Origin of the sequence: Nocardia mexicana NBRC 108244, assembly GCF_001613165.1 — a bacterium.
Lineage (GTDB): Bacteria > Actinomycetota > Actinomycetes > Mycobacteriales > Mycobacteriaceae > Nocardia > Nocardia mexicana.
Genome location: NZ_BDBV01000024.1, coordinates 115344 through 230686 on the forward strand (window position 1 = coordinate 115344; position 115343 = coordinate 230686).

The 115343-nt window shown below is 68.2% G+C and carries 72 protein-coding genes and 2 pseudogenes (1 of these 74 only partly in view); 39 read left to right on the forward strand and 35 right to left on the reverse strand.

What is annotated here, in order from left to right:
- From NM1_RS10380 to NM1_RS10400, 6 genes are all read right to left on the reverse strand, one after another.
- Window positions 1–731 carry the 5' portion of an alkaline phosphatase D family protein gene (locus tag NM1_RS10380; protein WP_068017284.1) on the reverse strand. Its footprint begins 2140 nt before the window's first position, so the window shows 731 of its 2871 coding nt (coding positions 1–731); its start codon is at window positions 729–731; the stop codon falls past the left edge of the window.
- Window positions 718–3036, reverse strand: coding sequence for a PEP/pyruvate-binding domain-containing protein (locus NM1_RS10385; RefSeq protein ID WP_068017287.1), 2319 nt, complete (start codon window positions 3034–3036; stop codon window positions 718–720). The genes NM1_RS10380 and NM1_RS10385 overlap by 14 nt, the downstream gene beginning before the upstream one ends.
- Window positions 3033–3338, reverse strand: a complete 306-nt coding sequence (locus NM1_RS10390; protein WP_068017290.1) for a hypothetical protein — start codon at window positions 3336–3338, stop codon at window positions 3033–3035. The genes NM1_RS10385 and NM1_RS10390 overlap by 4 nt, the downstream gene beginning before the upstream one ends.
- 226 nt (window positions 3339–3564) lie before the next feature.
- Complete coding sequence (locus NM1_RS10395; RefSeq protein WP_068017509.1) at window positions 3565–3981, reverse strand: DUF302 domain-containing protein; 417 nt, start codon at window positions 3979–3981, stop codon at window positions 3565–3567.
- Window positions 3982–4002: 21 nt separating this feature from the next.
- Complete coding sequence (locus tag NM1_RS44815; RefSeq protein ID WP_507762180.1) at window positions 4003–4164, reverse strand: DUF8730 family Cys-rich protein; 162 nt, start codon at window positions 4162–4164, stop codon at window positions 4003–4005.
- Between the two features lie 24 nt (window positions 4165–4188).
- Window positions 4189–4581: a carboxymuconolactone decarboxylase family protein gene (locus NM1_RS10400; RefSeq protein WP_068017293.1), complete on the reverse strand. Its 393-nt coding sequence runs from the start codon at window positions 4579–4581 to the stop codon at window positions 4189–4191.
- Window positions 4582–4746: 165 nt separating this feature from the next.
- On the opposite strand from NM1_RS10400, the gene NM1_RS10405 reads away from it, so the two are divergent.
- Window positions 4747–5007, forward strand: coding sequence for a metal-sensitive transcriptional regulator (locus tag NM1_RS10405; protein WP_068017296.1), 261 nt, complete (start codon window positions 4747–4749; stop codon window positions 5005–5007).
- Here the strand turns inward: NM1_RS10405 and NM1_RS10410 are convergent.
- Window positions 4940–7600, reverse strand: a complete 2661-nt coding sequence (locus tag NM1_RS10410; RefSeq protein ID WP_084519350.1) for a cation-translocating P-type ATPase — start codon at window positions 7598–7600, stop codon at window positions 4940–4942. The two genes, NM1_RS10405 and NM1_RS10410, sit on opposite strands and share 68 nt — an antisense overlap.
- Window positions 7601–8054: 454 nt before the next feature.
- Here NM1_RS10410 and NM1_RS10415 point away from each other — a divergent pair, with 454 nt between their 5' ends.
- The 4 genes from NM1_RS10415 to NM1_RS10430 all read left to right on the forward strand — a co-directional run bounded on the left by NM1_RS10415 (window position 8055) and on the right by NM1_RS10430 (window position 12497).
- Complete coding sequence (locus NM1_RS10415; RefSeq protein WP_068017299.1) at window positions 8055–8978, forward strand: universal stress protein; 924 nt, start codon at window positions 8055–8057, stop codon at window positions 8976–8978.
- Window positions 8979–9087: 109 nt separating this feature from the next.
- Window positions 9088–10014: a universal stress protein gene (locus NM1_RS10420; protein ID WP_068017302.1), complete on the forward strand. Its 927-nt coding sequence runs from the start codon at window positions 9088–9090 to the stop codon at window positions 10012–10014.
- Between the two features lie 179 nt (window positions 10015–10193).
- A complete protein-coding gene (locus NM1_RS10425; protein ID WP_068017514.1) occupies window positions 10194–10661 on the forward strand; it encodes a pyridoxamine 5'-phosphate oxidase family protein in 468 nt (155 codons plus the stop codon).
- Window positions 10662–10742: 81 nt separating this feature from the next.
- Window positions 10743–12497, forward strand: coding sequence for a SulP family inorganic anion transporter (locus NM1_RS10430; RefSeq protein WP_068017304.1), 1755 nt, complete (start codon window positions 10743–10745; stop codon window positions 12495–12497).
- A gap of 11 nt (window positions 12498–12508) precedes the next feature.
- On the opposite strand, the gene NM1_RS10435 is transcribed toward NM1_RS10430, so the two are convergent.
- Entirely contained in the window at window positions 12509–13156 is a 648-nt protein-coding gene (locus tag NM1_RS10435; protein WP_068017307.1) for a response regulator, read from the reverse strand.
- Window positions 13157–13384: 228 nt separating this feature from the next.
- Here NM1_RS10435 and NM1_RS10440 point away from each other — a divergent pair, with 228 nt between their 5' ends.
- Both NM1_RS10440 and NM1_RS10445 read left to right on the forward strand, forming a co-directional pair.
- Window positions 13385–14152, forward strand: a complete 768-nt coding sequence (locus tag NM1_RS10440) for a sigma 54 modulation/S30EA ribosomal C-terminal domain-containing protein (protein ID WP_169814236.1) — start codon at window positions 13385–13387, stop codon at window positions 14150–14152.
- A 6-nt stretch (window positions 14153–14158) separates the two neighbouring features.
- Window positions 14159–14602, forward strand: coding sequence for a pyridoxamine 5'-phosphate oxidase family protein (locus tag NM1_RS10445; RefSeq protein WP_068017310.1), 444 nt, complete (start codon window positions 14159–14161; stop codon window positions 14600–14602).
- A gap of 24 nt (window positions 14603–14626) precedes the next feature.
- Here the strand turns inward: NM1_RS10445 and NM1_RS10450 are convergent, their stop codons facing one another.
- Complete coding sequence (locus tag NM1_RS10450; RefSeq protein WP_068017313.1) at window positions 14627–16114, reverse strand: bifunctional aminoglycoside phosphotransferase/ATP-binding protein; 1488 nt, start codon at window positions 16112–16114, stop codon at window positions 14627–14629.
- Window positions 16115–16285: 171 nt separating this feature from the next.
- Here NM1_RS10450 and NM1_RS10455 point away from each other — a divergent pair, with 171 nt between their 5' ends.
- Complete coding sequence (locus NM1_RS10455) at window positions 16286–16756, forward strand: nitroreductase/quinone reductase family protein (RefSeq protein ID WP_068017317.1); 471 nt, start codon at window positions 16286–16288, stop codon at window positions 16754–16756.
- Window positions 16757–16780: 24 nt separating this feature from the next.
- On the opposite strand, the gene NM1_RS10460 is transcribed toward NM1_RS10455, so the two are convergent.
- Window positions 16781–17767, reverse strand: coding sequence for an Acg family FMN-binding oxidoreductase (locus tag NM1_RS10460; RefSeq protein ID WP_068017519.1), 987 nt, complete (start codon window positions 17765–17767; stop codon window positions 16781–16783).
- 190 nt (window positions 17768–17957) lie between these two features.
- Here NM1_RS10460 and otsB point away from each other — a divergent pair, with 190 nt between their 5' ends.
- Window positions 17958–21896, forward strand: a complete 3939-nt coding sequence (gene otsB, locus NM1_RS10465; RefSeq protein WP_255286181.1) for a trehalose-phosphatase — start codon at window positions 17958–17960, stop codon at window positions 21894–21896.
- A gap of 12 nt (window positions 21897–21908) precedes the next feature.
- On the opposite strand, the gene NM1_RS10470 is transcribed toward otsB, so the two are convergent.
- From NM1_RS10470 to NM1_RS10480, 3 genes are read right to left on the reverse strand one after another with little or no spacing between them, the layout of a single operon-like run.
- Window positions 21909–22577: a hypothetical protein gene (locus tag NM1_RS10470; RefSeq protein ID WP_068017320.1), complete on the reverse strand. Its 669-nt coding sequence runs from the start codon at window positions 22575–22577 to the stop codon at window positions 21909–21911.
- The gene (locus NM1_RS10475; RefSeq protein WP_068017325.1) at window positions 22574–24955 is read right to left on the reverse strand and encodes a phosphoketolase family protein; all 2382 of its coding nucleotides are present in this window, start codon (window positions 24953–24955) and stop codon (window positions 22574–22576) included. Before NM1_RS10475 ends, NM1_RS10470 begins: the two co-directional genes overlap by 4 nt.
- Window positions 24956–24966: 11 nt before the next feature.
- Window positions 24967–25893 (reverse strand): universal stress protein, encoded by a 927-nt coding sequence (locus tag NM1_RS10480; RefSeq protein ID WP_068017524.1) that lies wholly within the window; start codon window positions 25891–25893, stop codon window positions 24967–24969.
- Window positions 25894–26179: 286 nt separating this feature from the next.
- Here NM1_RS10480 and NM1_RS10485 point away from each other — a divergent pair, with 286 nt between their 5' ends.
- Genes NM1_RS10485 through NM1_RS10495 form a run of 3 tightly spaced genes read left to right on the forward strand, consistent with a single transcriptional unit; the run spans window position 26180 to window position 28739 of the window.
- A complete protein-coding gene (locus NM1_RS10485; RefSeq protein ID WP_068017526.1) occupies window positions 26180–27157 on the forward strand; it encodes an Acg family FMN-binding oxidoreductase in 978 nt (325 codons plus the stop codon).
- Between the two features lie 12 nt (window positions 27158–27169).
- A complete protein-coding gene (locus NM1_RS10490; protein WP_147288794.1) occupies window positions 27170–27772 on the forward strand; it encodes an Rv1733c family protein in 603 nt (200 codons plus the stop codon).
- Between the two features lie 40 nt (window positions 27773–27812).
- Window positions 27813–28739: a universal stress protein gene (locus NM1_RS10495; RefSeq protein ID WP_068017331.1), complete on the forward strand. Its 927-nt coding sequence runs from the start codon at window positions 27813–27815 to the stop codon at window positions 28737–28739.
- A gap of 24 nt (window positions 28740–28763) precedes the next feature.
- Here the strand turns inward: NM1_RS10495 and NM1_RS10500 are convergent, their stop codons facing one another.
- The 4 genes from NM1_RS10500 to NM1_RS10515 all read right to left on the reverse strand — a co-directional run bounded on the left by NM1_RS10500 (window position 28764) and on the right by NM1_RS10515 (window position 31697).
- A complete protein-coding gene (locus NM1_RS10500; protein ID WP_068017335.1) occupies window positions 28764–29630 on the reverse strand; it encodes a hypothetical protein in 867 nt (288 codons plus the stop codon).
- On the reverse strand, window positions 29627–30364 hold the full coding sequence (locus tag NM1_RS10505; RefSeq protein ID WP_068017338.1) for an ABC transporter ATP-binding protein: 738 nt from the start codon (window positions 30362–30364) through the stop codon (window positions 29627–29629). Before NM1_RS10505 ends, NM1_RS10500 begins: the two co-directional genes overlap by 4 nt.
- A gap of 15 nt (window positions 30365–30379) precedes the next feature.
- Window positions 30380–30853 carry an MTB12 C-terminal domain-containing protein gene (locus NM1_RS10510; RefSeq protein WP_068017340.1) on the reverse strand — a complete coding sequence of 158 codons (474 nt, stop codon included), beginning with the start codon at window positions 30851–30853 and terminating at the stop codon, window positions 30380–30382.
- Window positions 30854–31037: 184 nt separating this feature from the next.
- Window positions 31038–31697: a helix-turn-helix transcriptional regulator gene (locus NM1_RS10515; protein ID WP_068017343.1), complete on the reverse strand. Its 660-nt coding sequence runs from the start codon at window positions 31695–31697 to the stop codon at window positions 31038–31040.
- A gap of 122 nt (window positions 31698–31819) precedes the next feature.
- Between NM1_RS10515 and NM1_RS10520 the strand changes: the two genes are divergently transcribed.
- From NM1_RS10520 to NM1_RS10540, 5 genes are all read left to right on the forward strand, one after another.
- Window positions 31820–32614 carry a class I SAM-dependent methyltransferase gene (locus NM1_RS10520; RefSeq protein ID WP_068017345.1) on the forward strand — a complete coding sequence of 265 codons (795 nt, stop codon included), beginning with the start codon at window positions 31820–31822 and terminating at the stop codon, window positions 32612–32614.
- A complete protein-coding gene (locus tag NM1_RS10525; protein WP_068017347.1) occupies window positions 32611–32958 on the forward strand; it encodes a cupin domain-containing protein in 348 nt (115 codons plus the stop codon). The genes NM1_RS10520 and NM1_RS10525 overlap by 4 nt, the downstream gene beginning before the upstream one ends.
- A 378-nt stretch (window positions 32959–33336) precedes the next feature.
- Complete coding sequence (locus NM1_RS10530) at window positions 33337–33942, forward strand: dihydrofolate reductase family protein (protein ID WP_068017350.1); 606 nt, start codon at window positions 33337–33339, stop codon at window positions 33940–33942.
- Window positions 33943–34066: 124 nt separating this feature from the next.
- Window positions 34067–34564, forward strand: a complete 498-nt coding sequence (locus NM1_RS10535) for a hypothetical protein (RefSeq protein ID WP_068017353.1) — start codon at window positions 34067–34069, stop codon at window positions 34562–34564.
- A 33-nt stretch (window positions 34565–34597) separates the two neighbouring features.
- Entirely contained in the window at window positions 34598–35269 is a 672-nt protein-coding gene (locus NM1_RS10540; RefSeq protein ID WP_068017356.1) for an RNA polymerase sigma factor, read from the forward strand.
- 3 nt (window positions 35270–35272) lie between these two features.
- Here the strand turns inward: NM1_RS10540 and NM1_RS10545 are convergent, their stop codons facing one another.
- The 4 genes from NM1_RS10545 to NM1_RS10555 all read right to left on the reverse strand — a co-directional run bounded on the left by NM1_RS10545 (window position 35273) and on the right by NM1_RS10555 (window position 42168).
- Window positions 35273–39496, reverse strand: coding sequence for a S1 family peptidase (locus NM1_RS10545; RefSeq protein ID WP_068017359.1), 4224 nt, complete (start codon window positions 39494–39496; stop codon window positions 35273–35275).
- Between the two features lie 68 nt (window positions 39497–39564).
- Window positions 39565–40959, reverse strand: coding sequence for a trypsin-like serine peptidase (locus tag NM1_RS42150; protein ID WP_068017361.1), 1395 nt, complete (start codon window positions 40957–40959; stop codon window positions 39565–39567).
- A gap of 29 nt (window positions 40960–40988) precedes the next feature.
- On the reverse strand, window positions 40989–41129 hold the full coding sequence (locus NM1_RS42155) for a hypothetical protein (protein ID WP_157123887.1): 141 nt from the start codon (window positions 41127–41129) through the stop codon (window positions 40989–40991).
- 94 nt (window positions 41130–41223) lie between these two features.
- Window positions 41224–42168: an SDR family oxidoreductase gene (locus tag NM1_RS10555; RefSeq protein WP_068017365.1), complete on the reverse strand. Its 945-nt coding sequence runs from the start codon at window positions 42166–42168 to the stop codon at window positions 41224–41226.
- A 234-nt stretch (window positions 42169–42402) separates the two neighbouring features.
- On the opposite strand from NM1_RS10555, the gene NM1_RS10560 reads away from it, so the two are divergent.
- Window positions 42403–43242 (forward strand): helix-turn-helix transcriptional regulator, encoded by an 840-nt coding sequence (locus NM1_RS10560; RefSeq protein WP_068017528.1) that lies wholly within the window; start codon window positions 42403–42405, stop codon window positions 43240–43242.
- Between the two features lie 26 nt (window positions 43243–43268).
- Here NM1_RS10560 and NM1_RS10565 read toward each other — a convergent pair whose 3' ends face one another.
- Window positions 43269–45305, reverse strand: a complete 2037-nt coding sequence (locus tag NM1_RS10565; protein ID WP_084519353.1) for a glycosyltransferase family 39 protein — start codon at window positions 45303–45305, stop codon at window positions 43269–43271.
- A 199-nt stretch (window positions 45306–45504) separates the two neighbouring features.
- On the reverse strand, window positions 45505–45912 hold the full coding sequence (locus NM1_RS10570) for a RidA family protein (RefSeq protein ID WP_068017367.1): 408 nt from the start codon (window positions 45910–45912) through the stop codon (window positions 45505–45507).
- A gap of 98 nt (window positions 45913–46010) precedes the next feature.
- Between NM1_RS10570 and NM1_RS10575 the strand changes: the two genes are divergently transcribed.
- Complete coding sequence (locus tag NM1_RS10575; RefSeq protein ID WP_246010638.1) at window positions 46011–46598, forward strand: TetR/AcrR family transcriptional regulator; 588 nt, start codon at window positions 46011–46013, stop codon at window positions 46596–46598.
- Here the strand turns inward: NM1_RS10575 and NM1_RS10580 are convergent.
- Entirely contained in the window at window positions 46587–47531 is a 945-nt protein-coding gene (locus NM1_RS10580; protein ID WP_068017533.1) for an NAD-dependent epimerase/dehydratase family protein, read from the reverse strand. The two genes, NM1_RS10575 and NM1_RS10580, sit on opposite strands and share 12 nt — an antisense overlap.
- Window positions 47532–47657: 126 nt before the next feature.
- On the opposite strand from NM1_RS10580, the gene NM1_RS10585 reads away from it, so the two are divergent.
- On the forward strand, window positions 47658–48344 hold the full coding sequence (locus NM1_RS10585; RefSeq protein ID WP_068017537.1) for a TetR/AcrR family transcriptional regulator: 687 nt from the start codon (window positions 47658–47660) through the stop codon (window positions 48342–48344).
- 57 nt (window positions 48345–48401) lie between these two features.
- Here the strand turns inward: NM1_RS10585 and NM1_RS43320 are convergent, their stop codons facing one another.
- Window positions 48402–48677, reverse strand: a complete 276-nt coding sequence (locus NM1_RS43320; RefSeq protein WP_068017372.1) for a hypothetical protein — start codon at window positions 48675–48677, stop codon at window positions 48402–48404.
- Between the two features lie 204 nt (window positions 48678–48881).
- Here NM1_RS43320 and NM1_RS10595 point away from each other — a divergent pair, with 204 nt between their 5' ends.
- The 3 genes from NM1_RS10595 to NM1_RS10605 all read left to right on the forward strand — a co-directional run bounded on the left by NM1_RS10595 (window position 48882) and on the right by NM1_RS10605 (window position 53456).
- Complete coding sequence (locus NM1_RS10595) at window positions 48882–49772, forward strand: helix-turn-helix domain-containing protein (protein ID WP_068017375.1); 891 nt, start codon at window positions 48882–48884, stop codon at window positions 49770–49772.
- A 93-nt stretch (window positions 49773–49865) separates the two neighbouring features.
- Complete coding sequence (locus NM1_RS10600; RefSeq protein WP_068017378.1) at window positions 49866–50321, forward strand: SRPBCC family protein; 456 nt, start codon at window positions 49866–49868, stop codon at window positions 50319–50321.
- A gap of 207 nt (window positions 50322–50528) precedes the next feature.
- Complete coding sequence (locus tag NM1_RS10605) at window positions 50529–53456, forward strand: AfsR/SARP family transcriptional regulator (protein ID WP_218022165.1); 2928 nt, start codon at window positions 50529–50531, stop codon at window positions 53454–53456.
- 8 nt (window positions 53457–53464) lie between these two features.
- On the opposite strand, the gene NM1_RS10610 is transcribed toward NM1_RS10605, so the two are convergent.
- The 5 genes from NM1_RS10610 to NM1_RS10630 are packed head-to-tail and all read right to left on the reverse strand — an operon-like array spanning window position 53465 to window position 88378.
- Window positions 53465–54505, reverse strand: a complete 1041-nt coding sequence (locus tag NM1_RS10610; protein ID WP_068017384.1) for a type VII secretion target — start codon at window positions 54503–54505, stop codon at window positions 53465–53467.
- Complete coding sequence (locus NM1_RS10615) at window positions 54498–55292, reverse strand: hypothetical protein (protein WP_068017385.1); 795 nt, start codon at window positions 55290–55292, stop codon at window positions 54498–54500. The genes NM1_RS10610 and NM1_RS10615 overlap by 8 nt, the downstream gene beginning before the upstream one ends.
- Window positions 55289–57547, reverse strand: coding sequence for an ADP-ribosyltransferase (locus NM1_RS10620; protein ID WP_255286182.1), 2259 nt, complete (start codon window positions 57545–57547; stop codon window positions 55289–55291). The genes NM1_RS10615 and NM1_RS10620 overlap by 4 nt, the downstream gene beginning before the upstream one ends.
- A 16-nt stretch (window positions 57548–57563) precedes the next feature.
- Window positions 57564–87872, reverse strand: a complete 30309-nt coding sequence (locus tag NM1_RS10625) for a WXG100-like domain-containing protein (RefSeq protein WP_068017390.1) — start codon at window positions 87870–87872, stop codon at window positions 57564–57566.
- A 44-nt stretch (window positions 87873–87916) separates the two neighbouring features.
- Window positions 87917–88378, reverse strand: coding sequence for a YbaB/EbfC family nucleoid-associated protein (locus NM1_RS10630; protein ID WP_068017393.1), 462 nt, complete (start codon window positions 88376–88378; stop codon window positions 87917–87919).
- Between the two features lie 257 nt (window positions 88379–88635).
- Between NM1_RS10630 and NM1_RS10635 the strand changes: the two genes are divergently transcribed.
- The 10 genes and pseudogenes from NM1_RS10635 to NM1_RS43885 all read left to right on the forward strand — a co-directional run bounded on the left by NM1_RS10635 (window position 88636) and on the right by NM1_RS43885 (window position 103866).
- A complete protein-coding gene (locus tag NM1_RS10635) occupies window positions 88636–89130 on the forward strand; it encodes a YbaB/EbfC family nucleoid-associated protein (protein ID WP_169814237.1) in 495 nt (164 codons plus the stop codon).
- A gap of 12 nt (window positions 89131–89142) precedes the next feature.
- A complete protein-coding gene (locus NM1_RS10640; protein ID WP_068017397.1) occupies window positions 89143–95199 on the forward strand; it encodes a WXG100-like domain-containing protein in 6057 nt (2018 codons plus the stop codon).
- Window positions 95192–97846: a hypothetical protein gene (locus NM1_RS42165; protein ID WP_068017400.1), complete on the forward strand. Its 2655-nt coding sequence runs from the start codon at window positions 95192–95194 to the stop codon at window positions 97844–97846. The genes NM1_RS10640 and NM1_RS42165 overlap by 8 nt, the downstream gene beginning before the upstream one ends.
- Window positions 97843–98652, forward strand: a complete 810-nt coding sequence (locus NM1_RS10650; RefSeq protein WP_068017402.1) for an ESX secretion-associated protein EspG — start codon at window positions 97843–97845, stop codon at window positions 98650–98652. Before NM1_RS42165 ends, NM1_RS10650 begins: the two co-directional genes overlap by 4 nt.
- A gap of 24 nt (window positions 98653–98676) precedes the next feature.
- Window positions 98677–98982, forward strand: a complete 306-nt coding sequence (locus NM1_RS10655) for a hypothetical protein (protein ID WP_068017405.1) — start codon at window positions 98677–98679, stop codon at window positions 98980–98982.
- Between the two features lie 3 nt (window positions 98983–98985).
- A complete protein-coding gene (locus tag NM1_RS10660; RefSeq protein ID WP_084519356.1) occupies window positions 98986–100683 on the forward strand; it encodes an antitoxin YezG family protein in 1698 nt (565 codons plus the stop codon).
- A gap of 185 nt (window positions 100684–100868) precedes the next feature.
- Window positions 100869–101156, forward strand: a complete 288-nt coding sequence (locus NM1_RS10665) for a WXG100 family type VII secretion target (protein ID WP_068017408.1) — start codon at window positions 100869–100871, stop codon at window positions 101154–101156.
- A 46-nt stretch (window positions 101157–101202) separates the two neighbouring features.
- Window positions 101203–101499: a WXG100 family type VII secretion target gene (locus tag NM1_RS10670; RefSeq protein ID WP_068017410.1), complete on the forward strand. Its 297-nt coding sequence runs from the start codon at window positions 101203–101205 to the stop codon at window positions 101497–101499.
- Between the two features lie 138 nt (window positions 101500–101637).
- Window positions 101638–103485: pseudogene (gene eccA, locus NM1_RS10675) on the forward strand (type VII secretion AAA-ATPase EccA); the annotation flags it as partial.
- 93 nt (window positions 103486–103578) lie between these two features.
- Entirely contained in the window at window positions 103579–103866 is a 288-nt protein-coding gene (locus tag NM1_RS43885) for a helix-turn-helix transcriptional regulator (protein WP_246010779.1), read from the forward strand.
- 167 nt (window positions 103867–104033) lie between these two features.
- On the opposite strand, the gene NM1_RS10680 is transcribed toward NM1_RS43885, so the two are convergent.
- A complete protein-coding gene (locus tag NM1_RS10680; RefSeq protein ID WP_246010646.1) occupies window positions 104034–106178 on the reverse strand; it encodes a serine/threonine-protein kinase in 2145 nt (714 codons plus the stop codon).
- Between the two features lie 369 nt (window positions 106179–106547).
- Here NM1_RS10680 and NM1_RS10685 point away from each other — a divergent pair, with 369 nt between their 5' ends.
- Genes NM1_RS10685 through NM1_RS10695 form a run of 3 tightly spaced genes read left to right on the forward strand, consistent with a single transcriptional unit; the run spans window position 106548 to window position 109069 of the window.
- Window positions 106548–107120: an AraC family transcriptional regulator gene (locus NM1_RS10685; RefSeq protein ID WP_068017418.1), complete on the forward strand. Its 573-nt coding sequence runs from the start codon at window positions 106548–106550 to the stop codon at window positions 107118–107120.
- The gene (locus NM1_RS10690; RefSeq protein ID WP_068017420.1) at window positions 107117–108538 is read left to right on the forward strand and encodes an FAD-binding oxidoreductase; all 1422 of its coding nucleotides are present in this window, start codon (window positions 107117–107119) and stop codon (window positions 108536–108538) included. The genes NM1_RS10685 and NM1_RS10690 overlap by 4 nt, the downstream gene beginning before the upstream one ends.
- A 24-nt stretch (window positions 108539–108562) precedes the next feature.
- Window positions 108563–109069: a winged helix-turn-helix domain-containing protein gene (locus NM1_RS10695; protein ID WP_211339296.1), complete on the forward strand. Its 507-nt coding sequence runs from the start codon at window positions 108563–108565 to the stop codon at window positions 109067–109069.
- A 38-nt stretch (window positions 109070–109107) separates the two neighbouring features.
- Here NM1_RS10695 and NM1_RS10700 read toward each other — a convergent pair whose 3' ends face one another.
- Window positions 109108–110595, reverse strand: a complete 1488-nt coding sequence (locus tag NM1_RS10700) for an FAD-binding oxidoreductase (protein WP_068017423.1) — start codon at window positions 110593–110595, stop codon at window positions 109108–109110.
- 231 nt (window positions 110596–110826) lie between these two features.
- Between NM1_RS10700 and NM1_RS10705 the strand changes: the two genes are divergently transcribed.
- From NM1_RS10705 to NM1_RS10715, 3 genes are read left to right on the forward strand one after another with little or no spacing between them, the layout of a single operon-like run.
- Complete coding sequence (locus tag NM1_RS10705) at window positions 110827–111651, forward strand: tryptophan 2,3-dioxygenase family protein (protein WP_084519366.1); 825 nt, start codon at window positions 110827–110829, stop codon at window positions 111649–111651.
- An 11-nt stretch (window positions 111652–111662) separates the two neighbouring features.
- On the forward strand, window positions 111663–112958 hold the full coding sequence (secY, locus tag NM1_RS10710; RefSeq protein WP_068017426.1) for a preprotein translocase subunit SecY: 1296 nt from the start codon (window positions 111663–111665) through the stop codon (window positions 112956–112958).
- Window positions 112959–112981: 23 nt separating this feature from the next.
- The gene (locus tag NM1_RS10715; RefSeq protein ID WP_084519367.1) at window positions 112982–113866 is read left to right on the forward strand and encodes a LuxR C-terminal-related transcriptional regulator; all 885 of its coding nucleotides are present in this window, start codon (window positions 112982–112984) and stop codon (window positions 113864–113866) included.
- 22 nt (window positions 113867–113888) lie between these two features.
- On the opposite strand, the gene NM1_RS10720 is transcribed toward NM1_RS10715, so the two are convergent.
- From NM1_RS10720 to NM1_RS10725, 3 genes and pseudogenes are all read right to left on the reverse strand, one after another.
- Window positions 113889–114320, reverse strand: coding sequence for a cupin domain-containing protein (locus tag NM1_RS10720; RefSeq protein WP_246010780.1), 432 nt, complete (start codon window positions 114318–114320; stop codon window positions 113889–113891).
- Between the two features lie 72 nt (window positions 114321–114392).
- Window positions 114393–114683: pseudogene (locus NM1_RS43890) on the reverse strand (DUF952 domain-containing protein); the annotation flags it as partial.
- Complete coding sequence (locus tag NM1_RS10725) at window positions 114684–115139, reverse strand: type II toxin-antitoxin system Rv0910 family toxin (RefSeq protein ID WP_307719308.1); 456 nt, start codon at window positions 115137–115139, stop codon at window positions 114684–114686. It lies immediately after the preceding pseudogene.
- Window positions 115140–115343: the final 204 nt, after the last annotated feature.

Consider the following 115343-nt stretch of genomic DNA (forward strand, 5'->3'; position numbering starts at 1 on the left):
AGGCCGACCAGGACGACCAGTGCCACTACGGTTCTCGTGTCGAAAGCGAACGTCGTGAACCGTGACCACGGCACCGCGGACAACCCCCTGAACCAGTCCGCGACCGAGCGATCGAAGCCGGCGACGACATACGGCGACGCGGCGACCACCAGCGACAGCAGGCTCGACGCCGCCAGCGCGGCGAGGAATCCGGCGCCGAGCTGCCAGGGCGGCTGGGCGAGCCATTGCTCGCCCTCCACCGGACGGGTCGTCAGCGGGGTATTGGTGAGTGTCCGGCTCACCGTCGGCGGCGGTGCCGGATACCGGGCGAACACGATCGCGGCCACCGTGCCGTAGTAGCCGGCGATGGCCACGACACCCAGCGACAGGCACAGCAGCCACGCGATATCGGCCACCCATCCCGGTTGCTGGAAATAGTTCGCGACCGAGCCGATCGTCACGTACACCGCACCGCCCCACAGCGTCAGGGCGATCAGCAGATACACCGGCCGCGGGCGCAGGCCGCGGCGGGCAGGCGAATCCGGGTCGTGTGTGGCGGTGGTGAACCTCGCGACCGCGTGTCCGTCGATCGCGGATCGCTTGGCGCGCGCGGCGTCGCCGCTGCTTCGAACGAGTTCGCGCAGCTCACTGGCCAGCCAGAACAGGAGCCCGACACTCATGATGGCGGGAACGAAGATGTGGAGCCGATCGGCGCCGAGCAGCGCGGCGCGGTCACGGTCACGAGTGCTCATCGGCGGGCCCCTCGTCGAGAATCGTCACGGTGCCGGAGTCTCCGTCCACCTCGATACGGCGCCCGTCGAGAGAGCGCGCGGCCCCGGGCAGGTGGAACACGGCGGGTACCCCGAACTCGCGAGCGAGGATCGCGGCATGCGACAGTGGGCCGCCCTGCTCGATCACCATGGCGCCGCAACGCATCAGCAGCGGCGCCCAGGACGGGTCCGTGGTGACCGCCAGCAGGATCTCGTCCGATGCCAGCGGCTGCCCGGGTGCGGTGAGCCGGCGCGCGATGCCCCGGAAGTGTCCGCCGCTGGCCGCCCACCCTTCGAGACGCCGTGCGCCGGCCGGTGGCGGGGGAGCGACGGATTCCGGGAGTCCGCGGAATGTCGACGGCAAGGGATCGAGCTGTTCCTGTCGGTGCAGCCGTCGCCTGCGGCGGTCCAGCAGGGCGGGCGGTGGTGCGAGTGATCCGGTTGCGAGCGAACGAAACTCGGCGAGCGTGAGCAGCTGGATATCGGACGGTCGCGGCAACGCACCCGCGGCCTCGAACCGGCGCCCGAACTCCAGATGTACTCGGCGAATTTCTCCGCCCAGCAGCAGAATCGCGTGTTTGGCGCGCTCCCGGCGCTCGAACTGGCCACTCGCCTCGGTGGTCAGCCGTTCGATCCGACGGCGGCGCAGCCAGCGGGTGAGGCCCGGTTTCGGCCAGCGTGGGCCGGTGCTGAGCGCCGAGATCACCGACTCCGCCGACCCGGTCTCCTCGGATCCCGCGGGCACCGGAGGCCGCAGGCCGGACTCCAGCCAGGTGGGTCCGGTCGGGATGGCCATGGACGCGCCCGGACGGACGGTGACGGCACCGGCCGGGACAGTGAGCGTATTCGCGAGCGCCGCCGCGGCGGCCGGAGCGAGGTAGCGGTCGAGCAGGCGGCGCACCCCCTGGTGGATGGCTCCGGCGTCCGCCGCGACGATGACCTCCGCCGCCATGGCGCGCGTTGCCAGATCGAGCAGCGCGAGGTGATACCGCAGCAGCGCGCGATTATCCAGAGTATCGAGAATCGGCTCGCTGGAATAGATTTCGTCGGCGGCATGGATCACCGTATCGGCGTCGAAGCAGGCTCGGCGTCGAGCACGGGTGGCGCGGACGCGGTGACCCGTCGCCGCGATGCGGTCGCGCGGGCGGCTCGGCGCCGCCTCCGACATGTCGGCCGCGCCGACCAGCGCGGCATCCAGCGCGGCGCGTCCGTGAATTCGCCGGAGCAGTCGATGCGGAGGTTCGATGTCGTCCTGCGGCAGTGTGCCGAGCGCGTCGAGCATGGACCGCAGCGCTTCCTCGACCAGGTGGGAGCAGATATCCCAGCGCAGCGGCGCGAGGACGCCCGGCAGCATCTCGGCGATGCCCGAGGTGGTGAACTCGCGATCCGAAAGATCCTGCGGCGCAGAGTCGACGGGGTCCTGGTCCGTGCCGAGGATCGTGATCGGGCGCGCCTGTACGACCCACAGCCGCGATCCGTCCCACGCCCACTCCACATCCTGGGGCCGTCCCGTATGGCGCTCGATGTCCCGAGCCGTCGCGAGTAGCGGCTCGATCTCCGGGGCCGCGTGCGCGGGCGGCGTCCCGCCGGGTGCGAGCAGCACCTGCGGGGTCTGTCTGCCGGAGACGAGTACGTCGGCGAGTCCGTGCACCGTCTCGATACGCACGGTGCCCGCGGGGCCCGTCGGATCCTGCGTGAACAGGACGCCGCTGCGCACCGCCGGAATCATCGGCATGATCAGCGCCGCCATCGCCGCACCCTCGTCGGCGACTCCGAGAGCCCGTCGGTAGGCGCGCGGGGCGGGATGGTGCAACGACGAGAACACCGACAGCACAGCGCGCTCGACGGCCGCGGGGTCGGCTGGATCCACATCGAGGATCGACACGTACTGCCCTGCGAACGACGAGGCGTCCATATCCTCCACCGTCGCCGACGAGCGGACTGCGACGCGCCCGCCACCGCCGACGCGGGCGGCCACGGCGGTGATGCGCTCGACCAATTCCTCGGGCAGCCCCGCGCGCCGGAATGCGGCATCGATTTCGGCGGTGCTCACGTCCGGCCGGCGGTCGAGACGCGCGAGCAGCGCCTCGATCTCGGGTGCGCCCGCCACCTCGCGATACGCGGATGCGGTGACGCAGGCGGCGGGCGGTACCGGGATGTGCCAGCCGATCAGGCGGTCGAGTGCGGCCGCCTTACCGCCGACCAGTTCGCCGCTCGCGCCTGCGCCGTCGAGCACCAGGAGCTCCGGCCGCGTCGTCGTGGTTTCGGGCAGCTCGGTGCGCGTCATAGTGGTTCGCGATCGTCGGTGAGTCCGGCCCGGTAGGCGGCGACTGCACGATCGGCGATCCGGTCGGCGGCTTCGCCGCTGTCCGCGGCACGAATCGCCAGCCACCGCGCGAGATCTCGTCGCAGGGTGATCGACGGGCGGCCGGCCCAGTGCGAGGCCGCCGAGACCGAGCCCAGTACGACGATCACGCCGAATACCGCGACCAGATCCCAGGTGCGGCCGGTCGCGGCGTCGATGAGTCCGATACCGGCGACGACGGCGATGACCACGGCCACCCAGCGGGAACGAGTATTCGTGGTCATCTGCTGCCCCCGTGACGGATTCTGTTGTCCCGCAGGACCGTGGCCGGCGGGTCGCTGGGTGTGTGCGGGTCCATGAACGACAGGATCCGCCGCGACGGCGGCCCGGGGACAGGGCCTGGCCGCATCCGGTGCCGGGACCAATGCCACCGTGGCACGGGGGCGGCGGTCCCTGGTCGCGCGGCCGCCGTCGTCTCGGGGACGGCTCGTGCGGTCGTGGCGCCGTGCCCTATCGGTCGGCCGGAGTGCGAGGGTCGTCGGCGAGTGATTCGATCGCCGCGTAGAGCCGCTCGGTGGCCTCCTCCGCCACTGCGGTCATCGCCTCGGCGTCGACGAGATCGGCCATCATTCGCGGATCCGCGGCCTCGACCAGCACGGCGTCGGCCCCGACGCTCCGGACCACGACGTTGCAGGGCAGGAGCAGACCGACGCGGCGTTCGGCCTCGAGGGCGCGGTGGGCGAGGGGTGGGTTGCACGCGCCGAGAATCAGATAGTTCTCCGTGTCCACCCCCAGTTTCGCCCGCAGGGTGGCCTGCACATCGATCTCGGTCAGGACGCCGAAACCCTGCTCCGACAACGCTGTTCGAGTGCGTTCGACCGCCTCGGCGAACGATGCGTGCAAGGTCGCCGACAGTTTCGCATCCATCTTCATCGCATGACCTCCCTGCTATCGGCCGAACAGACGGCGCAGTGGACTCTTGCGTTCGGCATCCCGGTGGCCGGGGCACCAACGTTCGGCGGGGACGGCGGCCCGGACCTCGGCGATATGCCGACCGCAGCCGGACCAGGTCGTCTTGCCGCAGTTTCGGCATTCGACGGGACTACACATCGTGATTTCCCTTTCGCTGGGCAGTCATGCGGGGTGCGCGTCGGCGTCGACGGTATCGGCGAACTCGCAGAACGCCTCGTAGGCGCGGGCGCCGTGGATGGTGGCCGGGCCGCCGTGCATGAGGAAGGTGACGCCGATGGCCTCGGCGGCCTCCTGCCGGGTGGCTCCGGCGCGGGCGGCCGCCTGCCCGTGCGAGGCGATGCAGCCGTCGCAGCCCTCGGTCACGCCGATCGCGAGCGCGATGAGCTCCTTGGTCTTGCGGTCGAGCGCGCCCGGCGCGAACGCGGCCTTGCTCAGTTCGCCGAAGCCCTTGTAGACCTCGGGGATGGCGCGGCGCAGCTCACGGTGCTGCGGTGAGAGCTCGCGGAGCACCTCGGCGCCGTGGCGGGAGTGCACGTGTTCGGTGATCGACGACATGACCGTTTCCTTGGTTTCGCTGGACAGCCCAGGGGATGTCCGGTGCATACAGTTACACCTTGCATCCCCCCGGGGGGATATAATCCGAAGATAGCATCCCCCTGGGGGGATATACAATCGACGGGCACGGCCGACCACGGCCGCGCGGACGCAGGAGGTAGGCGCATGCGACTGGAGCCCGAGGACGTGAAGGCCGTGACCACCCGGATGAAGCGGGCGCACGGGCACCTCGCCGGGGTGATCCGAATGATGGAGGAGGGGGCCGAATGTGAGGCCGTGCTCACCCAGCTGGCGGCGGTCAACAAGGCCCTGAGTCGCAGCGGCTACGCCCTGGTGGCCACCGGACTTCAGCACTGCCTCACCACCGGCGGCCCGGACAGCGTCGACGCCAAGAAGATGGAGAAGCTGTTCCTCTCCCTGGCCTGACCAGGGCCTTGTACGCGGTATCGGCGGCCACGATCGCCGGGATCGCGGCCGCCGCTCCCGCCCATCCGAGGGCGGTCGGCGGCGATCCGCCCAGCAGGCCGGGCAGGGGTGGCAGCCAGAGAAACGCCGCGAGCAGGGCAAGTTCGGCGGCCAGCGCGCCCAGCAGCAGGGGGTTGCCGCGCCAGCCCGTGACCCATACGCCGCGGGTCTCGCTCCGGCAGGCGAACGCGTTGGTCAGCTGGCCGAAAACGACTGCGGCGAAGAGGGATCCGGAGGCCGCCGCCACGACGGACTCGTCGGCCGTATCGCCCGGCACCCAGCCGCCCGCGTACAGGACGGCGAGGAATACGAGCATGCCGGTCACCGCCTCGGCCGGACCCAGCGCGAGGAACACCCGCCGCAGCAGGCGGCCGTCCATCAGGCGCCTCAGCCTCGCGGGACGGGACATCGTGCGTGGATTGGGCGGCTCGGCGCCGAGCGCGAGGGCGGGCAGCATATCGGTGCCGATATCGAGAGCCAGCACCTGTAAGACGGTGAACCCCAGGGGAATCGTGCCGCCGGAGGCGGCCCACAGCGCGAACGGTGCGAGCTCGGCGACGTTGTCGGTCAGATGGTAGGTGAGGAATCGCCGGATATTGGCGGTCGTCGCGCGGCCCAGTTCGATCGCCGAGACGATGGTGCCGAAGTGATCGTCGAGCAGAATCAGGTCGGCGGCCTCCCGGGCGACATCGGTGCCGGAGGCGCCCATGGCGACGCCGATGTCGGCCGTGCGGAGGGCCGGACCGTCGTTGACGCCGTCACCGGTCATCGCGACGATATGTCCGCGCCGCTGCAGCACCTGCGCGATACGCAGCTTGTCCTCGGGCGTGACCCGGGCCACCACGACTCCGTCGGCGTCCAGCAGCGTCCCGAGTTCGTCGTCGTCCTCGGGAAGGTCCTTGCCCTCCACCACGATTCGACGCTCCGTGCACAGGCCGACCTCGGCGGCGACGGCGACGGCGGTCCCGGGGTGATCGCCGGTGACCATCGCCAGGCGGATACCCGCGCGACGGCAGGCGGCGATGGCGTCGGCGACGTCGGCGCGCGGCGGGTCCTCGAGTGCGACGACGCCGAGCATGCGGGGGGCTGCGGATCCGGGCGCGGACGCGACCGCGATCACACGCAGGCCGCGGGCTGTCAGCTGCGCGACTCGCGCTCTCGCAGAGGTGAATTCCGGTTCGCTCCCGTCGCCGGTCGAGCAGAGGGCGAACACCGCCTCCGGAGCTCCGGTGACGTGGAGACCATCGGCGTCCTCGACGACGGCCCGGCGCGTGTGCGGGTCGAACGGTATCCGCCGCCTCGGGACGGGTGCGGGCGGGCAGCCGGCGCGTGCGGCCAGGACGTGCAGCGCGACCTCCATCGGATCGCCGACCGGCACCCACCGGCCGCTCCGCTGCGCCGCGTGGACGTCCGGTGAGCACCGTGCGGCCGAATCCGCCAGTGCCGCTGCGGCATTCATCGCCTCCGGAGTTCCCGCCAGTCGACCGGTGGGTTCGTATCCCGTGCCGCTGACGGTGACCGTGCCGTGCGGCGTCCACACCTCCACGACCTGCATCTCGTTACGAGTCAGGGTGCCGGTCTTGTCCGTGCAGACGAAGGTGGCCGCGCCGAGGGTCTCGACCGCCTCCAGACGGCGCACCAGCGCATCGGCCCTCGCCATCCGCTGCGCGGCGCGTGCCAGTGAGAGGGTCACGGTCGGCAGCAGACCCGTGGGCACGAGCGCGACGGTGACGCCGACCGCGAACAGGAAACTGTTGCGCCAGTCCATGCCGAGAACCGCGAACAGCGGGAACGCCACCGCGCCGACGCCCACCGCGAGCAGCGCGATGACACGGACGACGCGATTCAGCTGCCGCGACAGGGGACTGGGCGGTCGGCTCGCATGCTCGGTCACGGCCGCGAGCCCGGCGAGCCGGGTGCGTCCCCCGGTCGCCGTCACCACCGCTTCGCCCTGTCCCGCAACGACATACGTTCCGGCGAGGATCTGCCGTCCGGTGTCGACGGCGACCGGGCGGCTCTCCCCGGTGAACATCGATTCGTCCACCTCGAATCGTGCCGCCGCGGAGACCCTCGCGTCGGCGCACACTCGATCACCGGCCTCCAGCACCACGACGTCGTCGACCACCAGATCCGCCGAATCGACGACGGTCGTTCGCCCGTCGCGCCGTACCCGAGCCCGCATCGGCAGCAGATCACGCAGCCGCTGTGTGGCTCGGTCGGCCCGGTACTCCTGCGCGAAGGAGAAGACGCCGTTGAGAATCACGACGACCGCGATCGCGATCGCCAGCGTCGGCATCCCGCCCGCCAGCGCCAGTCCGGCGGCCACCCAGAGCAGTACCGCGAAGAAGTGCGTCAACTGCGCCAGCAGCAGAAGCGCGGGGTTGGGGTGCGGTGGGCCCGGAAGCGCGTTGCGGCCGTCACGCTCACGCCGTAGCGCCACCTCGGTCGCCGTCAGACCCGCGGGCGGTAGCACTGTGGCCGCGGCAGCATCGCCCTTCCCGGCAGCTTCCGGGTGATACCGCTCGGCATCGTGTGGGCGCGGTGCCGCGTTCATGCCTCCGCCGGAAGCTCCGTCGCACGGACGCCGCATCGGCAACCTCCTGAGGATCGTCCTGGAAACGAGCGTGCGCGCGCGGCACACAGGCGTCGAGGGGCGAAGGTCCTGGGCCCGCAGGCGGAATCGACATGCCTGCTTGCCGATCCGGGCGTCTCCGCAGCAGCGTCATGCACGGGTAACGCATGTCCGCGGCGATTCCCGGCCCGATGGTCCCCGGCGCCGGTGGCCATGTGCTCTGCCGCCGACTCCCGGCGCTGAGCACAGTGGTGGGCGGACACCTGCGCGAATGGCGAGAAGGCGCGGGTGTCCGCCGAGCCGGACGCCGATCGAGGACATGACGGCGTCGTACGAGGCCCGGGTGGCGCAGGGCCCGCCGGAGATCGACTTTGGGCCCTGTGCGCGCGTCACCTCGCGGGGGACGCTCGAAGGTGACATCGCAGAAGGAGAGGCCATGACGGAGACGAGGACGAGAGCGACCATCGTGGTCGGCGCCGATGGATCGGAGATCGCCCTGCAGGCCGTGGTGTGGGCCGCGGTCGAGGCCGCGCTGCATCGCTGCGCGTTGCACATCATCACCTCGTTCGGGGTGGATCCGAGGCCCGGGATGGCGTCGATACTGGCCGCGAACGAACAGCAGTGGCTGCGCGAGGACGGTGAACGCGTGCTGGCCGAGGCGGCGTCGATCGCCCGGCACGCCGTACCCGATACCGAGGTGGTGATCACCACCGAGCTGACGTTCGACCTGATCATTCCGACCCTGCTCGAGCGGTCGATGGAGGCGCGGATGATCGTGGTCGGCAGCCGCGGCCGCGGTGCGATCCGGCGCGCGCTGCTCGGATCCGTCAGCACCGCGGTCAGCCGCCACGCGCACTGCCCGGTCGCCGTGGTCCACGGCGACGCGGCCGCCGACGCCGCTTGGGGACGCAAGCCGGTGGTCGTCGGCGTGGACGGGACCGCCAACAGCGTCCCGGCCATCGAGTTGGCCTTCGGCGAGGCGTCGCAGCGCAAGGTGGGGCTCGTCGCCGTGCACGCCTGGAGCGATATGAGCGGGTACGACATGCCGATCGTCGGCTGGGAGGGCATCCGCGAGACCGAGCAGGTGCTGCTGGCGGAGAGCCTGGCCGGTTGGACGGAGCGGTTCCCGGACGTGGCGGTCGAACGAGTCGTGGTGTGCGACAGTCCCACTCGTGCCCTGCTGGCCAGATCCGAGGAGGCGCAGCTGCTGATAGTCGGCAGCCACGGCCGCGGCGGTTTCCCCGGCATGGTGCTCGGGTCGACGAGTACGGCGCTGCTGCACCTGGCGCACTGCCCGACGCTCGTGGTGCCCAGCAGCGCGACGCACACCGCCCCGGCGGCGCGTGCCGCGAGCGCATAGGCGGACCGCGGGCTCACCGGCCCGGCACGGATGACGTTCGCGTCGCCGTGCCGGACCCACCGTCCGCTGGTGGCGGGCGTTCGCGCTATCGCGTGCGAGAGGAGTTTCGATGGCAACCCAGCGAACCGATGTGCATCATCTCGCGGACGCGGCAGTCGTTGTCGGAGTGGACGGTTCGGTGGCGGCCGACACCGCGCTGGACTGGGCTGCCGATATCGCCGTATGTCGTGACCGGGCACTGCGCATCGTGCACGGCTACGACACGGTGGGCCTGCGGCGGGTGCGGGATCGGCACGGTGACCGCGTGGCGCCGATGCTCGACGCGGCGCACTCACACGCGGCGGCACTGGTGGAACGGGCGGCGCAGCGCGTCCGCGCCGCGGCACCGGGGGTCCGGGTGTCCTCGGAAGCCACGGAGTCCGGCGCGGCGGCGCTCCTGATTCGCGAGAGCGAAACGGCGTATCTGGTGGTGCTCGGCGCGGAGGGGACGAGCGAGTTCCGGTCGCACCTGGGTTCGGTATTGCTGACGGTAGCCGCTCACGGGCACGGCGCCGTGGTGGTGGTGCGCACCGACCCGGCCTCGGGAAACGCGGTGCACCGGCAGGGGCCCGTGGTCGTGGGTATCGATGGCAGCCCGGTGAGCGAGGCCGCGCTCGCGGCCGCATTCGAGGAGGCGTCCGAACGCGGAGCGGAACTGGTCGCCGTGCATGCCTGGAGCGATCTGGACCTCGGCTGGTTCGAGGGCGAGTCCGAGCTGCTCGTTCCGGTGCGGGATGCGGGCGAGACGCAGCGGGCCGTACTCGCCGAGCGGCTGGCCGGATGGCAGGAGATGTTCCCGGACGTCAGGGTGTCCCGGCGGATGTATGTTTCCGATCCCGTGCGCGCGTTGCAGCAATGGTCGGGGTCGGCGCGACTGCTCGTGGTCGGCAGCCGTGGCCGCGGCGGGTATCTCGGCACGCTGCTCGGGTCGACGTCGAATTCGCTGGTGCAGCATGCCGAATGCCCCGTGATGGTGGTGCATCCACCGAGGTCGTAGCCGGTGTAATCGGCATCACGCGGGAGAAGTTGGACAAGTGACCTTCTTCTCTGTGCGTGGTGCCGGGCGAGTGCTGGAATTGGCGGTTGGAAGTTGCAGGACGGTTCCTCGAATCAGAGAAAGGGTGTCACGTGGGTTCGTTCGGATCAGGCTCCGCCGGAGCGGACCCGGTCTCGGTGGTGTATTCCGACGACGGGTCCGAGGGATCGGTGGTTCCTCGTGCGGTGGTGCAACTCGGCCGGGCCGAGGCCATGCGATTGCTGGCCGATGCTCCGTTCGGGCGGGTCGTGTTCACGCGCGACGCGCTGCCCGCCATCCGGCCGGTCAACCACTGCCTGGACGGCGAGGAGATCATCGTCCGCACCCGCCTGACCTCGCGGCTGACCGATACCGTGCGCTCCGACCCCGCGGTGGTCGTCGCCTACGAGGTCGACGATATCGATCCGGTCCGTCATATCGGCTGGTCGGTCGTGGTGACCGGCTTGGCTCGACCGGTCACCGATCCCGACCGGATCGCCCGATACGAGCGGGAGCTGCGGCCGTGGACCGATACGGTCATGGACGCCGTCATCGCGATCGAGCCCACCCTCGTCACCGGCGTGCGCCTGGTGGAGAAGGACGTCGCGGCCGACAGGCTCGCTTCGTAGGCGTCCGCTTGGGACTCCCGCGTGCTCCGATCGTGACCTACGGCCGTGCCGCCCGGTGCTCCGGCGCGCGATGCTTCGTCTATGCGGAATGGAACCGGTGACGAGTCGGCCCCGGCGCGAGTGAGGTGGCTCCCGGGCCTCGCGCAGTTCCGCGGCTATCGGAGAGCATGGTTGCGGCCCGATGTGGTGGCGGGGGTGACCGTGGCCGCCTACCTGGTTCCACAGGTGATGGCCTACGCGACGGTCGCGGGGCTGCCACCGGTGGTCGGTCTGTGGGCGTGCCTGGGGCCGCTGGTGGTCTATGTGCTGCTGGGGACCTCTCGTCAGTTGTCGGTCGGGCCCGAATCGACGACGGCACTGCTGACCGCTGTGACGCTGGCGCCGCTGGCGATGGGGGACCCGCGGCGATACGCCGCGCTGGCGGCGGTGCTCGCGCTGCTGGTGGGAGCGATCTGCCTGGTCGCGGCGGTGGCTCGGCTGGGATTGCTGGCCGATCTGCTGTCGAAGCCGGTCCTGGTCGGGTACCTGGCGGGCACGGCGGGCATCATGATCGCCGGGCAACTGGAGCGGGTGACCGGCGTGCCGGTCACGGGGGAGACCATTCCCGCGCAGGTGCGGTCGTTCGCGCAGAATATCGCCGAGGTGCACTGGCCGACCGTCACCGTGGCCGCCGCCGTGCTGGTATGCCTGCTGGCACTGGCCGTATGGATTCCACGGGCGCCGGGACCGCTGCTCGCGGTGCTGGGCGCCTCGCTGGTCGTCGCCTTGTTCTCGCTGCAGCACTACGGAATTCGGGTGGTCGGGTCGATACCCGCCGGACTGCCGGAACCCGGTGTCGACGGCGTCGCGATGTCCGACCTGACGCAGCTGGTGCTGCCCGCGGTGGGTATCGCCGTCGTCGCGTTCTCCGACAACGCGCTCACCGCACGGGCTTTCGCGGCTCGTCACCGCCGCCACGTCGACGCCAACACCGAACTCGCCGCGCTCGGAGCGACCAATGTGGCCGCCGGAGTGCTGCACGGCTTCCCCGTCAGCTGCAGCGGGAGCCGCACCACGATCGCGGATATCGCCGGGGCGCGGACGCAGCTCTATTCGGTCGTCACGGTGGTCGCCGTGCTGGCCGTATTGCTCGGGGCGCGAGGAGTTCTCGCGGTATTCCCCGCCGCCGCATTGGGCGCGCTGGTGGTGTACGCGGCATGCCAGCTGGTCGATGTGGCGGAGTTCCGACGGATCGCGCGCTTCCGGCGCAGCGAGCTGGTGCTCGCCGTCGGTACCACGGCGGCGGTGCTCGGCTTGGGAGTGCTGTACGGTGTGCTGGTCGCGGTGGCCCTGTCGATTCTCGATCTGCTGCGGCGCGTGGCCCGCGCCCACGACGCCGTGCAGGGGTTCGTACCCGGACTGGCCGGAATGCACGATATCGACGACTACCCGAACGCGACACTCGTTGCGGGCCTGGTGGTTTACCGGTACGACGCCCCCCTGTGCTTCGCCAATGCCGAGGACTTCCGCCGCCGCGCCCTGGACGCCGTCGAGCTGTCCGCGCGGGAGCGGGGGCCCGTGCGGTGGTTCGTGCTCAACGCGGAGGCCAACGTCGAGGTCGATCTGACCGCCCTGGATGCCGTCGAGCAGCTGCGGGCCGAATTGACCGCGCGCGGAATCACTTTCGCGCTGGCGCGCGTGAAACAGGATCTGCGGGACGCGCTGGATGCCGCCGGGCTGGTCGACCGGATCAGTCCGGAACTGCTGTTTCCCACCCTTCCGACGGCGTTGGCCGCCTACCGCCGGGAATCCGGGGATTCCGGCGCGGGCCCCGACGATTCGAAACTAGGCACGTGAATCGGGGCGTATCAAACCCGCCGCGACTGCCCGGTGTGCAGTTTCGACGCGTACACCGCGGCCTGGGTGCGGCGTTCCATGCCCAGTTTGGCCAGTAGCCGCGAGACGTAGTTCTTGACCGTCTTCTCCGCCAGGAACATGCGCTCGGCGATCTGGCGATTGGTCAGGCCCTCGCCGAGCAGGTCCAGCAGTTTGCGTTCCTGTTCGGTGAGCGTCGCCAGGGGGCCTTCCGGCTGGGTGCCGCGGCGCAGCTGTTCCATCAGCGCGGCCGCGGCCCGGTTGACCAGCAGCGATCGGCCGGCGCCGACGTCCTTGACGGCCTGGGCCAGTTCCATGCCCTTGACGTCCTTCACGACATACCCGCTGGCACCGGCCAGGATCGCGTCGAGCATGGCCTGCTCGTCGGTGAAGGAGGTGAGGATCAGGCAGCGCAGGCCGTCCATCTTCGACAGCAGGTCGCGGCACAGCTCGATGCCGTTGCCGTCGGGCAGCCGCACATCGAGCACGGCCACGTCCGGGCGCATCGCCGGAATCCGGGCCAGGGCCTGCGAGACGTCACCCGCCTCGCCGACCACGGTCAGCTCCGGATCGCCCTCCAGCAGATCGGCCAAGCCGCGCCGGACGATCTCGTGGTCGTCGACCAGGAACACCTTGATCATGGGTTGGATTCCATTCCGCGTAGTAATTGCGATACCACCACCGTAGTCCGTTGAAGTGGTGCTGAGCATGGACGAAGGTCATCTTTCCCGGCCGGACCGTAGAAACGGCAATGGCCCGGCCGGAGCGGGAATTCATGGGACCTTCGGCCCTACAGCGCCCGTTTCCGCGGTGATGAGATGACCGCGATTGCTTGGGTTCGGGTGATGAAGGAAGTGGGTCGGTGTCGAGTGCTTACAGCTGAGCTGGGGTCGGAAATCGAGACAGCCTTCGATGGGCCGGTTCGCGGGGCCGCGGCCGTCGCTCGTATCGGGCGAGAGGTCCGCCGGGTACTGCGCCGCCACGACATCGAGGAGAAGGCGCGGTTGCGGGTGTCCGTCGCGCCGGGCAATCGGAAGGTGCTGCTGGTTCAAGTGAATACCCGTCATCGGGGAACACCGATGCGGATTCAGGTGAGCGGTCCGGCGGACTTCGCCGCCACCTTCGCGGCCGAGCGTCTCGACCGGTCCCTCGGCCGTTCGTCGGGCGCGCGCGAGTCGCGGGTGTGGCCCGATCCGGCGCGCCCGCCGCTGGCCTCGGTGAGCGAGCGGCGTCCTGTCGTGCGCCGCAAGGAATGTGATCTGCGTGCCTGTTCTCCGGCCGAGGCCGCGCGGGTGATGGATGAGATGGATTACGACGCACATCTTTTCGTCGATGCCGAGACCGGTGAGGACGCCGTGGTGCATTGGGCGGGGCCCGCGGGCGTGCGGCTGGCGCGGCAGTACTCGGTGCGACCGCCCACAGCGGCCGATCCCGGCTCGCTGACCATGCATCCGAGTCCTGCGCTGCGCCTGACCGACGGCGAAGCCGCGAATCACCTGTGCCGCTATGGGTTACCGTTCGTGTTCTTCACCGAACCACGCAGTCACCGGGGCCGGTTGCTGCTGCGCCGGTACGACGGCGACCTCGCCCTGGTCGTGGCCGCGCGTTCGCGCGGCCTCTCGCCGAGCGAACGGTAGGGTCCCGTGACCGACACCACCGCCGGCGACCGAGCCGGACGTGTCCTGCTGGAACTGGATCGGGCCGAGTCGCTGCGGCTGCTGGCCGGTGTCCCGGTGGGCCGGGTCGTGTTCACCCGCAACGCGCTACCCGATATCCGCCCGGTGAACCATCTCGTCGACGACGACGGCACCATCGTGGTGCGGACCCGGATCACGGCTCGGTTCACCTCCGCGATCCGGGGCAATTCTCCCGTGGTGGTGGCCTACGAGGCCGACGATATCGACCCGGTCCGGCGGGTCGGCTGGTCGGTCGTGGTGACCGGATTCGCCCGCCCCGTCACCGATCGCGACCGGATCGCCCGCTACGAGGGACTGCTGCATTCGTGGGTCGACAAGGTGATGGACACCGTGATCGCGATCGAGCCCGAAATCGTGACGGGTATTCGCCTGGCCGAAAAGCGAACGTAGAGAAGCGATACCGCGTGCGCGCGATCAGGATCGCACGCGCGGCCGGTCCCGGGAGGTCGGCGCGGGCATGCCGAGGTTCCAGGTGTGGACGGCCGTTCGGACGGTGTCTTCGAGAGGCCGGGTGGTGTCGAGCGTGACGGCCGTCGGCCAGGGGGCCTGGTCGGCGGCCATGGCGGCCGCGATGGCGGGTGATGCCTCGGATTCGCTGCCGGATCTGGCCACGATCCTGGCCGATGCCACCGATTGTGGTGCGGTGCAGCATAATTCGATCAGCTCCGCGCTGGTGTCGGCGGCCGTGTGTGCGGCGTGGCGACGCTCGTCGGCGTCTGTCCAGGCGGCGTCCAGGACGACGGAGCGACCGGCTTCCAGCAGGGTCTGGGCCTCGGCGCGCAGTACCGCGTACACCTGGGCCCGTGCGGCCGGGCTGTAGGCGCCGCTGTTGTACGAGCCGCTCGGTCCGGTCAGCACGCCCTGCGCCCGGCGACCCGCGCGAATGTGGTCGCTGGACAGCAGGATCGCGCCGGTCTGCTCCGCGAGTGCGCGCGCCACGGTGGATTTCCCGGTGCCGGGGAGACCCCCGACGAGTGCCAGCCGGATTCTGCCCGCCTCGAGGTGCCGCAGTGCCAGTTCGACGTGCCGGGTGGCGTGCTCGGCGACGCCCTCGGCGCCCTGCTGGTGCCGGATGCAGTTCACCTTGGCGCGCACCGCCGCTCGGTAGGCGATGTAGTGGTGCCGCAGCGAGACCGGGGCGGGGTCGGCCGTGACGGCGAGATACTCGTCGACGAGTCTGTCGGCGAGATCGGAGTAACCCAGGAACTCCAGATCCATAGCGAGGAACGCGATGTCGTCGAGGCGGTCGACGTGGCGCAGCTCGTCGTCGAAGTCCAGGCAGTCCAGGACGCGGAAGCCGTCGGGCAGTGCGAAGATGTCACCGGCGTGCAGATCCCCGTGCCCGTCGACGATGCGATCGGTCGCGATCCGCTTGTCGAACAACGGTTTCCGGCCGTCCAGATAACGACCCACCAGCACACGCATGCGTCGTACCCGCTCGGGCGCGACCGGTGGATCGGTCAGCCCGTGCAGCAGCGAGGACCAGCGTGCGCGCAGCGCGTCCACCGTCGCGGCGCGGTCGACGCCCGTGCCGCGATCGGCGCCGTCGTGGAACCGCGCGAGCATCCGTACCAGGGACGACAGTGTGTCGCCGGTCGTGTCCGGATCGGCGAGCACCGCCGACAGCCGCGCCGCGTCGGGCATGCGCCGCATGACCAGCACCGGCTCGCCGGGTCCGCCGGTGGGATCCGTCAGGCGCCCCACACCGAGATAGACGTCGGGCGACAGCCGTCGGTTCAGCTCCAGTTCCCGCGCGCACGCGTCCTCACGGCGCGCGAGGGTGCCGAAATCGAGGAAGTCGGTGACGACCGGCTTCTTCATCTTGTACGCGCGGTCGCCGCACAGCAGCACCAGCGCCGAGTGGGTCTCGTGGAGTAGGGCGAAGGGTTCGTCGGACGACATATCACCAGTACACAGATCGGGGTCGGGGCCGCAGAGATGCCGAATGTCCTTTCGGCAGCGCCGGAGGTCATCCGGCGTCCGCTGTTCTCGCCCTACCCATCCCGTGCGCTTGCATGCCCGTCCGGAAACGATCAGGATCGATACCAGTTCTCGGTACGATCGGAGACGATCATGCGATGGTATGCCGACTATCTGCGCTGGCTGTATCGCGGTGGTAGGCCGAATCTGTTTGCGAGAGTGCAGAATCGGGCCTCGGCGATGGTGTTCGCGCTCGGCGTGCTGCCGCATCGCGTCGCGGCTCTCGGCATCCGGGGTCGCCGTAGCGGCCGCGTCATCTGGTTCCCCATCGTGCTGACGGAGTTCGAAGGACACCGCTACGTCGTCTCGATGCTCGGCGAGCAGACGAACTGGGTCCGGAATCTGCGCGCTGCGGGCGGCCTGGCCGTACTTCGGCGCGGCCGCCGGGAAACGGTGCGGCTGACCGAGGTGGATCCGGCGTATCGCGCGCCGATTCTGTGGCACTACGTGCAGGTGGCTCCCGGTGCGAGACCGCACATCCCGGTGGGCCGCGACGCCGCACCGGCGGACTTCGAACGCATCGCGGCGGACTATCCGGTCTTCCGCGTCGATCCGCACCGGTGACGCGCCGCGGTCGCCCGCGTCAGCTCACGAGGGCGCTCCGGCCGTCCGGAGAATGTCGGCGAGAGGCAGGCGCGGCGTCGGTGCGGGCTCCTCGCGGGCGGGGGCGGTGCCCACGCGAATCAGTACCTGCGGCACCATCTTTCGGCCGGTGAGCTGGCTGACGACGGCCCGGGCGCGGGGCACCTCGGTGAGATGTGTGAGCGGGCAGGTGGCGTATCCGGCAAGCGTGCATTCCAGCAGCACCCGCGATACGACCTCGCCGCACCGCAGCCAGTCCTCGGACGTGTCGCCATCGGTGGACAGCACGAGGATCGTGGACCGGTCGGCAGCCGGCCGAGGTCGGCGCGGCGCGGCGGTGCCGAGGGGCATCGTGCGGCCGATGCCGACCTGTTCCCGTTCCTCCCGCGTGATCAGCGCTTCGCGGGGAACCCCGGTGGATCCGACGACATGCCCTGTCCACCACTGCAATTCGGCGTGATAGCTGGAATCGTAGCGACGCAGTGCCGCGCTGAGCTCGGAGGCCCGGGCCAGGGCGGGCCGGGCGTCGTCGCCGAGCACGTCCAGCGCGGCGTCGGCCGGATCGAAGGTGGTGCGCAGCACGGTCTCGAATTCGTCCCAGCCTTCCGGTGCGGCGAAGGGAAGCCGGTCGGTGTAGCGGCGAACGATGGCGTCGGCGCGGTCGCGGTCGCCGCCGGTGACGATGCTGGCGCGCCCGAATCGAACCGTGGCCAGATGGTCGCGCCGGTTCGGATCCGGGAAGCGCCTGATGAAGGTGCGCCAACCGCTCGCGGCGAGGGCGGCGTGCAGATGGTCGAGTGCGATACCGCAGCTGACGATCATTTCCCGGCCGGAGGTGTCGGTGGCCGGGAGCATGCGCTCGCGTACCGAGAACAGCTGTAGCGAGTCGCCGTCGAATACCCATCGCCACGGCTGGCTGTTGTGCAGCGACGGAGCACGCCCGGCGAGCAGGACGGCCTTCTCGACGATGTTCCCGGTGGGCACGGTGTTCATGCCGTTCACGCTACGAGCGGCGCGCGCAGAGGGGAGGTGTCGTTGGTCCCGTTCGGCACTGCCGGTCGGCACCTGTCGAACGGCCGCGGCGGCGCTCCGACCGGCGCTTGGCGGGACTTGCGGCCCTTGTCCGCGGCGGTGGGCCGGGTTCAGGCTGGTTGTTGTGATACCGACGCATCCGGCAGGCCCGTTGATCGACACTCGCCGCCACGATGCGGTGATCTTCGACCTGGACGGGGTGGTGACCGACAGCGCGTCGATCCACGCCGCCGCCTGGACCGAGCTGTTCGACGCCTTCCTGGCCCAGCGCGCGCCGAGCGCGGCCGAAGACCACTCGCCGTTCACCGCCGCCGACTACCAGCGGTTCGTCGACGGCAAACCGCGATACGACGGGGTCGCGGATTTCCTTGCCTCGCGGGCGATCTCGCTACCACACGGAGAGCCGACGGATGCCCCGGGCACGCTGACCGTGTGCGGTCTGGGCAACCGGAAGGACGAGCTGTTTCTCGCGCATATCGCCCGGACGGGCGTGCCCGTGTTCGCCTCCACCGTCGCACTGGTGCGGCAACTGCGCGCCGCCGGTCTCGGTGTCGCGATCTTCTCGGCGAGCCGCCACTGCGCCGAGGTGCTGACAGCGGCCGGGGCCGCCGACCTGTTCCCGGTGCGTGTCGACGGGATCGTCGCGGACGAATTGGGGCTGCCCGGCAAACCGGACCCGGCGATGCTGGCGGAGGCGGCACGGCGGCTCGGCGCCGATCCGGAACGGACCGTGGTGGTCGAGGACGCCGAGGCGGGGGTCGCCGCCGGACACCGGGGCGGATTCGGACTGGTGATCGGTGTCGATCGCGTCGGTCACGGCCGGCGGCTCCGTGCGGGTGGCGCGGATGTGGTGGTCGGTGATCTCGCCGACGTGGCTGTGCTCGCCGGATTCCGGCGCATGTCGGAAGTGCCGGACGCGCTGACATCCTGGCTCGCCGTCGAGGACCGGCTCGAATCCGAGAAGACCGCTGTACTCCTGGATTTCGACGGGACACTGGTCGACATCGTGGCCGATCCGAGCGCGGCGGTACCGGCGGGCGGCGTCGGTGCGATCCTGGCCCGCCTCGCCGAGCAGTGCCCGGTCGCCATCCTGAGCGGCCGTGATCTCGACGATGTGCGCACCCGGGTGGGTGTTCCGGGACTCTGGTACGCGGGCAGCCACGGCTTCGAACTCGTGGCCCCCGACGGCAGCCGTCATACCCATGACGCCGGGCCCAGCGCGGAGCAGGCATTGGCCCGTGCCGCAACGGAACTCGACGGACGGCTACGAGCCGTCCCGGGCGTGCTGGTGGAGCACAAGCGGTTCGCCGTCGCCGTGCACCACCGCAACGTGCTCGCCGAGGCGGTGCCGGGAGTGGTGAGCGCCGTGCACGACATCGCACGGCAGGAAGGGCTGCGCGTGACGACCGGGCGCAAGGTCACCGAGTTGCGACCGGATGTGGAGTGGGACAAAGGCCGTGCCGTGCAATGGATCATGGAACGCCTCGGCGACCCGGCCGTGCCGATATACGTGGGCGACGACCTGACCGACGAGGACGCCTTCGATGCCGTCGCCGCCGCGGGACTGGCGATCGTGGTGCGGCACAACGAGAACGGCGATCGCCGCACCGCCGCACACTTCGCGGTCGACGGCCCGGTCCGCGTGCACGAGCTCCTGAGCCGGTTGGCGGATCGGCTGTCGTGCGAATGCGGCTCGATACCCTGGCTCGTCACCTACGACGGCTACGACCCGGCCGCGGAGAAGAAGCGTGAGGCCCTGTGCACCGTCGGCAACGGCTACCTGGCCACGCGCGGCGCCGCCCCCGAATCGCGAGCCGGTGCGCGGCACTATCCGGGCACCTACCTCGCGGGCGTTTACAACCGGCTGACCGATGCGGTCGCCGGGCGGACCATCGACAACGAGAGCCTGGTGAACGTGCCGAACTGGCTGCCGGTGACATGGCGTCTCGCCGACGGCGACTGGTTCGACCTCGATGCCGCCGAGCTGCTGGACTATCGGCAGCAGCTCGATCTCCGCCGGGCGGTACTCAGCCGGACGCTGCGATACCGCGACGCGGCCGGTCGGCTCACCTCGATCACGCAGGACCGGTTCGCCGCGATGCACGAGCCACATGCCTGCGCGCTGCGGACGACGATCGTGGCCGAGAACTGGTCGGGTCGGCTGACGGTCCGGTCCACGATCGACGCGGCCGTACGGAACTCGCTTGTCGACCGCTATCGCGGCCTGTCCGACCACCACCTGACGCCGATTACGGCCAGGCCGGTCGGATCCGACGCGGTGGTGGTCCTGGTACAGACCAGCCGATCACGGATTCCGATCGCCACCGCCGCGCGCACCGTCGTCCGACAGGGCGGCGAGAAAGCCGTTGCGGCATCCGAACTCGTCGACAGCCAGGGATCGTTCGGGCACGACATCGACCTCGAGGTGACGGCGGGGGAGCCGGTCGAGGTGGAGAAGACCGCCGTGCTGTTCACCGGCCGTGACCATGCCGTATCAGCGCCCGACGAGTCGGCCGAGCGGCTGCTGGACGACCTCGGCGATTTCGAGGAGCTCCGCACCGCCCACACCCGTGCCTGGGACCGACTGTGGTCGCGGTTGTCCATCGATCTGCAGGGCAGCGATCACGCCCTGCGCGTGTTGCGGCTGCATCTGCTGCACCTGGTGCAGACCTTGTCGCCGCACACCAGCGACCTCGATGCGGGCGTCCCGGCGCGGGGGCTGCACGGCGAGGCGTACCGCGGCCACGTCTTCTGGGACGAGCTGTTCGTATTCCCCGTGCTCAATCTGCGTTTTCCCGAGCTGTCCCGGGCGCTGCTGCGCTACCGCCACCGCCGCCTGCCCGAGGCCCGCCGGGCCGCGCGGCGGATCGGGTGCGCAGGCGCGCTGTTCCCGTGGCAGTCGGGTGGCGACGGGCGCGAGGAGAGCCAGCAGCTGCACCTGAATCCCCGTTCGGGGCACTGGAATCCGGATCCGAGCGCTCGGGCCCGGCACGGCGGACTGGCGCTGGCCTACAACGTGTGGCAGTACTACCAGGCGACCCGCGACGGCGAGTTCCTCGCCGAATACGGAGCCGAACTCCTCGTGGAGATCGCCCGATTCTGTTCCGGCTCAGCCGAATACGATCCAGCCGACGACCGATATCACATCCGGGGTGTCATCGGCCCGGACGAATTCCATTCCGGCTATCCGGGCGCACCCTACGGCGGCGTCGACGACAACGCCTACACCAACATCATGGCGGCGTGGACCCTGCGGCACGCCGTGGCGGGCCTGCAGGTCCTCGCGCCGCGAGTTCGGGCCGAACTGCTGGACACGCTGGGTGTCGCGCCGTCGGAGACGACGCGCTGGGCGGAGATCGCCGACCGCATCTTCGTACCGTTCCACGACGGCGTCCTCAGCCAGTTCGCCCGCTATGACGAACTGGCGGAACTGGATTGGGCGCACTACCGCGGCCGCTACGGCGATATCCAGCGGCTGGACCGGATCCTCGAGGCCGAGGGCGACGATGTCAACCGCTACCGGGTCGCCAAACAGGCCGACGTCCTCATGCTGTTCTATCTGCTGTCGGTAGACGAACTGCGAGAACTACTGGGGCGGGCCGGATATGAGCTGCCGGGTGACATGGTCCAGCGCACCGTGGATTACTATCTCGCCCGAACGTCACACGGCTCCACACTCAGTGCCGTCGTGCACGCCTGGGTGCTGGCCCGCGCGAATCGCGATCGGGCCCTGGAGTTCTTCGGCAACGTGCTGGAATCCGATATCGCCGACATTCAGGGCGGCACCACGGCCGAGGGGATCCATCTCGGGGCGATGGCGGGCAGCATCGACCTGGTGCAGCGCTGCTTCACCGGGCTGGAGATCCGCGGCGACCGGCTGATATTCGCGCCCCGCTGGCCGAAGACACTGGGAACACTGGTGTTCCCGATCATCTACCGCAGTCATCGCCTGACCGTGCGAATCGATACGACCGCCGTCGAGGTCAGCTCGGACGCCGACGGCGCGCTACCGATCGAGATCGAATGCCGGGGTGGCATCGCCCGGCTCGCCACGGGCCACACGGTATGGCTACCGGTCGATCCGGAGTGACGAAGAACCGAATCACCTCGCCGTGCGCTCGGGGTTCATCGATGGAGCTTCGACCGAGCTGCGTGCGGCTCGTTTCTCGAGTCCGCGCAACATCTTTCGTTCCATCACCAGGCTGCCGGGTTCGAGCAGGAACAGGTTGAACAGCCGAGCCATCCATGATGCGCCTGGAGTGGCGATGCGGTTGCGGCTGACCAGTCGCGTGCCACCCGGGAAGGGGTACAGGCCGAACGACCAGACCCAGTTGTGATCGTCCGATCGGAACACCAGGGCGCGTTCGGGGTCGACGTGCACCACCTGCATGCGAGGCCCGCTCGCGCCGAGCGCGAAACCGTCGCCGACGGCAATGTGCTGGAACTGCGGCAGGATCGTATCGGCGCTGTGCATGTCCAGGCCCAGCAGACGGTCGATCCAGTCGTAGCTGTAGGCGCCGCCGCGTCCCGGGCCGAACTGGACCAGCCACGGCCAGATCGCCTCCGGGCCCGCCGCAACCGTGATCGCCCGGGTGGCCAGGATGTCGGTATCGGGCAGCAGGTCGTCGCCGGGCATCACTCGCGCTATTTCCTCCCCGGTTGCGCCCCAGGTGAGGCATCGGGTGCGGGCGAAGAGCCGATATCCGAAGGCGAGTCCGGCCAGGAAGGTCGCGCCGCCGATCGCGCCGGAAGTCAGCCTGCCGGTAGTCATGCGAGGGCCCGTCCCGTCCAGGTCCAGTCGGTGATCTCCGGTGGGTCCTCGCCGAACCGGCAGGCGTGGTCGTGGGCCTGATCGAGCAGTCCGAGCAGGTGTTCGCGCAGATGGCCCATGCGATTGTCCAGTCGCGGCACCTGCTCGAGGGCGGCGAGGGCGAGGTGGTAGCGGTCGATGCCGTTGAGGGCGCACATCTGAAACGGCGTGGTGGTGGTCCCGCGGTCGTGGAATCCGCGGACGTGCAGGCGGTCGTGGCCGGGCCTGCGGTAGGTGAGCTGATGGATGAGCCAGGGGTAGCCGTGGAAGGCGAAGATCACCGGACCGAACGGGGTGAAGATGTCGGTGTAGGTGTCATCGGAGATGCCGTGCGGGTGCCGGTCGGCGGGAAACAGGCGAGCCAGATCGACGACGTTGACGACGCGAACGGCCAAGTCGGGCACCAACGTCCGCAACAGTTCCGCTGCTGCCACGGTCTCCTGGGTGGGCACGTCACCCGCGCACGCGAGCACCACGTCGGTATTGCCGCCGACATCCGAACTGGCCCAGGACCATACGCCCAATCCCTGCGCGCAGTGCCGTCTCGCCTCCGCTTCGCGAAGATACTGCAGTGCCGGTTGTTTTCCTGCCACAACGACATTCACGTGGCCGCGGCTGCGCAGGCAGTGATCGAACACCTGGAGCAGGCAGTTGGCGTCCGGCGGGAGATAGACGCGCGCCACCTCCGGGCGCTTGCTGAGCACGTGGTCGATGAAACCCGGATCCTGATGTGAGGCACCGTTGTGATCCTGCCGCCACACGTGCGACGTGATCAGGTAGTTCAGGCTGGGAACCGGTTCGCGCCACCGATAGTCGGCGGCCATGTGCAGCCACTTGGCGTGCTGCACCACCATCGAGTCCACGACGTGCGCGAATGCCTCGTAGGTGGAGAAGACGCCGTGGCGGCCGGTGAGGGTGTAGCCCTCGAGCCAGCCTTGGCACAGATGCTCCGACAACACCTCGAAGACCCGGCCGTCCGGCGCCAAACGGTCATCGCCCGGTAGCCGGGCGGCGTGCCAGCGGCGGCCGGTCACCTCCAGTACCGCGTCCAGCCTGTTGGAAGTGTGCTCGTCGGGTGAAAAGAACAGCAGGTCACGGGGATTGGCACGCAACGCGTCCCGCAGGTAGGCACCCAGCACCCGGGTCGCCTCCGCCGTGAACTCGGCCGGGCGGGGTACCGGCAGGGCGTGCTCGGCGGTCGCGGGCAAGCGCAGATCGACCTGGGCACGTCCGTGCGCCACGGGATTCGCGCTCATGCGCAGGTCGTCCGGGGGAGCGGACAACCGGATGCGTGATACCGGCGCACCGCCCGGTTCGAACAGCTCGTCCGGCCGGTACGACCGCATCCAGCGTTCCAGCAGCGCAAGATGTTCCGGATTCTCACGGACGGCGGGCAGCGGCACCTGATGGGCGCGGTGCGTACCTTCCACCGGCACCCCGTCGACGCTCGGCGGGCCGGTCCAGCCCTTCGGGGTGGACAGCACGATCATCGGCAGCCGCGCGTTGCCGGGCCCGGTGCGTCTGCGGGCATCGTCGCGGATTTCGGCGATACGGTCGAAGACCTCGTCGAGGACCTGGCAGTAGCGCTCGTGCACCTCCATGGGCTCGCTGCCCCGGACATACCGCGGCTCCCAGCCGTGCCCGATCAACAGCGAATCGAGGTCTTCACTCGGAATCCGGGCCAGGAGAGCGGGATTGGCGATTTTGTAGCCGTTGAGATGCAGGATCGGCAGGACGGTTCCGTCGGTGACCGGATCGAGAAAGGCGGGTGCGTGCCAGCTGGTGGCCAGGGCACCGGTCTCGGCCTCGCCGTCACCGATCATGCACGCCACCACCAGATCCGGATTGTCCAGCGCGGCGCCGGTCGCGTGCGCCAGCGAGTATCCGAGCTCGCCGCCCTCGTGGATCGAGCCGGGCAGGTGGGGTGATGCGTGGCTGGGCACCCCGCCGGGAAAGGAGAACTGCCGGAACAGTTCTCGCATGCCCGCGAGATCCTGTGCGACCGCGGGGTGGCGTTCACTGTAGGTCCCCTCGAGCCACGCCGCGGCGTTGAGTCCCGCCGCGCCGTGCCCGGGACCGCAGACGAACAACGCCGACCGGCGCGTGCGGGTAATCGCCCGGTTGAGGTGAGCGTAGGTGAGTGTGATGCCCGGGACGCTGCCCCAGTGGCCGACCAGTCGCGGCTTGATATGGTGCGGCGCAAGGGGTTCGGACAGTATCGGGTTGTCCAGCAGGTAGATCTGCCCGACCGAGAGGTAGTTCGCCGCTCGCCACCACGCATCCAGATCGGCGATTGCGGCCGGGTTCTCGATTCCTGTCCGAGGCAGTACGTCCGTCATCTCGTGACTCCCTACTTCGCCGGGTGGACGACCATGACGGGGCAGTGCGCATGCTGGACCAGCGCGTTCGACGTGGATCCGAGTAGCAGGCTGCGAAAACCACCGCGGCCGCGACTGCCCACGACGATCAGTTGCGCCGACTTCGACCAGCGGAGCAGTTCGGCCGCGGGTGCGGCCAGGCATACTTCGCGCCGAACCTCGACGTCGGGATACTTGTCCTGCCAACCGGCCAGCCGCTCCGCGAGTGCCAGCCGCTCGTCGGTCTCGATCTCGTTGACCGGGAACAACAGGTAGGGGTCTCCGGCGAACTGACCGATGGTGAGGTCGTTCCACGCATGCAGCGCCACCAGTTCGGCACCGCGCTGGGACGCCTCTTCGAAGGCCGCGGCGAGGGCGGACTCACTGACAGGGCTGCCGTCGACGCCGACGACGACCGGGCCGTCGGCGCGTGCGCGGTGGTCGGCGTCCGGATCCGTCCGCACGACCACGATCGGCCCCTCGGCATGGCTGGTGACCGACAGCAGTATCGAACCCACATGGGCCAGCAGGCTGTTGGTGCCGGAGGCGCCGAGCGCCACGAGGTATGCGGTGGCGCTGTATCGCATCAGGACCTCGGCCGGGCCGTCGTCGGATACCTCGGTCGTCACGCGGGCACCGGGGGCCGTCTCCAGCGCCCGGCGCTGCGCGCGTTCGACCAGCACCGCACCCTGTGCCCGGACACCGTCGAGGACCGGTGGCACCCACACGTCGTAGCGGCCGAACACGTCGCGCATGCCGTTGAGATCCAGTCCGTGCACGATCCGCAGCTCGCGGCCGCGCTCGAGGGCCACCTCGGCAGCCCAGGTCAGTGCCGAGTCCGCCGCCGCGGATCCGTCGACCCCGACCACGACGGGCGCGGACGCCAGATGGTGCGGATCGCTGCCGTACTCGTGGGTCATCGCGGATTCCTTTCGCTGTCGCGGTCCGATGTCATCGGAGTCGGTTCCCACGCTAGGAATCCGCGGCGAACGGTGATGCGGCCGAAAGTCCCGCACACGAGGGACTCGAGCACCCACCCGCGTACCCGGCTCGTTGATCGTTGTCAGACGGCCCGCCGGTCGGTGACCTTCGGCCGTCCCGGTGCGATGCGCCCGGCGCGAGGCTGAATCGGGTACGGGGTTCAACCCGGACGGTACCGCTGGCCGGGTGTCGGCCGCGGCCGTCGAATCCGGAAAGGAGCGGGACATGTCGAACGCGCATCCCGATCGTGAGACGCTGTGTTCCGCACTGGCTTTGGCAGTGCGTGCCCCGTCGGTGCACAACAGCCAGCCGTGGCTGTGGCGAATCGGCGACGGCACCGTCCACCTGTACGCCGACACCGGCCGCCACCTGCCGCACACGGATCCCGATCAGCGCGACCTGGTATTGAGTTGCGGGGCGGCACTGCATCATCTGCGGGTCGCGGCACGCGGGCTCGGGTGGGAGACGGTGGTGCACCGGCTGCCGAATCCGGCCGATCCGGATCATCTCGCGGCGGTCGAATTCCATTCGAGCACGCCGACACCCGACGCGGTGCGGGCGGTTCGCGCGATCACCCGGCGCCGGACGGACCGGCGCCGCTACACCTCGTGGGAGGTGCCGGAGGCGTACCTCGCGGCGATCACGGCCGCGGGTGCGGCCAACGGCGTCCTGGTGTACGACGTCGACGCGGGCGCCGCGCGCGTGCAACTCCTGCGGGCCTTCGAGCGGGCGGCATGGGACCATGCGCGCGACTTCTCCTACGGCGCCGAACTCGCGCAATGGAGCGGCCGGCACGCATCGGCCGAAGGGGTGCCCGCGCGCAGCGCGGTGTCGGCCGACGTTGCCACCGTCCGGCCGTTCTCGAACCCCGGTCTGCCACAGGCGGTCTACCGCGATGCGGCCGCGGCGGACCGGATGTTGCTGTTGAGCACCTCCGGTGACGACCGGATATCGCGGCTGCGGGCGGGCGAGGCCACCAGCGCGGTGCTGTTGACCGCGACCGCCCTCGGGCTCGCCAGTTGTCCGCTGACCGAGCCGCTCGAGGTGCCCGACGTTCGCAGGCGCATTCGCACAGACATCCTCGGCGACAGTGGGTTTCCGCAGCTCATCGTTCGGATCGGCTGGGCCGCAACCAGCTCCGACGAGGTACCGCGAACTCCGCGTCGCCCGGTCGACGACGTCGTGCTGCGGCCGGAGCAGTAGGAGGTGCGCGTGATGGCCGAAACCCCTGTGGCCGTGCAGCGGATCTGGCGGACCGCGCCGTGGTCGCGTAGTCCGCTGCTGCGTCCTTCGGATCGGCTGGAGGGTGTGATCCGGATCCTGGCCGTCGTCGTGGTGCTGGCCGCCGTCCCGCTGTGCGGTGCCGTCGGCACCGCCCGATACGGCTCGGCCGCCGTCGAGGTCCGCGCGGAGAATGCCGGGAAGGTCCCGGTGACGGCGCGGGTGATCGATGATCCGGTGCAGGTGACGAGATCGCGCGGCAACGGACCGTACGACGAGCGATTTCATGCCCGGGTGGAATGGATCCGGGATGGTAGGTCCGGCGTGGCGACCACGGAAGTGGACCGCTCCGCGCGGGTCGGTGACCCGGTTTCGGTGTGGCTCGCACGGGACGGGAGCCGGGTCGATCCGCCGTCGCCCGCGAGTTCGGCGGCATGGCGGGGGATCGGTCTGGGTCTGGGCATTCTCGTCGAGATCTGGGCCGCCACCGCCGCGGCGCTCTGGTTGACGGCTTGGGTGTCCGGCCGCCGCCACGATGTGGTCTGGGCGCGGGAGTGGCGCGAGGTCAGCCGCCCGATCGGACAGGACAAACAGTGACGACTCGAAACATGACGACTCGAAACATGAGGAGTGCGCGATGACAGACCCGAATACACAGGGGACCGAATCGAATCCGGCGGTGGTCGCGGCGGTCGACGGCTCGGCGGTGTCCTACCACGCGGCGGCCTGGGCCGCTGCCGACGCCGCCCTGCACGGCTGCGGGCTTCATCTGGTCACGTCCGCATCCTTGCCGCTCGGGTTCGGGCCGGTGCCGGTGCTGAGCGATGACACGCTGCGCTGGCTGCACACCGATGCCGAGCGAATGCTGACGGAGGCACGGCGTCTCGCACGACTCGCCGCACCCGGGGAATCACCGGTGATCACGACGGAGGTGACCACCGAGCCGATCATTCCGCACCTGATCGAGCGGTCCCGGCGGGCCAGGATGCTCGCGGTCGGGAGCCGCGGACTGGGAGCCTTCCAGCGGGGCCTGCTGGGATCGGTCAGCACGGCGGTCACCCGTCACGCGCACTGCCCGGTGGCGGTCGTGCATTCGTCGTCCGCGACGGACTCGGTATCGGCCGACAAGCCCGTACTGGTCGGGGTGGACGGCAGCGAGAACAGCCTGCCCGCGCTCGAGATCGCGTTCGAGGAGGCGTCGAGGCGCAAGGTAGGTCTGGTGGCGCTGCATGCCTGGAGCGATGTCAGCGCCGGACTGGACCCGTCGATCCTCGGCTGGGACGCGATTCACGACACCGAGGACGCCGTGCTGGCCGAGAGCCTGGCGGGCTACGCCGAACGCTACCCGGACGTCCCGGTGCGCCGAATCCTGGTGCGCGACAGGCCGGTTCGCTCCCTGCTGCAGGAATCCGAGAACGCCCAGCTGACGGTCGTCGGCAGTCACGGCCGCGGCGGCTTCGCCGGAATGCTGCTCGGCTCCACCAGCACCGCACTGCTGCACTCGGTGGAATGCCCCATGATCGTGGTGCGGCACTCCGGGAAAGACAGCGTCGCCCACGGCTGATCCGGCACCGCCTCGTCTTAGAGATCACACACGGTGAGGTGCACGGCTTCCGCGGTGGGTTCGCCGTGCCGCTATGGTCGTGCGTCGCGTATTCGCAAGGTGGGCGACGACGGTGGGGGCGAGCGCTGCGGTGGCGAACAGGGCGATGGCAACGATCAGGAAGTAGAGCAGGGATCCGGTGCGGCCGAATCGGGGGAGGAAGGCGATCTCCTGGCCGGTGGCGGCGACGGCGTTGAGGAAGGGGGCGTAGGCCTGCAGCGCGTAGCCGTTGGGGAGCAGGCTGATCGAGTTCTCGGCGACGTATATCCAGAAAAGCAGTACGGCGACCGCGGCCGCGGGGCTCCGGATCAGCGCGCCGACGGCGATTCCGATGCCGCAGGCCGCGAACGCGTAGATCGGGATGGTCCACAGGAATCGCAGTCCCGCGGCGTCGGTGACGTCCACCGATCCGTACACGTGCGGGAACAGGTGCGGCAGCGTGATCATGACGATGGCGGACAGTGCGGCGGTGGAGAACGCCGCGATGGCGCCGTAGTAGATCCAGCGGGCCAGCGCGGCCGTCCCGGCCCGGGGGAACAGGAAGGCGCTGAGATCGTGTGTGTGGCCGCGCCATTGGCCGGCATGGGCGTACGCGGCCGTGACGGTCATGACCGAGACGGACAGGGTGATCACCCAGTAGACGGAGTTGGTGGTGGTGACCGCGGTGACAGCCAGCTGGCCGGGGATGGTGGCGAATCGTTCTGCGACGGCGGCGATTCCGAAGGTGACCAGCATGGGCAGGCCGAATGTCAGGGGGACGGCGGCGGTCCACAGGAAGCTGCGTCCGGAGGTGCGGGTCATCTCGGCGCCGATGCCGCGGCGGATCCGGGTCAGGTTGCCGCCGAGTTTCATACAGTCGCTCCGATCGCGGATTGCGCCGGCACACCGGCGATTCGGAGATAGGCGTCCTCGAGTGTGGATTCGCCGGGTGCGAGGTTGCGCATCAGATCCGGCAGCGCGTGGTCACCGAGGATGCGGCCGCCGCCCACGATGACGACGCGGTCGGCGTTGCGTTCGACCTCGTCCAGAAGGTGGGTGGTCACCACGACGCAGGTGCCCGCGTCCGCGAGGCGGCGCAGCAGGCCGCGCATCCAGAGAATGCCCGCGATATCCAGGCCGTTGAGAGGCTCGTCGAGCAGGAGGGTCTGCGGGCGGGACAGCAGCGCGGCGGCGATGCCGACGCGTTGCAGCATGCCGAGCGAATAGCGGTCCAGTCGTCGGTCGGCGACCTCGGTGAGATCGACGGCGGCGAGGACTTCGCGAACGCGGCCGACCGGTAGCCCGCGGGCGCGAGCGATCCAGCGCAGGTGCCGGCGGGCGGTGTGGCGCGGGTCGAATGCCTGGTAGTTCAAGTGCATTCCCAGAGACGGAGGAGTGGTACGGCGTGCGCGCACGAGGGCGCCGTCGACGCGGACGGTGCCGGAGGCGGGCGCGATGATGCCGCAGACGCAGCGCAGCAGCGTGGTCTTGCCGGTCCCGTTGAGCCCGAGGAGATAAGTCAGGGCCCCGTCGGCGACGGTCAGCTCGGGCGCCTCCAGGACGGTCACGCCGGGGTATCGCAGGACGAGGTTTCGTATCTCGATCATCGCGCCCGCCGCCGGTCAGAAGGTGCAGGGGATCGCCAGCCCCACGACCTTCACGCCCTCGCACAGCGAGCTGTTGGCCATCTTCCAGGCGCCGTCGACGCGCTTCCAGGTCACCTTCATGACGATGCCGGGCCTGCCCGTGGAGTTGCTGTGCAGGGTCGCGGTGTGCTCGTTGCCGTTGTGGGTCTCCGGGCCGGTGACCTCGTTCCATCCCTTCGGCGCGCGGAACAGGCCGAGGTTGTAGACGGTGCGGGGGACGACGACGGCGTTCATGCCGCCCTCCAGGTTCGCGGCCTTGGCCTCGTCGGACGCGGGTGTCTCCACCAGGAACCGGACCTGGGCGTTGAGGTCGTCCAGGGTGGGCACCTCGCGGGTGATGAGGAAGTCGCCGGAGTCGGCCGACGCGGTCGCCGCCTGCGTGCTCGTCATCGCCACGGCGAGACCGGCGGCGGCCAGCACGGCGCAGGCGAGGGTCTTGAGGTTGTTCATCTTTTTAACCCTTCGAGTGATTTGACCGAACACCCGCGATTGCGGGTAAAGTACCAGCTGGAGTTAGCAAGTTAGCCTAACCTAACGAGTCGGTCAAGACTCATTTAAATAGCTCGATGCCCCGGGCGGCGAAGGCCGACCGGGGCTGTACGAAGCAGGAGGCGAGGTGTGGCGTGTGGTGTATTCAGCCCACGGCGGGAGTCGCGTGCGACCGACTGGTCAGGCGCAGTGTGACTCCGCAATCGCCGGAGGTGTCGGGCCGGACCTCGACGCCGTACTGAGACGCCAGCGCCGGCGAATACCGTTCCAGGACACGTTCGATCAGGCCCTGCTGGATGCCGATCACGATCTCCGGCGCATTGCGCGCGATGCGGCGCAGCGGGCAGTTGCACACCTGGATCTCGTGTGTGCCGAAACTCGACACGGTCGACGAGACCTGGAACCCGAGCCGGGTGAGTGTCGCGGCGACCACGGTGACCGGATCCGGCAGGTCGTCCCCGCGGGCGCCGATGCCGGTGAGGGTATCGGCCCAGACGCGACCTGCCGCAGCGGCTTTCGCGCGGCGATCCGCGTCGGTGTCGCCCAGTTGTGCCAGCAGCGCGTCGAGCAGCGGGGCGGTCGGGTCGGCACCGACCACGACGTATCCCTTCCGCGGCCGCCCGACCGTCGCCGACGGCAGCCACGTGCCCTCGACCAAGCCCTCGTCGATCAGCGTGTTGAGATGGAACCGCGCGGTGGTGATGTGGATGCCGAGCGCCTCCGCGATCACCGGTGCGTCCAGCGGCTCCAGGGAATCGCGAACCAGCGCCAGCACCCGGTCCCGCTGCCGGGGCGTGGTGGCCATTGCGCTCCTCTCACGCCACGACCGGCGCCGATGTCGTTTCGAACGCGCCCTTCCGGTCGCCTTCTCCCTCGATCGATTGTAGAACCGCCGCCACCGGCGGCCGAACCGACAGGAACACCCGCATGACCACACCACTTCCGTTCGAGGAACGCGACTCCGCGCACATGCCCGGCCACTGGCTACTGGCCCGCCTCGGCAAACGCATCCTCCGCCCCGGCGGCAAGGAGATGACCGAACGGATGCTCGATGACGCCCACCTGAACGGTGCCGACGTCGTCGAACTCGCGCCCGGCCTCGGCAAGACCGCCGTCTCCATCCTGCGCCGCAACCCTGCCAGCTACCGCGGCGTCGAAGCCGACGACAACGCCGCGGCCCTCACCGCCGGCGCCATCGGCGACTCGGGATCGGTCGTCCGCGGTGATGCCGCGGCCACCGGGCTGGCCTCCGGCTCCGCCGACGCCGTGGTGGGGGAGGCGATGCTCACCATGCAGACCGACGCCCACAAGGCCGAGATCATCGCCGAGGCATTCCGGATGCTGCGGCCGGGCGGCCGCTACGCGATCCACGAACTAGCCCTGCAGCCCGACGAACTCGACGACGGCATCAAGACCGAGATCCGCAGGGAACTCGCACGCTCCATCAAGGTCAATGCCCGGCCACTGACCCGAAGCGAGTGGACCGATCTGCTCGCGGCGGGTGGATTCACCGTCGACACAGTCGCTTTCGCGCCGATGGCGCTGCTGCAACCCCGCCGGATGCTGGCGGACGAAGGAATCCTCGGAACCGCCCGAATCGTCCGAAACATCTTGCGGGACAGTGCTGCCCGGCGCCGGGTCCTCGCCATGCGCGCCACCTTCAACACGCATCGTCGTCGTCTCGCCGCCATCGAAATCATCGCCAGGAAGCCGCACTCGTGACCAGCACTCTCATCGCCACCGACACCTCCGCCTGGCAGCCCCGCGACGGCGCCGCACCGAATGCGCAGCGACTCCTGCGCGGAGACGGATTGACCCTGGTACGCATCAGCTTCCGCGAGGGGCAGGTGCTCGAGGAGCACCGAGCGCCGGGACCGATCCTGATCCACTGCCTCAGCGGAACGATCGATCTCGACGTCACGACCCGGGCCGGAAACGAAAGCCACCGGCTCGACGCCGGGACCGTCATCCACATCGCCGGAGGAGATCCGCACCGACTCGCCGCGCGGCACGACGCGGTCGTGCACGTGGTGTTGCAGCGCAACGTTTCAGAGGCGACCGGCTGACCCCGGACCGGTGCAGAAATGCCGGTTCGGCCCCTAGACCAGACGTTGCATCTGGTCTAGGGTGTGCACGGAGTGGCCGTGTCGCCCTCCCGATAGAGTATCTGTAACTCGGAGTTACAGTAAAACCTTCGACTTCGGTCGGAGGTTTTCTTGTTTCCGGCGGGGAACCACGCCGGAAGCACCGTTAGCCGGCGGCGGTCCCGCGATCACACCAGGCACGTGCCGCGGGCATCCTGATACCGATACTGGTGCTCACCACTTTCGCGCTGTTCGTCGCTGTCGCCACCGAATAATTCCCCGACGCCCTGCAGCGCGGGCCGATGAGTTTGTGGCTCTCGGTCGGTCAAAGCTCGTGACACGCTAGGAAAGGACACTGCCATGTCGGAGCTTCTCGTCGACTTCATCACCTCCCTCGACGGTTACGCATCGGGCGAGGGATGGCCCGGGTTCTGGGGACTCGAGGGGCCGGAGTACCTCGCATGGCTCGGCGAGCAGCCCGAGGCCACCCACCTGATGGGAGCGAACACCTACCGCCTGATGTCGGGCTTCGCCGCCGGCGAGATGCCGGAGGGCCAGGACGAGTTCAGGCCCGAGGAAGAGGCGTCCGTCGACGAACTCACGCGGGCGTCCAAGGTGGTGTTCTCCTCCTCCCTCGAGGAGCCGCTGAAGTGGGCCAACTCCACGCTCGTCCGAGACGACGCCGTCGAGGCCGTCCGCGCGATGAAGGCGAATGGCTCGGGGCTCCTCACCACGATCGGCAGCCTGAGCCTGTGCCGCTCCCTGCTGCGAGCCGGGCTCGTCGACCGGTTCCGGGTCGTGATGTTCCCGGTGATCACCGGTGCCACCGGCGCGGAACGCATCTACGACGGCTATCCGGACGTCGCCCTCGAGATGATCGACCACCGCACCTTCGACGGCCGCATCCAACTGGTCGAGTACAAGCCCCGCGTGCTGGAGCACCCACCGCTCGGCGCCCCTGCGTGACATCGCCCGAGTGGTCTCGGCGGCGGTAACCCCATCGAAGCGACGATTCCTCCGCGGACCCAACGTTTCGTGAACCACGGCGGTTGATCCTCACAAGAATCCGGTTCGATGAGAGGAATCCGCCATGATGCACAACCCGACCGCCCCCGGCGACTTCGACCACGCACACCCGGTGCCGCGGCCCGGCGGCGGCACCGCCATCACGGCCGGGGTGCTCGCCTGCCTCGGCGGCGCGCACCGGCTGCTGAGCGTTATCGTGCTCATTGCCGGGATCGCGATGCTGAGCGACCTCGACGCGGCGGGCGAAACCGACGCGGTGCGAGCGCTTTTCGGGATCTCGATCCCGTTCTTCCTGATCATCGGTTCGCTGCTGCTGGCCGGAGGCATCCAGATGTTCCGCAGGCAGACATCGGCGCGTCGGCTGATCGTCGGCGGCTGCGCGATCGACATCGCCTACAGCTTCATCGAGATGGTGACCGTGGCGGCCATCGCGGGAGCCTCGGACGAGTACGGCGTGATAGGCAGCCCGGTGTTCATCATCCTCACGGCCGTGTTCCCGATCGCCACGATCTTCCTGACCCTGGCGACATCGACCACGCGGTGGCTCGAGTACCGGGCATAGGATTTCCGAGAGACGATCAGGGAGCCGGAACAGATGAGCGCGCCACTCGACCCCGACCAGGCCCGTGATATTTCGTTCGCCAGCCTGCTGCGGGTGGTGTTGCACGAATGTGCGCAGGCTCCGCTCACGCTGCTCACCGCCGACCCGGGACCGGCCGTCATCCGGATCGCCCGCACCGGTGAGCAGCGCGAGCAGGCCTTCGCCGAAATGCTGGTGGAGGCATACGAATCCGCGAGCGAGATGCTGCTGGCCCGCATCACCAAGCTGACGCGCAGCCGTGCCGACGCCGACGACATCGTGCAGACCGCGTTCATGCGGGTGTACGCGCGCTGGCCGGACCACATCACGGATGTCGAGGGGCTGCGGAAGTACCTGTGGATCACGGCGGAGAATCTGGTGAAGGATGCCATGGTCCGGGCCGCGAAGGATCGGGAACGGATGGATTCCGACGGGCACGAACGCCTCTCGGTGCTCGCCGACCATGCCGGCCTGCCCTTCGACGACATGATCGCGTTGCGGGACATGCTGATCCGGCTCCTGGACACACTGCCGCCGCGGGAACGCCAGGCGGTCATCATCTACACCTACGAGGGCAACACCTACAAGGAGACCGCCCGGGTGATGGGCGTGGCGGAGGGCACCGTCAAGGGATACGTCCACGACGGGCTGTCGCGCGTCCGGAAATACCTCGAAGAGGTCGCTTGATCGTCAGGTCCCGCGGCAGGGGCGGGTGGTGTCGGCGCCGACCGGCAGGGCGTCGCGTTCGGCCGGGGTGTACTCGCGATCGTTGATCGCACAGAGGCGTTCGAGGACCTCATCGCGATCGAGGTTGATCGCGTACTTGCCGACGCCGCCGCCGAACGCGTATCTGCCGGGATTCAGCAGGTGGAGCGTATCCCCGAAGACATCCTCGTTCTCGGCCGTCACCTTCACATCGAAAAGCTTCGTCGCGCGATCGAAGTCCCAGATCTCCAGTCCTGCACCGTTGTTCACGACCACCAGACCGTCCTTCGTCTCGCCGGCCGGTCGGCCCGCCGGAAACGGCTGGGGGGACACCGATTCCACTCCGGTGTCGAAGTTCTCGATCGTGTTCTTCCCCGAGTCGTACCGAATGTAGATGCCCGGCACGCCCGGCCTGGCGAACCCTTCTCGCCGGTCGTAACGCTCGCTCTGGTTGACGGGTATCGTGCGGATCACGCGCCCGTCCAAGAGATCTCGCACGGTATCGCCGTCGATATTCTCGGTGAAGAACCGATCCTTGTGGGTTGGGACGAGGTGCGCCTGCACACCACGATCGACCATCCACCGCAGCTCCTCGACGTCGCGCCACGTCCGCAGGGGCCCACCGAGTTGCTGGCCGTTCGATATCCGCCATCGGGTGACGGTGCCCGCGTAGAAGAAGGCCAGCTCGTCGTCGCCGGGCTGCATGATGGACGTCGGCGACCTTCGCCCGGGTTCGAGTTCGGGAGGGAAGGGGAGCGAGAACTGCCGCTCCACGGCCAGCCCGGGTAACGAATAGACGGTAATGCCACCGGCCGTTCCGGCCGTCACGAGATGCCTGCCGTCGGTCGTGATCCAGTAGGCCGCCTCGTAGGGAGCCGAACCACGCATGGTTATGGCCGTCGAGGTCCGTGCGACTTCCTTGATGGCAGGGGCCATTTCGACGACGCGGATCGTTCCGGTCGCGGTATTGGGGAGTCTCTCGACCTCCACCACGAACCGGCCGTCCGGACCCCACTGGACAAGTCGGTTCCCGACGGTCGATCCGGCGAAGACGTTCATCTCCGCGATCGCGACGGCCGGCGCGAACCGGAGCATGCCACTCGGCGTGAACTGCGCCAGCCGGGGGCCGTCCGCGCCGGGCGAAATCAGCACGCTGACACCGGATTTCCGCCGGATGGTGGCCGCTTGGACGACCGATGCCCGGCCGGTCCGGAGTTCGATCATGTGGACCTGGCCGATCGTATCGGTGGTGAGCGCGCTCGCCGACCACGCGTATCGCCCGCTGAGATCGATGTCCCACTCGCAGTCCTCGGTCCTCGTGCCCGAGCCGCGAGGCGTGCGCGTCCGTTCGGCTCCCGTCAGCGCATCCGCGACGACCAGCTGGTCGTCGGTGCACCCGGCGATCAGACCGGTCGACGTGATCGTGCCGGGCGGCAATTCCCGAATCGGCTGCCCGGTCTGTGCATCGCGCAGGACATTGCGCTCGGCCCCGGCTCGGACCTCCCGCATCGCGATCATGGTGCCGGTGGGGTCTACGTACCGGGGAAACTGGGCGACATCCGCCAGCGGAGGTGGGGAGGCAATCGGAACCGGCCGGGCGCCCGCCAGGTCGTACACCTCGAGCAGATCGGTGTGCTCGGCCTGCTCGGGCTCCGCCTGCTGGAGCTGTGCCCGGTTGAGCCGCACCGCGAGCCGGCGCCCGGCCTCGTCCCAGCCGGTCGACACCCCGTTGTTCAGCAGCGGCGCGGGCTCCGGCGGCCGGACCGCTGCGGGACCGGTGCGGCTCCGCACGTCCCAGACGCTGACCGCGCCGTCGTCGGTGACCACCGCCAATGCGGCGCCGTTCGGGCTCAGGTTCAGTGCGACAACCTTCCTGGGGGTCGGCGGGAGCCGCCACGGCACCGGATTGTCGCCGGACAGACCGCTCCAGACCGTGACGTCTCGGTCCTCCGCGACCGCGAATTCCGACCCGTCCCCGCTTGCCGCGCCGAACGTGGCGTTGTGCCAGAGGTCGGTCCGATAGTCGTCGACGGACGACATCCGCACTTGCTGATACAGCAGGGCGGTCCGCACGAGCGGGTCGTCCGGCGCATGTCGCGCCGCGGCCTGCGCGAGCTGCAGCGCCCTGTCCAGGTCGGAGTCGGCCACCCGCATGGATTCCTCCGCGAGGTTGCGTCCCGCCTGCAATCGCAGCTGGGCGGCGCGGGCCTCGCTGCTCCGGTAGGCGAGCACCGCCGTCGTCGTGGCCACGACCACCAGGACGGCGAGCGCGGCGGCCACCAGCCGCAGTCGCCGCACTTCCCGGCCGCGCCGCCGGCGGCTGGCGGCGATGAACTCCCGATGTGCCTGCGGGACATCGGATTCCCGCGCCTCCAGCTGCTCCGACGCGGCCTCGAGGGCGGTGCCGCGCAGCAGCGCGTCGGGCTCGCGGCCGCGACGTTCCCAGTTGTCCAGGTCTTGTGCGAGGTGTTGCTGCCAGGTGCGGAAGTCGCGGTCGGACTGCAGCAGGTCGTGCAGCCGCTCCCAGTTGTCGATCAGCGCCTGGTGCGCGAGTTCGACGGTGTCCGCGCCGTTCTTGTCGCGGCCGACGACGACCAGGCGATCGAGTGCCAGCCTCCCGGCCACGTCGCGGAGTTCGGGGTATTGCCGCATCGGCAGCACCGATCGGACGAATCCGGCGCCGCTGGAGGTCGGCACCGCGAGCAGCTTCAGGAGCCGTTCCGCGCCGGATACCGCGGCGGGATCGGTGAACTGCGCCATCACCTGCTCGGCTCGCCTGGCGATGGAAACCTCGACGCTGCCGACGTCTTCGTAATCGGCGAGGGTGATCCGGCCGCCGGTGTGCCGCGCCCACAGGTCCGACAGCACCGACGCCAGCAACGGCAATCCGCCGGGCTGATCGAAGACCCCATCGATCAGCCGCTCGATGACGGCATCGTCCAGCACCACCCCGGCGCGGCCGGCGGGGCGGCTGATCACGTCGCGGAGCTGGGTGCGGCCCAGCGGAGCCACCGCAACCGTTGTGCCGCCGAGGAATTCGGCGAGTTCGGTGTCGAGCAGGTCGTCCAGCGCGTCCCAGCGCAAGGTGAGCACGATCGCCAGGCGGCCGTCGGCATCGGCGCGGGTGAGCCTGATCAACGCCTGCAGCAGGGCGCGGGCCCGCCGCGGGGACGCCGCGGCCAGATCCTCGAACTGGTCGACGAACAGCACTGTGCCGTGCGACGGAAGTCGTTGCAGCAGTTCCGCCGCGGGCGCGTCCGCGGCGTCGGGCGCGGTCTGCTCGATCAGCCAGGTCGACAGCGGCTCGTCGGTGGCGAGGCCGGATCCGATCGCGCGCACACCGGATGCCGTGGCGGCGTCGCCGCTGAGCCGGAATGCGGCGACCTCTCGCCCCTGCTGCCGCAATCGCGGTATCACTCCGGCTCGGATCAGCGACGACTTCCCGGTACCGGAACGTCCGACCACCGCGGCGAAACCGTTGTGCCGCAAGGTCTCCAGCACCCGCGCGATATCGTCGTCGCGCCCGTAGAAGAACTCCGCGTGTTCCTCGTCGAACGGCGCCATCCCGCGGTACGGGCTCGACAGCAGGCCGGGATCGAGTCGTAGTACCTCGTCGATGGGGAGCATGAACGCGGTGCGGGTGTAGCGGCGGCGGTCGGCGGCGACCGCCATTCCGGTCACGGCGTGCGCCTCGGTGTCCCATACCGCGGCGCCGCTGAAACCCTCGGTGATCGGCTGCCCGCCGGTCGCCGCCTGCAACTGCATCCAACCCTGGCTCTGCGGGGCACGGAACTCGCCGGACACCCAGACTCCGCCGGGCATCTCGGCCGGGAATCCGAACATCCGGAACTCGCCGCCCCAGGGCTGGCCGGCGGGCCAGAACGGCAGCGGGGCAACGGAATCCGGGGGCGGTGTGAGGAGCTCCAGAATGGCGATATCGCCGCGGCCGTCCTCGCCGATTCCGGACCAGTGGCGGACCCGGGCGAGCATCTCGCGCGCCGTCCCCGCCGACGCAAAGTCCACGGCCACGGGCTCTTCCGGTGCCTCACCGCCGGTCGTCTCCCGATTCAGCGCGGCCGATACGACGTGCGCGCAGGTCGCGATCAGGGTGGGCCGCACCAGGAATCCCGCACCCACCACCTCGCCGGAGGGCGTCAGAATCCGTACGGTGGCCCAGCCGAGCCGGCCGTTGTCCGCAATCCCTTGCACGCGTCGAACCTCCCGGAGAAGTTCGGCGAGCGTAGCAAGAACGGGGAGGGTGTGACGGAATTGTTCTCTTACCTCGAAAGGATCTCTTCCACCAGGGATCCGGACATGAGTAACACCAGGACAAGGAACACGATCAGCCCGGCGGGGAATCCCATCTTCCACACCAGGGTCGCCACCGTTCCGCCGGCGCCGAGAAGAGGGATCAGGAGCTCGAGAAATCCGAGGAGAGCTCTGCGGACCGCTCGCCTGCGCCGCGGCGGCGCCGGACTCGGTGGAGCGGGTTTCGGCAGAACGGGTCTCGGCCCGTACCCGACCAGCGTGGGTCGCGGCGGGAAGAACCCCGGCGCGGCATGCCTCGGAGCGGCACCTCCCGGCGAACCATCCACGGTGAGACCGGAATAGGCGTGCACCATGTCCTCCACGCGTCGATACCGTTCGACCCCCGGCAACCTGTGCACAACACCGGGGGTCTGCTCCCACAGCGCCACCAGGCGCGCCGCCTGCGCTCGCCAACCGGACCCGCCCTCGACCACCCGGCCCTCGAGCGCGATCACGCCGACGAGCGTGGCGGATTGCGAATACTGCCGCCGCAGGTGGCTCAGATCCCGGAAGCTGTACACGCCGCAGGTGCAGCCGTCGGCCGGAGCTTGATGCGCGGTACCCTTGGCGCACTGGGCAATACAAGTTCCGTCGCGCCACGCGGTGCTGGTGTCCCAATCGAACACGGGCTGCAGTTTCCCGCCGTGGACGGTGAACGTCCGGAGCCCGTAGACGCCGACGATAGGCTCGACGGCGGAATCCGGCTCGGCGGCGGGATCCGCCGAGTCGAGGGGCGTCAACGACCACACGACGCGGAGCACATCCGGGATCGGAATCATATGGGCGGAGCGGCCGGCCGTTTGCCGGTCCGGAAACTTCGCCATGCCGATCACCGCGTTCGACCCACCGCGCCACACGGGAGCACCGCTCCAGCAGGGCGACAACGGTGGCATGCCGTGCTCGATCTGCAGTACCGACACACTCGTCCCCGGCACCGGAGTCCCCAGGGCGCCGTGCGCAACATCGATACCCCAGCCGGTGTCGGTCACGCCCAGCATCCGAAACCGGGTGGCGCCCGTGCCTTCTGTTCCCGCGATCGAGAGTGGACGGGCCCTATCCGGTGGTGCGGCATCGAGTTCCAGCACGGCGATGTCGCCGCAACCAGGGGAATACTCCGGGACCCAGCCGCGCACCCGGGCGCTCATCGGGCGGCCGGGAATCCCGCTCCACGGGAAATCGACCGGGACAGGGTCATGAGGTCGCAGCAAGCTGTGCGGATTGGCACCAATTGCCGCCGCGACGCTGCTCACACACGTGGCCACCAGCCGCGGACCGACCAGAAATCCGGTACCCACCGACCGATCGGACGAATCCGATATCCGGGCCACCGCCGCGCGATTCCGCGAATCCTGCTCCGTGTACACGAATCACCTCCGCACTCGGACCGCCGGATTCACCGCGCGGGGGCGGGTTCGCGTGCGGGCACCGGAACCTCCGGTCGCTCCGGACGCTCCGGCTCGTGCGGAACCGGCAGCACCGGTCGGGTTTCCGGAACCACCTCGATGCGCCGGCGCACCGGCCCGATATCTCCCATGACTGCCCCTACCCGTCCGACTCGGAAACGTGCTGACAGCGGAATCAACCGTGGCAGACCGCGATTGGTTGGGGCGGTGTGAGAGACCGGCTTCTCAGTCGCGGGGGAAGGTGATGTTCGTGAGTTCCTCGGAGAGTTGCCAGACCCGCCGGGCCTCCTCGGTGCTCCGGAGGCGGGAGTAGAGCTGCTGCCTTCCGGGAGGCCCGCCGAGGTGGGCGAATCCGCGCGGCCCGTAGAACTCGCCGGGCCGGGCGTCGGGGGAGGTGGCGGCGTAGAGGGCGGGGAGTTGCGCGGAGTGGACCGTCCCGAAGAGAATCCCGCGGGCCGACAACACGCGGATCATGCGCGCGAGCCCGGTGTCCCGGTCGCGGCCGACCTCGGGGCGGGCGCGGAGCAGGTTCGTCGGGGCGACGCCGGGGTGGGAGAGATTGCTGGTGATGCCCCAGCCGTCGGTTCGGCTGCGCCGGTCGAGTTCGAGGCCGAAGAGTCCGAGGGCGATCTTCGACTGGCTGTAGGCCTTGTCGCCGTCGTAGGAGCGTTCCCAGTTCAGGTCGTTCCAGTTGATGGCGCGTCGGTTCGCCGCGATGCTGATCTGTGAGGTCACGCGTGCGTGACCGGCGCGCAGCAGCGGCAGCAGGTGGGCCACGAGGGCGAAGTGGCCGAGGTGGTTGGTGCCGAATTGCAGCTCGAATCCGTCGGTGGTCGTCTGCCGGTCGGGCGGGGTCATGACACCGGCGTTGTTGATGAGGAGGTGGATCGGCCGGCCGTCCTCGTGCAGGGTCTTGCCGAGGGCCGCGACGGAGGCGAGCGAGGACAGATCCAGCTCGCGCAGCGACACGTTCGCTCGCGGGGTCGTTTCGCGGATCGTGGCGAGTGCGGCCTCGCCCTTGCGCGGGTTGCGAACGGGCAGCACCACTTCGGCTCCGGCGGCGGCCAGCCGCGTGGCGAGGCCGAGTCCGATGCCGTCGCTACCTCCGGTGACGACGGCGCGCTTGCCGGTGAGGTCGGGGACGGTGATGTCGACGGATGTGCGCGGCATGTGCTCCTCCTGGGTCGTGGCGTCACCTCCATCCTGTGGAAGACGGCGGCCCGATCCAGGGCCGCTCGATCCACTGATCAGGAAGTCCTGTCTCCGGCATGCTCCGCGGCGGTCCGTGCTCGAGCCCGGACGGCGCGCCGTGAAGGGTGGATCGACGAGCCGTGGCTGCCGGACCGCGCCGACGGTAGAAATATGACATCGAAGCAGGCACGCACGGTGACGGAGGCGCGCATGGTGATCGATCGGGTCGGACTGGCGGAGTTCCTGCGGCGCCGCCGAGCAGCGCTGCAACCCGAGGACGTCGGCCTTCCGCGGGGACAGCGCCGACGGACGAGCGGGCTGCGGCGGGAGGAGGTGGCCGCGCTGTGCCACATGTCGACCGACTACTACGCGCGGCTGGAGCGGGGGCGCGGGCCGCAGCCGTCGGAGCAGATGACGGCCGCCATCGCGCAGGGCCTGCACCTCTCTCTCGACGAGCGCGACCATCTGTTCCGGCTCGCCGGACAGGCCCCGCCCCCGCGCGGCGCGGGCGGTGAGCACATCGGTCCCGGCTTGCTGCGCATCCTCGACCGGCTGCACGACACTCCCGCGGAGATCGTCACCGAACTCGGTGAGACGCTGCGGCAGACCTCGCTCGGCGTCGCGCTCACCGGCGACCTGACCGCCTACAGCGGCCCGGCCCGCAGCATCGGCTACCGATGGTTCACCGACCCCGCCACGCGACAGCTCTACGCCCCCGACGACCATTCGTTCCTCACCCGCATGTTCGTGTCGGGTCTGCGCGCGGTGGTCACGCTGCGCGGTCCCCACTCTCGCGCGGCCCACTACGCCGACCTGCTGCTTGCGCAGAGCGCGGAGTTCCGTCGGGTGTGGGACGACCACGAGATCGGCGTCCGGCCCCATGCGGTGAAACATTTCGTCCACCCCGAAGTCGGTGCGTTGGAGCTGAACTGCCAGACCATGGTAGATCCGGACCAGTCGCATATCCTGCTCGTCTACACCGCGGTGCCCGGCAGCGAGAGCTACGAAAAGCTGCAGCTGCTGTCCGTGATAGGAGCCCAGGCCCGACGCTGAGGCCGCGCAGCAGGTCGTGGTGATCGTCAGGACGTGGGCTGGGTGAGGTCGTAGACGGTCGTGCCGCCGACGGTGATCGCGGTGTAGTGCTCTTTCACCCAGGCGGTGATCTGGCTGCCGACGTTGTCGGAGCCGCCGCCGGGGCCACCGCCCATGCTGTTGCCTGCGATGAAGTAGCGCACCTGGCCGTCGGCGACATACTGCTGGAACTGGTCGAGCGTGGGGGTGTTGTCGCCGCCGGTGAACCCGCCGATCGCCATCACCGAGGTGCCGGAATTCAACGCGAGATCGCCTGCTGTGGAAGCGCCCACGGTCGCCGCGGTCCAGCGGGTGCCGCTCTGTTCCAGCATGGTCTGGAGCTCGGTGTTGGTGCTTGCGTCGCTCGTCGGACCACCACCGCCTGGAGAAACGGCAGTGCGACCCGACTTGTCGCCGTCGGGACTTCCGTTCTGGGACATGCCTTCCGGCAGTTCGGCTCCCGAAGGCGCTGTGCCACTGGGCATTCCGCCGGTCCGCATGCCGCCGAGAGTCTGGCCGGTGCCCGGACCCGAGGTGGGGTTGCCGCCGTTATGGCCCTGCGAGGCTGTATCGAGGGCGTAGGCGCCCGCGCCGCCGAGTCCGACAAGCATTCCCGCGGTGGCCACGACCATGGTGTAGCGGCGGGCGTGGCGGGTACCGATGATCAGCGCGACGGCAACCAGGATCGAGCCGATCAGCACCGTCCAGCGCAGCCACGGCTGCCAGTCGGGAGTGCGATCGAGCAGCACGAACGACCAGGCTCCTGTCCCGGCGGTCATGATCGCCAGTACCAGCCGCGCCGCGAGATGGTCTCTGCGCGACCACAATTCACGCACGCCGAGAGCGACGAGCGCGCCGATAGCGGGAGCGAGAGCGACGGTGTAGTAGGGATGGACGGTACCGCTCATGTAGGAGAAGGTGAGCCCGGTGATGAGCAGCCATCCGCCCCAGAGGATGAACGCGGCGCGGGTGTGATCGGTCCGCGGCGCACGGCGCGTGAGCCACAGCCCGGCGGCCAGGCCGATGAGCGCGGCGGGCAGCAGCCACGAGATCTCGGTGCCCATCTGGGCGCCGAAGAGCCGGGTGATGCCGGTCGAGCCGCTGAATCCGCCCCCGCCACCGGGTCCGCCGCCGTTGCCGCCGCCGAAGAGGCGGCCGAAGCCGTTGTAGTCCATGGCGAGTTGCCACAGGCTGTTGTCGTCGGATCCGCCGATGTACGGGCGTGAGTCCGCGGGCCACAGGTGGACCAGGGCGACGAACCAGCCGCCGGAGACGACGACCGCGGCACAGGCGATGAGCAGGCGGCCGACCCGTTTCCAGAATCCGCCGGTGGCCGCGATGAGGTAAGCGAGACCGAGGCCGGGGAGGATCAGGAAGGCCTGCCCCATCTTGGTGAGGAAGGCGAAGCCGACCGCGACTCCCGCCAGCGCGAGCCAGCCGGTGGGCGCGGAAAGCCAACGGGTACCGGTGGATTGGATGGCGCGGACCGTGCAGTAGGCGGCGGCCACGAGCAGTAGCACCAGTAGCGCGTCGGGGTTGTCGTAGCGGAAGATCAGTGTCGCGACGGGCGTCAGCGCGAAGACGGCCCCGGCGAGCAGCCCGGTGCCCGGACCGCTGCAGCGGCGCACGGTCGCGGCCAGCAGCGCGACGGCGCCGATGCCCATCAGCGCCTGCGGCAGCAGCACCGACCACTGGCTGAATCCGAGCACCTTGCCGGACAGTCCCATGACCCACAGTGCGGCGGGAGGTTTGTCGACGGTGATGGCGTTCCCGGCGTCGAAGGACCCGAACAGCAACGCCTTCCAGCTCTGCGACCCGGCCTGCGCGGCGGCGGAGTAGTAGGTGTTGGCCCAGCCGGAGTTGGTCAGATCCCACAGGTAGAGCACCGCGGTGGCGATGAGCAGCACGAGTAGTCCCGGTCGCGCCCAGCGGGGTTGGTCGGGTGGTCCGAAAAGTATTCGGGTGAACCGTGATTCGCCTTCGTTCGGTGCCGGGGCGCGATGCCGTTCGATGTCCGGCTCGCGCTCCTTCACGGAGGTTGTCATGCTCGATCCCTTCGGAGTCGCCCGCTGCGGCGTGCCCGCAATCCGCTATCGCTCCGATCGTGATCGCCGAACCTCGAGGTGCGTCGCGACGTCGCTGGGAGCCGACTGTGGATCTGCGCCGCGAACCCCTGGGCGCAGCCCGGGAATCGGCTGTGAACGCGTCGTCTGCGCCGGTCATCGAGCCCCTCGGCCGACGAACCTAGTCCAGCACCGCCGTCGCCTCGACCTCGACCATGATGTCCGGCTCGCCCAGAGCCGAGACGCCGAGCAGCGTGATCGGCTTGACCGGATCGATCCCGAGCTTCGTGGCGGCGCGCTCGACCCCCTGACCGAGCAACGGCATCTTCTCCGGCGTCCAGTCGACGACGTAGATGGTCAGCTTCGCAATATCGGCCCAGGAACCCCCGACCTCGGCCAGGGCCGCGGCCACATTGAGGTACGCCTGCTCGACCTGAGCGGCGAAGTCACCCTCGCCGACCTTCTCGCCGTTCGCGTCGCGGGCGACCTGGCCCGCCAAGAACACCAACTTCGATCCCTCGGCGATCGAAAGCTGGCTGTACACCTCCGGTTTCGGCAATGCCTCCGGATTGACCAGTTTCACGGTCATGGCTCACTCCCATGTTCGTCCCGACACTCGGGGCAAACCATAACAGTGCTATGTTATGTTGCGCCATGGCCCGCACCAAGAAACCTCGCATCCGGTCGATGCTGATCGAACGAGCCGCGTACATGCTGCGCATGCGCGAACCGGTGACGTTGCGTGGCCTCGTCGCCGGCACCGACGTCTCGACGATGGCCGTCTACACGTATTTCGACGGCATGGACGGGCTGTGGAAAGCGTTGCGGCAGGAGGGATTCACCCGCTTGGCCGCGCAACTCGCCACAGTCGCCGCAACCGCCGACCCGGTCCGCGACCAAGTCGCGCTCGGCGCCGCGTATGTGCGCAACGCGCTCGAGAACCCGGATCTCTATCGCGTCATGTTCGACGCGGGTTTCGAGCTCGAGGACGCCGCGGCGGCCGACGAAACGCTGCACCGCCTGGTGCACGCGGTCGAGCGAGCGAAAACGGCGGGCCGCTTCCGCGCCGACATCGACCCCCTGGACCTGGCGACACAGTCCTGGACCATCGGCCACGGCCTGGCAACCCTCGTCACCTCGGGCCCGCTGCCACGCGCGACCCTCGCGCACGGGGTGCCGATGCTGACCGCACTCTTCGTCGCCGCGGGCGACGATCCCGAGCGATGCAAGGATTCGGTCGAATCCGGCTGGGATGTGGCCGCACTATCGACCTGACAGCGGTGTGGCCGAATCTCTTGCGGCGGTGATCATTTCGCGCAATCCAGCCTCCACGGGCGACGGTTCGATCCCGAAGGCGGCGGTGGCCGCGGACGAGTCGAGCACGAACGGCTTGCGGAGTTGGTATTGGATCTCGATCATCTCCCGAGCCATGGGATCGAAGAGTCCGGCCAGCCGCAGCAGGAGGCCGGGCATGGTTCGCACTCGTGCGCGTGACGCTCCGGCCAATTCGGCGGTACGTTCGGCGAGCGTGCGGATCGACAGCGGCGCGGCGGTGGGAACGTGCCACGGCCGACCCCATGCCTTCTCGTCGGCGGCGACGACGGCCAGCAAGTTCGCCACGTCCGACACCTGAGTCCAGCTGTGCGGGGCATCGATGTCGGCCGGGACCGAGGCCACCCGCCCCGCGAGAACTTTCGGCAGGACCAGAACGCTGAACGGCGACGTGGTGCCCGCGCCGAGGTAGTCGGAGCCGCGTACCTCCGTGGTGCGGATGCGCCCGGCCTCGTGTGCGGCCAGCGCGGCGGACCACAGGTCGGCGCGCACCCTGCCCTTGACCGAGGTGGGCCGCAGGGGGAGGTCTTCGGTCATCGCCCCGTCGACCGGGCCGTACCCATACAGGTTGCCGGTGCTCACCAGGACCGCGCCGGTGATCTCCGCGGCACGGACCATGGCCGCGCCGAGCGGCGGCCATTCGGTGGCCCAGCGGTGGTAGGCCGGCCCCGCGCAGCTGTACAGCGCCACCGCGCCGCGTGCGTGCTCGGCGAGTGCCGCGGCGTCGGTGGTATCCGCCGCGAGCAGCCGAATCCCGTTGTGCGCCGGGCCCTTGCCGCTGCGAGTGATGACACGAACCTCCTCGCCCCGGTCCGCCAGCAGTCGTGCGAGGGCGGAGCCGACGGGTCCGGCTCCGATGATGACATGAAGCGACATGGCGCTCATCCTTCACTGAAAGAACACTGTTCTCGAACGAGATCAGTGTAAGCACTCCGTGTGATGCGCGTCAAGAACAGTGTTCTTGTTTTGGATCCCCGTTCTCGCTTGTGCCATACTGGCGTGGTGTCCGCTCCGTCGTTGCGCGCCCGAGTGCGTTCAGAAATGGTCGAGGAGATCAAGGTCGTAGCGCGTGCCCACTTCGCGCGCGAAGGCGCGAATCTGTCCCTGCGCGGTGTGGCGCGGGATGTGGGGATCGTCGCTTCGGCGCTGTACCGCTACTTTCCGAGCCGGGACGCCCTGCTGACCGCCCTGATCACCGATGCGTACGAGGATCTGGCGACCGCTGCGGCCGCGGCCGATGCCGCCGTCCCGCGGGAGCAACTGCGGGAGCGGTGGATGGGGGTCTGCCGAGCCGTTCGCGATTGGGCGTTGGCTCATCCGGCCGAATACGGGCTGCTCTATGGCAATCCGATTCCCGGATACGAAGCGCCCGAGGAAACGGTGGAGCCCGCCGCGCGGGTGGTGCTGCTGCTGGTCGATATCGTCATCGATGGTGCGCATCGCCTGGAACCGATATCGGAAGAGATTCCCGCGGCGGTCCGCAGCGATATGCGGCGCCTCATCGAGCAGCGTCCGGGTGCGATCTCGGAGGCGCGGCTGGATCGAGTCCTGGCCGCGTGGACTCAGCTGTTCGGCGTGATCAGCTTCGAGGTTTTCGGGCGGCTGGACCTGTTGATCGAGAACCCGGACTCGTACTTCGATCACCAGATGGCTTTGATGGCCGATATGGCCGGCCTTCGGGCACTGTAGAGATCGACGCTCTCGCAGTGCTCCGAAGGCCTGCCGTGCCGACTCACGTGAGGCGCGTCAGCCCTGTCCGAGTCCGGGTTCGCCCGACCCGCCGCCCTGGCCGGTGCCCGGATCGCCCGGGCCGCCCTGTCCGACCCCGGGGTCGCCGGGGTTGTCGTTGCTCTCGCCGACACCCGGATCGCCCGCGCCGTCCGCCAGCACGACACCCGGCGTGACGTGCTGGACGGGAGATACCGGTGCGGTGACGAGTGCGGAGGCCGCCAGCGCGCCGACCGTGGCGGCTCCGGCGATCGCTGTCACGGCGATGCCGCGGCGAACGGTGTGCAAGTACATGGAAACTCCTCATCTCTCGGCTGGGAACCCGGGAACGCAGCATGGGCTCGAAATCCCGGCAAATCCTTCTAACACCGCGGCGCCACAGGCGGATAGCACATCGGCGCCACGGCGGGCATCGCGGCATGGCGGTCGAATACGTTGGCGGACAACGGGGGCCGTGACAACCGGGCGAAGCGCTTGCGCCGTCGATAGCCTTTGTCCATGGTGTTCGATTCCACGCGCTTGGATCTCCAGCCGTACGCCGGTTTCGATACGGACCGCTACGTCCGGCGGACATACTGCAGTTGGGAGAATGCCGGGTGGAGGTCCCTGCTCGTGCAGCGGTTCGAGCATGTGCCCATGGTCGAGGGCATGGCGTTGCCGGGCGCGGCGGATCTGCACCTGGTGCTGCCGACGGCGGGACGCACGGTGATGGAGACGCGCAGCGACGGCCGGTGGGAGCGCTCCGCGTGGGCGCCGGGACAACTCGAGGTGATGGTCCCGGATCGGCCCGTCCTGCGGCGTTATCGCGCGGCGGGGGCGATGCGCAGTCTGCAGGTCCACATCCCGCGCGACACGGTGGATTCGACGATGGCGAGGCTCGGCGGCGGACCGGTGGATTTCGATGCCGTGGCCGAGTCGTTGACGGCAGGGGATCCGCTGATCGAGCAGATCGTCCGAGCGGTCGGGGACGCGGGTGCCGTCGATGATCTGTACGCCGAGTCCGCCGCGGCGTTCCTGACCGTCCACTTGCTCACCCGCCATGCTCGACTGTCCGCGGAGCCGGCGCCGAGGCGGGAGGATGCACGCGTGCGTGCGGTCCTCGCGCTGATGCGCGAGCGGCTCGCCGAGCCGATCACCCTGGCCGACCTCGCCGACGAGGTGCACCTGAGCGTGTACCACCTGGTCAGGGTCTTCAGGGAGGCGACGGGTATGACCCCGTACCGATATCTGACCCGATTGCGGATCGACGAGGCGAAACGCCTGTTGCGAGAGACGGATCTGACGATCGCTCGGATAGCGGGCCGGTGTGGCTTCGCCGGTCCCGCCGCGCTGTCGACGGCATTCGTGCGGCACACCGGTGTGCGGCCCTCGGTGTACCGCAATAATTGATCGGTACACCGCAATCTCGAGCATTGGCGGGGCGGGAACCCGTGACGATACTGAGGGCATCGGGATGAACGTCCTTGTTCGAAGGGTTGCGCTGTGCCCCACTATCGAGTCACCGCTACGAGTTCGGCGTCCGTCGACGTCGTGTGGGGCCTGCTGATCGATGGCCGCAGCTGGCCCCAGTGGTCGTCCGGGCTGGACGAACTGGTGGAGGAACGCTCCAGCGGGATCGACCCCGGCGGCCGCGACGATATCGGTGCGGTCCGCGCATTCCGCAGCGGCCGGGTGGTCACCGGGGAGCGGCTGACCGAGCTGGTCGACAACCGGCGGATGGCCTACGAGGATGCGTTCAACTTCGCGCTGAAGGACTATCGGGCCGTCGTCGAGCTGGAGCCGTCCGCCGCCGGAGGCACGACCATCACCTGGCACGGCGCCTGGCGGCTGCGGCCCGGGACGGGCTGGATCATGCCCTTCGTGCTGCCGCGGGTTATGCAGCGCATGGCCGACGACCTCGCCGGTTACGCGGCGACCGCGGCGGACAGGCCCGGCTGAGTCCCCCCGGAACCCGCACTCGCCGACCACGATCCGGGTGCGATCGTGGACGGCTGGGTATGGTTGGCACACCGAAATTGCGAGCACAGGGTCGGAAGAAGGCCGATTCCAGGGCGAGTCCACGGTCGGTCGGTCACATGGTGAGGGTCTGTTTTGGCAGCGCGGCAGGGCTCGGGCGTCGACGAGGTGAAGCCCGGGGTACTTCGGTTGAGTCTGTTGGGTCCGGTCGAGGTGTGGTTGGGGAATCGGCGCCTGGATATCGCTGCGCCGCAGATGATGTCGGCGCTGGTCATCCTGGCGGCCGAACCGGGACGCACGCTGTCGAAGACGCAGCTGGCCGCGCGTCTGTGGGCCGACCGTCCGCCGGCCTCGGCGGACAATGTCCTGCGCAATTACGTACACGCCCTGCGCCGCCAATTCGATACCCACGGCCATGCGGGCGCCGGTGCGGAGTGGCTCGCGTCGACCCGCGCCGGTTACCGATTGGGCGTGCCGGTCGACTCCGACGCGGGTGCGGTCGAGGAACTGATCGCGGCCGCCGAATCCGACCGCAACTCGGGCGCGGTCGACGCGGCGAACGAGAAACTGGCTGCGGCGCAGCAACTGTGGCGCGGCGACCCGCTGGACGGCCTGCCCGGACCCTGGGCGGACCAGGAGCGGACCCGGCTGCGCAGGCTACGGTCGGCGCTCGACGAGGCCGCGATCGTTGTCGCGCTGGAACTGGGGCGGCCGGCGGCCGCGGTCTCCGAGCTGGAGGCCCAGGTGGCGGCCGAACCGCACGTCGAGCGGTGGCACGAACTGCTGATGATCGCGCTGTATCGCAGCGGTCGGCGGGTCGAGGCGCTGGAGGTGTATCGGAACGCGCGCCGGATGCTGGCCGACGAACTCGGCCTGGAACCCGGCCCGCGGCTGGTCCGACTACATCAGGAATTTCTGTCGGCCGAGCCGACGAACTCCGGTGCCGCACCGGAGGCTCCGAGCGAATTTCCGCCCGCGGGAAAGGAGTTCGAGCATCCGGAGCCGGGGCTGGCGCAGTTGCCCCGCGACATCGCCGATTTCGTCGGGCGCGCGGAGTTGGAACGGGAACTGGCCGAGCTGCTGATCGCGGACTCCGACCGGCGCCCGGTGGTCGCGATCACGGGGATGGGGGGCATCGGAAAGACCACGCTCGCAGTGCATCTCGCACATCGCGTGCGAGACCACTATCCGGACGGGGTGGTGTATCTCGATCTCGGGGGAATGGACGAACATCCGCGATCGATCGACATGCTGCTCGCGATCGCATTTCGCTCGATCGGCGTGCATCCCGGCGAACTGCCGCGTGACCCGGCGGAGCGAACGGAGGTGTGGTGCAACACCGTTGCGGGAAAACGCATCCTGCTGGTGCTCGACAACGCGCGCGACGTGGACCACGTCACGCCGCTGCTGCCCGGTGCCGGTGCGGCGGCAGGGGTGCTGGTCACCAGCCGGTCGAGCCTGGCGGAACTGTTCGACGCGCGGCTGGTCCCGCTCGATGTTCTCACCCAGGACGAGGCGTTGACGCTGCTGGAGCGCATGGTGTCCGCGTCGCGGGTGTCCCGGGAACCCGAGGCGGCACAGGAGATTCTGCGCGCCTGCGGGCACCTGCCGCTGTCGCTGCGCATCGCCGGGGCGCGGCTCGCGACCAGACCGGCCTGGCGACTCGCCGCGGTCGCGCAGCGCGTCGCGGACGAGCGCGGCCGACTCGCCGAGCTCGCGGTCGGCAATACCAGCGTGGAGATGGTGTTCCTGGCCAGTTTTCGCCGCCTCGACCCCGAGCTGGCGCGCGCGTTCGTGCTGATCGCGTTCTCCGACGCGCCGGATCTGTCGGTCGACGCCATCGCCGCCCTGGTCGACCGGGATCGGGCCGAGGCCGAGCGGCTCTGCGAGACCCTCGTGGATCTCGGCATGCTGCAGACGCCGGAGTTCGGACGCTATCGGTACCACGATCTGCTGCGGCTGTTCGCCCGCCGGGTGGCCGACCGGGAGCACCACCGGGAATGGCCGGAGGCGCTGCACCGGCTGGTCGATTTCTACCTGGCGAGTGCGAAGAACATTGTGGAACTGCGTGATCCGGGCATGGGTACGGACTATTACGCCGACACCGATGCGGCCGGGCAGCAGTTCACCGACGAACGAGGGTGCACCGCTTGGGCAATGGCCGAACGGTTCGGGCTGGTGGCACTGTACCGGCAGGTCGCCGACCGCCCCGACGTCCGAACCCGATCGCTCGCAGTGGATCTCGCGCTGTCGCTTGCGGTGGGCGGTGATGTCGGCGAGCACCAGTCCCAGCTGGCGCAGGCGCTCGAGGTATTGAGCCGGGCCGCCGACGCCGACGGAGACCGCCGGACGATGGGCCGGGCGCAGCTGGCCGCCGGGATGGCGCGGCTGGTCGGTATGGGAGATCTCGGCGCCGGTCGCGCGATCCGCGAAGCGGGTGGGGTCCTGCTGGAACTGGGCGATCTGCCGGGCGCCACCATCACCGAGATCATGCTCGGCACCGCCATGGCCTACCAGGGCAAGGCGGATGTCGCGGTGGACCACTTCCGGCGGGCCATCGAGCTGGTCAGCCAGGACTGGGGCGGGAGTCAGGGGATCATGTGGGCGACGATCGCCCGCGCCTACTGCGAGGCCCGCCGCTGGTCCGAGGCCGTCGAGGCCGCCGAGCGGGCGCTGGTGCACGCGCGGCGGGTCGGCAGCCTCCGAGTGGAGTCGATGGCGTTGCACGAGTTGGGGTTTGCGCGGCTGCAGCTCGGGGATCCCGCGGCCGCCCACGAGTTGTGCGGACGGGCGCTCGATGCCGCCCACCGCGACGGGCGTCGGCATCAGGAGGGGTGGGCGCTGGCCCGGCTGGCCGAGGTGGTCCTGTGCAGCGGTGACGCCGAGTCGGCGGTGCCGATCGCCGAGGAGGCGGTCCGGGCGCTCACCGAGGTCTCGGCGACGGTCCGGCGGCTGCGGGCGATGCAGGTATACGGCCTCGCGCTGGCCGCCGTCGGCCGCGCCGGTGAGGCCGAGCCGATCCTGGACAAGGTCGCACAGCTGAGCGGCCGGATCGGCCTCGCCGTGCCGGACGTGGCGGCTCCGCGGTCGACAGTGGCAGGCGCGCCCCCACCCTGACCCGCGAGTCACCGCGGGTCCCGCGGCGCTTGCGCGCGAGGGAATCCGGCGGAGTGGGGCTGGACCTGTGAGGTGGAACCGGCGTCGCGCGAAACGGGATTGTCTACTGCACCTTCGGTATTCATCGCGTGGGAGGCGGGGACCGTGGCCTGGGCCGGGTCGAGGTGCGGTGACGTGGATCCGACGTTGTGCGGCGTGGGCGTGGGGCTTTCGACGGTGCCTTCCGTGTTCACCGGGTGTGCGGCGGGAAGGGTAGCCGGGACAGCGTCGACGTGGTGGGAGGGGGTGTGCGGGGTGAGTGCCGGGTTGTTGGTGGTGCCTTCCGTATTCATCGGGTGGGTGGCGGGGAGGGTGGCGTCGGCGGAGCGCGGTCCCGGTGGGGCGGAGTATGGATCGGGCGGAGCCGTGCCGGTGGGCGGGGTGGTCCCGGCGGGTTGGGATCCGGTCGGGCCCGACCCGGTCGGAACATCATGGCGAGCAGGGGTGAGGGCGTCGGCGGGCCTGGAGTTGGCGGGTGCCCATCCTGTGGGGGTGTCCTGCCGGGCAGGGGAAATGGTGTCGGGTGGTTGGGATTTGACCGGTGTCGCTCCGCTGACAACATCGTGCCGGGCAGGAGTGAGGGCGTCGGCGGGTTGGTATCTGGCCGGTGTCCACCCTGTCGGGACATCCTGCCGGGCGGGATTCAAGGATCCGTACTGGTGGTCGTCGGATCGAGGTCTGGCGGAGTGCAGTGGCTGCTTGCCGTCGGACAGTTTCCGCTCGTTCTCCTCGTAGATCCTGGCCGTGTCGCGGAGGTTCTTCGCGTTGTCGTGGAAGACGTCGACGATCTTGCCCAGGGAGGCGAAGGTATTGTCGCGGTTGCTCTTGAAGCCCTTCTCGCCGTCGGCGAACTTCTCACCGATCTTGTCGCCGCCCCACGGCTCGCCCTGGCCGGCGGAGGCGGCCTGCAACGTCTCCAACAGCTTCTCGGCGCGGTCGGCGACCTCGTCGAATTCGTTTGCGGAGCGGCGCAATCCGTCCGGCTCGACCTCGATAGGCTTCTTACTCATCGTGTTCCTCCGATCGTTCCTCGGCAAGACGCCGAACTTCGTCGAGACTGTGGGCCTCTCGTTCCACGGCGGCGGGGCCGACGACTCCGGAGAGCCGGTCGGCGGGGAAGTCGCGGCAGCGGGTCAATGCGGTGGTGGCGGGTTGTCCGGCCCGGTGGGCGTCGCTGAATCGCAACTGCCACAGCCCCGCGGCGATCTCGCCGACCGACCCGGCCTGTGCCCGCGGCAGGTAGCCCGCCGCCTCGCCGGTGACGGCGGCCCAGACATAGCCGATCACCGCGGATTCCATGCGGACCGGCAGATATCGAACGGGGGAGTTGGTCTCGTCGGCGTAGTTCTGCAGCGGGACGCTCCGCAGCGGTCCCCAGCCGTCGCGGGGGTCGATCGGCGTCCCGTCGGCGAAGGTGCCGTCCTGGATCAGCGGTCCGTCATCGAGGGGCGGGCCCTCCGGATTGAGCCGGGCCCACAGCTCTGCCAGGCTCGCCGCATTCCCCGGCCGCATCCCGGCGGGCACCGCGCCCGCCACCGAGTCCTCGGTCGCCCCTATCCACTGTTCGAGGGCCGCGACCGGCGCGAGCCCGCGCGTGGCCGCGTCGTTCAGCCGCGCCTCCCACGCGAGCAGGCAGTTGAGATCGTCCCCGGCCGCCGCGAGACTGCGTTCGAAACCCGCCGCGTTCTGATCGGTTGCGGCCCACAGGTATCCGATGAGCCGGCCGCGCCGCTGCACCGGCAGGTAGATGACCGGACGGCGGGTCCAGCGGCTGTAGTTGGCGGGTGTGGATGTCATCGGTACTCCGGTGCGGGTTGGGGATGGACGGTGGTCGGCAGCAGGATCTCGGCGTCGAAGACGGGTATGCCCTCGGCGTCGTCGTAGCGCACGGCGGTGATGCGGTACCGGGTGTCGCGGGCGAGCAGCAGTTCGGTGGCTCCGGGGACGCCGCTGCGCAATCCGATCCACAGGCCCTGCGCTCCGACCGGGACCGTCAGGTCGAGCCGATACCGGAACGGGCGGCTGCCGTCCGGGGAGGCGATCAGGTTGCGGCTGACCGAGGTCGACAGGTAGCCGGGCTCCCGATGCACCGAACCGACGAGCCGCTCCAGCATGTCGGGACGCGGCGGGCGCCCGTACCGACCGCGCAGGAACTCGATCGTCCGCAGCCCGCGCGTCACCCGGATCGGCTCGGCGATCGGCACCGGCCGCCGAGTGGCCTGGTCCAGCAGTTCCACTTGGCGCGCAAGGGCATCGACGTGGACGGCCATGCCGAAGTACCGCTCGAAGTACGGGCCGTACACGGTCGCGAGCAGGTTGCTTTCGGTATTCATCCGTTCCAGCCCGCGGCTCGGACTCTGGCTTTCCATGATCGACAGGAGCCGTTCCCAGGTGTCGCGCGCCGCGTCCGGATCCGAAACCACCCGGCGGACAGCGTCCGGACCGGCGCGGTGCCACTGCGCCAGGACAGGCAGGGACAGATTCCCCGGCCCCGTCAGTGTGCTCAGCAGTTCCGCGGACCGGCCGCTGCGCTGGAGCTGAGCGAAGATTCCCCGGGTCGTCTCCAGGTAATCATCTTCCCGCAGAACAACATTGGGCATCGGCCGATCATCGTATGCCCACACCGCGTGCTGATGCGCCGGAGTGAGCTCGTGCCACAGGTTCAACCGCCATTCGCCGAATTCGAGACCTGCCGCGTCCGTGTCGAACTGCCGAATGCCGTGGTGGTCGACGTAACCTGTGCCGGGTCCGCCCGGGTGGGGGATATGTGTCGCGGGTGGCCACGGGTACCGCGCCGGAGGTTCGAACGTTGCCGCGGTGTGGAATTCCTGCTGCGACACCGCGAGTGCGTTGCCGTCGCGGCCCATGGCGATATGGGAGCGCCCCGGATACGCCGGGTCCAGGTATACGAGTGCGAACCGGTCCCCGGCATTGTTCCGCAGTATCGTGCGCGGACGGTCCGGGCGCAGGACCATGATGTTCAGCCCGAACTCCCTGGCGGCCAACGGGAGTAGGTGGAGCATGACGCCGTCGGTGCGAACGTTCGGATCGCGCAGCCCGCGCATGATGCTCTGGTACTGCCCCTGCCAGGGCGGGTCGTAACGATTGTTGCGAAGGTTCTCCTGCAACAGATCGGCGAGGTGCGCCCGGATCTCGCCCGCCGGCGCCGGGTTGTTGCCGCCCTGCGACAGCACCGCCAAGAACTCGAAGACGTGATCACCGTTGTCCGGCAACGGAACCCAGGTCGGTTGCGGATCGTGGACCGCGGCATCGTCGCCGTGCGAATCCCGCACGGACGCAACCGCATCGGACTGGTCCAGACCGATACGGTAGCCCGGGCGATACACGGTGGGTGCGTGGCCCGGTACCGGAGGTTCCACCACATGACCCTCCGCGTCGAGATAGACGACCTCGATGCTCGAGATCTCCCGACGTGGCTGCGGCGGATAGGCGTGTTCCCGCTGCTGCGCCGGGTCGTTGACGACAAGACGACCGGAACGTGCGGCGGCGGGGTCGGTTTCCTGGGCGATGCTGATGAGGTACGCGTGTGCGCCGAACCCGTCACGATCGGCGGTGGTGTAGTTGTCGACGACAACGGCATGTGTCGCGAGTCCGGGCGCGCGCAGGAATCCGGCGATGGTGTCGTGGTCGGGAACGGTATGCAGCCTCGCTCGGGGAATGGCGTTTTGCAGCTGTTCGTGGGTGATTCCGGCGAGACCGCCGGGAAGGCCGCCGATGTCGATGTCGTGGTTGCCGGTGCGTTGTCGCAGCAGCGCCAGCGCGAGGACGCCGCAGTTGTCGCTCGCGGGATCGTCGGCGATGTGCTCCGCGAGCGGGACCCCCAACCTGCGGGTCGCATTCGTTATGTGGCGTTCGACCGCCCGGATGCTGATTTCGAGTTCCTCTGCGATCGCCACGAGCCCGTGGCCCGCTGCGCGGAGCTCCATAACCTGAGATGCTCGATCACTCAGCAGCGGCCCGACACTGCGGAGTAGTCCCTTGCTTCTCAGATTGCCGGCCGCAACGCGCACCTCCTCGACCTTGGCGAGCATATTCTTTCGGCGATCATTATCTAGTCCGAATTTCTGGAAAAGACCTGACCTTCCATTTCTGACCGTATTTGCCGGGTCCTTCGTATTGGAAAAAATCCCCGTGGGTCGGAGATGGTCGACGATATCCCCGGGTTTCGATGATGTCGTGCTCGAAGCACTGCTCGAGTATGGCGGCTTGCAGACGCGACAGCGTGACCTGCTCAGGCGCTGCCGAGACGGGGGCGACTGCGTCGGAGATGTTACTCGTGCTGCCGTCGGTCGGCGGCGTGGGCACGTCGGCGGTGAGCGCGGCGACAATATCCCTGTCGCCTTCGCCCTGCCTGGCTTGCGTGAGGGCCGCGCCGACCGCTGCGGCTCCGCTGTGGACCGCATCGGGCCCGCTGGGTCGACCGCCGAGGGGCAGCCCGACCCGGATGAACAGGCTTCTCCGGCCATTGAGGATGTTGCTCAGAGAATGCTTGTGTCCGAGGCTCGCGATAATATCGCGGGGCTCGGTCTTCTTTGCGACGAAATGTTGCAGAACCTTGTTCGGCAAATACGCCGGTTGCGCGTCCACGGTCCGTGCGAGTTCGGTGACCGCATGCTGGTCGAGGAGCCCCCGATCGGCGGCTATGGCTATGACCGCTGCGCGGTTCTCCTGGAAAAGGCCCCGGCCCGAGGTGATTCCGAGACCGGCGTAGACGACGGTCATCAATGTCGTGCCCACCTCCCTCGGTGTAAGGAAGGGGAACTCGGTGCTCCTGGTTCGCGAGAGGTTCTCATAGATGTCGTTGTTACCGGTGTAGCCCGCGGCATAGTGCTGGACAATCGCGTGTGCCAGCGTGCCCGAACCCATACTCTCCCGCAGTGTCTCCCAGTCCTGTTCCGCCGCTGAGATTCTCGCGCTCGGTTGCCGGGCAACGCTGGCGTCGACCGTGAATCGTTGCTGGTCGTTGGCCGCGACCGCAATTCGATCGCGCTGGAGGAAGGGGCTGGTTCCCGCCGGGAGCCCGAGGTCGTGCCATGTGATGAGCAGGAGCGCCTCGTAACCTTTGTACGATATCCCGAGTTCGGCGACGATATCGCTGTTCTTCCAGCCGAAATGGATGTACAGGCAGAGGGCCTGCTGCTGGGGTGTGAACGGGTCCGGGCTTGCGGACGGCGCCGGTAGGTCCGGCGTCACGTCGACGTGATCGTCGGGTCGCAGGACCATGGCCTTCCAGTCGTTCAAGGACCGGTGTTCGAGGTGGTGCCGAAATTCGGCGGCAGGCAGCACGTGCGATTCCCCCGCGGCGTTGACGACTTCCACGCCCTGGTGGGTGAGTTCGGCCGCGAATCCGGTATCGGGGTTGCCGGGGTTCCGGAACAGGAACCGGGTGCCGGGCGGATAGTGGGTTCCGGCGAGTGCCTGCGCGAGGTCGGGCACGTCGAATTCCCGGTACTCGCCAGAATTCTGTGTGTGCTGCCCGGCGGGGTGGTCGGAGACCTCGATATCGCCGGGTCGTGGTGCGGCCGGGCCGGGCTGTGCGGGTCCTGTCGATGGCTTGTTGTTGTCGCCGGAGGTGGTGGGGTATTCGGGCCCGTACAGGCCGTGCGCACCGGGACCGCCCATACGAATTCGGGAGAACTTCGGCAGATGCTCGAGGCCGACGGCGACGATGCCCGAGCGGGGGATCGTGTCGTCCGGCGGGTCGACGCGGTTCGGATCGGTAACCCATATCCCGCCCGGGGGCTTGCGCATCCGCACGCCGCTGATCGCCGAGGTCCACCACCGCTCCCCGCCCGGGAACTTCCATTGCCTTCCGTCGGTCGGGGAATACCGCTCCTCGGTGCCGTCCGGGCCGCGGCGGATTCGGGTACCGCTCGCATCGGAGGTGTAGATCGATCCGTCGGGAGACTGCCGGTATTCGATACCGTCGACAGGGGTGAGGCCGGTGCCGTGGCGGTCGGTCGGATCTTCGAGCAGGAGTCCGATCGGATCGCCGTCGTCGTCGCGTTCGATCCCGAGCACCGCGTATTCGTGGTTGGGCGCCAAACCACTTGTCCCGGAGCCTTTGTCGGAACTTTGACCGCGAAGATGGGTGGCGATCGACGCCGCCGTTCCGCCGTGTCGCCGTGCCCGGTCGATGCCGTTGGCGATCCATTCGGCGACGTACGAGTATCGGATATCGCCGTCGTCGTCGCGGGGGAGCCGCCGGTGCTCGGCCGCCTCGCCGTACACGGCGCGGTGGTAGTCGGCGAGAGCCTTCTTCTCGGATGTCCACCGCCCCGGGAACTGCTCGTCGAGATAGTCGCGGAAGCGGTCGGGTGCGAGGAGTAGGTCCTCGGTGGCGAGGAATCGGACCCATGCGGCAATGCGGGCGTCGTGGTCGTCGGGGTGGGCGGTGTGTATCGCGTTCCACCTGGCACCGCGCAGTGCCTCCGCTTGCTGCCGGGCGTCGTCGAAGAGGTCGGCGGCCCTGCGGGCGAATTCGGGGTCGCCGCCCGCCAACTCCCGCAGGATGTCGGTGTCGAGCCGCAGCGGGTGCAGGAAGAACTGATCGTCGACGGCCCGCGACGGTTGTGGCAGCAGGCCTTTCGCGGGGAGGTAGAAGGACGTGCCGAGGCGTTTCTGGGCATCCAGCGCCAGGAGCCCGGCGTAGCCGTCGCCGCCGCCGAGGCGCTGCGCGAAGGCTCGCTCGATCATCGCGGGCCACAGCGGCTGCCCGGGCCCGTGGTGCGCATAAGCCGCGATGTCGGTGCCGGGCAGCACGTGGCCGACCTTTTCGACACGCACCCACTCGATTTCGTCGCCGATGCGGAGTCGGACGCCGACGGTGCCGTCGCCGTGGTCGTGCAGCATGTCGCGGATCAGCTGCGGCTCGCTCTCGGCCAGCGCCTTGAGCGGAGCGATCAGCCAGCAGTCCCTGGCTCCGCCCTGTCGCGCGTCCTGTGGCCGCGGTCCGTCCGGTCCGAACAGATCCTCGTCATGCCGCCCGACCGGTACCGGCAGATCCGGTAGCAAGCTGTGCGGGACCGGGTACCGGCCCTGCTCCCTGGGCGCCCTGATCAGGTCGTACGGCTGGTCTGGCCGGGGCTCGACCACGAGTTCGGTTCCGTACGGCACCCTGACGATTGCCTCGTCACCGTTGTCGAGACGGCCGACGATGCGGATCTCGCCATCGGAATCCAGAGTCAGGGTGCCGCGGGCGGTACCTGTGCCGGGTCGGTAGCCGAAATCCCGCAGCATGTCGGCGGGGACGACTCCGTCCGGCCCGTCCGCATTCGGCAGCTCGTAGTAGAGACGACCATCCGATGGTGAAAGGGCCAGGTTCGCCTCCACTGTGCCGCGGGCCGGTAGCCGAATGTCGGCGCCCACGTGATTCACCAGGACTAGGGCGGCGCCACCGTCGTCGTGATCGATCCGACCGGCCGTGACCGCGACCGGGATCCTGGGGAAGAGTGCGAGTCTCTGCTCGTGCGTGAGGTTTTCGAGGCGTTCGTGTGTGGCGAGCGTGGGTGGCTCGAGCCCGGCGCGGTCGAACCGCGTGCGCGGCGGCAGCACGACGCCGGGCAGTTCGGTCCGGAACGCATCCCGCAGGTGGTCGCCGAAATAGGTGTCGTCGCGGTCGGATTCGAACGGTTGGCGGTCGTCTCCGGAGGCGGGCAGGCGTTCGGTATCCCGGCGCGGTTCGGCGGGGTAGGTGACCGGGGGGTGGGAGCCGTCCCGGAAGCGGGGGCCGTCGGGCTCGCCTGACAGCGGAGGCGCGCGCCGGATGCCGGTGGAGTGACGGACGGTCACGGAATCGGAAGCGAGTTGTCGGGCAAGGCGTTTCGCGATCGATTCGGGAGCGAACACCTGGATCCGCCGCCCGGTCGCTTCGGCCCGGGCGAATTCCGATATTGCCGTCCACGGGCGATCGCTCTCTGAATCACCCATGCCGGGAACGAGTTTCGCGATCAGTCGCGCCGAGGTGCGGGCGTCGTGGGTGGTGGCGATCCACAGCACGGTCGCGTGATCCCCTTGTGTGCGGGTGGCTTCCGCGTGCTGCCGCAGTCCGCGGGCGATTACCTGGTGCATCGACTCGGTCGACGTCTGGGGGTGCACGTGCCAGTGCACCGTCGACGCGGCGTCGATGTCGCCGAATCCGATCATCGTTCGGACACCGCGACCTTGGACGTCCTGGTGGAAGGACAGCAGACGGATCGCTGGGGGGACGGTGGCGAAATGGTCGGCGACTATCTCGGCATCGATGTCCGCGGTGTGCAGGTCTGTGAGTGCCGCTTGCAGATTCTGCAGTTGCCGTGCCTCGTTCGGCGACAGCCGAGCAGGGGCGGCGAGGCGTTGGATCTCGAGCTGTAGGTATCTCGTGTTCAAGGTGTTCCGTACCGGCGCCGGAATACCGGCGCTGTTGCGCAGGCCGGGGAAATCGGTGAGCATGCCGTGCTGGTAGTCCGGTGCGAGCCTTCCGAAAGACAGGTCGTTCCACCAGGTTTCGCCGTTCTCACGCCACCAGGTGGCGATTGCCGCGGCAGAGGATCGCGGGCCGTCGAGTCCGCGGGGAAACCCCGGCGGAGTGATCCGGTCGTCCGGACCCTCGGGCTGCGGATGCGCGGCGATCCGGTTCTGCAGGTCGGGCTGGACCTCGTCGCGGTCGAGGCCTTCCTGCCACCGATTCAGTTCGGCCTGCCGGTCGGCGAGGATCCGTCTCCGGTCTGCCACCACCGCGGCGGTCTGCCGGTCGGCCGAGGTGTCCCGTTCTCGGCGGGTGAGTGCCGTGTCGAGGGCGTCGAGTTCGATCTGGCGGCGTGCGATCTCATCGCGCTGACGAGCGATCTCTCCGATGCGGCCGCGGGCCCGGTTGCGGGAGTCGTAGCGGACGAAGTCGTCGTCGAGTTCGAGCCCTTGCCGGATCAGGAGTTCGAGTGCGTAGTCGTTGATTTCCGCACGGGGGAGGTAGTGGCCGCTGATGTCGCTCATGGCGACGAGTGCCCCGTCCCGAACTTCGATGGTCCCGGCGGCGGTGACGGTGCGACCACCCAGGAACGACGAATGCTGGATGACACCGCGCACCTCCTCCCCGGCGTAGAGGTTGCCGAATTCGTCCATGACGAAGAGAGCCCGGGGGCGCGGAGAGCCGACCCGGGTGGTGTCGAGTCGCTTCCCGTCGAAGACGCGGAACAGCGCGCCGTCGCGCACGAACACCCGATGCGCCTCGCGCTCGTCGGGGCTCATGTGATGGACCGGGGTGTGGTACGGAGGCGGCATCAACTCGGCGAGCGGGCGGGCGTTCGGAATGGCTTCGACAACGGTTTTGACTGCGATCGGCCGGGTTTCGGCGGCGTACTCCTTCCCGAGGGCCGCGCCGTCGAGAAGCGGGGTCTGCGGCGAGGCCAGCACTCGATCGAGGGGCGGCGGGATCTCCTCCCGCGGCACCACGTCATCGAGCGTGGAACTCAGCTGTGCCGGAGGGCGCGGATGTGCCAGCGCCGCGAACAGATTTCCCTCGGAGGTGACGCCGATCTCGTATCGGCCGTCGGATGTGTAGCGCAGGAACACATTCGGCCTCCCCGGGACGAAGGCATGTTCGGAGTTCCCGAGCCCGTCGGGATGCTGGATGACGACATTCATTCCGAAAGCCTTGGCCGCGAGGCCCGCTTCGCGGTCTACGGTATTCCGCTGCGGCCCCGGCCGAAGCGCGTCGGGGTCCGTGACACGGCGTTGTTCGTCCAGCCGCTCATCGAATTCCCGCCGCTGGTTCAGCTCGTCCTGCCACTGTGCGTCATCGACCGATCCCTGCTGCCTCTCGGCGTCGACAGTGGTCCGCCGTCGGGTTTCCTGCTGCGTCGCGCGGTCCAGATGCAGTCCGATGGTGGTGCGCGTGAATGTTGCATCGGGGTGCCTCAGAATGTGGGCGACGACGGCGAAGAGCGAATCACTGCGCCCGGACACAGCCTCCCAGCGTGGCGGCGAGAGTGGCTGTGCGGCAGGCGGGTTCGTCGGGGAGGCGGGAGCGCCGATGATAGAGCGCGGGTGGGCCGGGGCGGGGGTGTGGTGGTCGGCGGGAGGCGCTACGACGTGTCCGGCGGCGTCGAGGTAGATGACGTCGATACTGGAGATGTCCCGGAGTGCTCGTGGGGGATAGCTGCGGTCGTTCTCGCGTGCTGGGTCGGCGACGACGAGGTCGCTGTAGTCCGGGAACGTGGGGGCGCCGGGGGTTGTGCTGATGAGTGCGGCATGTGCGCCGATACCTCTGTCGTCGATCGTTGCGTAGTTGTGGACGATCAGTGCGTGGGCGGCCTCGGAATGGCGCAGAAAGTGGGCGATGGTGTCGTGATCGGGGACGGTGTGCGGTTGTGCTCCGGGGATGGCGTCCCGGAGTTGTCGGTGAGTGATCCCGGCGAGTCCGGGGGGATCGACTGTCTTGATGTCGTTGTTGCCGGTGAGTTGTCGCAGGAGTGCCAATACCCGGGGGCCGCACGTATCGTCCGATGCCATATAGTGCGGCGGATCTTCATCTGTGGGCGGGAGTGCGCGCGTCTGGGTAATCGGACTGTGCTGTGCCGCCGCATAATCCGGCAGTGGTTCGACCGCGGCATCGACCGCGCGGGCCATGGACATCCGGCCGTGCGCTTGCGGCATGCGCGCGGGATCGAGGATCACCAGATCGGTGATGCGGCGCTCGGTCATCCGCTGCTCCAGCGCCGCGGCGTCCATCCGCCCGGCGGAGCCACCGAGACCGGGATGGTCGAGATCGTGGATGCGGAATTCGTCCGTGTTCCCGATGCGCCGCACCGCCAGGGTGCGGAAATCGCTGGAGTCGATCATGTTGTGGGAGTTGGCCATCCACACTCGCGCATCGGCCGGCAGGTCCCGGATATGGGTGGACTCCCGGAGTGCGTGTTCGGCGCCCTCGCCCAGACTCAGCTGCGCCCACCGGAGCCACGCGGTCCACGTCCGACCGTCGCTCTCGCCCTGCAGGCCGACGATCACGTCGACCGCCTCCTGACGCTGCGCCGCGGTCAGCGTGGTGTAGTCGAATCTGCCCTCCCCGGCGGACTCGTACAGCAGCCAGTGCATCGCCAGCCAGCCACCGAACCGGCCCACCACATGGCCGGGGACCCTGTTCACGCGGTGCTCGGGATGGATCCACAGGTCCCAGGTGTTGCCCCAGCCGGTCAACTGCAGGTAGGGATTGCGCATGGTCGACGGGTTGTGCCACGACTCGGCCAGCACGTTCCGGCGACGGCCGTCGACCATCGCTACCGGGATCGCGCGCGTGAACCCGTGGAACAACCGGTCGATCGCGGACCTCGCGGTGCCGGGGCGCTGTCGCCGCTCGGCCCGGGACAGTGACACCGGGAAAGCAGAAGGCGCCTGCGGCTGTTCGGTAGGCGCCGTCTTCGACGGCGGCGCAGAATGTTCGGGACGAACCGTACTGCCGTCGGATTCCGTTGTGTCCCTGCGCCGTTCGTTCGGCGGCTCGAAGTGTCCGCGTAGGACGATGAAATTGGGGGTGTAGAAGGAGTGGAAGGGGTCTGTGCCGATGCTGGTGATTCGGTAGGGCGTGTTGCTGGCGAACAGGAGTTCGTTTTCGTGTGCGTTCTTGGCGCGGCCGTCGCGGCCGAGGTAGATCGCGCGGAGTCCGGGTGGTACGGCGAGTTCGAGGCGGAAGTTCGATTTTGTGCTGGTCGAGACCAATTCGGTGGTCAATGACGTGGACAGGAGGTTGGCGTTGCGCTGGAGGGCGTTGAGGACGAGGCGGGGGTCTTTGCGTCCGTTGAGGGTGTTGCCGTGCCGGTCGATGGCCAGGAAGTCGATGTCGCCGAGTGCGCGGACGACGAGGAAGGGTTCGGTGCAGGGCAGCGGCTGGCCGGTTCCCTGTTCGAGCAGTTCGAGAAACCGGCGGACGTTGTCCGGTGTGGGGGCGGCACCGAAGTTCTCACGGTATGCCCTGTTGAACCGGTCGTAGAAGATCGCGTCGACGCCGATCTGTTCCCAGTGTGCTGTCGGGCGGGGGTGCTCGAGAATTTGGTTGAGCGCGTGCAGTTTCCGGGTTTCGGCATCGTCGAGGTAGGCGCTCTCGAGTCTGCGCACGGTGTCGCGGTCGGAGTCGGTGCGGTCTCCGGGACGCTTGTCCAGCGCTGGTCGCAGTTGTTGTGCTTGGGCTGCGGTGCACCTGCCGACGAGTGTGTCGTGCAGGTCTTTTCGCGTCTGGATCAGTGTGTTGAGGTCAGGTGTTCTGAAGGGGCTGTCGCTGAGGAGGTCTCGGGTGGCGGCGTGGTGTCGGTAGCGGTCGTATACCTCTTCGAAACTCTCACCCGCGTGCGTCTTGCGGATCAGTGTGTTGGTGAGGGCGGAGGATTGCTGGTAGGTCATCAGGGCCGTGCGTACTTCGGGTGGCTGCCGGGGCCAGGTGCGGAGCACGGTGTGGCCGTAGTCGGCGCCGTCTCGGTTGCTGGTGAACACCCGTACGCCGCTGAAGGGCAGCGTGATGTCGGGGGCCGGGGGATGCACCGTCGTCGTAGCGGAATCGGTGTGTGGCGCGGATGTGGTGATCGCCGCGGGTGCATAGAGGTGGATGTGCCGTGTCGCGGGGTGATGTGCGGTGAACTCGGTGATCGCTGTGTGCAGGTGTGTCGCGGAGTCGATGGGTGTCTGGGTGTCGTAGTCGATCCAGAAGACGCTCGCGTGGCTGGGGTGTGTGCGGGTGATGTCGGTGTGTAGGGCGGCGACTCGGCTGGGCAGGTCGGGTATCGCGACGGCCGAGGTGGCAGAGTGAGCGTGCCAGTGCACTGTCGGGGCGGTGTCGATGGGGCCGAAACCGATGACCATCTGGCCGCGTCGACCCAGGTCGTTGTCGGTGAAGGACAGCAGGTGCACTACCGGTGGTGTATCGGAGGGGTCGGTGGCCGTTTCGGCGGCTCGGACGGCGGCGCGGAGGTAGGTGCGGGGGATGTCGAGGTTGTGCCATTGTTCCAGCAGGTACGGTGGCAATCCGTCGTCGAAGTCGTCGTGCTCGCGGAGCCAGTCCCGTTTGACCATGAGGTATCGAATGTTGCGGGCGTGCCGGGTCGGGGCGGTGAGGACGTCGCTGTTGCGCAGGGCGGGGAATGGGTCGAGCAGTCGGAGCTGTTCGTCGTTCATCCATTCGTCGATGAGTAGGTTGTCCCACCAGGTGCGGCCGGTGCCGGGGTAGGTGTAGGGCGAATCCGGCTCGTGCAACTGCCGCAGCACGTCCGGCGGGAGTCGGCCGCTGTCATCGGTGAGATCTTCGAGCCGGTCGATCTCGAGTTCGATGAGTCTCTCCCTGAGACGGTCCTCCACCCCGAGCGGGACATTGTTGCGCAGGGTTGGGAATTCGGTCAGCAGACGGAGCTGTTCGGCGTCCGTCAGGCCGTCGAAATGCAGAGAGTTCCACCAGGTTTCACCGACATCACGCCACCAGGTGGCCGACGTGCCGAACCCGGCGGGCGGCCGCAGTGGATCGGCAGCGACGCCGACATGTCGGTCGGCGCCGACGTAGACGGTGCCGGGGAGGAGGGGGACGGGAGCGTGGTTGTGGCCGGGGGGTTGCACGACGTGGCCGCGGGCGTCGAGGTAGACGACGTGGATGTCGGCGATATCGCGCAGTGCCCTGGGCGGATAGCTGTGTGGTGTATCCAGTCCCGGGTCTCTGACGACGAGTTCGGAGGTGCTTTCGCCGGAGGCTTTGCGGGTGCTGGTGATGAGGTAGGCGTGTGCGCCGATGTTGTTCTGGTCGACAGTGGTGTAGTTGTCGACGACGAGGGCGTGGGCGGCGGGGGAGTCGGGGTCGTCGAGGACTTCGGCGATGGCGTCGTGCCCGCGAGGATCGAGGACCGTGTGGAGTCGAGCGTGCGGGGGATCGGCCGGGTTCGTGCTGGGCGCGGGGATGGCGCGCTGTAGCTGTTCGTGGGTGACACCGGAGAGTCCGGTAGGGGGATAGATGGTTTCGATGTCACGGTTGCCGGTGAGCTGTCCCAGTAGCGCGAGTGTGCGTGGGCCGCAGTCGTTGTGGTCTGTGTGCGGGGCGCTGTCGTCGATGACCGCCTGGGTGTGGGGCAGCAGAGCCTCGGCTGTGAGGACGTGCATGCCCTCCGCGGGGTCGTAGCGCACGCCGGTGATGCGGTAGCGGGTGTCGCGGGCGAGTAATAGTTCGGTGGCGCCGGGAACGTTGCTGCGCAGGCCGATCCACAGGCCCTGGATGCCGACGGGAAGGGTCATGTCGAGTCGATAGGTGAACGACCTGCCGTCCGGGAACTTCACCAGGTTGCGGCTGACCGAGGTCGACAGGTAGCCCGGTTCCCGCTGCACCGTGCCGACGAGACGGTCCAGGTGCTGGGGTTGTGCCGGTCGCCCGTCCCGATCCAGCAGGAACTCGATGGTCCGGAGGCCGCGGTTGACCCGGATCGGCTCGGTGATCGGCACCGGTCGCCGGGTGGCCCGATCCATCAGCTCGATCTGGCGGCCGATGGCCTCGGCGCCCACCGGCATACCGAAGAAGGTGCTGAAGTACGGGCGCATCAACTGCGTCATCTTGACGTGGTCGCTGACGATTTGGTCCAATGCTCGGCCGGGATGTTGGCTCGTCATGAGCGAGTGGAGCCGATTCCAGGTTTCGCCCGCCGTATCCGTGTCCGAAATTGCTTGGCGAACGGCCACTTCCCCGTCTCGGTACCACCGGGCCAGGGAGTCGAGGGAGGGTTTCCCCGGTCCGGTCAGTGCGCTGAACAACCGCGCCGATCTGCTGCTGTGCTCGAACTGCTCGAACTGGCGCCTGGCCGAATCGAGGTAGTCGCCGTCCCGCAAAACTCGGTTGGGCAGACACGCCTTGTCGTGTGCCCATATCGAATGCCGCTGAGCCGGGGTGAGCTCGTGCCACAGGTTCAGTGTGGTTTCACCGAACTCGAGTCCTGCTGCGTCCGTATCGAATTGCCGGATGCCGTTGTGGTCGATGTAGCCCGTTCCGGGGCCTTGCGGGTCGGCCGAATGTGATGAGGGTTGCCACGGGTGCTGCGGTGGCAGATCGAAGGTGACTGCGGTGTGCAACTCGTCGGGAGCGATAGTGAACGGTCTTCCCGCGGTGTCCACGGCGACCCGAAGGTTGCTCGGGCTCTGTGGATCCACGTACACGAGTGCGAACGACCCGTCGGGTTTGTTGCGTATGACGGTGCGAAAAGCGTGTGAGCGCAGGACGATTACATTGAGTTCGAACTCGCGGGCGGCCAACGGGAGCAATCGGGTCAAGGCTCCGTCGGTGTGCATATTCGGGTTGCGCAGGCCGTCGATGAGGCCGCGGTACTGGGCCTGCTCGGTCGCGTCGTACCGGTTGTCGGCAAGGTTCTGCTCCCACCGCCCGGCCAGGGCGATGCGAATCTCCTGCGCCGTGCTGCCCGCACCGTCGCGCAGCAGCAGTGCCAGGCATTCGAATACCTGATCGCCATTGTCGGGCAACGAAATCCAGGCCGGTGCGAGTAGCCCTGCTCTGAGTTCTTCGATGGTGGCCGGGTCGATCAGGCCCAGGCGGACGGCTTTGTCCACGGCCTCCGCAATATCGGAGACCCCGAGTTTGTGGAATATGCCGGATCGGTCCATCGCCCTTGTGATCGCGTGGTTCACCGTGTCGCGGGTGGTCTTGCCGAGAACGGGGTCTTGTCGTAGGTGTTCGGCAATGGATTCGGCTGTGGTGTAGCCGGCCGCGTAGTGTTCGAGGACGGTCTTCTGTGTGCGCGTGAATGATATGCCGTGGATCGTCGTGATGTACGAGTGGTTGTTCGGTGTGACGGTGAATTGGTAGGTGTAGTCGGGGTATTGGTGGAGGTGGTAGACCTTGCCGCCCGGGGGTGTGGTGACGATGGTGTGCCGATCGTGGCCGGGGCGGATGATGTGAAGGTTGATTTCGAGGGCGCGGGCGGCGGCGTGGGCGATGAACTCGAGGCCGGGGTATTCGGTGGACAGGTAGTGCGTGTCGGTTGTTCTGCCTGCGCGTAGTGCGGTGAGGACGTCATCGAGGGCCCGGGCGCGGGCGGCGGCGATCCGGTCTCGGAATGCGTGCGTGCGGGCGTCTTCGTGGGCTGTGTCGGCGTTGAGATAGTCGGTGGTGATGAGGCGGAGGTACTCGTCGCGGTGTTTCTCGATGTGATCGGCGATGGTGTCCTGTAGGCGAGCTTTGCCCTTCAGCGCACGCTGGAGCGTGCGTTCCAGTGCGCGGATGAAGGGGTGCGGTCGATGGCGCCAACCGGATGCGCTGGATGTGGGGATGTGGACGGCGGTGGGGCCGGTGTCGCCGAGATGGCGCAGGTGGTCGAGGAATTCGAGTTTGGTGGGGAAGGTTCGCGTATCGCCGGTGGGGGTACGGAGTTCGATGAAGCCTTTGGCCTCGAGAGTGGCGGTGGTCCTGTCGGGGAGGTCGATCCGAGTGCCGGTGAGCAGCCTGTTGTGGTGAGTGAGCTCGTGGAGGAGGTCATGGAGTCCGACGCGCCTGGTCGGGCCGGAGATGTCGGGTAGCGGGCGATGGACGACCGCCGTGGTCCACTCGTCCATGGACTGGGCGTTGATGCTCTGCCGAAATTGGTGGGGAGTGAGGTCGAGGGATTGGCCGGAGCCATTGGTGACCCGCACGCCCGTGCCGGTGACCTCCGCGTCATATCCCATCTGCGGATCGGCTGGGTGCCGGAGGCGGACTCCGGTGCCGGGCGGGTAGTGGGATCGGGAGAGCTGCTCCGTGAATTCCAGGATGGGCAGAGTTCGGGCATGCTCGAGATCGGGTGCGCCGATGCGGATTTCGCGGGGGAACTCCGGGATCGTCTCGCCGCGCAGGCGAATCGGGCGGGCCGTGGCGCCGGTCGGGGTGTAGAGAACGGCGTACAGACCGGCCGAGTCGCGGCGCCCCGGCGGTCTGCCGGTCCGGCCGGTGGCATCGGGAACGTAGTCGCGGACGAGGATGACGTCGTCCTCGTTGACCATCCGGTAGGCGTGCGCCCCGATGCCGTTCGCATTCACGGCAGGGTGCATGTGGACGACCAGGGCCTGCGCACCCGGGCCGAGAAGTTGCAGCTGCTTGCGGATTTTGTCCTCACCGGTGTACCCGCGGAGCTTTCCGCCGGCCGCTTTCTCGGCCTGCCGTTTCGAGTAGCCGGGCAGCGCTGCGCGCCCGTCGTGCGGCCGGGTCTCGGTGGTGCCCTCGAGATCACGGCCCTGGCCGAGTCCACCCCGGGGCGGGGTGCCCGTGATCGCGCGGAGTCGGATTGCGCTGCTGGTGATGCCGCGCCGTGCGAATCCGTCGCTGATGCCGGTGAGCGCGTGGAGGAGGCACTGGTTGTCCGACCCGGAACCCTGCGCGGCGTCCTGCGGCGGGTTCGTGACATCCGTGTGAGCGGTCGTGCCGTCACCGTGTATGGGCGCCGCAGCCCGGCGGGGGACGGAAGTAGTTGCGCTGCCGTCTGTTCGGGACACGAGCCGGTGGAGGACGGTTCGGATGTCGCGGGGTGGAGCACCCTCGGCCGACGAAGTGGGCGTGTGCCGTGCGGTCGGCACCGTGGCGTCGCCGACCATGTCACCGCCACGCAGACGAGATGTGAAGCGCCGCAGCCGTTGCAGTGCGCGCTCTCGCCGTGACGGTCGCTCGTGCCGGATGTCACCGGTGTGGACCTGCATGCTGCCGTCGACCGCCGGGGTGCCGGGGCTGCCGGACACTTCGTAGACGAGGTCGGGGAGATCCTCGAAAGGACCCGGCTCCCTTGCCATCCGGGCCATCTCGGAGGGACGGCTCATCTCGGTCGCGCCGAGGGGTGGCGCCCGCGATACGGGCTTTCGGGTCTCGGCGAAGGGTTCGACCGGCCGCTGGTGCGGCACGGAGGTGGAGCGGCCCGGGATATCGACGACGGTGTGCATCGGGGAGAACCGGAGGGAGTTGCCCCGGGGCGGAATCTCGGGCGGCCCACCGCGATGTGGGCCGTCGGTACGCGCTGCGGATCGGATGTGGTCCCGGCTGAGGGGGATCTCCTGGCCGTCCGGTGGTGTCTCGTCGGACTGCTCCCGTACGAGGGCATCGAGCATTTCCGATTGCGGCCGCCGCTCGTCCCGGGAGACGTCGGCGGACTCCGCTGCGCGCCGTGGCGCCGGTGGAGTTTCGATCGATGGCAAGGGTCGGATCGGCTCTGCCGCAGCAGGTTCGGGTTCCCAGTCGTCTCGCGGCTCCGTATGGGATTGCCCCGCTGCGGATCCCGTCCGATAGTCCTCGTCGCGGACCGGTTGCCGTGGCGCCCAGGTGCTTCCGGCGAGCACCGCCGGAGCGGGCCGGACGGGCAGCGAGGCCCGATCCGGTGTCTGTCGGGGCGGGTCCGTGGTCTCCTCGCCGCGATCGGTGCCGAATGCCGCCAGGTCGTCGGTGGTGCCGCCGATGATGTCACCGGAGACCCAGAGTTTGCCTTTGGGGCCATGGATTTCGATGACGGCGACGCCGACGAAGCGGTGATTGTCCGCGCCTTCGCCACCGTCGGTGAGCGCGGCGGTGCCGAAGCGGAAGAGGTCGCGGTTCTGCTTCAGCATGGCGCCGGACCGGCCCTGGGCGGCGTTGTGGCCGCCGAGCGGCAGCCCGGACGGCGCGCCCTTATTGGTGGAGTCCGCGGTGAAGGCATTGGTGAAACCACCGGTCGGGCGGAAGGAGATGGTGCTGTCGGCCGAGTTCTTGGTACCGGCGTCCGCGATCCGGAAACTATGAGTCGCAATACTTCTGCTGGTCCCGTCGATGCGCGGAGCGTAGATGCTGACCTTCACCGAGGTGCCGGTCACCGTTGTGCCGGACGGGTACGCCTCGGGGCCGGGCACGGGATCGGTCGATTCGGGGCCCGCGAGATAGGGAACGGTGGATTCGGGCCCGAGCAGGGCGAGCCGGTTCGAGGCGGCCAACTGCTGCAGCCGGGTGAACACGTCCTGGGTGGAGTAGGTCCGTTCGCCGAGGCCCCGATCCGCACTGCGGAGAGCGGGATCCACGGTGCGCAACGCATCGGCCAATTGCCTTGTGCCCCCGAAGTAGTAGAGCCAGAGGGGCCGGGTGGGAACCCATGGTGGGGCGGCGAGCAGGGCGCGCAGATCGTCGGGCACCTCCATTTCGAGTGCGGCCCCGTCCGCGGGTGCGGGCGGGCGGGGCACGGTCGGGTCGGAGCTGTGGATCCGGGGCGTGGTGCGCCGCGTAACGGCGCCGTTCTCCGTGTCGGCGGTGTGGAACCGCAGCAGAGTGTCGGCATGTACCGTGTCGCTGACGGCGTGCGCGGGCGGCGGGAACTGCGCCGGGTCGAGCGCCGGGAGAGCCCCGGCGTGCTGCCCGACGAAAGTCAGGGCGTCGATCCCCTTGGTGATCAGATAGGTCTTCAGGTCCCCGGTCAGCCAGCGCCAGCCGACCGTGACATCGAACCGGTACCGGACAGGGAATTCGGCATGGTCATCGATGCCTTGCCCTTGCCGCCACGTCGCCCCTCCCGGATCGTCGGTCCGATCGATGCCCCGGCTGCTCTGTTGCTCGCCCGTGAAGCTGGCCACCGGCCGCCACCCATCGATCTCGCCGCCGGGAATGAACCCCAGTTGGTGGCTCGCGACCCGTTTCGTACCGACGCTGGTGGCTCCCTGGACGGGCAGGGTGCTCCCGGCGCCGCCGGTGTGGCCGAGCACGGTATCCAGCGCTGCGGGGCCGGTGACCTGCGTGCCGCGCACCGTGGCGAGATCGGACACCGGGCGAGCCGAGATCGTGACGGTGATCAGGCGCGGCAGGATCGAGTAGGGCCACGAGCGGTCGACGAAACTGACACTGTTGTGACTGTCGGGTCCGTTGGCGGGGAGGGTGCGCAGGCCGAAACTGGTTGTCAGCCGATTGATCACGGCCAGGACCCCAGGGTGATAGTTGCCCGAATTCAGCTTGGTGGCACCGGGCGCCTGTTCCTCCACGAGGCGCACCGCGAGTGCGCGGAAGGCTCCGCGACCGCCGTCGACGGTGACGGTTTCAACTGTGCCGTAACCGATCTCGCCCGTCTCCTGGTAGGTGAGCGGCAGGTGCAGGCCGGGTTCCGGCGCCCGGGGGATCCGGTAGTCGGTGCTCGCGCGAACGAGCGTGGCCAGTTCGGGATAATTCTGTAAGTCGTTGTCGGTGAGGTAGAACCGCACCGCATCGGGCTCGACGACGGCACGAGTGCCGGTGCGGGGAGGCCCGTCGGACAGCAGACCGGCCGCGACATTGAGCAGGGCATTGCGGTCCGCGGTGCTGACCGACAGGAGATACACGGCGTCGACGACGAACAGGTGCGCGACCGCTTCGGCGGCGGAGTGAACGCCCGTCGAGTAGGTGCTGTCGGCGGCGGTGATGTGGTCTTCATCGGTGGTGCCGTACTGGTAGCTGCCCGCCGGAGCGACGCTGCGGTCGGCGTGGTCGCCATGGCGGCTGCCGAAGGTGAGGCCCCCGCGGTGGCCGCGTTGCCGAGCCTCGGAGCGTTGGGATTTCTTGTCGTACTTCAGCCAGTGTTCGAGATCGGTGATATCGCGCCCCAGATACCTGGGGTTGCGCAGGTACCCGCCGAGCTTCCACTGGTAGTCGCCGCCGCCCAGGGCACCGTGCTCACCGACGCCCTCGCCGATATGGGCGTCCTGGAAGATCGGCAGGGCATAGCCGTAGAGCATCTGCGGCGCGAGGGCGGTATGGAGAACCTCGGCGACCATCGACCCGGGATTCGTGGCGGGCTCGCCGAAGGCATTGCGCCACACCCATCTGCCGACACCGGTGGCCTGGTCGACAACCCAGTGCACCGCGCCGACCACATCTTCGCCTACCGCCCGCCAATTCACCGTCGACGCGGGCCGCGTGTCCGGCTCGTCGGCCGGAAAGGCGCCCGGCATGCCCGGCGGTTGTCGCCCATCGCCCGAATCGGCGTGGGCAGCAAGGGCTTCCGGCGCCACCGCGGGTTGTTGGTGCTCGTCGGCCGAATCGGCGGGGTAGGTCCCCGGCATAGGCCGGGCGGGTCCGTCGGTCGGCCCGCGGCGGCGGCGGAGCTCGTCGACGGCCGCGGTGGCGGCCTTCCGCAGGGCCTTGCTGCCGATGACGTTCTCCACGACGGCGCTGTCGGGCAGTCGCAGCACCCCGCTTTCGAGGGTGCGGCCGGTCGACGGCAGCGCGAGGAGCCGGAGGTCCTCGGCGGTGGCGTTCCGGATCGTGGGCGCGGGTCGCGGTGCGGCGGTGGGCTTGTCGGACAGGGTTCGGCCGGTGGGGACGGCGAGCCGGACGCTGCCGTCCGCGGCGGTCGCCGCGGGGGCGGCTCCGTGGCTGTAGGTGATCGTCAGTCGATGGACGGTCGGAACGGTGAAAACCTGGGCACCCGCGGCGCGCTCGCTGGTGGTGAAGTTCTGCTCGCCGACACCCCAGCCGGAACCCAGGCCCCTGGTGTCCTTGCGGGAATGTTCGTAGACCCCGGTGAGACTGCCGAACGGCTGGCTGCGGGTGGCGCTGAGCGGATTGTTCGCCGCGATGTTCACACCGGCCCGCCAATTCCGCCACAGCGGCGCCGCCGAGGACTCCGATACGCCGGATGCCGCAGATCCGGTGTAGTTCATCGTCTGCCATCCGGGGAGCGTCCAGTCATGGGTGACGCCGTCGTACGGGTCGTTCGAGGCGTAGCGCCGCTCGGTCTCCAGTGTGATCGAAATGCGTTGCATGCCGGTCGGAGTCGGCAATGCGAACCACACGGTGACGCCGCCCTCGATCGCCTCCACCAGTTCCGAACGCAGGTCGGACCCGCCGCGCATGTCATCGAATCTGCGCAGATTCTCCAGACGCCGGTCGGCGGTGGCCTGCTGCGTGAGGCGCTCCCGCAGCGCCGGGGTGTCGTCCTCGGGCGGCAGGAAGCCGTGGTCGGACAGGAACCGCCCGGCCTGGTCGAACAACGCCTCGGTGCCGTGGACGCTCAGCGGAGTCGTGCTCACCCCGAGCTGTCTCAGATGCACGATATCCGGTGTCAGGTACCGAATTTCGGTGGGTGCGTGGCCGAGGTCCCGCAGCGACGGGACCAGCATGTTCACCGGATAGTCGTTACCGCCGTGCAACGCCGTTCCGGCGGCGGGCTCGACCGGTCGTCCCCGCGGACGGACCAGCGTGACATGGACCGTCATCGCGGGCCGCACGCGCAGGAAATCCCCGAGCCGACGCAGTGAATGCGCGGTGACGGCGGAGTGGTCGAAGCCGAGTTCATGATTGTGCTCGTCGAGTAGCCCGCCCCGGAACGTGATTCGGGCTCGGGCGGGCGCGTATCCGGTCTCGGGATCCGGCGAGCCCGAGTCCAATTGGAAAGCCAGCGCCAAGGAACCGCCGAGCGAATTGGTGATCGCCGAATTGCCCTGCAGGGCCAGCTGTCTCGTGGCATAAAGCTCGAGCCGAGTCTGCTGCGCGATCGGGCCGGTGAGCTCCGTGCCGCCGCGGATGTCGACGTGGAAGCGCAGGTACCCGATCGGATCACCGGAGCTCGTGTGCAAGATCGGCGACGCCGCCGAACCACCCCACATCCGCGGCACGTGGCCCCGGAAATGGCCCTCCCTCAGGAACTCCGACAGCAATTCGACGGAGTCGGCGGATATTTCGCCGAGGTGGGACCCGAACGAGGCCATCAGATCGGCGCGGAGCCGGTCGATATTCGGAATGCCGACGATGCCGTAGAGCGGGAACTCTTCCCGTAACCGCTCGACCGGTACGGGAATCGTGGCGTCGTTCGCCGGGTCGATCACCGGCGGCTCGCCGCGAGTCATGAACTGCGGGACAAGGACTTGTAGGAGTGAGGCGTCGTGAACCGGCCGCCACCCGTCGGTCAACTGCCGAGGAGAGAGCAGGTCGGACGGACCGTGACCGAGGCGGATCTCCCACAGCGCGATCATGTCGTAGAGGTCGGATGGCCCCATACTGCGGATCTTCTGGATCGACTGGGCCGTCGCATCGACCTTCATACCGGCCGACAACTGATTGAAGGTGGCGCTCAGCTGCGGGATGATCGCCACACCCCGGAGTACACCGAGATGTACCGGGATATGGTTGTCGACGGAATACATTCCGGAGCGCTCATTGGTATTGCCGTGCCGGTCACCGTGTTCCGAGGAACCGTAATCCCATTTCTGGTTACTCACCGGGCGAACGCCGCCGACCGGCGACATCTGATCGTCGGCGGGGCCGCGAGCACGGACCGACAGACGCAGGAACGCCGGATAGGGGTTGCCCCGATGCCACACCTTCACCGGCGTTCCCGACACGGTCAACAGCTCGTCGTGCTGCTGGACCGCCGCCTCCACCGCGCGCTGTACGGAAGCCTCGAACTCCGGGCTGGTGTCGCCCACGACCATCCCGATGATCCGGTCCCGCAGGTATTCGATCTGATCCTGGGGAACCGGAAGGAGGGGGATCAGTTCCTGGATGCCGTCGCGCCGAGTACCGAATTCCCGGACCGCCGGGCTCAGATCGTCCGCCTCGTCGTGTCCGGGGTCGAGGCCGATCTGTGGCTCGAGTGTGGTGATCGGCTGGCCGGTCTCGTCGTGGAGCAGACGTGCGCGGATCAGCCTTTCGGCATGCATCAGCATCCGGGCGACCCGGACCTGCGCATGCTGGCCGGGAATCTCAGGGATACCGAACGTCCTTGTTCCGAATGTTTCGTTCCGCTCCCTGGTCACCTGCGGCTCCGGGACACCGAGGTGCTGGGCGATGTATCTGTCCTTGGTGCGGCCTGCTTTGCAGCTCTCGAGGATCCGTTGCCTTGTGCGCGAAATCCAGATGGGTTCGCTGGGGAGCGGTGGTAGCGGGTACAGGGTGCTCGGGGCTGAGCCGAGGAGCTGCCAGCGGTGCGCTTCGGCCGCTGCCGACTCGCGGCCTCTTACTCCGAGTTTGCCGCACGCGCCGCCCTTCGCCGCGTACAGCGCATCGTCTACCGCCCTCGGTCTGAGTTCACCGAATTCGAGGCGTTCGTTGAGGCTGGCGGCGATCCGTCTGGCTGTCCCGAGGGCGGAGTGCTGGAGGATTGCCTTCTGCAGGTGTGTGAGGGCGGGACCGAAGATCGTTTCGGTGTAGGTGGTGTGGTCGGTTGTGCGTGCGTGCTGGTAGGTGTGCTCGTGGAGGCGAAGGTAGAAGATCGGTTCGCCGGAGGCCGGGTTGGTGATGAGGGTGTGCGGTGTGGCGTCGGGTCGGACGATGACGATATTTGTTTCGGTGTGTCCGGTGGCGGGGTGGAATGCGAAGGGGACGTCGGGATACCGGGTGGAGCGGTTGCCCGTGGTGCGCCCTTCGCGGAGTGCGGTGATTTCGTCGTCGAGTGCCTCGTGGCGTTTTCCGGTGAGGTAGTCGCGGAATGCGATGGCACGGGCATTCTCTGCCGCGAGGTCCGCGGGGTCGGTATGGCGAGCGGGGTCGGTGAGGAATTGGATTTGGCGACGCTCCTCGTGGGCGAGTGCGGCATCGATGTCGTGGTTGGTGATGAGCGGGAGATATTCGTCGCGGGAGGCGTCGAGGTGATCGGCGATGCTATGGCGTAGTTGTTGTTGTTCTTCGGGGCTGCCCGAGCCGAACGCGTGGGCGAGGGCGGTGAGGGGGTTGGGGTGGTGGTCGCTCCAGTCGGTGGGGGTAGGTGGGTGGATGGTGACGGGAGCGTGGGGCTCGAGCGCTGTGAGGTGATGTTTGAAGAAGTTGCCGGCGGTGCGGATTCGGAGCCCGGTGAAGGTGGCGAGTACGACTCGGGCATCGGGCAGCAGTGTGGCGGTGGTGTTGTCGGGGAGATCGATTCGGGTGCCGGTGGACAGGGTGGGGTATTCGTCTCGGTGGATGAGGTCGGCGATCGTGGTGGCGCCGGACGCTTCGGGTGCGGGGAGATGGACGACGGCGGTGGTGAGGGTGCGATCGGGATTGGTGATGTGGTCGCGGATGAGGTCGATGGCGTCCGCGCCGTGGAACACGGGTCCGTCTCCCTCGGCGTTGGGGTCGGTGACGTAGTGGTAGTGGTGGTGCGGCAGCAGGCCGCCGTCGTTCATGACGGTCAGCCGCAGTGTCAGTCGGGGGTCGGTCAGATAGACGTGGGTGCCGGGCCGGAGGCGGCCGCCGGGCGGTGCGGTCAGATAGTCCAGCAGCATGGCGGGCGCGGGGAACAGGAGTATTCGGCCCGCTTCGGCGTCGGGGCCCTGCCCGATCCGAATCTTGGTGCGGGAGTTGCTCGGTGAGGTGACGGCTGGTTCGGCGGCAGGAGCGAGTGGGATGGGATGGCCGCCGTCAGGGGTGATGAGGCTGACGTGGATGGTCTCGAGTTCGTGCGGGGGTTGCGTCAGCTCGGTGTGAGACCTTCGGAGTCCGCGGTCGTGGGTGGTGATGGTGCCGTGTTCGTCGATGGTGGCGTAGTAGAGGTGGCCGCCGATGTTGTATTCACCGACGGGGCTCTTGTAGATCTCGATGATGATGGCGACGGCGGGTTTACGGGTGTGGAGAAGGTCGGCGACGGCGGCGTATGTGCGGTATTCGTGGAATGGTGTGCCCGCCGCGGCCTTGACGGCTTGGAGGGAGTGTCCTTGGGGACCGGCGTAGGGAAGGTTCTGGATGTAGCGACTGCCGGTGTGTTCTTGTACGGCGCCGAGGTTGATCGGGCCGCATTGGTTGCGGAGGGTGTGGGGCCGCGGGCGGGATGTGAGTGCGGTATCGCTCGAGTTGCCGATGCCGGTGGTGGGTTCCGGGGTAGTGCCGGTGGGGCGGTGGTGGGCGCTGCTGCCGTCGGTGGATTCCGGGCGGGGTTCGAGTGTGGTGATCGGGGTGCCGGTCTCGTCGTGGAGCAAACCCGCCCCGATCAATCTTTCGGCATAGTCCAGCAGACGTGGAATCCTGGTCTCCGGGGTTTCGCCTGGAACCTTGGAAATATATTTTGCAAATATATTTCTACGCTGGTTCCTTACCGTGGCCTCTGTGGTGCCGATACGAGGGCCGATGACATCGTTTTCGGTGTCGCCTGCTTTGAATCTCTGGAGGATCTGCCGCTGTCTGCGCGGAACCCGGATGGGTCTGCCTGGCATTTGCGGGTCGGCATTGGCGGATGCGAGGCCAGGACCGAGTGTGCGAATCGGGGTGCCGGTCTCGTCGTGGAGCAAATTCGCGCGGATGAGCATTTCAGCGTACGCAAGTAAACGATCGATTCTGACCTCATGCCCTTGACCGGCCACCCTGGCGATACTGAACGTTTCAAACAGCTTGCTCCGCTCGTTGCGCACTGTGCTCGCGGTGGAGCCGATTCGAGGGCCGATGTCTTCGCTTACGGTGTCGCCTGCTTTGAATCTCTCGAGGATCCGTCGCTGCAGAGGCGTAATTCGGATGGGTGCGTCGGGGAGTTGCGGTAGGTCTGCTTCGGTGGCTTGGTTCGGCCGCTGGGTGCGTGCGGGGCGGGGATCGGTGGCGTCGGCGCGGTGGTGGGATGTGCCGTCGGCGGTCGGTGGGGGTTCGAGTGTGCGGATCGGGGTGCCGGTTTCGTCGTGGAGCAAATTCGCGCGTATCAGCATTTGGGCATACATGTGCACGCGCCTGACTCTGACCTCCGGATCCTCGCCGATTACCTCGGGCAGATCGAATTTCCCGTGTTTCCCGTACAGGTTGGTCCGCTCGGTTTTTACGGCTCGCTCGGTGCTGCGGATGTGGGTCGCAATGTCTTTGCTCTTTACTCTCCCCGCGTTGAAGCTCTGGAGCACCTGTAGCTGTGCCGGAGAAATCTGGATGGGATATTCCGGCAGCGCGGGTAGATTCGATGCGGCGATGTCTGCGTTCGCGGCGCTTTTTGCCGCAACGAGCCGTCGGCGCTGCTCGCGGGCCGTGTCGATGGCCGTTTGGTCGAGTAGATGCCACCGGCGTGCTTCGGTCTGGGCAGACTCCCGGCCACCGAATCTCCGGTTCCTGCCGTCACCACGGGCGGACACTCCGAGTTTGCTGTATGCACCCCACTGCTTCTGGGTCATCGCGTCGTCTATCGCGCGCGGCTTGATTCCATGAAATTCGGTGCGCTGCCCGAGGTGTTCGGATATTTCCGCGGCGGTATTCCAACCTGCGGCGCGGTCCTCGAGGATCGCCTTCTGTAGTGATGAGAGTTCGGGGCCGAAAACTGTTGGGGTGTAGGAGGTTTGGATCGGAGTATGCCCGTGTTGGTAGGTGTGGCTGTGAGGGTGTTGTCGGAGGTAGTGGATCGGCTTGCCGGGGGTGGGGTCGGCGATGAGTGCGTGTCGCGTTGTGCCGGGCTCGGTGATGACGATGTTTGTTCTGGTGCGGTCGGTGGCGGGGAGGAAGGCGAAGGGGAGCCCGGGGTGTGCGGTGGAGCGGTTGCCGGTGGTGTGGCCGGTGCGGAGTGCGGTGATTTCGTGGTCGAGTGCGCGGGTGCGGGCGAGGGTGATGTGTCGGTCGAATTCGGCAGCGCGGGTGCGTTCGTTCTGGATTGCGGTGTTGTCGGTGTAGCGGTCGGGGCTGTTGAGGAATTGGTGGCGTTGGTGTTTTTCGTAGGCCTGCGCGGTGTCGATGGGGTCGTTGGTGATGAGAGGGAAGTATGTGTCGCGGTTGGCGTCGAGATGGTCGGCCACGCTGTGGCGTAGTTGTTGCAGTTCATCGGGGTCGTTTATGCCGAGGGTATGGGCGATGGCAATGAGGGGGTCGTGGTGGTGGTCGCTCCACTCGGCGGGGGCGGGGCTGTGGACGGTGATGTTGTCGCGGGTGAATGTTTCGAGGTGTTGGAGGAATTCGGGTCCGTTGAGAGTTCGCGGTCCGTCGGCGGTCTGGAGTTCGACTCGGCTGTTGGCGTAGAGGACTGCGGTGGTGTTGTCGGGCAGGTCGATTCGAGTGTGGGTGGACAGGGTGGGGTGGTGATGCAGGCCGGATTCCGCGTCGATGGAGGTGTAGGTGGTGAGCGCCCTGAGGGTGGTGTGGGTGGTGGGGTCGGAGGTGTCGGGTGCCGGGTGGTCGATGATGGTGGCGGTGATGGTGCGGTCGGGGTGGGTGATGTGGTCGCGGACGAGGGCAAGGGCTTCGTTGCGATCGAGGACGGGGCCGTCGCCCTCGGCGTCGGGGCCGGTGATGTGGTGGTAATGGTGGTGTGGCAACAGGCGGCCGTCGTTCATGGCAGTCAGTCGCAGTGTTGCCTGGTCGCTGTTGATGTAGATGCGGGTGCCGGGTTGGTAGGGGTCGATGCCGGGTTCCGCGGAGCTGGTGAGGCGGGCCAGCAACTGGCCGGGGTCGATGACCTGGATGTGAACGGGATTGCCGTCGGGGGCGAGGTCGGTCGTCGGTGGCGGCCCGAGGGTGATGGGTTGCGCGGCACGGTGGTTGGACTGGGGTTGCCCGGATCGGTCAGAGGGGCCGGGGTCGGCATCGGGGCTGAGGCCGATGCGCGGTCCGGGGTCGGTGTGGTCGTCATCGGCGTCGTCGATATTGTCCGGCGGTTGTGTAGTGGGGGTCTGCTGTTGTGGGGTGGTGAGGTCCATGCCCGGTGGGACGTGGACAGGATCGCCCGCGGCGGTTTCGGCGGGCCGGGCCGTCGGTTGTGGCGGCAATGCGGCCGAGTCGGGTGTGGGGGACGCGTGGGTCGCGGAAAGTGCTTCCGCAGACGGAGTATTGGCTCGATAGGTCCGGGGATCTCCATCCGATGACAGATTGTGGACAGGGTGCTGCGGTGCCGGTGCCGTGTCTTCCTGCCTGCGGTGGGGAGCCAGCAACTGTTCCTCGGCGCGACTCTGCAACCTCGGGGTTGTCTCCTCCCGCAGCACGCGCACGGCATCGGCTACGCGCTGATCGGCTTGTTCGAGGGCATCCCGCTTGTCCGAGGAGGGATCGGTCTGGAACCTGTCGGCGACTCGTTCGCGCTCCTCTACCGCGTTCAAGTACCGCGTGACCTCGCGGGTGGCCTGTGCGTCTTCGATCTCGGTGCGGAAGTCCTCCTTCGAGACGTACATCTTCGCCGACCCGGGCGTACCTCCGTTCTCTCGATCCGCACCCGATCCGCCGCGGGCGGACCGCCACATCGCCTGCAGCAGTACCCGTCGGGAAAAGGCCGGGCCGCCACTGATTCTGGTGATCACGCCGCCGAGTGCGATCGCCTCCGCCGTGGGTTTCGGATCGGTGCCGCGCCCACCCGCCTTGTTGATGAACATGACACTGCCCGGCGCCCCGAACTGCGCGACGAGTTTCTTGGCCGCGCCCTCGGCGGCATCCCCACCGCCGTGCGCCTTGTACCAATCGGCGTCGATCGCGGTATAGGCGAATTTCACCCCGTCCTTGATCGACAGCCCATGCTCGACGGCGTAGTCCTTCATGCGCCGGTCGATGATCGCATCGATCCAGTCGGTGACCCCTCGCTCGGAAATCTCCTTGTCCCGCCAGTCTTTCAGCTCGGTCCTGGTCTCCACGACCGTCCGCCCGCCGCCCGGCTTGTCGACCACGGTCTCCACCACACGCTCGTCGGCTCCGTGGATTTCGGCGTTGTCGAGCGCAATGTTCCACTGGGGCTGACCTTTCTGTTCGATCCCCACGATCTCGCCGTCCTGCACAGCGAACGAGATTTTCGCGGCGTCGATGACATCAGTGGCTTGGCCTTCCAGCTTCTCCTCGCTCGTCGCGTACTCCGCCGGGTCTTCCTCGATCAACTGCGGCTTGTAGAACCGCTCGACCTCCGGCACACCGAAATAGTCGCCGCGCTCGTCACGAGGGCCGCCCCAGGCGTTGTACATGACGTCTTCGACTTCTTTCGCGGTGCCCGACACACCCTTCGGGTCCTGCAGGAACCGGCTGCCGACCCACTGGTTCAGCGACATCGTCAGCACATCCTCGGGATGGTTGCCCCGCACCGTCACCGCTTCGACGATGTCGACGTACTGCCCCAGCTCCTGCAATCGGGTCTCGCTGGACTTCCCCCGATCCCACAGGACCTTGTCGTTGGTCTTCGCGTTCATCAGCATCACCATGTCGTGCTCGCGGGAGGTGACGAAGTCGCTGCCGCGGTGCAGCCCCCACCTCGCGTGCGCGAAGTTCGTGTAATGCCTGGCGTCGGCGAGCACCGAATCCCGATCTCCGGTTACGGCGGCCAGCTTGTCGGCCGCCGCGTCGCCCATCCGGGCATGCCAGAGCCCCTTGGTATTTTCCGGCCTCCCGAAGTCCTTGTCGGTCAACCCGTGTTCCAGGACCGCGACACGGAACTTGTCGTACATGTCTTTCAGACGGTCTACGGTCACCGGATCCGCGTCCGCGCGAGCACCGGCCGACAGGATGGCCCGGACCTGTCCGTCGAAGGCGGTATCGACCTCATCGAAATTCACCACGCCCTCCGGGAGCGGCTTGAATCGGCGCGCCACCCCGTGCTCGTCGGCCACCGCGTTCAAACGATCCGCCACGTCGTTCACGGGCGGCTCGGTGCGCAGCCATCGTTTGAGCTCCGGAACCACGTCCGGCGATACCCGCCCGATCTCCTCCACCATCGCGTGCGCCTCGTGCAGCCCGGCGAACAGCACCCCTTCCTTCGTCCCCACCACCAGCAGGTTCCGGCCCTCGTCCAGGGCGTTCCAGGCCCACTGCGGGAACGGCTCGTTCTCCCGCAGTTGCACCAGGTCCACCCCCGTATCCCGCAGCCCCTGCCGATGGTCCTCGTGCGTGCTCAGGTACGTCTGGAGCTCGCCCATCATGTCGACCACCAGCGGATCGCTGCTGGTCAGCGTGATCGCCACGCCATGCTCGCGGGCGTCGCGGTAACCGGCCATCACCATGAGCAGCGTCTTGCCCTCGCCGCCCTTCATGTCCGCCGGCCCGAATTCGGTCAGCACGTACGCCAGCATCTGGGTCTCCCGCGGCGTCCGCCCGTTCGGGTCGTGACGGGTCATCCACTCCGGCATCGCCGCCACCCGTTCGGCGCGAGAACCGTTGCGCACCAGAGTATCCACCTCGGCGTCGGATGCTCGCCGCCCGATCACCGGATCGGTCTCGGCGGTCCGGCGCAGCACCTCGTCGCGGAATACGAACGCCGCCTGCTGCACGGCGTCGGCGGCCGCGAGGGCCTTGCGCGTCGCCGCCCGCATCGCCTCCCGCCGGTCCGCGAGCCCCGCCTCGTATGCGTCGCGATCCGGCTTCTTCGCGTGCGCCACCCCCGCGAGCCGGTCCTCGATCACCCCGTGCATCACGCTCTTGAAATCCGCTACCGCCTGCGGGTACGCCTGCTCCTTCTCCCGCAGGTCGCGGCGCAACTCCTCCACCCGCGACTCGGCCGCGGCATCCGACTCCTCCCGGCCGAACGCCTTCTTCCAGACGGCCGATCGCTGCGCGACCTTGTTGGTGAACGCGTCCTGGATTCGCAGCGACGGTGACAGATCATGACGCTCGCGCCGTGCCGCCGCCCGCTCGTCGGGAAGACCGTCGGTGGCCCGCAGCAGCGCCTCGTACTCGATCAGCGCTACCCGCAGGCTCCTCTTGTGTTGTGTGGCTTCACGATTGAGCTGCTTCAGATACGCGCGTCGCGGCTCGCTGCCCGCTCGGGCGTCCTCGTACTCCTTGCGGCTGTTCTCCCATGCATTGCGCGCCGCCCGCACCCGATGCTGTGACGCCTCGATATGCGCGTCGCGCCTGCTCTGAAGACCGGCCTCGAGTTCGGCTTTCGCCGTCTCGTACTCGGTCCTGGCTTTCCGCACCTGATTGGTCGCGGTGTGCAGATTCTCGCGCGCGCCGTTCATCTGTGCCTCGGTGGCCGCACGCATGTGCAGGGCATCCTGTTCGGCGGCAGCGATTCTGGCCTCGGATTCGGCCTGCAACGACTCGTAACGCTCCTGCACCGCTCGCTGCACCGCGGCGTCGTGCTCGGCGAGCGCGGAATCGTGGGCGATTCGCGCCTCCTGACGCCGGGCCTCGGCCTCGTCGACCCTGTCGCGTGCGTCGGTGCGGGCAGCTTCGTTCGAAGTCTCCCGCGACCGATCGTGTTCTGCCCGTGCAGTGTTCAATTCTCGATGGCTGTCGAGCACCTCGGTCGCCGCGTTCGTGAGTCGCCTGCGCGCAGCGATGACGCTCTCGTTGCCGACCTCGACCTCGGCCCGCAAACGGTCACGCAGCCGCATCTCCCGCGGATCCATCGACTCGTCACCGCCGGTGCGCCGGTGCTGCGGGGCGGGGGCGTCGTGACCGGCGGGGGTCTCGGCCCGAGCGGCAGCGTGTTGCGCCGATGGCCCGAATTCCGGTGCGGTGCGCGGGGTTTCGGTGGGCGGCTCGGCCGGGTGCGTGATGTGCCGGGGGTCCGGACGGGCATCGCGGGCACCGTGGTTGTCGGCCCCGGGCGTATGCGTCGCCATGTCGGTGCCCGTGGCGCGGTGTTGTGCGGCGCGATGCTCGCCGATCGGCCCCCTCGATTCGACGTTGAGTCGCGTGACGGAGCCGTCGCTCACGGACGAGACGGTCGGGCGCTGCGACGGGGAGAGCGATGCCTTGTCGGTGAGGGACGACACGTCGCTTCGCTGGGGTGACACCGACTGCGCGCCGTCGGGTACGAGGTTGTTGTACCGGGAGGACTGGACCGGCGGCGTCTCCGGGCGCATTCCCGCGTTCGATTGCGGCGCAGGGGTGTTCGCGGGATCGCCTGCGAGCGATGCGGTGGGGTGCCATCCGCCGTCCACCGACGACGACCAGGACGTGGGCGGCTCCCCGCCGCTCCGCTCGTTCGGGCCGGGTGCCGTGCGCTCTGCGCGCGTGTCGGCGGAACTCGCCGACGAGTCCGGGTGGGAGTCGGCCGTGTGGACCGGCCGATCGGAGTTCGCGGTGGAGACCGGCCGGTCGGAGTCCGTGGTGGGGGACGGCCGGTCGGGATCTGCGGCGAGGTGTGAGTTGTTTCCGCCGCTCGCCTGATTGGCGGCCGTCTCGACGTGGGGCTGCGCAGTCGACTGTGGGACAGCCGAATCCGTGGAACTCGCGGCGATCGAGCGTTCCGAGGCAGCCGCGTTCGAATCGGCTCCGCCGCGCGGTCCCTGCGACGACCCCGGGTGCGAGGCGGAATCGGTGTCTGGAGTGGGGGACTGGCGATTGCCGTTTACCGCAGATCCGTTGCTTCCGCTCGCCTGGACGCGATTGTTCGGACCTTCGGTGGAGTTCGTCGTCGAGCCCGGATCACGCCCGCTGTCATTGCGCGCAGGCGGCCGGGCCGGCTCCCCGGACGGTGCATCGCTGCGTGTCGAATGTGCCGGTGACACAGTGGAATTCAGGCCGTCACGCGAGGCGTTGCCGGAGGGCCGGTCCTCGGCGAGTACATCGATTCGCGATTCGGGCCGATCCTGGCTGCCGTCGATGCTCGGCGGCGGTACGGCGCCGCCGTTCATGTAGCCCTTCTCGCCGAGGGCCTTGAACTGGGCATGGCCCGCGACACCGTGGACGCCACCGACGAGGCCGCCGCCCACGCCGCCGATGATCGCGGCGGGCTCGAATTCCCACTGGCCGGTGATGGCGCCGTAGGCGACGATGCCCGCGCCCGCGCCGACCACACCGGCGGGTACGCCCGCCCCGATCGCGTTGGCGCCCGCCATCCACCACGTCATTTCCTTGGGGACGACGAACTTGCCGCCGAGCAGCTCCTTGCCGCCGTGCTTGGTCAGCGCCTGGTTGGTCCACTTGCCCAGCTGCTTGCCGAGGACGCTGCCGACCGGCGCGGCGACCGCGCCCGCGATGCCGGACACCGCGGTCATGGTGGCCAGCTGCTTGCCGTCGATGCCGTCGCGGTGACCCTTTCCGATCTGTATTCCCTGCGCCAGAAGATCGGTGCCGAAGCCGATGCCCGCCTGCCCGGCTCCGGTAATGGCGGCCAGCTTCCACAGCGGCATTTCCGAGATCCATTTGGCGTGTCTCGCGAGCGCGGCGGTCACGCTGCGGCCGATGCCCTGGATGACACCGGCCGCCTCGGCCTGCATTGCCGGGACCGCGAACGCGCCCCACATGGTGGCCAGGGCGTAGGCGATCTCCGCGGCCAGGATCGCCAGGGTGATGATGATCTGCAGCTTGGCGTACTCGATCTGTTTTCCGCATTCGCGGCAGGAATCGCCCAGTTGCTGCAGCTGTTCGGCCAGCTTCTCGATGGACTGGTCGCCGGTGAAGAACTTGTCGAACTGGGCCTTCATTCTTTCTTCGCCGTCGCCGGAATAGCTCGCCAGCGCGGTATCGCATGCGGTGCGCAGTTCGTCGATGAGGTCGCGCACGCCCTTCGCCGCGGCGGAGAAGTGCTCGGCGAGGGCGAACATCGCGTCTTCGTCGCCCTCGGGCCACTCGGCACCGGCGAGGTAGCTGAGCCACTGCAGCCCCTCGGGCATCTGGATGCTCATCGGTCAGCGCTTCCGGCGTCGAACAGCTTGGGGATCAACTGGTTTCAGTTGTCGGCGACGGGAGATCGCCGGGTCCGGAAATCGTCGCCGGTGTGATCGCGCTCGGACGGGGGATCGAACGAGGCCCGCGTCTGTTCCGGCGCGCGGGCGGTCAGGTCGGGGAGTCCGTCGACGATCTCGGAGAGGCTCGGCAGCCGTTCCCTGGTCTGTTGGATGGGGGCGATGAGTTCATCGGCGCGGCGGGCGACCTCGGCCGCGGCCTCCTGGGTGGCGTCGGTGACGGCGTCGGCGATCTCGTCGTAGTCCAGTTCGTCGATGTCGTCGGCGAACTGGGTCTCGATCACCACTCCGTCCGCGTTGACGGTGATGCGTACCCGGCCCTCGCCGGCGGTGGCGGTGGCGGTGAGTTCGACGCGCTTCTGTTGCGCCTCGGCGATGGCGCGGATCTGCCCGTTGACCGTGTCGAGTAGGTCGGCGAGGCCGCCTTTCATGCGTTCGGTGTTCACGTCGAATTCTCCTGCTGCCCGAAGAGATTTCGGAATCCCCGACGGGGCCCGTATCGATTCCCTGGCGAACGTACCGCATTTCCAGGCGCGAAATCTCCCGCGATTACGCACGGAGTTACGTTCCGCTTACGCCCGCCCGGCCGAGTTACATTCGATTTACTCTCCGGTGTGCCGAATGGTGTTCAATTCTGTTGGGCGACAGCCGCACCGGATGCGGGGTCGCAGAATCTGCTCGACCTGAGATGCGGAGGCTTCTGGTGGCGAATGAATGGCTGCGGGCCGACGCCGCGATGATGATGGATGCATTGTCGGAACAAATGCAGGGAATTGCGAAGATCCAACGGGATCGGTCGCGGCTCACCGCCACCGCTACCGCGTGTCAGAAGCGGATCACGGTGACGGTCAATGCCGATGGCATTCTCATCGAGACCAGGTTCGCCGACGATATCGGCGACCTCTCCTACCCGGAGATCGCGGAGGCGATGACCGAGGCCGTGCAGGCCGCCGCCCGGAAGGCGAGCGAGGACGGCCGCCGGTTGATGGAACCGTTGCGGGAGCGCAAGTCTCGGCTGCCCCGCCTGTCCGATCTGATCGAGGGTGCGCCGGATCTGGGGTCCGCCATGCCGGTGGCGCCGCCCACCTCGGTGGCCCCGCCGAATTCGCCGGAACGGCGGTACGACGACGAGGACACGCGTTTCGGTGATGCGGAGCAGCCGGGGCGCCGGTCGATGGTCAGCGACCACGACGAGTGAGGCCGTAGCGTCATGGGACTGTACCTTCCGCCGGAGCTGGCCTGGCTGGGCTGGGTCGCGGGCGGCGCGTGGCCGGAGGGCGACGAGACCGAGGTCTGGGAGGTCTCGGACGCCTACAAGACTGCGGGCGCTGCGCTGCGGAAACGGATCCCGGATATCGAGGACGCCAAACGCGTGGCGGTTTCCGCCTATCCCGAGGGTACGGGCGGCGACAAGATCGCCGCGATGTTCGACCAGCTGCTGACCGGCGACCAGTCGGTGGAAGCGCTGGCGGACTATATGGACCAGATCGCCGACGCCACCTTCGATTTCGGCACGCAGATCGAGGCCGCGAAATTGATGACGATCGTCTCGCTGATCGCGTTGGCCATCGAGATCGCCTGGGCCTGGATGTTTCCGCCGACCGCCCCCGCGGTCGAGGCGGCCGAGACCGCGGCCACCCAATTCATTCTTCGCAGGCTCGAATTGTGGTTGCAGGAACGGATTCTGGCGAAGGTGCTGTCCGTATTCGGGCAGCGGTTCGCCAACCTCAGCAAGGGCTGGGTGATGAAGATCTTGGAGGGCGCGTTCATCTCGGGCGGGCTCAACGCGGCCGTGCAGGTCGGCCAGATCGGCGCCGGGCATCGGAAGAACTTCAACTGGAAAGAGTTCGGGGCCGCGGCGGCCGCCGGCCTCGGCGCGCCGTTCGGCATGGGGGCGGCCAACTCGATCAACAAATTCACCACGCGGTTCCTGGGGGACAAGCTGGAGAAACCATGGGTCCGGGCCGGGAACGGCGCGTTGGTCGGGATCGGCTCCAGCCCCGTGTTCGGAGCCTTCGGCGGTCTCGGTTCTGCGCTGGTCACCGGCGACTGGGCCGAGACATTCGGTAATCCGCACGGCTGGGTCGGCGGTGCGGCGCACGGCGGGATCGTCGGCGGTGTCAAGGGATTACGCGGGATCAACGGGTTCGGCAACAGGAGCTTCGAGATCAACTGGAACCCACCGAGAGACGGCTCGTCCGGGATCCCGCTCGGGCACGGTCCCAGCGATCACCTCACGACCCACGCCGAGAACGGTGGGCCGAACGCACCGCGAGGCGATGACCGGGACACCACCTTCGACAACTCCTCAGCGGCCGGAGGTCGACCGGAATCGTATGGGAACGGGCAGGATTCGCCGCTGCGCACCCACCCCGTCTCCTCGACCAGTACCCATGGCTCGGGCGGGGGCAGCGCGGGTTCGAACGGCTCGGACAGAGACAGCGCGGGTACGAACGGCTCGGACAGAGACAGCGCGGGTTCGAACAGCTCGGGCGGGGATGGCACGGGTTCGAACAGCTCCGGCAGGGGCGGCTCGGATACCGGCAACTCGGGGATAAACAAGCAATCGCCCCTGGTGGCCACGAACGCCTACAGCGACGGCGAGTCGAGTGGTTCATCCACATCCGCACAGCGCGGGTCGTCGCCGGGAGATCAGGCGAGACCCCTGGGTGCCGGTGGTTCGGACGGCGGCTCGCACTCCCCGTCTTCGTCACAGACGCGGTCGTCGGACGTGGGGGCAGGCCGCAACGATTCGCCTGGTTCTTCGAATCAGGCAGGAAACAGCGGCAATTCGTCCAACTCGAACGGAGCGCCGCCGCCGCGAACATCGCCGGTGAACGTGCCCGGAGACAGCCGCACCGCGCCGGTGCCCGGCGGATCGACCGACCGTACCGCGCCCGGGACGGGCGGCCCCCGCCCGACCCCCGGGAGCGATGGTTCCGTGCGGCTGGACCGCCCACCGACATCGCAAACGTCGAAGGGCGGCATCGACACCCCGTCGCGCTCGACCACGCCGGACACGAATATCGTTGCGGGACAGTCGTCGCGTCCGCCAGCGTCGGTATCCGAGGTGAGCTCGGTCGGCTCCGGCCAGCCTCCGCGCTCATCGGTCGTGTCGGATGTGAGTTCCGTGGGTTCGGGGCCGTCGCCGCGTTCGTCGGCGGTGTCGGATGTGAGTTCTGTTGGTTCGGGGCAGCCTGCGCGTGCGTCGGCGGTGTCGGATGTGAACTCGACGGGCTCCGGCCAGCCTCCGCGATCGTCCGCGATATCGGACGCGGGTTCGAATGGTCCGGGGCAGCCGCCACGACGATCCACCGAAGCGAATCCCGGTGGGATGCCATCGCCGCCGCGCTCGTCCGCGCCCGACCCGGGCGCCACCCAGTCGCGACCGGTGGTGCCGAACTCGGCTTCGGGCGATGGGGCACCGCCGTCACCACGCTCGCCTGTGACTCAGCCGGGTTCGAGTACACCCGGCCAGCCCGCGCGTCCGATAGTGCCCGAGTCACGTGGGTCGGGGCAGCCCCCGCAACGACTCTCGGAGCCGAATTCCAGTGGGGCGGGGGACACCTGGCAGCGTCCGTCCACACCGGAAGCGAATGCTGGCGGCTCGACGCCCAATTCGCGGCCGACCGGCGAGCACGGCACGGACGCGCCTACTTCGCGACCCGGCCGGGGACTGCTACCGCCTGCGGAGCATCGCCCTGCACCTCGGGCATCTGTTCCGCAGGAACGGCATTCGGAGACGAACGGGCAGCGTGGGTACGACGCTGTCGAGTTCGGCGGAACCGGTGCGCGGGCGTTCGACGGTGATCGGGAGCATCCCAACTGGACGCGGAACGATCGGGGTGAGGTTCTGGTCACCTCGCCCGACGGCACCGAGCATGTGGTGGACAAGGACGAAAACATCGTCCTGGGGCGCCCCGACGATCCGTCGCTGGTGAGGATCCGCCCGGATCGGTCGGTCGAATTCCTGCTCAACGATGGCAACGCCCCTGTGGGACAGCCCAGTCCGCGCGCCGACGCAGCGAGCGCACCGGGGCGCGATAACGAATTCGGCTTCGGACGCGGCGACGGCACCCGGCATACCGTGCTGTCCGACGGTTCGGTGCGGACCGAGTCGCCGGACGGGTCGTGGACGATCGTCCGGCGGGACGGCGGCGCGGAGCTGCGGTCGCCCTGGGGCGACCGGACGCGATTCGAGCCGGACGGCACCGCCATCGACTCCCGGCCTGGCGACCCGACAGTAGTCACCACGCCCGACAACACCGTTCACATAGTTCCGAACGACAGGGCGGGATGGGAACGGGATGGTGACGGCACTGTCATCGCCACCTCCCCGGACGGCACCAGGCACGTGATCGCCGCCGACGGCATCATGGTGGTGGGCCGCCCCGGCGATCCGCAGCTCATGAAGGTCGGCCCCGACTATGCGATCGCGTTCGTCGGCCCGGACGGTACCGGTCCGGCGTCCCGCCCGGGCGCCGCCGGTTCCTCGTCGCGTATGGGCGGCGCAGCGGCCCATGGCGTGCAATCGCCGACATTCACCCGTCCGGAGCGGGTCTCGCACACGGTGCTGGGCGACGGGTCGGTGCGCACGATGTCCCCGGACGACTGGACCACGACCGTAAAGCCCGATGGGGCAATGGAATTGCTCTCACCGACCGGCGACAAGACGGTGACGAAGGCGGACGGCACCGTGGTCGAGTCCGGGCCGGGCAGCCCCACCGTGATCACCGGTCCCGACGGGACCAAGCAGACCGTCGAGGACAACGGCGCGGTCACCGTCGAGAATTCCGACGGTACCCGGCATGTGGTGTTCGACTCCGCGGATGTGCAGGGCGGCGGGCGAACTCAGCACCCCGACGGGACGTTGATGCACCACGACCTGACAGGCACCCTGGATTTCGGGCTGCGTGATCGAATCGGCGGCCTCGACCAGGACGGTCCGCGCAAGCACGGCGTCATCCAGATGGATCGGCCGGACGGGACCGGGTTCGAGTCGTCGCCCACGAGCGTCAAGGTGTTCGACGCCGACGGCACCACCTACGAGCGGGGTCCACGCGGTTCCGTGCGCGTGACCGCGCCGAACGGGCTGACCGAGTCCCGGTCGTCCGACGGGCCGATCGAGTTGTCCAACGGTGCGTCGCTGGAGCGGACCCCCGACGGTGTCCGGGTCGTACACACCGACGGTTCGGTCTCCGAGATCGGGCCGCGCGGAGTGTCTTTCACCGACGGCGATGGCGCGGTCCGCGGGATACGGCCGGATGGTACGGCTTTCGTCAACGATTCGTCCGGGACGGTGCGCGAGGTTCGAGGCGACGGCGCGATGCGGGTCATCGCGCCGGACGAAACCTCCTGGGGCAGCAGGCCGGACGGCACGACGTGGACGGTCGACGAAGAGAACAAGGTGCACGTTGCCGACCCCGATGGCGTCGTCGCGCCACCGATCGACCCGAAGCGCCCCTACGTCGACGGGGCCGACCTGACCGCCAAGATTAAGCCGCGTCTCCTGGCCGACGACCTCCCGCTGCCGAGCGGGTATCGGGCGCCGGACGCACCCGGAACCGAGGACTGGATCCCGCAGGGGTACGAGAACAACGAGGACCAGGACGGCGATGGACCGCCCGAATCCGATTCACACGACCGGGGTTCGCAAGAGCCCGGTCCAGACGATCGAGATTCGTACGACTGGGGTTCACGGAAGCCCTGGTCCGATCATCGGGATCCGTCGCGTTCGGATGTCTGGGGGCGGAGGTATCCAGGGCCGGATGATCCTGGTTCGTCGGGTCCGGATGAACGAGATCTGCCGAACACCGGTTCGGGGGAGCGGGGTTCGCCGGGCTCGGACGATCGGGGGCCGGACAGCATCGGGTCACGGGGACCGGGCTCGCACTCGGAGCGGCCGCCGAATGCTTACCCGCACAACAAGAATGCGGGCTTCAAGGGACCGGAAAGGCCTGACATCAGACCCGGCACCGGTCCCGGTGGCAACGACTCAGGCGGTCCTGGCACTTCCAGCCCGCGCGATGAAGACAACCTTGGCGATGCTGGGGATGTCGGCGGCGACTCCGGGAGTTCCGAGGACCGGCAGCCACCGCAACCTCAGCAGCCGAGCCCGGCGATGTTGGAGAGTCTGCTCCGAAATCTGCATGCCGCGGAGGGAATGGCGCCGTCACCGCCGAGTGGAAGTGGCACGCAGGGATCGCCGGACAGCTCGCGCCTCGGCAACAGTCCGCAGGCGCCTACGCCTGACAATCGCGGGGGCATCGGATCGATTGCGCCGAACGATGTTTCGAACCCGTCATCGGGCATGACACGGCCAGGCGAATCGGCCGGGCCCGCCCGGCCGGACCTGTCCACTCTGCGCGGCGCCTTCGACGAACTGGAACGCGCCCGACTCGCGGACCGCGGACCTGATGGCTCGGCGCGGCAGGAGATCTCGGATCAGTCCGGGTACCCGAAGGGGCTCGGGACCGGGGAACGCCCCGGCGCACTGCACGATTCGGGCTCGCAGGACGGGTCGAGCGCGCCGGAACGACGGGGCACATCCGAGGACGGCAGTGGGTCGGACGGTCCGGATGTGCGGAGCGACTCGGACCGGCAGCCGTCGACCGATCGGGATCGGGAACCGAAACCGGTTGGTGAAGAGAGTAATCCGGCTCGATCCGATGTCGAAGACCAACAGCGAGCGCCCGACCCGGACGGTCCTGCGCGCTCACCGCTGGCCGAGGGCGATCCGGGTACGCGGGGAACCGGAGATCAGCAGGGTGCGCCGGGAGCCGCGGATCAGCAGGGTGCGCCGGAATCCGGGGACCAGCCCGGCAGTCCGGGACATTCGCCAACACACGGAAGTCCGAATTCGCCAGAGCAGAACGGGAATTCATCTCCGGGTGGGTCGGGGACGCAGCAACCTGCCACCCCGGGACGGGCACCCTCGATGCCGATGCAGGATGGGCACGCTCCCGCCGGGTCGTCCTCGCCGGGCACGGGTCCGCCGCCCGGTGCCGCGGCACCCGCGACACCACCCCGTACCGCTACCGGCGCGCCGAAGAAGCCCCGCCGGGACCGCAAGAAGCCCGGCAAGCCGCGAAAGACGCCGAAATCCATGCTGATGCCCTCGCCGTTCGAGGCGCCCGAGCAGCGGGCCGGACCCGACGGTACCGGCGCCGATATCCCGTTCGCGCTGGGGCTTTCGACTACCGAATCCGAATCGGACAGCACCGCGCGATCGACCACGAAGACCACGAGGAGCACCAGCGATGGCTGACGAGAAAAAAGACGATAAGCAGAAGCTCGACAATACGACCGATCAGGCCCGCAACGACTGGAAGAACCTGCGCTCGAAGGCAGACAAGAGGCAGCTTCGGGTCGACCGACTGAAGGTCGAACCGGCGGTTTTCGCCGCGTGTACCAAGGCGTGCCACGACATGATCGGAAAACTGAAGTGGTACATGGATTACATCAAGGGCGACAAGGTAATGACCGAGATGCAGGAACTTTCCAATGAAAGGGGTGGGGTCGAGCTGACCCACCGTTTCCGGCGGAAAGGCGCCGACGTCCTCAACGCCATGGACACCATGGTGTGGATCATGGAGGACATGGGGGACACATTCATGAGTGCGTACAAGAATTACGCCGCGAACGAAGGGAAATCGGCCGACGAATTCGCTGATCTGGACCTGCAGCCGGGGAAGGTAGCCCCGGTCAAGCCGGGTGATCCGCCGAAGGAATGGAGCCCCGCCCGGGAGGACAAGAACCCCGACGCCCTGGCCCCACCGACCGGCGCTGAGAACGGCCAGCCGATTACCGCCGAAGACGCTAGCGGTTGGAGTTTCGACACGTTCTACGAGTTCGGGAAGTCGCTGGAAGGAGCCGACTGGAGGACGAGTGAGGCGGGCACCAAATTCAGCTGGGTAGCCGGAAAACTGAGCGGCGATATCACCGACTTGAACGGTCACCTCAATCGAGTCAAGGCCGACATGTGGGAAGGTGACGGTTCGAAGGAAGCGGGCGATGCTATCAGGCGCTTCACCGAAGGCTCGCTGACCTTCGCCAACAGTCTCACAGCCCTGGGTAACGATCTGAAGTATTGTTCGCAGTGGCTGTTCACCATGTGGAAGCACACACCCGATTGCAGATGGTCCGAAGATGCCAACGCGAGCTGTGTCAAGGAAAAATGGCTCAGTGATTATCGTTCGACCTACAGCTCCACCTATGTTCCGGGTATCAATGGCGCCGTGGCGGCGATGCCGACCGTTGCCGTGACCGGTACCGTCGCCAAGCAGCCGCCGCCACCGCCGCCGGAGGACAAGAACAAAGATAAGGGAAACGGCAACGGAAATGGTAACAACAACGGCAACGGCAACGGGAACAAGAACGGCAATGGAAACAATGACGAAAAGAACAAGAACAGCGGGAATGGGAACGGCAATAATAACGGCAACGTAGATAAGAACAGCCCGGAGTACAAGGCCGGGTATCAAGACGGCTACAAGCAGGGCCAGAACGACGCCGGTGGAAAGAACGGCGGAAACAACAACGGCGGCGGAAACAACAACGGCGGGGGCAGCGGCAATGGCCCGGGTGGCCAGGGCAACGGTCCGGGTGGCCAAGGCAAGGGTCCCGGCGGCGAGGGCCCGGGCGGCCAGGGCAAAGGTTCGGGCGGCGATGGTTCGGGCGGCCAGGGTAACGGCCCCGGTGGCGAGGGTTCGCGCGGGCAAGGCCAGGGTCCGGGTGACGGTCCCGGCGGCCAAGGCGGCGGAAAAGGCCAGGGCGACAACGGCGGTCAGGGCAACGGGAATGTCGACAAGAACAGCCCCCACTACAAGGGCGGCTATGAGGACGGCTACAAGCAGGGCCTCGGAGACGTCGGCGGCAACAACAAAGGCGCCGGAATTCCGGGGGACCAGAACCCTTACACCGGTGGGAGCGGTGGTCCCCTCGGGAACCAGGGCGAGGGGAACAACAATCAGTCGAAGGTTCAGCAGCCGTGGAACCCGGTTACGAAGGACCCCGGCGGCCAGAAGTCTCCCGTGCCGCCGCCGACACCGGGATCGCCCAAGGATCTGCTGAATCAGCTGATGCAGGGCAAGAATCCGCTGAAGGATCTGAGCCCGGAGGCCTTGCAGAAGATCGGGTCGGAGCTGCTCGGCGGCCTCAGCCCGGATCTGCTGAAACAGATGAGCCCGGAGGCGCTGCAGAAGCTGGGCTCGGATCTGCTGCAGGGCTTGGATCCGAAGGAGCTGCAGAAGATCGGCTCGGACATCATGGGTGGCCTCGGCCCCGACGGGCTGAAGAACCTCAGTCCAGAAGCGCTGCGAAATTTGAGCCCGGAAACGCTACAGAACCTGGGGCACAGCCTGAGTCAGAACCAGGGCGGCGCGGATCTGCTCAAGACCTTGACCGATGGGTTCAAGAGCGTCGTCGAAACCGTCACGAAGGCGGGTACCGACGCGATCGCCGGGCTGGCGAATACCGGAATGGTCGGCATTCCGGGCATCGCCGATCCGCAGAACATCCCCAACCTCGGTGATATTCCGAGTCCCCAGGACCTCGCGACCGCGCTCGCCGGTGGAAGCGGTGGTGGCGGCGCCGGGATCCCCGCGGGCGGCGGCGCCAGCGGCGGGGGCGACGTGCATTCGCCGCTCGCCGCCTCCGTGCCCGCGGATTCGTCGAAGCTGTTCCCGCGGGCGGGAATTCAGGATAGTCCGGTCGGCATGCCTACCGCGCCTGCCACGCCGCCCGGCGGTAGCACCCCGGGCGGAATGCCAATGGGTGGCATGCCGCCCGGCGGGGCGGGCGGGCAGAACGGCGGGGGCGAGCACAAGCGGGGCAAATTCCTCGACACGGTCAGCAATTTCGATGAGATCGTCGGGCCGGATGTCGATCGGGTGCGGCCGGTGATCGAGCCGTGACGCAGCAGTGGAAGTTCTCCTCACTCGCATTCGTCGTCCTGTGCGACCGGTATCGCGCCGGATCGGTGCCGGAGCCCTTGTTGTTCGAGACCGACGAGCAGGTCACGGTCGACGAACTGGAGGGTCGCAAGCGGGTGATGTGGGAGAAGTTGCAGCAGCGGCTGGATGGCTCGTTCGACGGCGTGATCGAGGTACTACGAGCACCCGAAGTGTATGTGCAAGTACGTAGTTGGGACGAGCACGACGAGAGCAACCAGGACAAGAAGCTACGTATTCACGTCGCGCGGTCGGGTGCGCTCGGATACGCCATCGAGCAGGTGCCGGGAAAACTCACGTGGGATTCGCCGATGGTGACCATCACCGAATGCGATCCGCGCACCTTGGCCACCACGGTGGTGGCAAAGCTCCCGCAGGTGGAAGCCGGTCGGCTGCAGGACATCCCGGTCGTCACCGACCCGGCCGAGCACATCACCCCGGCCTGGCGAGACAGCCTCATCTGGGACGACCCCGATGACAGGCCGGTAGCCCAGACGCAGCGGTTCTTCCAGCAGCGCGCCGACTGCACCGGATCGATCGCCGTGGTGCAGGGCCGGTCGAAGTACGGTCCGCGCGGGATTCTGGAGACGAACCTGATGTGGCGGGACATGCCAGGCGACGGGCGGTACGTGATGGCGCTGGACGGGTCGCCGGTCGCGGTCGGCACCAGTGGGCAGCAACTCGCCGCGCGGATCCAGCGCGATATCGACCAGTTGTTGCGGCGTCTCGAAACGCATTGGGAGTCGGGACGTCCCGAGGACCGGTACTGACCTCGAATCACGACAGGAGCCGATATGACGGAACAGCGCAGGGTCCGGGTGGATACCACGCGTCTGCGGCAGGCTGCGCGGAAGATGGACGGGGTCGGCGGCGAGACCACCGCGATCATGTCCACGCTGCGGAATACCTTGCAGGGCAGGGGCTATCCGTGGGGCCACGACGACTACGGCGACAAGTTCGTCACGGGCGAGAAGGGCTACGAGAACTCGTCGAAGAACCTGCTGACCGGCGGCGACAATCTGACCGGTTCGGCGGCCAAGTTCAGCAAGGGCATGTCCGGCGCCGCGGACAAGATGGACAAGATGGATTCGGGTGCGTGACCGATGACCGATCCACAGCACGACATACCGAAAGGTGAGGGTCCGGACATCGCCTTCGCGATGGGCGCGGAACCATCACCGGCGGCGACTCCGGGGTCATCGGGTCCGATCGCTCCGGACACGAACGACTCTGGCCCAGAGGGAGTCTCGCCTGTCCGGGAAGCGGGCGCGCCCGACTCCGATGCGGATTCACTTGCCCGCGCCGCGAATGTACCCGACTCCGGTGCGGATTCGCCCGACGTTCTGACATCCGATCTGCCTGCGCCGGAGCAGGATTCGTCCGTCGCACTGTCGCAGCTCGAGGAGCGGGCGGGCGAGCTGGCGCAGGAGATCGCGAGTGCGTTGGCGGCGGCCGGCCCGGAGGGCTGGTCGCGGCTGGAGGCAGCGTTCGCGCTCACCGTCGCCGGTGGCGTGCGGACGGTGTTCTTCTACGACGATGCCGACCAGGTCGCGCAGGTCGAGCCGTCGGCCGAGGTCACGGAGCTGGTCGGGCGGCAGCGCGAGGTGTCGGCGGAACTCGGCGACGGCCCTTGGTGGCGGATGCTGATCGAGGTCGACAGCGACGGCGAGGTGGAGGTCGACTACGACTACGGCGACGTCCCGTTCCCGGACGAGCACATGTTGGCGCCCGAGGCGTATGTCGCTGACCTCGAGGCGTTTCCGCGGGAGTGGTTGCCGGTGTGGCTGGCCGCCTACATCCGGCACGGCAACCGGCAGTGGCGGTCGCCGCAGCAGGCGGCGGTGCGGGCGCGGGCCGATCGCGACATCGGTGTCGCGGCGGTGCGGTCGCATGACGATTTCCCGGCGCTACCGGTGGCGTGGGCGCGCTGGGCGACCATCGCGGCGGCGTTCGTCGCGGTGGGTTCGGAATGGGGTCCGCGGATCCTGCCCGCGCTCGGCGTGTTCGAGGGGTCGGCGCGCAGCGGATCCACGCTGTACGTGCTGCCCGGCGGCCGTGCCGTGCTGTCGGGCGGCGTATGGGACGCCCCGGAGCTGAACGCGGCCTACAACGAGGGCGCACCGCTGCCGGACCTCTACGCGGGCGCCCCGGCCTGGGTGACCAACCAGGTCCTCAACCCCCGTGCGGGGCGCGGACTGCAGTCGTTCTGCTACTGGTGGGAAGGGGGCGCCTGGCATCGCGCTGAATCACCCACCTCGGATCGCCTCAGCGCGGCCGTGCCGGGCATATGGACCGTCGACACCGTGATCGATGTCGTGGGCGGTCTGGTCGGCGGCAGCGAAGACGACGAAATGCGCTCGGCGGCAGCGGTATTGGTGGCCGCCGCCGAGGCGGGCGTCGTCACCCGCGACACCCTGGCCGCGCTGTTCACCGGCCCGGACGACGATCTCGACGGCGCGCTGCACCAGCTGTCGATGGCGGGCCTGGTGACCACCGTTCCGGAGGAACTGCCCGAGGAGCGGGCGATCGCGCTGGTCCGGGAATTCATCGACGCACTGGGCCTCGATACCACCGGATACCCGCTCGACGAGTTGGTCGCCGAGCGGCTGACCGTCGGTTGGATGGTGTTCGTGCCGACCGGTCCCGGTGAGATCATCATCGGCCGCGCGATCTTCTACATCGCCGACGACGGGGTGATCGAACAGTCGTCGTCCTCGGTCGCGCCGTCGATCTATATCGAGGAATTCGAGCAACGATTCCGGCAGCGGCACCAGGGTGCCGTGGCGGATTTCTCGGTGTGACTTCGAGAAGTTGCGCGATGAATCCTATCGACCACCAACATGCCGGATCGGCCATTCCCGCGCCGTCATTGCCTGGACAGCCTCGGAGGAGGTGGCTGCTGCCGTAGTTCAACCGTGAATGTGTATCCGATGAGATCGTGCCGATCTCCGAATCGAATCATCCCGTATACGAAAGGCTTTGAGATATGTCTATGTTCGGTGACGCCGTCGGCGTCCAGACCAGCGGTATCGACAAGGTGGTCTCCGATATGGAGACCTCGATCCAGAATCTGCGTCAGTCGGTGAATGCGGTCGACGCCGCATGCGACGAGGTCCGCGCGGGCTGGAAGGGCAACGCGCACGACGCGTTCAAGAAGACCATGGACGACTGGGACGCCGAGTCGACCGAACTCAACCAGCGGCTCAACGCGCTCTCGCAGGCCGTCACCTCGGGCAAGAAGGAACTGGTGAGTATGGACGACACCTCCTTCTGAACCGACGTAGCCCCGTATTGCATTCGACAACAGAGGATTTGAGGACATGAGCGAAATTCTTTACGACCCCAAGGCGATGGACCGGCTGTTCGACGAGCTGCAGACCAACGGCGGCAAGATCGATGGCGAAATCGACGCGCTGCAGTCCGCCGCCAAGGCATTCCACGACAACCTGGGCGGAAAGGAGGCCCAGGAGAGCTTCGATCGGGCGAGTAAACAGATGGACGAGGCGCTGACGGATACGCGCCAGCGGCTGAACGCCCTGGCCGCGAAGGTCGAGAACGCCAAGCATGCCGCGCTCGGCGCCGACCGCCGCGTCGGCGACGGTTTCGCCGGGATCTGAGTCCGCGCGAGCGGTTTCGATGAGGGGCGCCGACGGCCGGCCGGAGAGGCCGGTCGGCCGTCGGTGTTCATTTCGAGTTCGACAGTTCGAATTGCCGTGGGGCAACCAGTGATCGGCCGATACATGGGAAATGCAATCGTGAGCAGTAATCGTCAGGCGCAGCGCGCATTCGATGCCGGGGTCTTGTCGTTGGGTCTGCCGATCGAGGGGCAGGAGTCGGCGCCGGATCTGCAGTATGCGAGGTTGGCGTTTCAGCGGGCGACGGAGTGGGATCCGACGATGTGTGACGCCTGGCTGGGCCGGGCCGCGGCCGGGGAGGTCACGGGGGAGGTGTTGTTCCACCTGCACAAGACGAGTGCGGGCACGCTGTACCGGGAGCAGCGCCGGATCGGGTTGTCGCCGGGGCGGCTGGTGAGCCGGTTTCCGCTGGGGTTGTTCATCGATTACCCGCTGTCGGGTTATGCGGAGATCTGGTTGGCGTGGGCGGCGCACCTGATCGGAGAGCGGGGGTATGACGAGGCCGAACGCGTACTGGACGAGCTCGAAGACCATCGCACATCGCGGTTCGAGAAACCGGACCGTCTGGGGGGCAACAGAATTGCCGTCGGCGATATGGACCGACGCGTTGCGGCGTATGTGCGGGGGGTGTTGCATTACAACACGCAGCGGTGGCCGGATGTGATGTCGGTGCTGACGGGGTCGGCGGAGTGGGACGACCCGTTCCTGGCGACCGGCGCGCATGTGATGGTGGGTTCGGCGTGTGCACAGCTGGGGTTGTTCGGCGAGGCGATCCGGCGGATGGCGCAGGCCGAGGCGGGGCCGATCCCCGCCGCTCGCCCGCTCGCCATGTTCTGCCGCGGCCTGTGCCTGCGGGAGACGGGTGGCGAGGACGAGGCACAGGCGCTGTTCGAGAAGGTGTATTCGCAGGCACCGGATTTCGAGGCCAACGCGGTCGCGATGCGCGATCGCGGGTATCGGATCACGGTCACGAGTCGCGAGGCGATCGAGTTGCGTACCGATCGCTGGGATCCCGCGTCGGCGCCGTCGATCGAGTCGATGCAGCGCGCCGAGGTCGAGGACCGGGCCAAGACGATCCTCGCCGAGGCCCGCGGGGAACTGGATCGCCAGATCGGTTTGGGCGCGGTGAAGACTCAGGTGGCGAAGTTGCAGTCGACGGCGCAATTGGCGAAGATCCGCGCGGAGAAGGGCTTGTCGGCGGCGCCGCGTGGTCAGCATCTGGCGTTCACCGGGCCGCCCGGTACGGGTAAGACCACCATCGCCCGCGTGGTCGCGAAGATCTATTGCGGCGTAGGCATTCTGCGCACGGACAGGGTGGTCGAGGCCAAGCGCGGTGATTTCGTCGGCCAGCACCTCGGCTCGACCGCGATCAAGACCGAGAAGCTGATCGACACCGCCATGGACGGTGTGCTGTTCATCGACGAGGCTTACACGCTGATCCAGTCCGGGCTGTCGGGCGGTGACGCGTTCGGTCGTGAGGCCGTGGACACGCTGCTGGCGCGGATGGAGAACGATCGTGACCGCTTGGTGGTGATCATCGCTGGGTATGACGGTGAGATCGATCGGCTGCTGCAGGCCAACGACGGGCTTTCCTCGCGTTTTTCCAAGCGGATCCAGTTCCCGTCCTACACACCGGAAGAACTGGCTCGTATAGCCACCCTCATTGCCGGAACGCGTGATTCGCAGTTGTCGGAGGATGCGCAGAAGCTCCTGGTCCGCGCGTGTGAACAGCTCTACAGCTTGGAAAGCACCGACCAGAGCGGCGCACCCCGGCGCGGGGTCGACCTCGCCGGTAACGGTCGCTTCGTCCGCAACGTGATCGAGGCCGCCGAAGAAGAACGCGAATTCCGCCTCGCCAACGACGATTCCCTGGACCTGTCCGCCGCCGACGAAACCCTGCTGATGCGGATCGAAGCCGACGACATGCACATCGCCCTCACCACCCTCCTCACCTCGCTCAACGTCGGCATCGATGTGGAACCCGAGTCGGCCCCCGCGCTCGTCCAAGCGGCGAAGGATGTGGCGGACCGCAGGCTGGCCGAACCCGATCTGTCTCCGGTGATGCTGGCCCGCGAACTCAATGTCTCGCTCCGCACCCTGCAGCGGTCCTTCACCGCGGTGGGCGAGTCGATCACCGCCTATATCCGTCACCGGCGACTGGAGGAAGCCAGACGTGCGCTCACCACATCGCCCCACCGGCTGAGCATCTCCGAACTCGCCGCCCACTGGCAGTTCTCCGACAGCAGCCATTTCATCCGGTCCTTCAAGAAGGCTTACGGCCGGACGCCCGCTGAGTACCTCCGCGTCACCGGACCGGATGGAACCAGGGCCGGAGTCGGTGTGCCGTAAAGGAACTCGCCCGCCGTCGCGGGTGGCATACGTGTGCCGGCTCGGTCGGCGCATGCTCGGGCGCAGTGTGTCACACCGGATTTCCTCTCGGATCTTTCCGGCAAGCGCACTCATGATCGGCGTAACGACCGTAGGTGTTGCTGCACACTGCGCCACGAGGGGAATGGTCACCACCACGAGCGCGGGCGCACGCGGTTGGCGAGATCGACCAGCGCGTACCGGTGTACCGGGCGCGGCGAGATGCGGGCGATACTCCGCAGTATCGATTCGAGCCCTGCGCTCAAACCCTTGTCCGTCCAGCGGAATCCGAGGATCGTGGCGTCCCGCGGTTGCGATCGGCCGCCGGTGCGCAGCCACGCCAGTGCCGCTGCGAGCAGGACGGCCTGCATCTGCAATCGGCGCGGGTCGTCGTCGCCGAGCGCTTGCAGCCAGGTCGCCGCTTCGGCCAGGCCCGCTCGGGTCGATTCGCTCGGCGAGCTGGTGACCAGCAGGCAGGCGGTCAGTCTCGCGGCGTTGTACCGGCGCGAACCCTCCGGAACCTGCTGCAGCGTGGCGACCGCGGCCGCGTGATCCCCGTCGGCGAACTGGCGGCGCGCGAGCCCGAATGCGGCGCTGGCCATGCCGCGATCGACCTGCCAGACCGCGCGGTAGTGCTCCGTCGCCGTGCGAGACCAGCGGGCGGAATCGCCTGTCTCATCGCCCGCCTGCACGAGCAGCTCGGCCGCGGCCGCCAGCGCCAACTGCGGTGCCACCTCGCCCGGCACCTGGTCGAGCACCCGATCGAAATGCCCATATCCACTGGCGAATTCGCCGTCGGCGAGATCGGCGAGGCCGGTGTACCAGTCGACGCGCCAGTCTCCGTGAGGTTCCGATCGCAGACGGTTCAGCTCGGCGCGGGCGCGATCGGCCTCGCTCAGGTCGAGATAGGCGCGGACGGCGGCCAAGGAGGATTCCAGCTCGTAGGATTCCGGTTCCGCAATGGTGCCCGCGCGCATGTTCTCGCGGTGCAGCCGCAGGGTTTCCACAGCCTGGTTCGGGTCGCCGTGCAGCAGCGGCGAGATCAGCTCGACACTGGGATCATCGTTGCCGATCAGCGGAATCGGCAGGGCAGCAAGGACACTCGCGGCGTGGAGAGTCGGCGGGCGATGACGACCATCGACGAGACCGTCGGTTTGCCGCAGCAGCGTCGTGGTGCCGAAATCTCCTCTGGCAGCACCGAACACGGTCGAGGGCCGCGGGTATCCGCGGTCGTTGTCCTCGGCGAGTACGGCCCGCAGCACGCCGTCGAGCTGTCGATGCAGGGCGAACATCGACGGAAACCGCTGTGCGGGATCGGGATCGGTGGCTCGCCGCAGGAGCCGCCCGAAGGTGGGGTAGCGACGGAACAGTTCGTGCTCGCGTGGCAGCCCCGGCAGCTTACGGCCCTTCCCGTCGGTGGGCATGTCCAAGGTCAGTGCGGCCAGAGTCCGGCCCACCGTGTAGATATCGGAGGCGACGGTCGGACCCGTCCGGGTGTACTCGGGGGCCTGGTAGCCGACCGTGCCGTAGAGGCTTCCGCCGGATTGCCGGGCCGCCACCGCGCCGAGATCGATGAGCTTGACCTCGTCGGCGGTCACCATGATGTTGTCCGGCTTCAGATCGTTGTAGGCCAAGCCGCACGAATGCAGATAGTCCAGGGCCGGAAGGATTTCCATGACGTAGGCGATCGCGTCGCCGACCGGCAGACGACCCGGCGCCCGCTGATCGAGCAGCGTTCTCAAGGAGTGGCCGCCGATGTACTCCATCACGATGTAGCCGCACGCCACATTGTCGTCGGTGCGGTGGGTGACGAAGTTGTAGATCTTCACGATCGCCGGATGCGCCATCTCGGAAAGAAATTGACGCTCGGCGAGCACCACCACACCCGCTTCCACATCCAGGGGATTCTGCAGGCCCTTGAGCACCACCCAGCGCCGGGCGACCTTGCGATCACGAGCGAGATAGATCCAGCCCAGCCCGCCATAGGCCAGACAACCCCGCACCTCGTACTGACCGGCGACCAGATCACCCGGCTCCAGCAAAGGTCGGAAGTTGAACGATGTCCCGCAGTACCCGCAGCTGCCCGCCGGACGGGCCGGGCCCGTGGAGTCCGCGCGGCCGACCGGCCGCCAGCACTTCCAGCAGAAGCGCTTGTCCTCCGGCACCTCGGGATCCGGCAGCACCGCATCGATCGGATCGGTCGCCGTCGACTCCGGAAACGCGACCAAACCGGCGCCCAGCGGACGCACGACGGGCCCGGACCGAACGCCCGCGCCGCTCGGCGCCGTAGGCATCACCCCTGAAACGACGAAGGACATCGTTCCGCGCGCTCTCGGTTGTATTGATTCACAAAGCTTCTCGTTTGCGACGTGGTGACCCCGGGTCGTCGGACCGGGCTTCGGTCGAACAGTAGGACGACCGGCACCGCGCGCGCTTGAACGCCGACGCCATCCGGACAGAACCTCCGCGACACGGCCCGCACGATGTCCGGCAGCGACCGCCGTGAGGTCGGGAAATGTCCTGATACCGGTTGCGGGCCATGGCGCGGATGTTCTGTCCGGATGGCGCGGTGGTTCATGACCGGCGGTGATCGTCTACCTAGGCTTCAGTAGGAGGCCGGTCCAGCGGCCGTGGTCTCGTCCGGAAATGACAAGAGGGCGCTTGTGAAGCAACAGAATTCCCGCCGCGTTGTCGGTGTCACGGGTGCTCGGATCGACGACGTGGCCGCCATCGCGGACCGGTTCGCCACCGGCAGGTACATCCCACCTGCCGCGGAGACGGCCGGAGATCCGCTGGTCGAGGAGACGATCCGAGCGGTCGGCGGCACGGGCGCGGTCGACGACCCGTATACCGAGGCCGCAGCCGCGCTGCTGACCATCCATCTCCTTACCCGCGACACCCGGCTACCGGCCGATTACACACCGGCGCAGGAGAATCCGCGTGTCCGAGCGGCCATCGCGATGATGCGTGAGCGGCTGGCCCTCTCGGCCGCGGCGGCCCGGTTCGGCGAGGTGTCCCTGAGCGTCAACCACCTGGTGAGGGCCTTCGAGGAGGCGACCGGGGTGAATCCCCACCGATATCTGATGCGGTTGCGAATCGACGAGGCGAAACGGCTGTTCCGCGAGACCGACCTCACGGTGGCGCAGATCGCGGGCCGGTGCGGTTTCTCCGATCCCGGCGCACTGTCCGACGCCTTCGCGCGGCACGCCGGGGAACATTCCGGAGGAAGGGAGTGACGACCAGCGAACGCCCCGCCGGTGCGCGGGTGCACGATGCGCAACCCGCGGATCTGGGCGGGCACCGTGCGAGAGCCGTTGGGACTACCCACTTTCCGTCCGGCACCGAGGAGGTGCGGCAGCACGTACTGTCGGCCGCGCGGTCCGGAATACCGGTGTATCCGCTGAGCACGGGCCGCAATTGGGGGATGGGTTCACGCTCTCCGGTGGTCGACGGATGTGACGTCCTGGACCTGAGCAAGATGAACTCCGTCCGGGTGCTCGATATGGACCTCGGGTATGCGGTGGTCGAACCCGGGGTAACTCAGCGGCAGCTGGCGGAACTGCTCAGGGGCACACCGTGGATGCTGAACGTGACCGCGGGCTGCGCGGACGCCAGCATTGTCGGCAATACGGTCGACCGCGGCGACGGCACCATTCGGGCGCGGGCCGAGGATCTGCTCGGACTCGAGGTCGTGCTCGGCACCGGCGAGATCATGACCACGGGCGGTCTCGACGGCACCGGCCGCAGGCCCGGGATCGTGGCCGGTCCCGATCTGACCCGCGCGTTCGTGCAGGGCAACCTCGGCGTGGTCACGGCGATGGCGATCGGTCTCGTTCCGCGTCCCGAGACGATCTCGCTCGTGCACGCCACCTTCGCCGAAACCGCTCTCCCCGAGGCGATCGGTGCCATGGTCCGGATTACGCGACAGCGGATCGCCACCGACGGCATGCTGCGGCTGAAGGATCTGTTCGTGGTGCCGGACGGCGATGTCACGGTGCCCGCCACGGCCGACCCCGGCGTCTTCACGATCCAGGTGCCACTGCTGGGCAAGCACGACGCGGTCCGTGTCGCGGAGGGCCGCATCCGCGAAACGCTTTCGGCCACCGGTGGACTCGCGTCGTACCGGTCGCTGGACGCCGCGGCCACGCCATCGAGCGACCCCCTGTACACGAGGACGTTGTTCGCGCGCGGGATCCCGGCGTGTTCGAATGTCCATCGCGGACTGGGAGTTACCGAGTGCACGCGGGTCGATCAGGCATCGATGGGCTGGCTGATGTTCCTGCCCGCGGTGCCGCTCGCGCAACGCAGCATCGGCACCGCGATCCGACTGTTCCGGACCGAGGCGGCTCGCTACGGCACGGCGGGCATGCTCGAGTTCAACGTGATCTCCCAGCACACCACGAACATGGTCACCCAGATCCCGTTCGCGCGGGAACCCGAGGCGGTCGAGCGGGCACATGTATTGCGCGACGTCCTGCGCTGGTCGTTCCTGCGCGCCGGCTTCCCGCCCTACCGCTCCAACATCGATCATGCGCCCCGGGAGCTGGCCGACAGGTCCGGCAGTTACCGCGACGACCCGCTCGGCGCGCTGAAGCGGCTGTGGGATCCGACCGGGATCATCGCTCCGGGCAGATATTTGACGGTGGACCGATAAGTTTCGGGTCGAGGAGAATTTTCCGTGTTCCTCAAGAACAAGGGCGATGTTCAGTTCATTCGCTGGCCCGCGCAAGGCGATCTGCGAACCCGGTGCAGCAGGGACCGCATCCCGCGGTTGTTGATCGTCGAAGGCGGCGCGACGCCACCCGTATGTGACGACCCGTACGAGGATTGGGTGCGAGCCCCGGTCCCGCGCCCGGATCTGGAGGCGCGGGTGGTGGCGCTGCGGCATCGGCTGGCGATGGATACCGTCCCGGTGCTCGATCCGGCGGGGAAGCTGGCGTTTCGCGACCGGTCGATCACGGTGTCGGCTACCCAGGCCATGCTGCTGGAACCGTTCGTCGAGCAATTCGGGGCGGTCGTCGGGCGCGCCGAGTTGCACTCGATACTCATGCGCCGCTCGACGTCCACGCCGACCAGAAACTCGCTGGATCTGCAGATCATGCGGCTGCGGCGGCGGGTGGACGCACTCGGTCTGGCCCTGGATACGGCCTGGGGCCGGGGGTATGTGCTCCAGGCCGGAAGCTGACGGAGTCCGCGGTCGGTGCGCGCCGGGGTGAACGACGGTCACAGTGAAAGGGCTTCGAGTGCAGTCTGTTCGGGCAACGGGGTACGAGCGGCGTACGCGGTGCGAATGGCCTCCAGGCGCGGATCGTAGGCCTGTTCGGGCAGCCAGATGTCGCCGCGGTACGGGCGCTGCGGGCCCGGGTCCTGGTTCGACCGGAGGATCGAGTGCACGGCGTCGGTGAAGTCGCGGCTCCACGCCTCATCGGTTTCCGGGTTGTCCCAATGTAATTCGAATCGCGCCAAGGCCTCGCCGAGCGGCATGGCGCACCGGTCCCGCAATTCCGTCATCCGGCCGCCACCCAGAATGACGAGCGTGTACATCCGTTCCCGCAGGGGATGCGCCTGAGCGGTTTCGAAGGCGGCGTAGAGGTCCAGGAGCATGGGCTCGCAGTCGGGGACGACCCAGTGCGAAATCGACGTGAAATAGGAGCTGGCCATCTCCCGCATGGACGAGGTCCGCTTCCAGTACCGCAGGGGATCGGCGTGCAGCGCCTCCGCGGTAACCTCGCCCAGCATCTGCGGGTGTGCGGTCAAGAATTCCGACGCAGGCAGCATACGCAGGTCGAGCAGTGTCTTCTCCGACCACTCGGACAGCTCGGCGACCATATCGGTGATCTCGTCGCCGACGGTTTCGCGCAGCACGCGGACGGTGGCCTCCGCGGTCAGCAGGCTGACGATGTTGAACGAGCACACGGGCGCCGGCTGATCGGGCTCGAAGTGAATGCGCACCGACACCGAAATCTCCCGGGGCAGTTCGGCCGACCGCGCGAAGAAGCGCTGGGCGACACAGGTTTCCAGCTGTTCTCGAGTGATCCGTGTGAACCGCCACGTCGCCCGGGGTGGCTCGGGTATCAGCCGGAGCCGTATCTCGGTGACGACACCCACCTCGGCGGCGGCACCGCCGCGCATAGCCAGCAGCAGGTCCGGATGGCTGTCCTCGTCCACCTCGAGGACACTGCCGTCCCAGCGCACGACCCGGCCGCCCACGACGGACTGGCAGCCCAGGCCGTACTTGCGGGCGAGGATAAGATCCCATCCCGCAGTGAGGAAGTGGCCGCCCGCGCCGACGCCGAAGCAGTCGCCGTGCGGCACCGCCCGGCGATTTCGGGCGAGCACGTCGATGGTCTGCGCGAGTATGCAGCCCGGTTCGAGGAACAAGGTGTCGCCGACGATGCGGCGCTGGGTCAGATTCGCCAGGTTGATCATGATGCCGGTGCAGGTCGCGCCGTTGAAGTAGCCGTGGCCGCCACTCTTCACCGACAGCGGGACCTGCCCGTGCAGGCGCAGCTCCGTCATCAGGCGCAGGGTCTGGATGACACCCCATTCGCTGTGCGGCGAGACGATGACGGCGGGAACGGCGGCCGCGCGGTCGTGCATCGCCGCATTCCCCGGAAAATCGATGCCGTTCGTTTCCTCGACCGGGATTCCCCGTGACCTCAATTCGTTCACGAATTCCCGATAGACGGTCGGAGCTCCGCTGACATTCATAAGGCAACCTTCTTCGAGAGGTGACGGAGGGGCGCTCTGTACGGATCGTCACAGGGAACAGCGGCACACGCAGGACGTATGTCGGGAATCTTTCAGGGCCGGTCGGATTCTGACAGATAACTGAAAGATCGCCCGCTGGCACGGACCGATCGTGAGAGGTTACGGGCACATCCGGAGCGGAGAAGTCGACCCGCTACCAGATATCGCACTGCTCGCCGTATCGACGAAACAATGTCCTCCCGCCATGGCTCGGAGATATGCACCATGAACGCGTTGACCTATTCGGACTACCTCGACCTGGGCACACTACTCTCGGCACAGAATCCACGGACTCCGCCCGAGAGCGACCGATCGCTGGTGCTCGCCGAGCATTTCTTCATCGTCACGCACCAGTCGTGCGAATTGTGGTTCAAGCAGTTGATCATCGATCTCGACGCGGCCGCGGAGGCATTGGCGATGGCGAACGATCCGGTAGCTGCCGAATCCTGCACCGAATATCTGGACCGCTCTGCGGAAATACTGCGAATCCTGTCCGAACAGATCAGGGTGCTGGAAAAGCTGCCGGGTCGGCATTTCGCCGCGTTCCGCCGATATCTCGGTACTGCCAGCGGTGTCCAATCTCGGCAATATCGCGAGATCGGGCGGCTGCTCGGCAACGACAGGCGTCAGGGCCGCCTCTACGAGGAATTTGCGGCGGCGGTGTCCCGCGCGGGAACTTCGATCACGGAAGTGTGCCGGAGCGGGCCCGCGGTCGGCGTCTTCCACCGCATCACGGAGTCGCTGCTGGATATCGGAAATCGGTACTGGCAGTGGAAGATCGGGCACGTGGCGTTGGTGTCGAAGATGCTCGGCGACCGTTCCGGCAGCGCCGGCACCGCGGGCGCCGATTTCCTGCTCGGCCGGATCACCATGCCGTTCCCTGAGCTTCGCCGCCTACGGAGCGAGGCGTACGCGGACCTCGATGAGGCCCGTCGCCCGCAACCGACCGATCTCCCGCTATCGGGGGAGCGCGAAGTCCGACTCGGGGGCGACGTCGGGGGTCGCCGCGGTCCGTAGCGTCCGGAGCTGTGCTTTCCGCGTCGGTATCGGCCCTTCGGAACTCGGACCTCCGGCGGCAGATCCTCTTCACACTGGGTCTGCTCGCGCTGTATCGGCTCGGCGCGGCGCTGCCGTCGCCCGGGGTGGACTACGGGGCGATCCGCCGTTGCGTGGACCAGGTTTCCGGTGGCGACGAGGCCGGGATCTACGCGCTGATCAATCTGTTCTCCGGCGGTGCGATGCTGCAACTGTCGGTGTTCGCGGTCGGCATCGTCCCGTACATCACCGCCGGCATCATCACGCAGTTGCTGACGGTCGTGGTCCCGCGCTTCGAGGAGTTGCGCAAGGAGGGGCAATCCGGCCAGGCCACGCTCACCCAATACACGCGCTATCTGTCGGTGGCACTGGCGATTCTGCACGCCACCGGCCTGGTCGCGCTCGCCGCCCGCGGCCAGCTGCTGGATTGCGCGGAGCGCATCATCGCCGACGACAGCATCTTCGGCATGATCATCATCGTGCTGGTGCTGACCGCCGGCGCCGCGCTGGTGATGTGGTTCGGCGAGCAGATCACCGAGCGCGGCGTCGGCAACGGCATGTCGCTGCTGATCTTCGCCGGTATCGCGGCGCGCATTCCCGGCGAGGGCGCGGCCATACTCGACAGTAAGGGCGGGCTGATCTTCGGCTCGGTCTGCGTCGGCGCGTTCCTGGTGATCACGGCGGTGATCTTCGTCGAGCAGGGGCAGCGCCGGATCCCGGTGCAGTACGCCAAACGCGTGGTGGGCCGCAGGATGTACGGCGGTTCCTCGACGTATCTTCCGCTGAAGGTCAACCAGGCGGGTGTGATCCCGGTGATCTTCGCGTCCTCGCTGCTGTATCTGCCGAATCTGATATCCCGTCTGACCCAGCACGATTCGAGTGGATGGATCCAGAGGTATCTGGCCGACCCGCGCAGCCCGGTCTACGTCGGCGTCTATTTCGCGCTGATCGTGTTCTTCACCTACTTCTACGTCGCCATCACCTTCGACCCGCAGGAACGTGCGGAGGAGATGAACAGGTTCGGCGGTTTCATCCCCGGCTTCCGTCCGGGCCGGGCGACCGCCGACTACCTGAGTTATGTACTGGGCCGCATCACCCTGCCCGGTTCGGTCTACCTCGGTGCGGTCGCGATCCTGCCGAGCCTGCTGCTGAGCACGGGATCCGGTGCGGCGCAGAACCTGATGTTCGCGGGCAGCTCGGTTCTGATCGTGGTGAGCGTCGGCCTGGATACGATCAAACAGATCGAGAGTCGGCTGATGAGCAAGAGCTATACGGGCTTCTTGCGCTGAACCGGAGGGACAGTCGGAGCACCATGGCCACCACTTCCACGCGCCGCATCCTGGCCCGGGCGGCGTCGTCGCTCGCGCTCGCCGTGACCGCCACGGTGCTGTCGGCGGGCTACGCGCAGGCCGACACCTCGATCGCCGCCCCGAGCGACACGACGGTGGGCCGGTGCGACGCGGCGTCCACCGCCGCCGGTACGCCGGGCGAGCGGCACATCGAGCGCGACCGATGCGATGCGGTGCCGCCGACCGATACCGCGCGGCAGGCGGTTTCGGTTCTGATCATCGGCGATCGCGGCGTGTTCCGTTCCGGCCTGCGCGCCGTCATCGGCGGTCGAGCCGATATGCGGTACCTCGCGGAGACCACCGACGCGGCCACTGTTCCCGAGGACATCCGGCGGCTGCGGCCGGACGTCGCCCTCCTCGACCTCGATATCCCCGGCCTCGACGCCGTGCTCACCGCCGAACCGGAGCAGACGTTCGGCAGCACTCGATTCCTCACCTTCACCGATCACCCCACCGACGAGAACGTCTATCGCGCAATGCGTCTCGGTGCCAGCGGCTTCCTCACGAAGAATCTGAGCTCGGAGCGGCTGATCTCCGCGATCCAGCGGACCGCGCACGAGGACGCGCTGCTCGATCCGCGGCTGACCCGCCGGATGATGACCCGACTCGCCTACGGCGCCAACCCCTTTCCGCCCGCGCCGGAAGCCGCGTCGCTCACCACCCGCGAACACGAGGTGCTGCTCCTGGTCGCCGCGGCCCACACCAACCCTGAGATCGCGGACATCCTCGGCATCGGCGAGCAGACCGTCAAGACCCACGTTTCCAACGTGCTGGCGAAGATCGGGGTCCGCGACCGCGTCCAGGCCGCGGTCTACGCCCACACCCGTCGGCTCGCCCCGCTCACCTGAGAGCCGTTGCGGCACTCGGTGGTCAGGACGCCGTATCCGGCGGGTCGAAATCGGCGAAGTCGAAGCCGGGGGAGACGAGGCAGCTGACGAGGACCTCGTCGGCGTCTCCGGCCAGTGGTACGGCGCTCTGCCACCAGCCCGCCGGGACCAGCAGTTGCGGTATCTGGCCGGAGAGGACGTCGCCACCGAGTAGGTGGTGCTCGGGGGCGTCCGGCCGCGGCCCGTCGCCGCCGAGGGCGAGGGAGAGCGGGAGGCCGGTGTGCCACAGCCAGATCTCGTCGGAGCGCACGCGATGCCATACGGACCGCTCGCCGGGTCCTAGCACGTAGTAGATCGCGGTTCCCGCCGCGCGAGCGCCGGGATAGCCCGCGGGCGTGAACGTGTGTGCGCTGCGCCAAGTTTCGCGGAACCATCCGCCCTCGGGGTGCGGCAGCAGGTCCAGCGCGTCGACCAGCGGCGAGCGGCGGTCGAGGGAAACGTACGCGCCGGTGACATCCCTGCGCGCATAACGGGTTTCGACGATCGCCGAGCGCTCGATCGGCCCGTGGACACGCGGAAGGCCGCCTCCCGGGGACTCCTCGAAGCGGACCGGTGCGCCGAGCTTCGCCGGATCCAGCAGCAGCGCCACCATCGGTTCGTCCTCGTCCCGGTAGGACGCGTTCGCGATGTGCAGCATGGTCGCCACGTCCGGGGCGCATGGCAGGAATCCGTCGGATTCCAGGGACGCGCTCGAGATCGACCCGTCGGATGCCCTCAGGTCCGACAGGCGCAGCAGATGGACTATCAGATCGGTCGACACCACACCCAACCTACGCACTCACGGGCGCGGGGCGACGGCGAACCCGTCCGCGAGCCGGCGCAGGCTGCGCTTCGCCTCCATGGTGGTCGCGCGTTCGATGATCGCGGCGTCCGCATCGCGCAGGGCCGCACCGCCCAGGCACGTCTCCAGGGTCACCAGCGACTCCGCGGTATCCTCGCTGCTGAGTGTCAGCGTGTAGGTCAGGTGGGTGCCCGCGATACCGACGCCGGTGAGCTGCAACGTCTTCGGGGCCCGACAGTCGGCGACGGTCATCTCGATCGTGCCGACCATGCTGAACATGGTGACCTGAGCCCGGACCTTGGCCCCGGCCTCGAGCGACCGCGGGGTATGCCCGATCCAGTGGTCGTGCGTGGCGATCCACTCGGCCATCCGGCCCGGATCCGACACCGCCGCCCAGACTTCGGCCCGCGGCGCATTCACGAGACGAGAAACGCTGCTCCGCACTTGCGTCACTACCGTTGCCTCCCAGTAAATTCCAGATACACGCGATTACTGCAGCGAAAACACGGTCACCGCGGTCGGGAAACCAACCTGCCTGTGAATCGGAGAAACAGGCAGTTCGGCCGGGAAACTGTGTGCGGCAGAGCATATCCGGAGAAGGCGGCAGTTTGCACGTCGAACCTCGCCGATCGAACCAATCTCCCTAAATACTCGCGA

Coding starts and splice junctions, on each gene's coding strand:
- NM1_RS10490 (WP_147288794.1), top strand. CDS start 27,170: ATGGCCGAAACCCCTGTGGCCGTGCAGCGGATCTGGCGGACCGCGCCG.
- NM1_RS10555 (WP_068017365.1), bottom strand. CDS start 42,168: ATGCCGCGCACATCCGTCGACATCACCGTCCCCGACCTCACCGGCAAG.
- NM1_RS10660 (WP_084519356.1), top strand. CDS start 98,986: ATGACCGATCCACAGCACGACATACCGAAAGGTGAGGGTCCGGACATC.
- NM1_RS42155 (WP_157123887.1), bottom strand. CDS start 41,129: ATGGGAGATATCGGGCCGGTGCGCCGGCGCATCGAGGTGGTTCCGGAA.
- NM1_RS10610 (WP_068017384.1), bottom strand. CDS start 54,505: ATGAGTAAGAAGCCTATCGAGGTCGAGCCGGACGGATTGCGCCGCTCC.
- NM1_RS10455 (WP_068017317.1), top strand. CDS start 16,286: ATGCGATGGTATGCCGACTATCTGCGCTGGCTGTATCGCGGTGGTAGG.
- NM1_RS10680 (WP_246010646.1), bottom strand. CDS start 106,178: ATGCCTACGGCGCCGAGCGGCGCGGGCGTTCGGTCCGGGCCCGTCGTG.
- NM1_RS10515 (WP_068017343.1), bottom strand. CDS start 31,697: ATGGCCACCACGCCCCGGCAGCGGGACCGGGTGCTGGCGCTGGTTCGC.
- NM1_RS10395 (WP_068017509.1), bottom strand. CDS start 3,981: ATGGATGCGAAACTGTCGGCGACCTTGCACGCATCGTTCGCCGAGGCG.
- NM1_RS10620 (WP_255286182.1), bottom strand. CDS start 57,547: ATGCTCGCCAAGGTCGAGGAGGTGCGCGTTGCGGCCGGCAATCTGAGA.
- NM1_RS10665 (WP_068017408.1), top strand. CDS start 100,869: ATGTCTATGTTCGGTGACGCCGTCGGCGTCCAGACCAGCGGTATCGAC.
- NM1_RS10700 (WP_068017423.1), bottom strand. CDS start 110,595: ATGAATGTCAGCGGAGCTCCGACCGTCTATCGGGAATTCGTGAACGAA.
- NM1_RS10430 (WP_068017304.1), top strand. CDS start 10,743: ATGCGGAATGGAACCGGTGACGAGTCGGCCCCGGCGCGAGTGAGGTGG.
- NM1_RS10535 (WP_068017353.1), top strand. CDS start 34,067: ATGATGCACAACCCGACCGCCCCCGGCGACTTCGACCACGCACACCCG.
- NM1_RS10495 (WP_068017331.1), top strand. CDS start 27,813: ATGACAGACCCGAATACACAGGGGACCGAATCGAATCCGGCGGTGGTC.
- NM1_RS10385 (WP_068017287.1), bottom strand. CDS start 3,036: ATGACGCGCACCGAGCTGCCCGAAACCACGACGACGCGGCCGGAGCTC.
- NM1_RS10450 (WP_068017313.1), bottom strand. CDS start 16,114: ATGTCGTCCGACGAACCCTTCGCCCTACTCCACGAGACCCACTCGGCG.
- NM1_RS10540 (WP_068017356.1), top strand. CDS start 34,598: ATGAGCGCGCCACTCGACCCCGACCAGGCCCGTGATATTTCGTTCGCC.
- NM1_RS10420 (WP_068017302.1), top strand. CDS start 9,088: ATGGCAACCCAGCGAACCGATGTGCATCATCTCGCGGACGCGGCAGTC.
- NM1_RS10410 (WP_084519350.1), bottom strand. CDS start 7,600: ATGAACGCGGCACCGCGCCCACACGATGCCGAGCGGTATCACCCGGAA.
- NM1_RS10405 (WP_068017296.1), top strand. CDS start 4,747: ATGCGACTGGAGCCCGAGGACGTGAAGGCCGTGACCACCCGGATGAAG.
- NM1_RS10640 (WP_068017397.1), top strand. CDS start 89,143: ATGGGACTGTACCTTCCGCCGGAGCTGGCCTGGCTGGGCTGGGTCGCG.
- NM1_RS10580 (WP_068017533.1), bottom strand. CDS start 47,531: ATGTCGCTTCATGTCATCATCGGAGCCGGACCCGTCGGCTCCGCCCTC.
- NM1_RS10615 (WP_068017385.1), bottom strand. CDS start 55,292: ATGACATCCACACCCGCCAACTACAGCCGCTGGACCCGCCGTCCGGTC.
- NM1_RS10670 (WP_068017410.1), top strand. CDS start 101,203: ATGAGCGAAATTCTTTACGACCCCAAGGCGATGGACCGGCTGTTCGAC.
- NM1_RS42165 (WP_068017400.1), top strand. CDS start 95,192: ATGGCTGACGAGAAAAAAGACGATAAGCAGAAGCTCGACAATACGACC.
- NM1_RS10480 (WP_068017524.1), bottom strand. CDS start 25,893: ATGACCCACGAGTACGGCAGCGATCCGCACCATCTGGCGTCCGCGCCC.
- NM1_RS44815 (WP_507762180.1), bottom strand. CDS start 4,164: ATGTGTAGTCCCGTCGAATGCCGAAACTGCGGCAAGACGACCTGGTCC.
- NM1_RS10575 (WP_246010638.1), top strand. CDS start 46,011: ATGCTGATCGAACGAGCCGCGTACATGCTGCGCATGCGCGAACCGGTG.
- NM1_RS10520 (WP_068017345.1), top strand. CDS start 31,820: ATGACCACACCACTTCCGTTCGAGGAACGCGACTCCGCGCACATGCCC.
- NM1_RS10595 (WP_068017375.1), top strand. CDS start 48,882: ATGGTGTTCGATTCCACGCGCTTGGATCTCCAGCCGTACGCCGGTTTC.
- NM1_RS10505 (WP_068017338.1), bottom strand. CDS start 30,364: ATGATCGAGATACGAAACCTCGTCCTGCGATACCCCGGCGTGACCGTC.
- NM1_RS43885 (WP_246010779.1), top strand. CDS start 103,579: ATGCTGGCCCGCGAACTCAATGTCTCGCTCCGCACCCTGCAGCGGTCC.
- NM1_RS10400 (WP_068017293.1), bottom strand. CDS start 4,581: ATGTCGTCGATCACCGAACACGTGCACTCCCGCCACGGCGCCGAGGTG.
- NM1_RS10460 (WP_068017519.1), bottom strand. CDS start 17,767: ATGAACACCGTGCCCACCGGGAACATCGTCGAGAAGGCCGTCCTGCTC.
- NM1_RS43320 (WP_068017372.1), bottom strand. CDS start 48,677: ATGTACTTGCACACCGTTCGCCGCGGCATCGCCGTGACAGCGATCGCC.
- NM1_RS10470 (WP_068017320.1), bottom strand. CDS start 22,577: ATGACTACCGGCAGGCTGACTTCCGGCGCGATCGGCGGCGCGACCTTC.
- NM1_RS10500 (WP_068017335.1), bottom strand. CDS start 29,630: ATGAAACTCGGCGGCAACCTGACCCGGATCCGCCGCGGCATCGGCGCC.
- NM1_RS10435 (WP_068017307.1), bottom strand. CDS start 13,156: ATGATCAAGGTGTTCCTGGTCGACGACCACGAGATCGTCCGGCGCGGC.
- NM1_RS10570 (WP_068017367.1), bottom strand. CDS start 45,912: ATGACCGTGAAACTGGTCAATCCGGAGGCATTGCCGAAACCGGAGGTG.
- NM1_RS10530 (WP_068017350.1), top strand. CDS start 33,337: ATGTCGGAGCTTCTCGTCGACTTCATCACCTCCCTCGACGGTTACGCA.
- NM1_RS10475 (WP_068017325.1), bottom strand. CDS start 24,955: ATGACGGACGTACTGCCTCGGACAGGAATCGAGAACCCGGCCGCAATC.
- NM1_RS10715 (WP_084519367.1), top strand. CDS start 112,982: ATGGCCACCACTTCCACGCGCCGCATCCTGGCCCGGGCGGCGTCGTCG.
- NM1_RS10705 (WP_084519366.1), top strand. CDS start 110,827: ATGTCCTCCCGCCATGGCTCGGAGATATGCACCATGAACGCGTTGACC.
- NM1_RS10655 (WP_068017405.1), top strand. CDS start 98,677: ATGACGGAACAGCGCAGGGTCCGGGTGGATACCACGCGTCTGCGGCAG.
- NM1_RS10625 (WP_068017390.1), bottom strand. CDS start 87,872: ATGAGCATCCAGATGCCCGAGGGGCTGCAGTGGCTCAGCTACCTCGCC.
- NM1_RS10485 (WP_068017526.1), top strand. CDS start 26,180: ATGTCGAACGCGCATCCCGATCGTGAGACGCTGTGTTCCGCACTGGCT.
- NM1_RS10510 (WP_068017340.1), bottom strand. CDS start 30,853: ATGAACAACCTCAAGACCCTCGCCTGCGCCGTGCTGGCCGCCGCCGGT.
- NM1_RS10415 (WP_068017299.1), top strand. CDS start 8,055: ATGACGGAGACGAGGACGAGAGCGACCATCGTGGTCGGCGCCGATGGA.
- NM1_RS10390 (WP_068017290.1), bottom strand. CDS start 3,338: ATGACCACGAATACTCGTTCCCGCTGGGTGGCCGTGGTCATCGCCGTC.
- NM1_RS10565 (WP_084519353.1), bottom strand. CDS start 45,305: ATGACAACCTCCGTGAAGGAGCGCGAGCCGGACATCGAACGGCATCGC.